General features: G+C 63.9%; 97 protein-coding genes and 1 pseudogene (1 of these 98 running past the window's edge). 40 read left to right on the plus strand and 58 right to left on the minus strand.

The annotated features are described in order from the left end of the window. From ASE85_RS19625 to ASE85_RS19650, 6 genes are all read right to left on the minus strand, one after another. Positions 1-2255: glycoside hydrolase family 31 protein (locus tag ASE85_RS19625; protein WP_056692717.1), on the minus strand; the 2255-nt coding region annotated here is incomplete at its 3' end. 19 nt (positions 2256-2274) lie between these two features. Next, positions 2275-3900, minus strand: coding sequence for an alpha-L-fucosidase (locus tag ASE85_RS19630; protein WP_056692720.1), 1626 nt, complete (start codon positions 3898-3900; stop codon positions 2275-2277). Continuing rightward, entirely contained in the window at positions 3897-4697 is an 801-nt protein-coding gene (locus ASE85_RS19635; protein WP_156358431.1) for a GDSL-type esterase/lipase family protein, read from the minus strand. Before ASE85_RS19635 ends, ASE85_RS19630 begins: the two co-directional genes overlap by 4 nt. Before the next feature lie 14 nt (positions 4698-4711). Further along, the gene (locus ASE85_RS19640) at positions 4712-5500 is read right to left on the minus strand and encodes a GDSL-type esterase/lipase family protein (RefSeq protein ID WP_056692724.1); all 789 of its coding nucleotides are present in this window, start codon (positions 5498-5500) and stop codon (positions 4712-4714) included. Beyond that, the gene (locus tag ASE85_RS19645) at positions 5497-6465 is read right to left on the minus strand and encodes an alpha/beta hydrolase (protein ID WP_056692728.1); all 969 of its coding nucleotides are present in this window, start codon (positions 6463-6465) and stop codon (positions 5497-5499) included. The genes ASE85_RS19640 and ASE85_RS19645 overlap by 4 nt, the downstream gene beginning before the upstream one ends. After that, positions 6462-7262, minus strand: coding sequence for an IclR family transcriptional regulator (locus ASE85_RS19650; RefSeq protein ID WP_056692731.1), 801 nt, complete (start codon positions 7260-7262; stop codon positions 6462-6464). Before ASE85_RS19650 ends, ASE85_RS19645 begins: the two co-directional genes overlap by 4 nt. Before the next feature lie 249 nt (positions 7263-7511). On the opposite strand from ASE85_RS19650, the gene ASE85_RS19655 reads away from it, so the two are divergent. From ASE85_RS19655 to ASE85_RS19690, 8 genes and pseudogenes are all read left to right on the plus strand, one after another. Continuing rightward, positions 7512-10208 carry a TonB-dependent receptor gene (locus ASE85_RS19655; protein WP_056692735.1) on the plus strand — a complete coding sequence of 899 codons (2697 nt, stop codon included), beginning with the start codon at positions 7512-7514 and terminating at the stop codon, positions 10206-10208. 94 nt (positions 10209-10302) lie between these two features. After that, the gene (gene fucP / locus ASE85_RS19660) at positions 10303-11541 is read left to right on the plus strand and encodes an L-fucose:H+ symporter permease (RefSeq protein WP_082462935.1); all 1239 of its coding nucleotides are present in this window, start codon (positions 10303-10305) and stop codon (positions 11539-11541) included. Beyond that, positions 11538-12806, plus strand: coding sequence for an aldo/keto reductase (locus tag ASE85_RS19665; RefSeq protein ID WP_162237488.1), 1269 nt, complete (start codon positions 11538-11540; stop codon positions 12804-12806). Before fucP ends, ASE85_RS19665 begins: the two co-directional genes overlap by 4 nt. Then, a complete protein-coding gene (locus tag ASE85_RS19670; protein ID WP_056692738.1) occupies positions 12803-14005 on the plus strand; it encodes a UxaA family hydrolase in 1203 nt (400 codons plus the stop codon). The genes ASE85_RS19665 and ASE85_RS19670 overlap by 4 nt, the downstream gene beginning before the upstream one ends. Next, positions 14002-14733, plus strand: coding sequence for an SDR family oxidoreductase (locus ASE85_RS19675; protein WP_056692741.1), 732 nt, complete (start codon positions 14002-14004; stop codon positions 14731-14733). The genes ASE85_RS19670 and ASE85_RS19675 overlap by 4 nt, the downstream gene beginning before the upstream one ends. Beyond that, complete coding sequence (locus tag ASE85_RS19680) at positions 14733-15077, plus strand: L-rhamnose mutarotase (protein WP_056692745.1); 345 nt, start codon at positions 14733-14735, stop codon at positions 15075-15077. Before ASE85_RS19675 ends, ASE85_RS19680 begins: the two co-directional genes overlap by 1 nt. 11 nt (positions 15078-15088) lie before the next feature. Then, positions 15089-16445 (plus strand): annotated as a pseudogene (locus ASE85_RS19685) (DUF5597 domain-containing protein); the annotation flags it as partial. A 20-nt stretch (positions 16446-16465) separates the two neighbouring features. Continuing rightward, positions 16466-16879: a DUF5597 domain-containing protein gene (locus ASE85_RS19690; protein WP_235523631.1), complete on the plus strand. Its 414-nt coding sequence runs from the start codon at positions 16466-16468 to the stop codon at positions 16877-16879. Here the strand turns inward: ASE85_RS19690 and ASE85_RS19695 are convergent. Further along, positions 16851-17900 carry a LacI family DNA-binding transcriptional regulator gene (locus ASE85_RS19695; RefSeq protein WP_056692751.1) on the minus strand — a complete coding sequence of 350 codons (1050 nt, stop codon included), beginning with the start codon at positions 17898-17900 and terminating at the stop codon, positions 16851-16853. The genes ASE85_RS19690 and ASE85_RS19695 overlap by 29 nt on opposite strands. 62 nt (positions 17901-17962) lie before the next feature. After that, positions 17963-19414 carry a glucuronate isomerase gene (gene uxaC / locus ASE85_RS19700; RefSeq protein WP_056693129.1) on the minus strand — a complete coding sequence of 484 codons (1452 nt, stop codon included), beginning with the start codon at positions 19412-19414 and terminating at the stop codon, positions 17963-17965. Positions 19415-19464: 50 nt separating this feature from the next. On the opposite strand from uxaC, the gene ASE85_RS19705 reads away from it, so the two are divergent. Further along, on the plus strand, positions 19465-20991 hold the full coding sequence (locus ASE85_RS19705; RefSeq protein WP_156358432.1) for a UxaA family hydrolase: 1527 nt from the start codon (positions 19465-19467) through the stop codon (positions 20989-20991). A 17-nt stretch (positions 20992-21008) separates the two neighbouring features. Continuing rightward, complete coding sequence (locus tag ASE85_RS19710; RefSeq protein ID WP_056692754.1) at positions 21009-22484, plus strand: mannitol dehydrogenase family protein; 1476 nt, start codon at positions 21009-21011, stop codon at positions 22482-22484. Between the two features lie 4 nt (positions 22485-22488). Here the strand turns inward: ASE85_RS19710 and ASE85_RS19715 are convergent, their stop codons facing one another. Continuing rightward, positions 22489-23187 (minus strand): pirin family protein, encoded by a 699-nt coding sequence (locus tag ASE85_RS19715; protein ID WP_056692756.1) that lies wholly within the window; start codon positions 23185-23187, stop codon positions 22489-22491. A 126-nt stretch (positions 23188-23313) separates the two neighbouring features. Here ASE85_RS19715 and ASE85_RS19720 point away from each other — a divergent pair, with 126 nt between their 5' ends. Continuing rightward, the gene (locus ASE85_RS19720; protein ID WP_056692759.1) at positions 23314-24243 is read left to right on the plus strand and encodes a LysR family transcriptional regulator; all 930 of its coding nucleotides are present in this window, start codon (positions 23314-23316) and stop codon (positions 24241-24243) included. Positions 24244-24275: 32 nt separating this feature from the next. On the opposite strand, the gene ASE85_RS19725 is transcribed toward ASE85_RS19720, so the two are convergent. The 3 genes from ASE85_RS19725 to ASE85_RS19735 form a co-directional block, all read right to left on the minus strand. Further along, positions 24276-25115: an alpha/beta fold hydrolase gene (locus ASE85_RS19725; protein WP_056692761.1), complete on the minus strand. Its 840-nt coding sequence runs from the start codon at positions 25113-25115 to the stop codon at positions 24276-24278. 164 nt (positions 25116-25279) lie between these two features. Then, a complete protein-coding gene (gene katG, locus ASE85_RS19730; RefSeq protein ID WP_056692764.1) occupies positions 25280-27484 on the minus strand; it encodes a catalase/peroxidase HPI in 2205 nt (734 codons plus the stop codon). A gap of 225 nt (positions 27485-27709) precedes the next feature. After that, positions 27710-28357, minus strand: a complete 648-nt coding sequence (locus tag ASE85_RS19735) for a TetR/AcrR family transcriptional regulator (RefSeq protein WP_235523626.1) — start codon at positions 28355-28357, stop codon at positions 27710-27712. 86 nt (positions 28358-28443) lie between these two features. Here ASE85_RS19735 and ASE85_RS19740 point away from each other — a divergent pair, with 86 nt between their 5' ends. The 3 genes from ASE85_RS19740 to ASE85_RS19750 are packed head-to-tail and all read left to right on the plus strand — an operon-like array spanning position 28444 to position 31554. Next, positions 28444-29568, plus strand: a complete 1125-nt coding sequence (locus tag ASE85_RS19740; RefSeq protein ID WP_056692772.1) for an acyl-CoA dehydrogenase family protein — start codon at positions 28444-28446, stop codon at positions 29566-29568. 24 nt (positions 29569-29592) lie between these two features. Continuing rightward, entirely contained in the window at positions 29593-30777 is a 1185-nt protein-coding gene (locus tag ASE85_RS19745; protein WP_056692774.1) for an acetyl-CoA C-acyltransferase, read from the plus strand. Positions 30778-30792: 15 nt separating this feature from the next. Then, a complete protein-coding gene (locus tag ASE85_RS19750) occupies positions 30793-31554 on the plus strand; it encodes an SDR family NAD(P)-dependent oxidoreductase (protein WP_056692778.1) in 762 nt (253 codons plus the stop codon). Between the two features lie 126 nt (positions 31555-31680). Here ASE85_RS19750 and ASE85_RS19755 read toward each other — a convergent pair whose 3' ends face one another. The 3 genes from ASE85_RS19755 to ASE85_RS19765 form a co-directional block, all read right to left on the minus strand. Next, positions 31681-33288, minus strand: coding sequence for an alpha-glucosidase family protein (locus tag ASE85_RS19755; RefSeq protein WP_056692782.1), 1608 nt, complete (start codon positions 33286-33288; stop codon positions 31681-31683). A 16-nt stretch (positions 33289-33304) separates the two neighbouring features. Continuing rightward, positions 33305-35134, minus strand: a complete 1830-nt coding sequence (locus ASE85_RS19760) for an alpha-amylase family glycosyl hydrolase (protein ID WP_156358433.1) — start codon at positions 35132-35134, stop codon at positions 33305-33307. A 68-nt stretch (positions 35135-35202) separates the two neighbouring features. Then, positions 35203-37854 (minus strand): TonB-dependent receptor, encoded by a 2652-nt coding sequence (locus ASE85_RS19765; RefSeq protein ID WP_443018555.1) that lies wholly within the window; start codon positions 37852-37854, stop codon positions 35203-35205. 337 nt (positions 37855-38191) lie between these two features. Here ASE85_RS19765 and ASE85_RS19770 point away from each other — a divergent pair, with 337 nt between their 5' ends. Then, the gene (locus tag ASE85_RS19770) at positions 38192-39226 is read left to right on the plus strand and encodes a LacI family DNA-binding transcriptional regulator (RefSeq protein ID WP_056692789.1); all 1035 of its coding nucleotides are present in this window, start codon (positions 38192-38194) and stop codon (positions 39224-39226) included. 57 nt (positions 39227-39283) lie between these two features. After that, entirely contained in the window at positions 39284-40438 is a 1155-nt protein-coding gene (locus ASE85_RS19775; RefSeq protein ID WP_056692792.1) for a winged helix-turn-helix domain-containing protein, read from the plus strand. An 89-nt stretch (positions 40439-40527) separates the two neighbouring features. Here ASE85_RS19775 and ASE85_RS19780 read toward each other — a convergent pair whose 3' ends face one another. Further along, complete coding sequence (locus ASE85_RS19780) at positions 40528-41613, minus strand: helix-turn-helix transcriptional regulator (protein WP_056693139.1); 1086 nt, start codon at positions 41611-41613, stop codon at positions 40528-40530. Positions 41614-41699: 86 nt separating this feature from the next. Between ASE85_RS19780 and cysD the strand changes: the two genes are divergently transcribed. The 3 genes from cysD to ASE85_RS19795 all read left to right on the plus strand — a co-directional run bounded on the left by cysD (position 41700) and on the right by ASE85_RS19795 (position 45410). Then, positions 41700-42611 carry a sulfate adenylyltransferase subunit CysD gene (gene cysD, locus ASE85_RS19785; protein ID WP_056693140.1) on the plus strand — a complete coding sequence of 304 codons (912 nt, stop codon included), beginning with the start codon at positions 41700-41702 and terminating at the stop codon, positions 42609-42611. Between the two features lie 106 nt (positions 42612-42717). Further along, complete coding sequence (gene cysN / locus ASE85_RS19790) at positions 42718-44631, plus strand: sulfate adenylyltransferase subunit CysN (RefSeq protein ID WP_056692794.1); 1914 nt, start codon at positions 42718-42720, stop codon at positions 44629-44631. Next, positions 44628-45410 (plus strand): 3'(2'),5'-bisphosphate nucleotidase CysQ, encoded by a 783-nt coding sequence (locus ASE85_RS19795; RefSeq protein ID WP_056692797.1) that lies wholly within the window; start codon positions 44628-44630, stop codon positions 45408-45410. The genes cysN and ASE85_RS19795 overlap by 4 nt, the downstream gene beginning before the upstream one ends. A gap of 3 nt (positions 45411-45413) precedes the next feature. Here the strand turns inward: ASE85_RS19795 and ASE85_RS19800 are convergent, their stop codons facing one another. The 3 genes from ASE85_RS19800 to ASE85_RS19810 are packed head-to-tail and all read right to left on the minus strand — an operon-like array spanning position 45414 to position 48317. Then, positions 45414-46319 (minus strand): HpcH/HpaI aldolase/citrate lyase family protein, encoded by a 906-nt coding sequence (locus ASE85_RS19800; protein WP_056692800.1) that lies wholly within the window; start codon positions 46317-46319, stop codon positions 45414-45416. Next, positions 46316-46783 (minus strand): MaoC family dehydratase, encoded by a 468-nt coding sequence (locus ASE85_RS19805; RefSeq protein ID WP_056692805.1) that lies wholly within the window; start codon positions 46781-46783, stop codon positions 46316-46318. The genes ASE85_RS19800 and ASE85_RS19805 overlap by 4 nt, the downstream gene beginning before the upstream one ends. Before the next feature lies 1 nt (position 46784). Next, a complete protein-coding gene (locus ASE85_RS19810; protein WP_056692808.1) occupies positions 46785-48317 on the minus strand; it encodes an AMP-binding protein in 1533 nt (510 codons plus the stop codon). Between the two features lie 85 nt (positions 48318-48402). Here ASE85_RS19810 and ASE85_RS19815 point away from each other — a divergent pair, with 85 nt between their 5' ends. Continuing rightward, positions 48403-48714, plus strand: a complete 312-nt coding sequence (locus ASE85_RS19815) for a non-heme iron oxygenase ferredoxin subunit (protein ID WP_082462936.1) — start codon at positions 48403-48405, stop codon at positions 48712-48714. 42 nt (positions 48715-48756) lie between these two features. On the opposite strand, the gene ASE85_RS19820 is transcribed toward ASE85_RS19815, so the two are convergent. Genes ASE85_RS19820 through ASE85_RS19840 form a run of 5 tightly spaced genes read right to left on the minus strand, consistent with a single transcriptional unit; the run spans position 48757 to position 53454 of the window. After that, complete coding sequence (locus tag ASE85_RS19820; protein WP_056692813.1) at positions 48757-49539, minus strand: enoyl-CoA hydratase/isomerase family protein; 783 nt, start codon at positions 49537-49539, stop codon at positions 48757-48759. Then, positions 49536-50771, minus strand: a complete 1236-nt coding sequence (locus tag ASE85_RS19825) for a phosphotransferase family protein (RefSeq protein ID WP_056692816.1) — start codon at positions 50769-50771, stop codon at positions 49536-49538. Before ASE85_RS19825 ends, ASE85_RS19820 begins: the two co-directional genes overlap by 4 nt. Next, positions 50768-51241 (minus strand): hypothetical protein, encoded by a 474-nt coding sequence (locus ASE85_RS19830; RefSeq protein ID WP_056692817.1) that lies wholly within the window; start codon positions 51239-51241, stop codon positions 50768-50770. Before ASE85_RS19830 ends, ASE85_RS19825 begins: the two co-directional genes overlap by 4 nt. A gap of 16 nt (positions 51242-51257) precedes the next feature. After that, entirely contained in the window at positions 51258-52310 is a 1053-nt protein-coding gene (locus ASE85_RS19835) for a phosphotransferase family protein (protein ID WP_056692821.1), read from the minus strand. A gap of 10 nt (positions 52311-52320) precedes the next feature. After that, positions 52321-53454, minus strand: coding sequence for a hypothetical protein (locus ASE85_RS19840; protein WP_056692823.1), 1134 nt, complete (start codon positions 53452-53454; stop codon positions 52321-52323). A 171-nt stretch (positions 53455-53625) separates the two neighbouring features. On the opposite strand from ASE85_RS19840, the gene ASE85_RS19845 reads away from it, so the two are divergent. Further along, positions 53626-54105 carry a MarR family winged helix-turn-helix transcriptional regulator gene (locus tag ASE85_RS19845; RefSeq protein WP_056692825.1) on the plus strand — a complete coding sequence of 160 codons (480 nt, stop codon included), beginning with the start codon at positions 53626-53628 and terminating at the stop codon, positions 54103-54105. Positions 54106-54289: 184 nt separating this feature from the next. Continuing rightward, entirely contained in the window at positions 54290-54823 is a 534-nt protein-coding gene (locus ASE85_RS19850) for a MarR family winged helix-turn-helix transcriptional regulator (protein ID WP_082462938.1), read from the plus strand. Between the two features lie 192 nt (positions 54824-55015). Here the strand turns inward: ASE85_RS19850 and ASE85_RS19855 are convergent, their stop codons facing one another. Next, positions 55016-56167 (minus strand): acyl-CoA dehydrogenase family protein, encoded by a 1152-nt coding sequence (locus ASE85_RS19855; protein ID WP_056692828.1) that lies wholly within the window; start codon positions 56165-56167, stop codon positions 55016-55018. Between the two features lie 89 nt (positions 56168-56256). On the opposite strand from ASE85_RS19855, the gene ASE85_RS19860 reads away from it, so the two are divergent. Further along, a complete protein-coding gene (locus tag ASE85_RS19860) occupies positions 56257-57054 on the plus strand; it encodes an enoyl-CoA hydratase/isomerase family protein (protein ID WP_056692830.1) in 798 nt (265 codons plus the stop codon). A gap of 7 nt (positions 57055-57061) precedes the next feature. Here ASE85_RS19860 and ASE85_RS19865 read toward each other — a convergent pair whose 3' ends face one another. The 3 genes from ASE85_RS19865 to ASE85_RS19875 are packed head-to-tail and all read right to left on the minus strand — an operon-like array spanning position 57062 to position 61692. Then, positions 57062-58303 (minus strand): cytochrome P450, encoded by a 1242-nt coding sequence (locus ASE85_RS19865; RefSeq protein ID WP_056692833.1) that lies wholly within the window; start codon positions 58301-58303, stop codon positions 57062-57064. 37 nt (positions 58304-58340) lie between these two features. Continuing rightward, a complete protein-coding gene (locus ASE85_RS19870; protein WP_162237489.1) occupies positions 58341-60497 on the minus strand; it encodes a CaiB/BaiF CoA-transferase family protein in 2157 nt (718 codons plus the stop codon). 16 nt (positions 60498-60513) lie between these two features. Next, a complete protein-coding gene (locus ASE85_RS19875; RefSeq protein WP_056692839.1) occupies positions 60514-61692 on the minus strand; it encodes an acyl-CoA dehydrogenase family protein in 1179 nt (392 codons plus the stop codon). Positions 61693-61845: 153 nt separating this feature from the next. On the opposite strand from ASE85_RS19875, the gene ASE85_RS19880 reads away from it, so the two are divergent. Genes ASE85_RS19880 through ASE85_RS19890 form a run of 3 tightly spaced genes read left to right on the plus strand, consistent with a single transcriptional unit; the run spans position 61846 to position 64680 of the window. After that, positions 61846-63060 carry an acyl-CoA dehydrogenase family protein gene (locus ASE85_RS19880; RefSeq protein ID WP_056692842.1) on the plus strand — a complete coding sequence of 405 codons (1215 nt, stop codon included), beginning with the start codon at positions 61846-61848 and terminating at the stop codon, positions 63058-63060. Positions 63061-63092: 32 nt separating this feature from the next. Continuing rightward, complete coding sequence (locus tag ASE85_RS19885; RefSeq protein ID WP_056692845.1) at positions 63093-63530, plus strand: Zn-ribbon domain-containing OB-fold protein; 438 nt, start codon at positions 63093-63095, stop codon at positions 63528-63530. A gap of 13 nt (positions 63531-63543) precedes the next feature. Continuing rightward, positions 63544-64680, plus strand: coding sequence for a thiolase family protein (locus ASE85_RS19890; RefSeq protein ID WP_056692848.1), 1137 nt, complete (start codon positions 63544-63546; stop codon positions 64678-64680). A 146-nt stretch (positions 64681-64826) separates the two neighbouring features. On the opposite strand, the gene ASE85_RS19895 is transcribed toward ASE85_RS19890, so the two are convergent. The 10 genes from ASE85_RS19895 to ASE85_RS19940 form a co-directional block, all read right to left on the minus strand. Continuing rightward, positions 64827-65594: an enoyl-CoA hydratase-related protein gene (locus tag ASE85_RS19895; protein WP_156358435.1), complete on the minus strand. Its 768-nt coding sequence runs from the start codon at positions 65592-65594 to the stop codon at positions 64827-64829. Positions 65595-65667: 73 nt separating this feature from the next. Beyond that, positions 65668-66510, minus strand: coding sequence for an SDR family NAD(P)-dependent oxidoreductase (locus ASE85_RS19900; protein ID WP_056692853.1), 843 nt, complete (start codon positions 66508-66510; stop codon positions 65668-65670). A gap of 183 nt (positions 66511-66693) precedes the next feature. Further along, complete coding sequence (locus ASE85_RS19905; RefSeq protein ID WP_056692857.1) at positions 66694-70179, minus strand: indolepyruvate ferredoxin oxidoreductase family protein; 3486 nt, start codon at positions 70177-70179, stop codon at positions 66694-66696. Next, positions 70176-71171, minus strand: coding sequence for an amidohydrolase family protein (locus ASE85_RS19910; RefSeq protein WP_056692860.1), 996 nt, complete (start codon positions 71169-71171; stop codon positions 70176-70178). Before ASE85_RS19910 ends, ASE85_RS19905 begins: the two co-directional genes overlap by 4 nt. Before the next feature lie 5 nt (positions 71172-71176). Beyond that, on the minus strand, positions 71177-71965 hold the full coding sequence (locus ASE85_RS19915; RefSeq protein WP_056692863.1) for an SDR family NAD(P)-dependent oxidoreductase: 789 nt from the start codon (positions 71963-71965) through the stop codon (positions 71177-71179). 2 nt (positions 71966-71967) lie between these two features. Further along, on the minus strand, positions 71968-72879 hold the full coding sequence (locus ASE85_RS19920) for a VOC family protein (RefSeq protein ID WP_056692864.1): 912 nt from the start codon (positions 72877-72879) through the stop codon (positions 71968-71970). A 17-nt stretch (positions 72880-72896) separates the two neighbouring features. Beyond that, positions 72897-73385 (minus strand): aromatic-ring-hydroxylating dioxygenase subunit beta, encoded by a 489-nt coding sequence (locus ASE85_RS19925; RefSeq protein WP_056692867.1) that lies wholly within the window; start codon positions 73383-73385, stop codon positions 72897-72899. 33 nt (positions 73386-73418) lie between these two features. Then, positions 73419-74750: an aromatic ring-hydroxylating oxygenase subunit alpha gene (locus ASE85_RS19930; protein ID WP_056692869.1), complete on the minus strand. Its 1332-nt coding sequence runs from the start codon at positions 74748-74750 to the stop codon at positions 73419-73421. Between the two features lie 95 nt (positions 74751-74845). Next, entirely contained in the window at positions 74846-75766 is a 921-nt protein-coding gene (locus ASE85_RS19935) for an NADP-dependent oxidoreductase (protein WP_056692871.1), read from the minus strand. A 14-nt stretch (positions 75767-75780) separates the two neighbouring features. Then, on the minus strand, positions 75781-76683 hold the full coding sequence (locus ASE85_RS19940) for an SDR family oxidoreductase (protein ID WP_056692874.1): 903 nt from the start codon (positions 76681-76683) through the stop codon (positions 75781-75783). A gap of 147 nt (positions 76684-76830) precedes the next feature. Between ASE85_RS19940 and ASE85_RS19945 the strand changes: the two genes are divergently transcribed. The 5 genes from ASE85_RS19945 to ASE85_RS19965 are packed head-to-tail and all read left to right on the plus strand — an operon-like array spanning position 76831 to position 82536. Continuing rightward, positions 76831-78072 carry a hypothetical protein gene (locus ASE85_RS19945; protein WP_056692877.1) on the plus strand — a complete coding sequence of 414 codons (1242 nt, stop codon included), beginning with the start codon at positions 76831-76833 and terminating at the stop codon, positions 78070-78072. Positions 78073-78103: 31 nt separating this feature from the next. After that, positions 78104-79252, plus strand: a complete 1149-nt coding sequence (locus ASE85_RS19950) for an acyl-CoA dehydrogenase family protein (RefSeq protein ID WP_235523627.1) — start codon at positions 78104-78106, stop codon at positions 79250-79252. A 13-nt stretch (positions 79253-79265) separates the two neighbouring features. After that, a complete protein-coding gene (locus ASE85_RS19955) occupies positions 79266-80432 on the plus strand; it encodes an acyl-CoA dehydrogenase family protein (protein ID WP_056692882.1) in 1167 nt (388 codons plus the stop codon). An 11-nt stretch (positions 80433-80443) separates the two neighbouring features. Continuing rightward, positions 80444-81298, plus strand: a complete 855-nt coding sequence (locus ASE85_RS19960; protein ID WP_056692885.1) for a MaoC/PaaZ C-terminal domain-containing protein — start codon at positions 80444-80446, stop codon at positions 81296-81298. Then, a complete protein-coding gene (locus ASE85_RS19965; protein WP_056692889.1) occupies positions 81298-82536 on the plus strand; it encodes a spinster family MFS transporter in 1239 nt (412 codons plus the stop codon). The genes ASE85_RS19960 and ASE85_RS19965 overlap by 1 nt, the downstream gene beginning before the upstream one ends. A gap of 4 nt (positions 82537-82540) precedes the next feature. Here ASE85_RS19965 and ASE85_RS19970 read toward each other — a convergent pair whose 3' ends face one another. Then, a complete protein-coding gene (locus ASE85_RS19970; RefSeq protein WP_056692892.1) occupies positions 82541-83164 on the minus strand; it encodes a glutathione S-transferase family protein in 624 nt (207 codons plus the stop codon). 81 nt (positions 83165-83245) lie between these two features. Between ASE85_RS19970 and ASE85_RS19975 the strand changes: the two genes are divergently transcribed. The 3 genes from ASE85_RS19975 to ASE85_RS19985 are packed head-to-tail and all read left to right on the plus strand — an operon-like array spanning position 83246 to position 85430. Further along, positions 83246-84397 carry an acyl-CoA dehydrogenase family protein gene (locus ASE85_RS19975; RefSeq protein ID WP_056692896.1) on the plus strand — a complete coding sequence of 384 codons (1152 nt, stop codon included), beginning with the start codon at positions 83246-83248 and terminating at the stop codon, positions 84395-84397. Then, positions 84397-84762 carry an EthD domain-containing protein gene (locus tag ASE85_RS19980; protein WP_056692899.1) on the plus strand — a complete coding sequence of 122 codons (366 nt, stop codon included), beginning with the start codon at positions 84397-84399 and terminating at the stop codon, positions 84760-84762. The genes ASE85_RS19975 and ASE85_RS19980 overlap by 1 nt, the downstream gene beginning before the upstream one ends. Next, complete coding sequence (locus ASE85_RS19985) at positions 84759-85430, plus strand: nitroreductase (RefSeq protein WP_056692901.1); 672 nt, start codon at positions 84759-84761, stop codon at positions 85428-85430. Before ASE85_RS19980 ends, ASE85_RS19985 begins: the two co-directional genes overlap by 4 nt. Positions 85431-85480: 50 nt before the next feature. Here the strand turns inward: ASE85_RS19985 and ASE85_RS22700 are convergent, their stop codons facing one another. The 3 genes from ASE85_RS22700 to ASE85_RS20000 all read right to left on the minus strand — a co-directional run bounded on the left by ASE85_RS22700 (position 85481) and on the right by ASE85_RS20000 (position 87111). Beyond that, positions 85481-85930, minus strand: a complete 450-nt coding sequence (locus ASE85_RS22700; protein WP_327196636.1) for a TonB-dependent receptor plug domain-containing protein — start codon at positions 85928-85930, stop codon at positions 85481-85483. After that, positions 85906-86130, minus strand: a complete 225-nt coding sequence (locus tag ASE85_RS24115) for a hypothetical protein (protein WP_056692907.1) — start codon at positions 86128-86130, stop codon at positions 85906-85908. Before ASE85_RS24115 ends, ASE85_RS22700 begins: the two co-directional genes overlap by 25 nt. Positions 86131-86256: 126 nt before the next feature. Continuing rightward, positions 86257-87111 carry an alpha/beta fold hydrolase gene (locus ASE85_RS20000; protein WP_056693142.1) on the minus strand — a complete coding sequence of 285 codons (855 nt, stop codon included), beginning with the start codon at positions 87109-87111 and terminating at the stop codon, positions 86257-86259. A 159-nt stretch (positions 87112-87270) separates the two neighbouring features. On the opposite strand from ASE85_RS20000, the gene ASE85_RS20005 reads away from it, so the two are divergent. After that, the gene (locus ASE85_RS20005; protein ID WP_056693145.1) at positions 87271-88923 is read left to right on the plus strand and encodes a M28 family metallopeptidase; all 1653 of its coding nucleotides are present in this window, start codon (positions 87271-87273) and stop codon (positions 88921-88923) included. A 252-nt stretch (positions 88924-89175) separates the two neighbouring features. On the opposite strand, the gene ASE85_RS20010 is transcribed toward ASE85_RS20005, so the two are convergent. The 5 genes from ASE85_RS20010 to ASE85_RS20030 form a co-directional block, all read right to left on the minus strand. Then, positions 89176-91284 carry a TonB-dependent receptor gene (locus ASE85_RS20010; protein ID WP_235523633.1) on the minus strand — a complete coding sequence of 703 codons (2109 nt, stop codon included), beginning with the start codon at positions 91282-91284 and terminating at the stop codon, positions 89176-89178. A 144-nt stretch (positions 91285-91428) separates the two neighbouring features. Next, entirely contained in the window at positions 91429-92580 is a 1152-nt protein-coding gene (locus ASE85_RS20015; protein WP_056692913.1) for a hybrid sensor histidine kinase/response regulator, read from the minus strand. After that, on the minus strand, positions 92577-93152 hold the full coding sequence (locus tag ASE85_RS20020) for a chemotaxis protein CheB (protein WP_056692915.1): 576 nt from the start codon (positions 93150-93152) through the stop codon (positions 92577-92579). Before ASE85_RS20020 ends, ASE85_RS20015 begins: the two co-directional genes overlap by 4 nt. Then, positions 93149-94003, minus strand: a complete 855-nt coding sequence (locus tag ASE85_RS20025) for a CheR family methyltransferase (RefSeq protein ID WP_056692917.1) — start codon at positions 94001-94003, stop codon at positions 93149-93151. Before ASE85_RS20025 ends, ASE85_RS20020 begins: the two co-directional genes overlap by 4 nt. After that, positions 93988-97431, minus strand: coding sequence for a response regulator (locus ASE85_RS20030; protein ID WP_082462945.1), 3444 nt, complete (start codon positions 97429-97431; stop codon positions 93988-93990). The genes ASE85_RS20025 and ASE85_RS20030 overlap by 16 nt, the downstream gene beginning before the upstream one ends. A 308-nt stretch (positions 97432-97739) precedes the next feature. Here ASE85_RS20030 and ASE85_RS23235 point away from each other — a divergent pair, with 308 nt between their 5' ends. Next, a complete protein-coding gene (locus ASE85_RS23235) occupies positions 97740-97910 on the plus strand; it encodes a hypothetical protein (protein ID WP_156358438.1) in 171 nt (56 codons plus the stop codon). Here the strand turns inward: ASE85_RS23235 and maiA are convergent. From maiA to ASE85_RS20060, 6 genes are all read right to left on the minus strand, one after another. Continuing rightward, on the minus strand, positions 97907-98560 hold the full coding sequence (gene maiA / locus ASE85_RS20035) for a maleylacetoacetate isomerase (protein ID WP_056692920.1): 654 nt from the start codon (positions 98558-98560) through the stop codon (positions 97907-97909). The genes ASE85_RS23235 and maiA overlap by 4 nt on opposite strands. Positions 98561-98602: 42 nt before the next feature. Further along, positions 98603-99721, minus strand: coding sequence for a CaiB/BaiF CoA transferase family protein (locus tag ASE85_RS20040; RefSeq protein ID WP_056692923.1), 1119 nt, complete (start codon positions 99719-99721; stop codon positions 98603-98605). A gap of 33 nt (positions 99722-99754) precedes the next feature. Then, the gene (locus ASE85_RS20045; protein ID WP_056692926.1) at positions 99755-100681 is read right to left on the minus strand and encodes a 3-keto-5-aminohexanoate cleavage protein; all 927 of its coding nucleotides are present in this window, start codon (positions 100679-100681) and stop codon (positions 99755-99757) included. 87 nt (positions 100682-100768) lie between these two features. Further along, positions 100769-101995: an NAD(P)/FAD-dependent oxidoreductase gene (locus tag ASE85_RS20050; protein ID WP_056692928.1), complete on the minus strand. Its 1227-nt coding sequence runs from the start codon at positions 101993-101995 to the stop codon at positions 100769-100771. Positions 101996-102017: 22 nt separating this feature from the next. Beyond that, entirely contained in the window at positions 102018-103421 is a 1404-nt protein-coding gene (locus ASE85_RS20055; RefSeq protein WP_156358445.1) for an aldehyde dehydrogenase family protein, read from the minus strand. Positions 103422-103435: 14 nt separating this feature from the next. Beyond that, positions 103436-105706: a TonB-dependent receptor gene (locus tag ASE85_RS20060; RefSeq protein ID WP_056692934.1), complete on the minus strand. Its 2271-nt coding sequence runs from the start codon at positions 105704-105706 to the stop codon at positions 103436-103438. Positions 105707-105913: 207 nt separating this feature from the next. On the opposite strand from ASE85_RS20060, the gene ASE85_RS20065 reads away from it, so the two are divergent. Beyond that, positions 105914-106615 carry a cysteine hydrolase family protein gene (locus ASE85_RS20065; RefSeq protein ID WP_056692936.1) on the plus strand — a complete coding sequence of 234 codons (702 nt, stop codon included), beginning with the start codon at positions 105914-105916 and terminating at the stop codon, positions 106613-106615. After that, on the plus strand, positions 106612-107712 hold the full coding sequence (locus tag ASE85_RS20070) for an NAD(P)-dependent alcohol dehydrogenase (RefSeq protein ID WP_056692939.1): 1101 nt from the start codon (positions 106612-106614) through the stop codon (positions 107710-107712). Before ASE85_RS20065 ends, ASE85_RS20070 begins: the two co-directional genes overlap by 4 nt. Before the next feature lie 11 nt (positions 107713-107723). Here the strand turns inward: ASE85_RS20070 and ASE85_RS20075 are convergent, their stop codons facing one another. The 4 genes from ASE85_RS20075 to ASE85_RS23240 form a co-directional block, all read right to left on the minus strand. Beyond that, positions 107724-108809 (minus strand): NADH:flavin oxidoreductase, encoded by a 1086-nt coding sequence (locus ASE85_RS20075; protein WP_056692942.1) that lies wholly within the window; start codon positions 108807-108809, stop codon positions 107724-107726. 76 nt (positions 108810-108885) lie between these two features. Beyond that, positions 108886-109665 (minus strand): enoyl-CoA hydratase-related protein, encoded by a 780-nt coding sequence (locus ASE85_RS20080; protein ID WP_056692945.1) that lies wholly within the window; start codon positions 109663-109665, stop codon positions 108886-108888. A gap of 53 nt (positions 109666-109718) precedes the next feature. Beyond that, on the minus strand, positions 109719-112043 hold the full coding sequence (locus ASE85_RS20085; protein ID WP_162237490.1) for a TonB-dependent receptor: 2325 nt from the start codon (positions 112041-112043) through the stop codon (positions 109719-109721). A gap of 118 nt (positions 112044-112161) precedes the next feature. Continuing rightward, positions 112162-112380, minus strand: a complete 219-nt coding sequence (locus tag ASE85_RS23240) for a hypothetical protein (protein ID WP_156358439.1) — start codon at positions 112378-112380, stop codon at positions 112162-112164. On the opposite strand from ASE85_RS23240, the gene ASE85_RS20090 reads away from it, so the two are divergent. Together ASE85_RS20090 and ASE85_RS20095 are read left to right on the plus strand one after the other, a co-directional pair. After that, the gene (locus tag ASE85_RS20090; protein WP_056692952.1) at positions 112379-113437 is read left to right on the plus strand and encodes an aldo/keto reductase; all 1059 of its coding nucleotides are present in this window, start codon (positions 112379-112381) and stop codon (positions 113435-113437) included. The genes ASE85_RS23240 and ASE85_RS20090 overlap by 2 nt on opposite strands. 3 nt (positions 113438-113440) lie before the next feature. Next, complete coding sequence (locus ASE85_RS20095; protein ID WP_056692954.1) at positions 113441-114703, plus strand: MFS transporter; 1263 nt, start codon at positions 113441-113443, stop codon at positions 114701-114703. Here the strand turns inward: ASE85_RS20095 and ASE85_RS20100 are convergent. Beyond that, positions 114690-115343: the 3' portion of an enoyl-CoA hydratase/isomerase family protein gene (locus ASE85_RS20100; protein WP_056692956.1), read on the minus strand. Its footprint extends 117 nt past the window's final position; 654 of the gene's 771 nt are visible here — the last part of the coding sequence; the start codon falls outside the window, past its right edge; its stop codon occupies positions 114690-114692. The genes ASE85_RS20095 and ASE85_RS20100 overlap by 14 nt on opposite strands.

Below are 115343 nucleotides of genomic sequence, written 5' to 3' on the forward strand. Positions count from 1 at the left end.
GCGTCGGCGCCGGGATAGACGCGGATGCTCTCCAGCGCCTGTTTCTCGGCGGTGCTCTTCACCTGCACCCCCATCGGCACGATCGACCCGGCCTTCACGAACAGCGGCATGCGGTTGATCGGGGCGTCGACCACGATCGTCTGGCCGCCCTCATATTTCTGGTTGGTCCAGTAATCATACCAGGCGGTGCCGGCGGGCAGATAGACCGGGCGCTTCGTCTGGCCCTGCTGCGTCACCGGGGCGACCAGGAAAGCGGGACCGAACATATATTGGTCGCCGATGTCGGACACTTTGGGATCGTTCGGAAAGTCCATGAACAGCGCGCGCATGAACGGTGCGCCGGTGTCATARGTGTGCCGTCCCARCGCATAGATATAGGGCATCAGCGTGTAGCGCAGGCGCAGCCAGTCGGCCAGGATCGGCTCGGCCGCCTTGCCATAGTCCCACAGCGAGGCGGCGGGCCGCTGGCCATGGATGCGCAGCGTCGGGGTGAAGACGCTGTACTGGAACCAGCGCACGAACAGTTCGGGATAGTCGGGATAGTCCGCCCCCATCGCCGTAGCCCCCGCCGGATCGACCAGGATCGGGTTTTCCGCCTTCGGCCCCTTGGGCCATTGCCAGCCACCGATGTCGCTGCCCCAATAGGCCAGGCCCGACGCGGTGAAGTTGAGGCCGGTCGGGATTTGCCGCTCCAGCGCCTCCCAGGTCGACTTGATGTCCGACGACCAGAACAGCCCGCCATTGCGCTGCGCGCCGAGATAAGCGGCGCGCGCCAGGATCATGTTGCGGAAACCGGGGCGRTCGCGTTCCGACCCTTCGGCCACGCCGGTCGTATGCACCAGCGGGAACAGGTTGTGATAGCGGTCGCCCGACCCCTTGGCATAGAAATAGCCATCCGGCACCAGATCCGGCTCGGTCTCGTCCAGCCAGAACCAGTCGAAGCCCTGAGACGCGATATTGTCGCGAATCTTGCCCCAGAACCATTCGCGGGCTTGCGGATTGGTGCTGTCGATCAGCGCCCCCGCGCGATCGGAGCGCGATGGCAGGCCGTCGACCGGATTGCCGTCCTTGTCCTTGAGGAACCAGCCCTTGGTCGCGAGCATGTCGAAATAGCGCGATTCCCGCTCGAACCGCGGCCACACGCTGATGATCGACCGCATGCCCATCGCCTTGAGCCTGTCGTTCATCCCCTTGGGATCGGGGAAATAGCTGCGGTCGATGTCCAACTGCCCCATGCGGGTCCAGTAGAACCAGTCCAGCACCATCACGTCGAGCGGCAGATTRCGCTGGCGATAGCCATTGGCGATGTCGAGCAGTTCCTGCTGGCTCTCGTAGCGCGCCTTGCTCTGAATGAGGCCGAAACCGGCCTTGGGCGGCAGCGGCGTTTCGCCGGTCAGCTTSGCATAGCCGGCATAGAGTTCGTCCGTGGTCTTGCCGGTGATGACGAAGAAGGAGACGCGCTCGCCGACCATGCTCTGCCAGTGCGTGCTGCTGTGCAGGCCGGGCTGGATCAGCGTACGGGCCGGATTGTCCCAGACGATGCCATAGCCCTTGTTCGTGACCATGAAGGGGACGCAGACCGTCTCGCCGGCCGGCGCATCATAGCTGTGCGAACAGTCGATCTGCTTGCCGCGCAGATCCATATGGCCTTCCTGGTTCTGGCCCAGACCATAATAATGTTCGTCCGCCGGGGATTCGAAGCTGGCGCCGACCTTGAAGGTCTGTTCGCCATTGACCGTCACCGGCGCCATTTCCCAGCCGGTCATCTTCGTCAGCACGGTGCCGGACGCATCCTTGACCGACAGGCTGACCGGCGGCAGCGACGGCGCGAAATAACGCTGCATCTGCGTCGGCGCACCGGGCCACGGCTTGGCGTCGATGGTCAGGGTGAGGGCGGAGGAGGAAAAGACGTCGCCGCCAGCGTCGCTGCTATGGGTCCAACCGGTCGCATCCGCCTTCGCATTGGGCCCTTCACCCGGCGCCGCCGACGCCAGCACCGGATCAAGCGCGATCGTCACCCGCACGATGTTCGCCGCATAAGGCTCCACCGCCACACGGCTCCCATGACGATCCAGCAACGCCATCGGTTCCGCAAATGCGGGGGCGGCGATCGTCACCCGCACGATGTTCGCCGCATAAGGCTCCACCGCCACACGGCTCCCATGACGATCCAGCAACGCCATCGGTTCCGCAAATGCGGGGGCGGTGAGACAGGACGCGCCCAGCGCGATCCATTTGAAGCTTTTCGCGATCATTCCTGAAGTTCCCTATATTTCAAACGAGGCCGCGACCGTCGATGCGGACGGCCGGAACGAAATTACCGCCGCGCGGCATGTCGATATGGAGGCCTGCGCCATCCTGACGGAAAGCGATCGGGCCGCCGCCGAGCAGCGTCACCCGTTCGATTGTGCCGCCGACGTGGCCGCGCGCCAGTGAGCGGATAGTCGTAGGTCCGGCCGCCCGACCCAGGAACAGCGCGTAGAGCGCGCCCTTGTTGGTGGTGAAGCGGATATCCTGTGCGGTGAAGGGCTTGGCTTTTTCCTCATTCTGCATGCCTGCGATGAGTTGCGTCGGTCCTTCGCCATAGGTGCGCCAGGGGCGCGATCCGAAGATCGCCTCGCCGCCATGGGTCATCCATGCCGTCATGCCGTCCAGCACCTTCTCCGTTTCGCTGTCGATCGACCCGTCGCCCGGCTGCGGGATGGAGAGCATCAGGTTGCCGTTCTTCGACACGACATCGGCCAGCCGCTGGATGACCTCCTCGGCGCTCTTGTAGCTTTTGTCGTGCAGCCGCGCTGCATTGTAGAACCAGTCGCCGATGCAGGTGTCGGTCTGCCAAGGCTCGTCCCACAGATGGTCGGTGAAGCCGCGCTCCACATCAGCCACCATGCCGAACCGGGCATAGGGCTTGAGCTGCTTGCCGGTCAGCACCACGTCGATCTTGCCGTGCCATTCGATCGAGCGGTTATAATAGTCTGCCGCCGCTTCCAGCCCTACGGGACCGAACGGTAGTTCATGATCGTCCATATAGACCATGTCGGGCTTGTACTTTGCGACCAGATCGGTCTGGCGCAGCAGCCAGCGGGTGACATAGGCCGGGTCGTCCTTCGGCCCGGTCTCGATCCACTGGCCGTTATTCGCGTCGTGCCACTTGTCCATCACCTCGATCGTGTCGATGCCGTCGGGCAGCACCGCATGGCCGCCGGTATAAAGCTCCTGCGGGTCCAGGCCCTCCCACCATTGCCCCTTGCCGTCGTCCTTGCGCAGGCGAAACGCATCATAACGCTCGCCCTTCTTCGCGCCGACAGGGTCGTAGCCATAGGCGGGCTGATACCAGTGCCAGGCATGGGCGGCATGATTGGAGACGCCGAACTTCATGCCTGCCTTGCGCGCGGCCTGTTCCCAGATGCCGACAATGTCCTTCTTCGGCCCGACGCGCAGGCTGTTCCAGGCATGATAGCGGCTGTCGTAGCAATCCAGATTGTCGTGATGGCAGGCCAGCGCCATGAAATATTTGGCCCCCGCCTTCTGGTAGCGGGCCATCAGCGCATCCGGCTCCCACTTGTCGGCGGTCCAGAGATTCTGGATGTCCTTCATCCCCGCGACCGACGGATGGCCGTAGGTCTTGAGGTGATGCTCGTACATCGGGTGGCCCTGCATATACATGAAGCGGCCATACCAGTCGCCCTGCGCCGGGACCGATTGCGGCCCCCAATGCGACCACATGCCGAGCTTCGCATCGCGGAACCAGTCGGGGTAGCGGTAATTGCCAACCAGCGAGGGCCAGTTTGCCTGTACCGGTCCGCGCATCGTGCCCATGGGGCTGGCGGCGCGCGCCGCGCGGGCCAGGCCGAGCGCGGCGGTGCCGGCGAGGAAGGAGCGGCGTCCCAGCATCGTCATTGGATTTCCCTCAGTGCCTTGTCGATGGCCTGCCGCGCCAGCGGGCGCATGATCGCATAGCCTTCCTTCGTCGGGTGGACGCCGTCGGTGGACAGGCCCGGCTTCATCGCCCCATCGGGCTGCGCCATCGCGCTATGATAATCGACATAGGTGAAGCCACGGCTGCGGGCATAATCGGCCAGCCACTTGTTGATCGCCGTAATCTGCGGCGCGGGCTTCATCGCCGGACTCCAGGGGAAGGCGCCGGCAGGCGGGACTGAGGCGATGACCACCTTGATCCCATGCGCATCGGCCAGTTCGGCCATGGTCTGGATATGGCCCAGCACCGTTTCCATCGTCGCCGCGCCGGTATTGCCGGCGATGTCGTTGGTCATCGCCATGATGTGCACGACCTGAGGCTTCAGCGCGATCACGTCATTGCGGAAGCGGACCAGCATCTGCGCCGTGGTCTGGCCGCTGATGCCCCGGTCCACCAGCCCGTCGATGAACATGTCCGGATCGAGGTTGATCCAGTTGTCGGTGATGGAATCGCCCATGAAGACGGCGCGGACCGTCTTGCCCTCCAGCGCCTTGTTGTCGGCGGCGTAGCGGCACAATTGTCCGAAATCGCGGGTCAGCATGTGGAGGTTCCACATCTTCCATTCCGTTTCGTTGGCCGGCTTGGGATGCTCCGGGCAGGGATCGGCGACGATGCCGACCGGATCGTCGGCATGGGGGTCGCCCGGCACCTTGGTTTCGGCATGAGCGGCACCGGCGATAGCCAGCGCACACAGGGCAGCCGTCAGGCGAAACATCATCCTTCTCCCTTGCTTCATTTCTGTCTTAGCACCTGCTCGATCGCCTGCTCCGCGATCGGCGCCATCACCGCATAGCCATCGGCCAGCGGGTGCACGCCGTCGCGCGTATAGGCGGCGGCCATCAGCCCGTTATGGTCGATCAGCGCGGCATGATAGTCGGCAAAGCCATAGCCCCGTTCCGCACAGAAGGTGCGCAGCCATTGGTTGAGCGCTACCAGTAGGACGGGCTTGCGCTCCTTCACGACATCTTTCGCCGCCTCGGTATAATCGTTCACCGGCAGGATCGCACCGAACACGACCTTGATATGATGCGCGTCCGCCATATCCGCCATGGACTCCCAATTGGCCTCGATCTGCTCGGGCGTTTCCTGTTGCAGGAAACCCTGCACATCGTTGACGCCGGCCAGGATCACGACGGCGCTGGGCTTTAGCGCGATCACATCCTGATGGAAACGCAGCAGCATCTGCGCCGTCACCTGACTGCCGATGCCGCGATTGACATAGGGCTTGGCCGGAAAGCTGGCGGCGAGGTTCCAGCGGTCGGTGATGGAATCGCCCAGAAACACCACGCGCTGCTCGCCGGGCTTTGGCGCAGGCAGGGCAGCGTTGGCGGGCGCGTAGAGATAGCGCTCGCCGAAATCCTGCATCAGGCTGGGCACCAGCTTCGCGCGGAACGGGCCAAGCCATGGTCCCCAATCCTTTTCCGCCACGATGCGCCGCGCTGGCGAACTTTGATAATCGCCGGTCGCGGCCAGCGCGTTGCCGGCGCCGAGCGCCAGCATCAGGGCGATCATGCGCTTCATGCAGGGATCAACCGGTGTTTCGCGGCAAAGGTCGCGAACAGATCGGGCCAGGCGGATGCCTGCATCGTGCGCGGCAGGCGTGTCCCAAAGCCATGGCCGCCATCCTCGAAGATATGGAGTGCGACCGGGCGTTTTGCCGCTTCCATCGCCTGGAACAGGGCGATGCTGTTGGCGGGCGGCACCAGCCCGTCGTCGGTCGCGTGGACGAGGAACAGGGGAGGCGTCCGGGCATCGACGCGCAACTCGACCGAGCGCTGGCGCCGCAGCGCCGCATTGGCGCCTTCGCCCAGCAGATTGTCGCGCGATCCGCCATGGGTGAACGGCGCGTCAAGGCTCACGACGGGATAAAGCAGCGCAGCAAGGTCCGGGCGGGCGGACTCCCGATCGGCGGCATCGACGGGATCGTAGACCTGCTCGCCATGCCGGGTCGCCAGCGATCCCGCCAGATGCCCGCCAGCCGAGAAGCCGAGCACGCCGATCCGGTCCTTTGCGACAGCGAGTTGGACAGCTTTTTCGCGGATCACACGCATGGCGCGCTGGGCATCCTGCAACGGCACATCCTCGCGCCGTGCCCAGCCTTCGCCCGGCAAACGGTAGAGCAGGATGAAGGCGGTGATGCCACGCGCGTTCAGCCAGTCCGCCTGGCTGGTGCCTTCATTGTCGTAGGACAGGAAGCCATAGCCGCCGCCCGGCACCACCAGCATGGCCGCGCCATTGGGGCGGGCGGGGCGACGCACCACCAGCACCGGCCGGTCTATCCCCGTCACGAAGCGATCCGGCTTGCCGCCCGGTTTCGCCTGATCCTCGACCCTGCGGACGATCCGCGCTCCGGTGCCGCCGGGCGGCGTACCGGGCCACAGGTCGATGATTTCGTCGCTGGCCGTGACCTGCGCACCAGCAAGGCCGGGCATGGCCGCCAGCCCGGCGGCGGCCATCAATGCGGTGCGACGATCGAAACCACTCATTGTTCATCCTCCATGTCGCGCGGGGGCAGGGTCATGATCGGCGATGGCATGATCGGTGAAAGGGCATCGCCGATCGCGGCAGCGGCATTCCGCACCATCTGGGTGCAGGCCTGCGTCGTCGCCCGGTTGGCGGCGCCATCGACGAACGGCATGGTCAGCGCAGCGCGCGCGATGCCGCCGACCAATATGGGCGCGGACAGGTCGGTGATGCCGGTCAGCATCGGACTGGGGGCGAAGGCGCCCCCGTCCGCGACGGTCGTGTCCAGCCACTCGGTCAGTTCTGCCTGGTCCAGCGTGTCGCCGGTGGCGCGGATATCGTCCAGCATCGCCGCCCGCGCGTCTGGCGACTGGAAGGCGAGGAGGATGCGCCCGGAATTGGAACGATGCAGCGGCCGGCGATAGCCCACGCGCACGGCAAAGCCGGACAGGCCGGGTGCCTCGATCGCGATGATGACCACCATTTCCGCGCCGGACGCGACGGCAAGATGACAGCTCTGCCCCGCACGGCGCGCCAGATCCTGCATCACCGGCAGGGCGGTGGAGGCCAGGTCGCGGATCGGCGGCTGGCTCATCCCCAGCGCAAAGAGCCGGTTGGTCAGCCGATAGCCTTCTTCGGCGCGGGCGATATAGCCATGCTCTTCCAGCACTTGCAGCATGCGGAAGATTTCACTGACCGAACGGCCAAGCGCGCTCGATATGTCGGACATGATCAGCGGATGACTGGCGCGGGCAAGAAGTTCCAATATTTCCAGACCTTTGGTCAGGGCCGGTGCCTGATAGCGTGCTTTGCCAGTCATCAGTTTCCCCCCTTTTTTATCGATGCTCCCATGTGGAGGAGTATCCCTTGCCGGTCGATGCCTCTTAAAGAAAATCCACATATGAAATCAATTTTTATATTTCATAATCAGAAATGTGGGAGTAGTGGAGGCTCGTCTTGGTACCGCTCCCAATGGCGGATCGGTACATGAATAAGGAAATATTCCGGCCGTTTGCCGCCGCGAATCACATCAGCGCTCCGGACAGGAGCCAGGGAGAGGAAGGGTTTCATGACCAGGATGATTCACATGCCGCGTCGCGCCGCGTTGATGGCCGGTATTTCGATCGCCAGCATTGCGCTGAGCGCCGCCGCCCATGCGCAGGATGCTGCCGCGCCTCAGGCCGCCGCCTCTGATGAAGGCGACATCGTCGTCACCGGCGTCCGCGCCAGCCTGTCGAGCGCGCAGGCGATCAAGCGCAACAGCGACGTCATCGTCGATTCGATCGTCGCCGAAGATATCGGCAAGCTGCCCGACCGCAACGTGGCCGAGGCGCTGCAACGCATCACCGGTATCCAGATCCAGCGCCAATATGGCGAAGGCAGCTCGGTCGCGATCCGCGGCCTGACGCAGGTCCGCACCGAACTCAACGGCCGCGACATCTTCACCGCTTCAGGCGCAAACCAGCTCAATCTGGAGGATATTCCGTCCGAGTTGCTCGCGGGCATCGACGTCTACAAAAATCCCTCGGCCGACCTGATCGAGGATCAACTATCGGGTACGATCAATTTCCGCACCCGCAAGCCGTTCGACTTTGACGGACTGAAGGTCGCCGCTACCGCCACCCAGAGCTATTTCGACCTGACCGACAAGTTCAGGCCGTCGGCCTCGCTGATGGTCAGCGATCGCTGGGACACCGGCATCGGCGAAATCGGTATCCTCGCCAGCGTGTCTTTCCAGAAGACCGCTTTCCGTCAGGACACGATCTCGACCGAGCCATTCTACACGCTTGATCCGAGCAATGCGACCGACGCCGCAGTGCTGGCGACGCTCGGCCGCACTGGCCAGGTCACGACTCTGCCGCACGGCACCGGCATTGGCGAAGTCTATGGTGATCGCCGCCGTCTGGGCACCGACATCGCCCTTCAGTGGCGCCCCAGCGACACCTTGGAGCTGACCGCCGAAGTCTTCCGTTCGGACTATAAGTTCCGGTACGACGATTACAGCTTCTTCGCCTACAGTTCTGGCAGCGCGATCATTCCGCAGCCCGGCGCGGCCTTCACCTATGCCGACAATGGCGATTTCCAGAGCGGCACTTTCATCAACGTGCCGGTCGGTAACAATACCAGCGCCCAGACCCGTCATTCGACCACGACGGACTATTCACTGAACCTGAAATGGAAGCCGACGAGCAACCTGACGGTCACTGCCGATGGTCAATATGTCGATGCGAAGACCAGGAATCTGCGCTCGATCTTCGGCCTCAATGGCGTGGCCGACACGCTGTATCAGGATATTTCGGGATCGGTTCCGGTCGTGAATATCGGTTCGGCGACTGGCCTTGCCAACCCGGCGACCTACACCAGCGCCTTCTATCTCGATAATCTCAACGAATCGAAGGCGTCGGACAAGACCGCGCGGCTCGACGCCGAATATCGCTTCGACGCCGGCATCCTGTCGTCGATCAAGGCGGGCATCCGCTACGCGGATCGCAAGAACCGCACGATCGACACCGGCTATCGCTACACCGGCCTGTCGGGCATCCCCAGCGAACTGGAAACCGTCGACCTGGGCGACTTCTTCCGTGGCGATGCGGACCTGTTCGGCAACATCATCGCGTTCAACCGCGGTATCATCCGCAACTATCAGCAGACGCTCGATACGCTGGGCATCGCCAACGCGCCGGCCTACACCCAGAGCGGCACGAACGAGCAGCGGCAGAAGACCTTCACCGGCTATGCCACCGCCTTCTTCAAGGCCGATCCGGTCGACGGCAATATCGGCGTCCGCGTGATCCGCACCAATCTCGACGTGTCGGGCTTTTATCAGCAGACCTCGATCGTGCTGGACGCAAACGGCAATGAAGTCAGCGGCCCGACCGTGTTCAATCCGATCGCGACTTCGCAGGATTATACCTCGGTCCTGCCCAGCCTGAACCTGCGCGTTCATCTGACCGACACTCTGCAAATGCGTTTTGCGGCCGCGAAGAATATCTCGCGTCCGTCCTTCACGCAGTTGAACCCCAGCCTGACCATCAGCGAACCGGGCGCCGCGCAGCAGGATCAGATCCACACGACCAGCGGCGGCAACCCCTATCTCAAGCCGATGAAGTCGGACAATCTGGATGCCACGCTGGAATGGTATTTCTCGCGGACCGGTTCGCTGACCGCAGCGGCCTTCTACAAGAATATCAAGAACTACATCCAGACGGCCGTGTCCTATCGCGACGTGACCTTCGACAATGGCAACAGCTATGAATATGAGGTGACGTCCTACAATAATGTCGCCAAGGGCAAGGTGAAGGGCTTCGAACTGGCCTATCAGCAGTTCTTCGACTTCCTCCCCGGCCCGCTCAGCGGCCTCGGCATGCAGGCGAATTTCACCTATGTGGACTCGCAGGCGCCATCGCCGGCGACATCCGGCCCGGTCACCAATGTTCCGCTCGAACTGCTGTCGAAATATAATTACAATATCGTCGGCATTTACGAGAAGGGCGACCTGTCGGCGCGCGTCGCCTATAACTGGCGCAGCAAATATGTCGTGACCACGGCTGGCAACGGCACTGGCAGCCTGCCAGTGTTCAACAAACCCTTCGGTCAGCTCGATGCGTCGATTAGCTATAATGTGACGCCGCAATTCGCACTGGCGCTGGACGGCACCAACCTGACCAACACGCGCCGGGCGACCTATTTCGGCATCGACAGCCGCCCTCGCGACGCGGTGGTCAATGATCGCCGCATCAACCTGACGGCCCGCATCACCTATTGATCCGGCGTCCGGGCGTTTCTAGCGTCCCCCCCTGGCAGGCCGGACCCCGGCAAAGGGCTGGCCTGCCATTTCGGGCAAGAGAGAGGATGGTCTGATGCACAGTCAGGGTAGCGGCATCAAGGGAGAAGGCCCGGAACGCAGCAGCCGGACGGCGATGGTCCTGACTACCGGTCTCTTCTTCCTGTGGGGTGTGGCGAACAATCTCAACGATGTGCTGATCGCCCATTTCCGACATGTCTTTTCGCTGTCCGATTTCCAGTCCGGGCTGGTTCAGTCGGCTTTCTATCTCGGCTATTTCTGCTTCGCCATTCCGGCTGCGCTGGCTGCGGAGCGGCTGGGCTACAAGGCGACGGTCATCATGGGCCTGCTGCTGTTCGGCGGTGGCGCGCTGCTGTTCCTGCCGGCCTCGGCGCAACTGAGCTATGGTTTTTTCCTCTTCGCCCTGTTCGTGATCGCCAGCGGCCTCGCCTTCCTCGAAACCGCCGCCAATCCGATGGTGGCGTCGATGGGACCGGCGGATGGCTCGGCGCAGCGGCTCAATCTGGCGCAGGCGTTCAATCCGCTGGGTTCGATCACCGGCGTGGCGCTGGGCGCGACATTGATCCTGTCCGATGCGGCCGCTGAGGGGGCGGCCGGGGCTGCGGCGGTACGGCTGCCCTATCTGGTCATCGCGCTGGTCGTGCTGGGCTGGGCAGCGATATTGGCCTTCACCCGCTTTCCCCGCGCCGCGACGCAGGCGGAAGGGGCGCGGGCCCCGGTCTTCGCCGGCTATGGCGCCCTGCTGCGGCGGCCGCGCTATCTGGCGGGCGTGGGCGCGCAATTTTTCTATGTCGGCGCGCAGGTCGGCATATGGAGCTATCTGATCCGCTATGCGGAAAGCGTCGTGCCGGGCATCGGCGCGCAGAAGGCGGCCTGGCTGCTGACCCTGTCGCTCGTGCTGTTCATGCTCGGTCGCTTCGCCGGCACCGCCTTGCTCGCCCGGTTTGACGGGGCGCGGCTGATGGCCCTGTTCGCCGGGATCAACATCGCGCTGTCCTTATTGGCGATCGGTGGCGGCATGATGGGCCTTGTCGCACTGGTCGCGACCAGCTTCTTCATGTCGATCATGTATCCGACCATCTTCGTCCTATCGCTGCGCGACCTTGGCCCGCTCACCAAGGCGGGGGCGTCGATGATCGTCATGGCCATCATCGGTGGCGCGATCCTGACGATGGCGATGGGCCTGCTGTCCGATCTGGCCGGCACGATCCGCGCGGCGATGCTGGTGCCCGCGCTCTGCTTTGGGGTCGTCGCTCTCTTCGCCCGCGCGGCGCAACGAACAGGGGCAGCATGACCGTCACCTTCCCGACCCTGGGCATGGGCACCGCGCCCATCGGCAATCTCTATCGCGCGGTGGAGGAAAGCGAGGCGCAGGCGACGCTGGCAGCGGCCTGGGATGCCGGCATCCGCTATTATGATACCGCCCCCCATTATGGCTTTGGCCTGGCTGAACGGCGGCTGGGCGCGATGCTGGCGGCGCGCGATGGGGCAAGCGAGGCGATCGTATCGACCAAGGTCGGGCGGTTGCTGGTGCCCACTGACGCGCGCGGGGAGCGGCATGGTTTCGTGGACGCCGATCCGTTCGAGCCGCTGTTCGACTATGGCCATGACGCCATCCTGCGATCGTTCGAGGGTAGCCGCGCGCGGCTGGGACGTGAGCGGATCGACCTGTTGCTGGCGCATGATATCGGCCGGGCGACCCATGGCGAGGATCATGACCGGCATCTGCGGGCCTTTCTGGACGGCGGCTATCGGGCGATGCGCGACCTGCGCGATGCGGGCGCGATCGGTGCAATCGGCATCGGCGTCAATGAAGTCGCGATCTGCGACGAACTGCTCGACCATGTCGACCTGGACATGATCCTGCTCGCGGGGCGCCATACATTGCTGGACCGCAGCGCGGAGCGGTTGCTGGCGCGCTGCGCGGAACGGGGCGTGCTGGTGATCGTCGGCGGCCCCTATAATAGCGGCATATTGGCCCGCGATCTCGAAGGCGCCCTGCATTTCGATTATGCCGCGCCGAGCGCGGAGATGATGAGCAAGGCACGGCGCCTGTTCCACGCCTGCAACCCATATGATGTCCCGCTGCCCGCTGCCGCCCTGCAATTTCCGCTCCGCCATCCGGCGGTCGTCAGCGTCATCCCCGGTCTGGTCGGTGCCGATCAGGTGGCGGACACGATGGCGCGCCTCGCTGTCGCGCTGCCCGATGCGCTCTGGCCCGCGCTTGACGCTGCCTTGAAGGAGAATGCGATGCTTCAGGATGATGCGCGGCTGATCCTGCTGCATCCGGACGACAATGTGATGATCTGCGTCCGCCCGATCGAGGCTGGCGACATATTGCCGGCCTCTGGCGGCACGATTCCGGCGCGTGAAGGCATCGCCATAGGCCATAAGGTCGCGCGGGTCGGGCTGCATGCCGGGGACAAGGTGATCAAATATGGCGCACCGATCGGGTCGATGACGGCCGACGTGGCGACCGGCGACTGGGTCCATATGCACAATATGAAGAGCGACTATATCAGCAGCCATACCCGCACCGCGCTGGAGCCGGGGGCATGATCCGCGCCTGGCAGAGGCAGGATGGGCGCAAGGGCATCCGCAACGTCATCGCAGTCGCCTATCTTGTCGAATGTGCGCATCATGTCGCGCGGCGGATCGTGGACAAGGCCGACGATCCCGACGTCCAGTTGATCGGCTTTCCCGGCTGTTACCCCAATGCCTATGCCGCCAAGGTGATGGAGGCGATCGCCACCCATCCCAATGTCGGTGGCCTCGTCATCGTGTCGCTGGGGTGCGAGAGCTTCAACCGTGAACGATTGCTGGCGGTGGCGCAGGAGAGCGGGCGGCCGGCGGAACTGCTCGTTATTCAGGAAACGGGCGGCACGGCGGCGACGATCGCGGCGGGGCTGGAGGCGGTGGGGCGGGTGCGCGCCGCCATCGCCGATGTGCCGCGCGTCGCCATGGGGGTCGAGGAACTGGTCGTCGGCACCATCTGCGGCGGGTCGGACGGGACCAGCGGCATCACCGCCAATCCGGCGGTCGGCCGCGCCTTCGACCGGCTGGTGGCCGACGGGGCGGCCTGCATCTTCGAGGAGACGGGCGAACTGGTTGGCTGCGAGACGATCATGGCGACACGCGCCCGCACGCCCGAACTGGCGGTCGCGATCGAGCGATGCGTGCAGAAGGCGGAACGCTATTACACCATCATGGGCTTTGGCAGCTTCGCGCCGGGCAATGCGGAAGGCGGCCTGACGACGCAGGAGGAAAAGTCGATGGGGGCCTACTCCAAGTCCGGCTCCTCCACCATCGACGGCATATTGAAGCCGGGCGACCTGCCGCCGACGGGAGGCCTCTATCTGCTTGATGTGGTGCCCGATGGCGAGCCGCGTTTCGGCTTTCCCAACATCTCCGACAATGCCGAGATCGTCGAACTGATCGCCTGTGGCGCGCATCTGACGCTGTTCACCACCGGGCGCGGATCGGTGGTGGGGTCGGCCATTTCGCCGGTCATCAAGATTTGCGCCAACCCCGACACGGGCCGCCGCCTGGCCGCCGACATGGACGTCAATGCCGGCCGCATCCTGGAAGGCGAAGCCACGCTGGAGCAGGTCGGTACGGAAATATATGACAAGGTGCTGGCCGTCGCGGCGGGGACACGCAGCATCTCTGAATCCCTTGGCCATCAGGAGTTTATTTTGACCTACAAGGCTTTCGATCCCATCGGTCCAGACTGTCTGCCCACGAAAGCCCGCGCATGAGCGGGCGGCTTGAGGGCAAGGTCGCGCTCATTACGGCGGCGGCGCGCGGCATCGGCCGGGCCACGGCGCGGCGTTTCGTGGCTGAGGGCGCACGCGTGATCGCGACCGACCGGGATGTCGACGCGCTCGAAGGGCTTGAGGGATGCGACCTGCGCGCGCTCGACGCGACCGACGGCGCGGCGGTGCGGGCGCTGGCGGGGGAGGTCGGCCCGATCGACATCCTCGCCAATATCGCGGGCGTGGTCCATGCCGGCAACATATTGGAATGTCCGCAGGAAGATTGGGACTTCGCCCTCTCGCTCAACATGACCGCGATGTATCACACGATCCGCGCCTTCCTGCCCGCCATGGTGGAGAAGGGCGCGGGGGCGATCGTCAACATGTCCTCCATCGCCAGTTCGGTGAAAGGCATCCCCAATCGCTTCGCCTATGGCGCGAGCAAGGCGGGCGTCATCGGCCTGACCAAGGCGGTGGCCGCCGATTTCGTGGGGCAGGGGGTGCGTTGCAACTGCATCTGCCCCGGCACGATCGACACGCCCTCGCTGCAACAGCGGCTGCACGATACCGGCGATTATGAGGCCGCGCAGGCCGCCTTCGTCGCGCGCCAGCCGATGGGGCGGCTCGGCCGGGCGGAGGAGATTGCGAACCTCGTCCTCTATCTCGCCAGCGACGAAGCCGCCTTCACCACCGGCGCGGTGCATGTGATCGACGGCGGCTGGGTCAATTGATGCGGCAGATATTGCTGATCGACCTTGCCGACGAGGCGGATGCGATCGCCCGATATGAGGCATGGCATGCTTCCGGTGCGCTGCCCCCGGCGATCGGCGCCAGCATCCGCGCCGCCGACATCAGCGCGATGGAGATATATCGCAGCGGCAACCGCCTCGTCATGCTGATGGAAACCGGCCCCGGTTTCGATCCGGCGGCCAAGGCGGCAGCCGACGCGGCCGATCCGGTGGTGCAGGCATGGGAAACGCAGATGGACGCAGTCCAGCGCCCGCTGCCCTGGGCCGCGTCGGACGCCAAATGGACGCCGGCAACGCGCATCTTCTCCCTCGACGAACAGCCCTGAAAGGCCCCTTCATGATCCTTCCCCGGCTYCTTCTCGCCGCCACTCTTTTGCCTGCCACGCCTGCTTTGGCGCAGGGCGACACGCCGCATATCGAGACGCGCAACGGCAAACATGCGCTGATCGTGGATGGCGCGCCGTTCCTGATGCTGGGCGGTCAGGTCAACAACAGCAGCAACTATGCCGCCCCGCTGGCGAAGGTCTGGCCGGTGCTGGACCGGATCGGCGCGAACACGGTCGAAGCGCCGATCGCCTGGGAGCAACTGGAGCCGAAGGAGGGGCAGTTCGATTACAGCTTCGTCCAGACCCTGCTCGATGAGGCGCGCCGGCATGACAAGCGCATCGTCCTGCTGTGGTTCGGCGCGTGGAAGAATACCGGCCTTGCCTACACGCCCGACTGGGTGAAGCTCGACAATCGCCGTTTCCCGCGCATGAAGACGAAGGACGGCAAGGATCATGGCGTCCTGTCCCCCCATGGCGCCGCGCGCCGCTGACCAAAATGCTGAAGAAGCCGGCTGGCAACTGGGCCAGCGTCTTCGGCGATCAGGCCGACCGYGCGTTCAACACATGGCACACCGCGCGCTATATCGAGGCACTGGCCAGGGCCGGCAAGGCGATCAAGCCGCTGCCCATGTATGTGAACGCCTCGCTCGGCGACCCCTTCGCCAAGCCCGACCCGATGGCGCTGTCGAGCGGCGGGCCGCAGGGCGACGTGATCGACATATGGAAGGCGGCGGCGCCCTCGCTCGATCTTGCCGCGCCCGACATCTACGATCGCGCGAGCCGCAACGTCTTCAAACATCTCGATCTCTATACCCGGCCGGACAATGCGCTGATGGTGCCGGAAATCGGCAATGCCGCTGAATATGCGCGCTATTTCTGGGCGGCGCTGGGGCGCGGCGCAATCGGTTTCGCGCCGTTCGGCATGGATGCCACCGGCTATTATAATTATCCGCTGGGCGCCAAAGGTTTCGACGACACGCTACTGGATGCCTTCGCCGCCAAATATCGGGTGGTGGCATCGGCCCCCTGGGCGAAGATCGCCTTCGACCATCCGGTCTGGGGCACGGCGAAGCCCGATGACGGCACACCCGTCAGCACGACGATGGGCGACTGGACGATCACCGCCAGCTTTGGCCAATGGCAGTTCGGCCAGCGCGCATGGTTCCCCAAGGCGGATCTGCCCGCCTGGGCGACCGAGCCGACCGGCGGCATGGTTGTCGCGCAGCTATCGGCCAATGCGTTTCTCTTCACCGGCGACCATGTCCGAGTTTCCTTCGATGCGAAGGACGGCAGCGCGCCCGGCGGCATGATCGTCAGGGTCGAGGAAGGCCATTTCGACAAGGGCGCATGGGTCATGGACCGCATCTGNATCGGCCCCCTGGGCGAAGATCGCCTTCGACCATCCGGTCTGGGGCACGGCGAAGCCCGATGACGGCACACCCGTCAGCACGACGATGGGCGACTGGACCATCACCGCCAGCTTTGGCCAATGGCAGTTCGGCCAGCGCGCATGGTTCCCCAAGGCGGATCTGCCCGCCTGGGCGACCGAGCCGACCGGCGGCATGGTTGTCGCGCAGCTATCGGCCAATGCGTTTCTCTTCACCGGCGACCATGTCCGGGTTTCCTTCGATGCGAAGGACGGCAGCGCGCCCGGCGGCATGATCGTCAGGGTCGAGGAAGGCCATTTCGACAAGGGCGCATGGGTCATGGACCGCATCTGGAATGGCGACCAGACCGATTATGGCCTGAACCTGATCGACCAGCCGGTCTGGATCAAGGTGACGATGGGGCGATATAAATAGGGGGCGCTGCGCTGGACTCCGCCAGAATCAGCGAGAGGGCAGGGCTGTCCGTATCGAACAACGCCTGCCCCTCGATCAGGTCGATCAACTGGCGGGTCGCCATTTCCGCCATGTCTCCGAACGGGCGGGCGACGGTGGTGAGCGAGGGGGTCAACATGTCCGCCACGATGCTGCCGTCGAAACCGACCACGGACAGGGCGGCGGGGACGGGTACGCCCCGTTCCGCCGCGACCTTGAGTATGCCGGCGGCCATGATGTCGTTGGCGGCGAAAATCGCGGTCGGCGCGGGCGATGCGGCCAACACCTTGCGGGCGGCGGCGATCCCGGCGGCCAGACTGTAATCGCCCTCCACCTCCGCCACCGGTGCCAACCCGGCATCGGCGAGCGCCTCGACAAAGCCGGCCCGGCGCTCGATCGCCGATATCATGTCCTGCGGACCGGTAATCATGGCGATCCGGCGATGGCCCAGCTCCAGCAGATGGCGCGCGACATCGCCCGCCGCCTGACGCTCCCGCGACAGCAGCACCGCGCCGTAGCCCCGGATCGGCACGGCGGAGATCGCCACCGCCGGCACATGATCGGCCTGTAGCGCCGCGGGCAGGCCGGCCATGTCCGACACCGGTGGCATCACCACCAGCCCATCCACGCGCGACCGCCGGGCAAAGTCCAGCACATCGGCCGCCGCCGCCGGATCGCCGACCGGCACGCTGTGGCAGATCACTTCATAGCCGCGCCGGGTCGCTTCCCGGCCCACGCCGCGCTGCACGCTGTCCAGCACCAGCGCGTTGCGATCATTATGCACCATGCCGATCAGCAGCGACTGCCCCTTGGCCATGGCGCGGGCGCGCAGGCTGGGACGGAAGTTGAGCGCGTCGATCGCGCTCTGGATGCGCGCGCGCGTGTCGTCATTCACCCTGGGCGAATGGTTGAGCACGCGCGACACGGTGCGGATCGATACGCCCGCCAGCGCGGCGACGTCGATGATGGTCGGTTCGCCGGGGCTGGAGTCTCTGGGGGGCATGGCGGCTTTCGCTGATGGGTCGGACGCCCGCTTCTCTATGCGAGCGCGGGCGTCCTGACAAATCAGGCGGCGCTGGCCAGCGGCCGGGCGGGCGCTTCGGGCAGGCGATAGGCCTTGCGTACCAGATTATAGGTCAAATCCTGCGCCAGTTCCTGCGCCTCCCAATCGCGCAGCCGCCCTTCCGCCACCAGACGTGCGAGGAAGGCGCAATCCACGCGCCGGGCGACGTCATGGCGAGCCGGGATCGACAGGAAGGCGCGGGTATCGTCATTGAACCCGACCGTATTGTAGAAGCCCGCCGTTTCCGTCGTCATCTCGCGGAAGCGCATCATGCCTTCCGGGCTGTCGTGGAACCACCAGGCCGGCCCCAGCTTCAGGCAGGGATAATGGCCAGCGAGCGGCGCCAGTTCGCGGGCGTAGGTACTTTCGTCCAGCGTGAAGAGGATGATCGACAGGTCCGCCTCATTACCGAACGCATCGAGCAGCGGCTTCAGGCCGCCGACATAATCGGTGCGGCCGGGGATGTCGGCGCCCTTGTCGCGACCATAATGCTGATGCAGCCAGCTATTATGGTTGCGGCATGCGCCGGGATGGATCTGCATCACCAGCCCGTCCTCCAGACTGAGCCGCGCCATTTCGGTCAACATCTGGGCGCGGAACAGTTCGGCGTCGGCCGCCGTCCACTCCGTACCGATGATGCGGTCGAACAGCGCTGCGGCGTCGGCAGGGGAAAGGTTCGCCGTGCGCGCGCTCTGATGGCCATGGTCGGTGGAGGTCGCCCCCATGGCGATAAAATCCTGCCGCCGCTTCGCATGGGCGCGCAGATAGCCACGCCATGTCATCACATCCTCGCCGGTCAGATCGGCAAAGGCGGCCATGCTGGCGTGGAAATCCTCATGCTCCGGGTCCACCACCGCATCGGGGCGGTAGGCGGTGACGACCTGTCCGGTCCAGCCCGACTTGCGGATTGCGTCATGATGGTCCAGCCGTTCATGCGCGCCTTCTGTCGTGGCGATCAGTTCGATGTTGAACCGGTCGAACAATGCGCGCGGGCGGAAGGCCGGGGTGGCGAGCAACTCGCCGATACGGTCGAAATAATGGTCGGCCGTGTCGGCGGTCAGCGCCTCGTCAAAGCCGAATACGTCGGCAAAGACATGGTCCAGCCACATCCGGGAAGGCGTGCCGCGAAACAGATGCTGGTTGCTGGCGAAGATGCGCCAGGCCGCGCGCGGATCGGCATCGCCTGGCACGCCATGAGCGGGAACGCCCAGAGCCTCCAGCTTCACGCCCTGGCTGTAGAGCATGCGGTAGAGATAATGATCCGGCGCCAGCAGCAGCGCGGTCGCATTGTCCCAGGCATCGTTGGTCGCGAACCAGGCAGGGTCGGTATGACCATGCGGGCTGACGATCGGCAGGTGCGCGACGCCCTCATACAGCGCGCGGGCAATGGCACGGGTGCCGGGATCGGCCGGGAACAGACGATTGGGGTCGAGCGTCAGCGGGGTCACGATCATCATCTCCTTTGGACTTGTGCCAGCGTTGGCACAAATGCTATCACAGTGCAATGGAGACGATAGCCGAACCCCTAGACCAGCTTGTCCAGACCCTGCCGGATGCCGTGCAGATTGCACCGTCCGACGATGTCGGGGTGGCTTTGCGCGCGCTGGATGCGGGCGAAACCATCCATGTCGCGGGAAAGGCGGTCATGCTTGCCGAAGCGATCGGGCGGGGTCACAAATTTGCGCTGCACGCGATGGCGGCCGGCGATCCGGTGCGCCGCTATGGCTGGCCGATCGGCAGCGCGACTCAGGCGATCGCGCCGGGCGCGCATGTTCACAGCCACAATATCCACACCAATTTGAAGGCGGAGGAGCCGTACAGCTTCGCGCCATCGCGGTCTGAGCCGGCTGCCGCCGCCGACACGCGCTGGCAGTTTCAGGGCTATCGCCGCGCCGATGGCAGTGTCGGCACCCGCAATGAAATCTGGGTGATCCCGACGGTCGGCTGCGTCGCGCGCACGGCAGAACGAATCGCGAAACAGGCGGCGGATCGCCATGCCGGACGGGTCGACGCCGTGCTGGCTTTCCCCCATCCGCTAGGCTGTTCGCAACTGGGCGACGATCTGGACGGGACCGCACGGGTGCTGGCGGCGCTGGCGGGCAATCCCAATGCCGGCGGCGTGCTGATCATCGGCCTTGGCTGCGAGGAAAATCAGCTATCCAAATTGCTGGAACGCATCCCGCCGGAGCGGCGCGACCGCATCCGCAGCGTCGGCGCGCAAATCAGCGCCGATGAATATGAGGACGCGGAAAATGCGATCGATGACCTGGTCGCCATCGCGGCACAGGACAAGCGCGAACCCGTAGGCATAGGGATGTTACGGCTTGGCCTCAAATGCGGCGGCTCAGACGGTTTGAGCGGTATCACCGCCAACCCCTTGATCGGACGTGCCGCCGATGTCGTCACGCAAGCGGGCGGGCAGGCGATCCTGACCGAAATACCGGAAATTTTCGGCGCGGAAAGGCTATTGATGCAGCGCGCAGCGGACGAGCCGGTGTTCGATGCGCTGGTCGCATTGGTCAACCGCTTCAAACGCTATTTCATCGACCATGGCGAACCGATTTCGGAAAATCCCAGCCCCGGCAATGTCGCGGGCGGCATCACCACACTGGAGGAAAAGTCGCTCGGTGCGGTGCAGAAGGGCGGCCATGCCACAGTCACCGATGTGCTGGCCTATGGCGAAACGCTGCGCCGTCCGGGCCTGACCCTGCTGGAGGCGCCGGGCAATGACGCGGTGTCGACCACCGCGCTGGCGGCGGCAGGCGCCACGATGACGCTTTTTTCCACCGGGCGGGGCACACCGCTTGGCAGCCCGATCCCGACGCTGAAACTGGCCACCAACCATGATCTGGCCCGGCGCAAGCCCGTCTGGATCGATTTCGACGCGGCACAGGTGCTCGATGACGGCCTCGACATCGCCACCGACGCGCTGATGGCTCGCATCTGCGCCATCGCATCGGGCGAACCGGCCCGCAACGAAGTCAATGGCGAACGCGACATCGCCATCTGGAAACGTGGCGTAACCCTCTGACCCTTCAGGAATTGTCCATGATGCGCCTATCGTCCGCCACGCTGGCTGCGCTGCCTGCCACCATCGCCCGACCCGCCTATGACCGTCGCCAGGTGAAGCCCGGCGTCGTCCATCTGGGCATCGGCGCCTTCCACCGCGCGCATCAGGCGGTGATGTTCGACGATATGCTGGCGTCGGGCGACCTGCGCTGGGGCATCCGGGCCGTGTCCTTGCGCTCGCCCGGTGTGCGCGACCAGATGATGCCGCAGGACGGCCTCTATCATATCCTGGTGCGCGATGGCGCCGATGTCGCCATTCGGACGATCGGCGCAGTGCTCGATGTGACGGTCGCGCCGGAAGACCCGGCGGGCGTGGTGGAAATGCTGGCCAGCCCCGACACCCATATCGTGACGCTGACCGTGACGGAGAAAGGCTATAAGCTCGATCCCGCCAGCGGTGCGCTGCGCACGGATGATCCGCAACTGGCCGCCGACATCGCCAGCCTGGACGCACCGGTGACGGCGCCTGGCTTCCTGGTCGCCGCCTTGGCAAAGCGCCGCGCGCGCGGCCTGCCGCCCTTCACCGCCATTTCGTGCGACAATCTGCCGCGCAACGGGCAAAGGTTGCGTGGCGCCGTGATCGCGCTGGCACAGCATCATGATCCGGCGCTGGCGGACTGGATAGCGCAGGAAGGCGCTTTTCCAGAAACCATGGTCGACCGCATCGTGCCAGCCACCACGGCGGATGATATCGCCATTTTCGCCCGCGACCATGGCCTGACCGACGAGGCGCTGGTGAAGACCGAACCCTTCACCCAATGGGTGATCGAAGATCGCTTCTGCGGCCCGCGCCCCGATTTCGGCCCCGGCGTCCAGTTCACCGCCGCCGTCGCGCCATGGGAGGAGGCGAAGCTGCGCCTGCTCAACGGCGCGCACAGCGCCATCGCCTATCTGGGCGGGCTGGCGGGCATCGACCATGTCCATGAAGTGCTGGAACACACCCCGATGCGCGCCTTTGTCGAGCGGCTATGGGATGAGGCGGCAACGACGCTGTCGCCGCCGGCCGAACTGGATGTCGCCGCCTATCGCCGTCAATTGATGGCGCGGTTCGACAATGGCGCGCTGATGCACCGCACCCATCAGATCGCTATGGACGGGTCGCAGAAACTGCCGCAGCGTCTGCTGGCGACGATCGCGGATCGACGCAGGATGGGGCAGGATGCAGAGGCGCTGACATTGGGCGTAGCGGCCTGGCTGCGCTGGCAGGCGGGGGTGAACGATCAGGGCGCGGCCCATATCGTGGATGATCCGCTGGCCGACCGGATTGCCGCCTTGCTGAAAGATCAGCCCGATGCCGCCGGTCGCGTGCAGGCAATCCTGGCCTATGACGCGATCGTGCCCGCCGCGTTGCGCGACGATGCCGCCTTCGCCGAACAACTGACCGTCCATCTGGCCAGCCTTGAAGAAAAGGGCGCCATGGCCACTATCGCAGCCATGGCGCCCATACCGGCCTGATCGTTCAGGCGGCGTCGACCAGCACGATCTCGCTATCCTCGATCGCGGTCACGCGGATGACCTCGACATCGCTGATCGCTACGCCGTCGCGGGCATTGGCCCGCACGTCGTCGATCTGGATCGCGCCGGTGGCGGGAACCAGATAGGCTTTGCGATCGGCACCGATCGGATAGTCGGCGCTTTCCCCGGCCTTCAACGTCGCGGCCACAATCCGTGCATCGGTGCGGATGGTCAGCGCGTCATTGTCATTCTCATACCCCGACGCCAGCGTCACGAAATGCCCCGACCGTTCGCCCTTGGGGAAGGGGCGGGCGCCCCAGCTTGGGGCTTCACCCTGACGGGTCGGGATGATCCAGATCTGGAAGATCTTCGTCGTCACATCCTCGCGATTATATTCCGAATGACGCACGCCGGTGCCTGCGCTCATCACCTGCACGTCTCCGGCCTCGGTCCGGCCCTTGTTGCCCAGGCTGTCCTCATGAGTGATCGCGCCTTCGCGGACATAGGTGATGATTTCCATGTCGCGATGCGGATGCGGCGGAAAGCCGGTGTGCGGCGCGATCGTATCGTCATTCCAGACGCGCAGATTGCCCCAGTGCATGCGGGCGGGGTCATGATAGCCGGCGAAGGAAAAATGATGCTTGGCGTCGAGCCAGCCATGATTGTCACCGCCAAGGCTGTCGAAGGGGCGCAGTTCGATCATCGTCTTATCTCCTGATCGGGCGGAGGTCGCCGGGGTGGCGTCGCCCTGTTGAAGACGGCTTTACCGCTTGCCTTCTTTCCTGTTCAGATGGATAAAACCGATCCTTATGTTCGAGGAAATGGAATAGTGAATAATCCCGGCACACCGACCTTCGACCAGTTGCGCATCTTCCTGGCGATCGTGGATACGGGCAGCTTCGCCGCCGCCGGGCGCAGGCTCAACCGCGCCGTGTCGGTGATCAGCTATGGCATATCCAATCTGGAGGCGCAGCTCGGCCTGTCCCTCTTCGACCGGGAAGGGACGCGCAAGCCCGTGCTGACCGTCGCCGGTCGCGCCCTGCTGGCGGAGGCGCGCAGCATTTCCCATGGCCTGGACGGGTTACGCGCGAAGGTGAAGGGGCTGCTCGACGGGCTGGAGGCGGAGGTCGATCTGGCGGTCGACGTCATGTTGCCGGCCGATCGGCTGGGAAAGGTGCTACGCGCCTTTTCGCAGGCTTTCCCGACCGTGCAATTGCGCCTCCATGCCGAAGCGCTGGGCGCGATCACCGCGATGGTGCTGGATCGGGCGGCGGTGATCGGTATTTCCGGGCCGCTGTCCGCCGGCGTCGAAGGGATCGAAAGCATGGCCGCCGGGCTGGTGCCGATGGTGCCGGTCGCCGCGCCTGACCATCCGCTGGGCCGCATGGATGCGATCGCGCCGGGGGCGGGGCGCAACTATACGCAACTGGTGCTGACCGACCGGTCGCGCTTCACCGAAGGGCAGGATTATTCGGTGAGCAGCCCCAAGACATGGCGCCTCGCCGATCTGGGCGCGAAACATGCGTTGCTGCGCGAAGGCATCGGCTGGGGCAATATGCCGCTGCCGATGATCGAGGGGGATCTGGTCGCGGGCACGCTGGTACGGCTGGTCATGCCCGACCATCATGGCGGCACCTATCGCTTTTCCGGCATCTGGCGCCGCGATACGCCGCCCGGACCAGCCGCGAGTTGGCTGCTCGACCAGTTTGTCGGTCTGGGCCGGGACGATGTGGAGCCGGACGGCATGAGCGACGTCTGATCCGTCACCCTGCCGTCCGGCCAGGTTTATTTTCAGCCCTGGATGAAGGCCAGGATATCGGCATTCAGCACTTCGGCATTCACCGTCAGCATACCGTGCGGATAGCCTTCATAGATTTTCAGCGTGGCATCGGGCAGCAATTCCGCCTGCAACACACCGGCATTTTTGTATGGCACGACCTGATCGTCATCGCCATGCAGCACCAGGGTCGGCACCGTGATCGCCTTCAGATCGTCGGTCTGGTCGGTTTCCGAGAAAGCCTTGATCCCTTCATAATGGGCCAGCGCGCTGCCGTTCAGGCCCTGCCGCACCCAATTGTCGATCACGGCAGGCTTTACGTCGGCGCCATCGCGGTTGAAGCCGTAAAAGGGACCGCTGGCGACATCGCGGAAGAACTGGGCGCGATTGGCGGCGAGGCCGGCGCGCAGCCCGTCAAACATATCCATCGGCAGGCCGCCCGGATAGCGGTCGGTCTTCAGCATGATCGGCGGCACCGCGCTCACCAGCACAGCCTTGGCGACGCGGCCCTGCGGCAGGCCATGGCGGGCGACATAGGCGGCCACTTCGCCGCCACCGGTCGAATGGCCGATATGGATGGCGTTCTTGAGGTCCAGATGCTCGGCGACCGCAGCGGCGTCGGCAGCATAATGGGCCATGTCATGGCCGAAATCGACCTGCGCCGAACGGCCATGGCCGCGCCGGTCATGGGCGATGACGCGATAGCCCTTCGACAGGAAGAACAGCATCTGCGCATCCCAGTCGTCCGACGACAGCGGCCAGCCATGGTGGAACATGATCGGCTGGGCATCCTTGCTGCCCCAATCCTTGTAGAAGATGTCGACGCCGTCGGTGGTGGTGATGAACTGGCTCATGGGAAGGCTCCTCGCTGGGTATCGGCCGGATCGTCCGGGCTGAAACAAGGTCTAGTCCAGTTTTTTCATTCAGCGCATAGACATAAAATGCGCCCATTCGTTCGATATTATAGAAAAGCGGGCGGCGATCGGGCCGATCGCCGCCCGCTTTTCAACTTGTTATCCTACGCCTTCAGATCATAGCGGTCAGCATCCATCACCTTGGTCCAGGCGGCTACGAAGTCGCGGACGAACTTCCCGCCCGCATCCGACGAGGCATAGACTTCCGACAAGGCACGCAGTTGCGAATTGGAGCCGAAGGCGAGGTCCGTGCGGGTCGCCGTCCACCGCTCTTCATTGCTGGCCCGGTCAGTGCCGACGAACGTTTCATCGCTCTTGTCATCCACCTGCTTCCAGGCGGTGTTCATGTCGAGCAGGTTGACGAAAAAGTCGTTGGTCAATTGCCCGACACGATCCGTGAAGACGCCGTGCGGCGATCCGCCATGATTGGCGCCCAGCACACGCAAGCCCCCGACCAGCACCGTCATTTCCGGCGCGGACAGGCCCAGCAACTGCGCCCGGTCGACCAGCAATTCCTCGGTCGGCACATTGTAGCGCGTCTGGAGATAGTTGCGGAAGCCGTCCGCCTTCGGCTCCAGCACCGCAAAGCCCTCCACATCGGTCTGGTCCTGCGACGCATCGGTGCGGCCCGGCGTGAAGGGGACGGTCACGTCATGGCCCGCCGCCTTCGCCGCCTGCTCGATGCCGACATTGCCGCCCAGCACGATCAGGTCGGCAACCGATGCGCCGCTGTCGCTTGCAATCCCCTCATAGACGGCCAGAACCCGAGCCAGTTCGGCCGGCTCGTTGACGTCCCAGTCCTTCTGCGGGGCCAGGCGCAGACGACCGCCATTCGCGCCGCCGCGATGGTCCGACCCACGATAGGTGACGGCAGAGGCCCAGGCGGTCCTGACCAGATCGGCGACCGACAGGCCCGACCCGGCAATCTTCTGCTTGAGCGCGGCGATGTCCGCCTCGCCCAACGTCGGCCCGGTCGGCGCAGGGATTGGGTCCTGCCAGATCAGGTCTTCGGCGGGGACTTCGGGGCCGAGATAGCGCACCTTCGGCCCCATGTCGCGATGGCACAGCTTGAACCAGGCGCGGGCGAAGGCATCGGCGAAATAGGCTGGATCAGCCCGGAACTTCTCCATTACCGCGCGATAGGCCGGGTCCACCTTCATCGCCATGTCGGCGGTGGTCATCATCGTCGGCACCTTGACGCTGCCGTCATGCGCCTTGGGCGCCAGCGTCTCTTGTGGATTGCCGACCGGTTGCCATTGCTTGGCGCCTGCCGGGCTGCGGACCAGCTCATATTCATGGTCCAGCAGCATGTCGAAATAGCTCATGTCCCAGTTGATCGGCGTCGGCGTCCAGGCGCCCTCGATCCCGCTGGTGATGGTGTGATCGCCCATGCCGCTTTCATGGCCGCTCTGCCAGCCCAGCCCCTGCTGCGCGATATCCGCGCCTTCGGGTTCCGAACCCACCAGCGACGCATCGCCCGCACCATGCGCCTTGCCGAACGTATGGCCGCCGGCCGTCAGCGCTGCCGTCTCCTCGTCGTTCATGCCCATGCGCGCAAAGGTTTCGCGAATGTCGCGGCCCGACTGGAGCGCGTCGGGATTGCCGCCTGGCCCTTCGGGATTGACATAGATCAGGCCCATCTGGATCGCGGCCAGCGGGCTTTCCAGCGCCATGTCCTTGTCCGGCTGGATACGGGTTTCATTGGCCTCGTCACCGACCCAATTTTCTTCCGTGCCCCAGTAGATGTCCTTCTCTGGCTCGAACACGTCCGCACGCCCGCCGCCGAAGCCGAAGACCGGCCCGCCCATCGATTCGATCGCGACATTGCCGGCCAGGATCATCAGGTCGGCCCAGCTCAGCTTCTGGCCATATTTCTGCTTGATCGGCCACAGCAGCCGGCGCGCCTTGTCCAGATTGCCATTGTCCGGCCAGCTATTGAGCGGGGCGAAGCGCTGCGATCCGGACGAAGCGCCGCCGCGCCCGTCTCCGGTACGATAGGTGCCCGCGCTATGCCAGGCCATGCGGATGAAGAAGGGGCCATAATGGCCATAGTCCGCCGGCCACCAGGGCTGGCTGTCGGTCATCAGTGCGGTCAGATCGGCCTTCAGCGCGTCATAGTCGATCGACTGGAACGCCGCAGCATAATCGAAATCCTTCTCCAGCGGATTGCCCGACAGGCCGTTCTGCTGGAGGATGTCCAGCGAGAGCTGATTGGGCCACCAGTCGCGATTGGTTCGCCCCAGCAGCGTGCGCCGCGCGGCCGGGTCCTTCATCGGACAGCCCAGCGGGTCAGAGGTCTTGGCATCCATGATTATTCTCCTGTCATTTCCCTGCGGCATATTTGTAGAAGCGCGCACCGCCCGATCCAAACCGGGAATCTTGCTCTGTCTGATCGATAATATCGGTCGAAGGCACGGCGATGACCGCCATCGTCCATCACCGCACAGACGGGCATGGCGAAGCATGCTCCGACATCATGCGGCTTTCAATGCAGAAAGGGCAAAGACGTCGTGGCTGCGAAAGGAATGTCTGCGTCAGTCGCGCGGCGTCAGACCGCCCAAGGCGATATCGACCAGCTTCTCGGCCACCTCCTGCGGACGCAATGGCCCGGCCGGATCGTGCCAGCGCGCCGGCCAGTTGAGCGCCCCCGCCAGCGCGAAGGAGGCGAATCGCACGTCCACCGGTGCGATCGACCCGTCGGCGATTCCCTCTGCGATCATGGCCCGCACCGCCGCGTCGATCTCCCGCTTGCGCGCACGAAAGCGGGTGGCGCTGTCCATCGACAGCACTTCCTCATTGGTGCGGATCACGCAGCGGCCGAAATCGTCCATATTGATGCAGGCATAGCGCAGCAGGAAGGCGCGCAGCCGGTCATGGCCGCTGCCCGGCGCACCGGCTGCCGCTTCCGCCGCTTCGCGCAGCATGGACAGGCCGCGATTGACGCATTCGACCAGCACCTGCTCCTTGTTGCCCAGATAATGGTAGATGGTCGGCTTGCTGATGCCCAGGCTCGCGGCGACATCGTCCAGCGAGGCGGCATGATAGCCGCGCGCATTGAACATGCGCACCGCCGCCAGCAGCACGGCCTCCCGCTTTTCCGCCCGATCCTGCTCCCGCTCAGCCTTGCTGCGAAAGGGCGAGGTGGGCGCGGGGGCGGGCGTGATGGCGACGGACTTGGACAATGGGCGCTCCTTGGACCTGCCGGGCATTGACAAGAAACGCCGGAACAATCAATATACTCGCAAGTATAGAAAATACGAGTGAGTATATGCTGACGGACATTCAGGCTGCCATCCGCGACACGGTGCGTGATTTCGCGCAGGACACCATCCGCCCGCACAGCGCCCGTTTCGAATCGGAAGGTGGCTATCCGCCTGCCTTGTTCGAGGACATGGCCGGCCTTGGCCTGTGGGGCATGACCGCCCCCGAAGCCTTTGGCGGGGCGGAGGCCGATGCCGTTTCTTACGCTCTGGCGCTGATGGAGATCGCGGCGGCGGACGGCGCGCTCTCCACCATCGTCTCGATCCAGAACAGCATCCTCGTCTCCGGCCTGCTCAAGGATGGCAGCGACGAGCAAAAGGCCCGCTTCCTGCCCGACCTGATCGGCGGGCGGACCATAGGCGCCTTCGCCCTGACCGAAGCCGACGCCGGCTCCGATGCCTCGGCCGTGCGTACGCGCGCGGTCAAGGTGGATGGCGGCTGGCGCATCACCGGCGCAAAGCAGTTCATCACGTCGGGCAAGATTGCCGGGCTGGTGATGATCATCGCGCTTACCGACCCGGAGGCGGGCAAGAAAGGCCTGTCCGCCTTCATCGTGCCCACCGACCGGCCCGGCTATGGCGTGGACAAGGTCGAGCACAAGATGGGGCAGGGCGCGTCCGACACCTGCGCGCTGCGTTTCGACGACATGTTCGTGGAGGATGACCTGCTGATCGGGCAGCCGGGGCAGGGCTATCGCATTGCACTCGCCAACCTCGAAACCGGCCGCATCGGCATCGCCGCGCAGTGCGTCGGCATGGCGCAGGCCGCGCTGGAGATTGCCATCGCCTATGCCAAGGATCGCAAAAGTTTCGGCAAGGCGATCATCGACCATCAGGCGGTGGGCTTCCGCCTCGCCGACCTCGCCACCCGTCTGGAGGCGGCACGGCAACTCGTCCTGCATGCCGCACGGACCAAGGATGCGGGCCTGCCCTGCCTGTCCGAAGCCTCGATGGCGAAGCTGTTCGCGTCCGAAGCGGCCGAGGCGATCGTGTCCGGCGCGATGCAGACGCTGGGCGGCTATGGCTATCTGGAGGAATATGGCGTGGCCAAAATCTATCGCGACGTGCGCGTCTGCCAGATTTACGAAGGCACGTCTGACATTCAGCGCATGGTGATCGCGCGCAGCCTTTAACGTCGCTATTTCAGGAGAGAGATTATGCAGGACGATCCGGTCGTCATCGCCAGCTATGCCCGCACGCCGATGGGCGGGTTCCAGGGCATATTTTCGCCGCTCAAGGCCACCGAGTTGGGCGCCGCCGCCGTCAAGGCCGCCGTCGAGCGTGCGGGCGTGGCGAGCGACGCCATCGACCGCATCTATATGGGCTGCGTCCTGCCGGCCGGTCTGGGGCAGGCGCCCGCGCGACAGGCGGCTCTGGGCGCCGGCCTTGGCCTCAATACCGAAGCCACCACCGTCAACAAGATGTGCGGGTCCGGCATGCAGGCCGCGATCATGGCGCATGAAGCGCTGTCGTCCGGCGCGGCCGACATCGTGATTGCCGGCGGCATGGAAAGCATGACCAACGCGCCCTATGCCCTGCCCAAGCATCGCAGTGGCGCGCGCATCGGCCATGACCGCATCATCGACACGATGATGATGGACGGGCTGGAGGACGCCTATGAACCCGGCAAGGCGATGGGCGTCTTCGCCGAGGAAGCGGTGCGCGACTATCAGTTCACGCGCGAGGATCAGGACGCTTATGCGATCCGATCGCTCGAACGCGCCAATGCTGCGATCGGCAGCGGCGCCTTCGCCCGCGAAATCACGCCGGTCACGGTGAAGGGCCGGGGCGGCGATATGATCGTCGATACCGACGAACAGCCGGGCAAGGCCAGGCCCGACAAGATTCCCGTGCTCAAACCCGCCTTCGTCAAGGACGGCACCATCACCGCCGCCAATGCCTCCTCCATTTCGGATGGTGCGGCGGCTCTGGTCATGACCCGTGCCAGCGTGGCGGCGAAGCTGGGCCTCAAGACCGTGGCGAAGGTCGTCGCGACCGCCGGCCATGCGCATGAGCCGTCCAAATTCACCACCGCGCCCGTCCCCGCCATGCGCAAGGTGCTGGACAAGGCCGGCTGGTCGGTCGCCGACGTCGACCTGTTCGAAGTCAACGAAGCCTTTGCCGTGGTCGCCATGATCGCCGCCAAGGAACTGGGCATCCCGGACGACCGGATCAACGTCAATGGCGGCGCGACCGCGCTCGGTCATCCGATCGGCGCGTCGGGCGCGCGCATCCTGGCGACGCTGATCGCCGCGCTGGAGACGCGCGGCCTGAAGCGCGGGGTGGCGAGCCTGTGCATCGGCGGCGGCGAAGCCACCGCCATGGCCGTCGAACTGATCTGAACGGAGAGGAATGAAATGGACATCAACGGCGTAGCGGCGATCGTCACCGGCGGCGCATCCGGCCTGGGCAAGGCGACCGCCACGATGCTGGCGCAGCAAGGGGCGAAGGTCGCGATCTTCGACCTGAATGAGGAGGCTGGACAGGCGACGGCGCAGGCGCTGGGTGGTGTCTATGTCGCTGTCAACGTTGCCGACGACGCCAGCGTCGCGGCAGGGCTGGACGCGGCGGAAGCAGCGCATGGCGTCGCCCGCATCCTCGTCAACTGCGCGGGCATCGCCCCGGCGGTAAAGACCGTGGGCAAGGAAAATGCGCCGCACCCGCTCGACACCTTCGCCAGGACGGTGACGGTCAACCTGATCGGCAGCTTCAACGTCATTGCCAAATTCTCCGCCCGGCTCGCGGCGGCGGACGAGGTGGATGGCGAACGCGGCGTGATCGTCAACACCGCCTCGGTCGCGGCCTATGACGGGCAGATCGGCCAGGCCGCCTACAGCGCATCCAAGGGCGGCGTCGTCGGCATGACCCTGCCGATCGCCCGTGACCTTGCCCAGCACAAGATCCGCGTGATGACCATCGCGCCGGGCATCTTCCTGACGCCGATGCTGGAGGCATTTCCACAGAATGTGCAGGACGCCCTTGGCGCGCAGGTGCCGCATCCCAGTCGTCTGGGCAAGCCCGCCGAATATGCGCAACTGGTGGAAAGCATCGTGCGTAATCCGATGCTGAACGGCGACGTCATCCGATTGGATGGCGCGATCCGCATGGCGCCGCGCTAAACGAAAAAGCCCCCGGACCGGTGTGCAGCCCGGTCCGGGAGCGGGGGAGACCGGCCTCAAAGACCGGATTGGAAAGGCCCTTGCCCTCCGTACGCGCCGCGCGGACGGAGGGCATTTTCTGTTGTCCTATTCCTCGATCACCAGCGCGCCGAAGGGCGGCAGCGTGCCCGGCGTAGCGCCATTGATGGCGGCGAGCAGCGTGTTGGTCGGCGCGATCTCCGTGGGCCATGCGGCCGGTTCACCCGACAGGTTGAACAGGCAGAGCAGCGACTGGCCATCGGCTTGTCGGCGGAAGAGCAGGCGCTGGTCGTCCGCGACCAGTATCTCCAGACTGCCATGGCGCAGCGCCGGGTTCCCCTTGCGCAGGGCCAGCATGGCGCGCGTGTGGTTGAGCAGGGACGCCGCGTCGGCTTCCTGCGCGTCGACGGCGCGGGCGAGATTGTCGTCACCCACCGGCAGCCACGGTTCTGCGGCGCTAAAGCCCGCCTGCGCCGCGCTCGCCGCCCAGGGCAGCGGCGTGCGCGCGCCGTCGCGTGACAGGGTCAGCGGCCAGTTGGCGATGGCTTCGGGGTCTTGCAGACGCTCGAAAGGGATATCGACCTGGGTGACGCCCAGTTCTTCGCCCTGATAAAGAATGGCGTTGCCGCGCAGCGCCACCAGCAATATCGCCTTCAGCCGGCCGAAGGCGGGGCGATCGTCGGGCGCGCACCAGCGCGACACCGCGCGCGGGGCGTCATGATTCTCGAACGCCCAGCTTGGCCAGCCAAGGCCCGGTTCGTCCGGCCAGCGCGCGACCGTTTCGGCGACCAGCGCCGGCGTCAGCTTGTCGGCATAGAGGAAGTTGAAGCCATAGGCGCTGTTGAGGTGGCTTTCGCCCGCCGTATAGGCCTTCATCTCCGTTTCGGAGAGGTCGCCGCCGACTTCGGCCACGGTGAAGATCGCACCATATTCGTCGCATAATGTGCGGATGCGTTTGATGAAGTCGACCACGCCGGGGTGGGACTGGCTATATTGTTTGATCTGATAATCGAAGGAGCGGGTGCGCGGCTTGCCGGTGTCTGGCGCGGGCGGATTGTCGCGCAGCAGCGGGTCGTGCATCGAATGGTTGAGCGCGTCGAGGCGGAAGCCGTCGACGCCGCGATCCAGCCAGAAGCGCATGGCCCCCAGCAGCGCATCCTGCACCGCCGGGTTATGCACGTTAAGCTGGGGCTGGCTGCTCAGAAACTGGTGCATATAATATTGGCGGCGGCGTCCGTCCCATGTCCAGGCCGGCCCGCCGAAGACCGACTGCCAGTTGTTGGGCGGGGTGCCATCCGCCTTCGGATCGGCCCAGACGAACCAGTCGGCCTTGTCGCCGGTCCGGCTGGCGCGGCTTTGCCTGAACCAGTCGTGCAGGTCGGAGCTATGGGCGTAAACCTGATCGATCGTGACCTTGAGGCCAAGATCATGGGCGCGGGCGACCAATGCGTCGAAATCGCCGAGCGTGCCGAAGATCGGATCCACATCGCAATAATCGGCAATATCATAGCCGAAATCCCGCATCGGGGAGGTGAAGAAGGGCGAAATCCAGATCGCGTCCGCGCCGAGCCGGGCGATATGCTCCAGCCGCTGGGTGATGCCGTTCAGGTCGCCGATGCCGTCGCCATTGCTGTCCTGAAAGCTGCGCGGATAGATTTGGTAGATCACCGCCCCCTTCCACCAGGGTTGATCGGTCGATGTCGTCGCAAGCGTCATGAAGGCGTTTCCGTTTTCAGGGTTTGGCGGCGCATATGGCATAGCCGAAGGCGGGGAGGGAGAGGGCAAGGCTGCCCGGCGCTTGCTGGGCAGTCGGGCAGGCGCCGGCCAGCGACGTAAAGCCGCCGCTCGCCGGATCGACCGCGATATGGCCCGACAGCGGCGCGGCCGATGTGTTGAACGCGACCAGCACTTCGCGGCGGGTATCGGGGTCGATGCGCGATACGGCGAACAGGCCGGGCTTGTCGGAACCGACGCGCAATAAGGTCGCGCCGCGCGACAAGGCCGGCGTATCGCGGCGGACCTTCGCCAGAGCCGCGATCGCACGGTAGAGTGGATGGTCAGGGTTGAAACTGTCGGTCGCGGTGGTCGCGCTCGTTCCGACCAATCGATCCGCATTATATTCGGCCACCCTTGACGCGAACATGTCCTGCCGCGCCTGCTGGTCGTTGCCGATGCCGGCAAATCCCTGCTCGTCGCCATAATAGAGCGTCGGCACGCCGCGCAGCGTCAGCAGCATCGCATGGCCCAATATCGCGCGCGCCAGTTCCTCTTGGGCGTTCATGCCGGGCTGCGCTTGACGCAGGAAGAAGGCAAATCGACCTGCATCATGATTGCCAAGGAAGGTCGGCAGTTGCAGCGCCGCCGCCTTGCCGCCTTCATACAGCGCGTCGTCATCGCCCAGGCGCGCGAGCATCTCGGTATCGCTCTTGCCGCTGGCCGCATCGACGGCGGCGCGCATGAAGGCGAAGTCCAGCACGGCGGGGAAGCCGGCGTTGCGCGTCCAGCTTGCCAGCAACGCCGGGTCATAGGCGTCGGTGGCGACTTCGCCGAAGATATGGAAATGGGGGATGCCCTTCGCCGCTGCATGGGCGCGGATCGCGGGGATGAAGGCGCGCCAGAACGCCGCATCCACGTGCTTGGCGGTGTCGATGCGATACCCATCGATGCCGAACCGGTCGATCCAGCCCTTATAGATGGCGATGAAGCCGGCCACGACGCGCGGGTCCTCGGTGGCGATGTCGTCAAGGCCGACGAAATCGCCATATTGCGCACTTTCGCCCTTCCAGTCGGTGTCGCCGCGATTGTGATAGTAGATGGAATCATTGAGCCACGCAGGGACTTTGACCGCCTTCTCGCCCTTGGGCACGACCGGCGTATAGGCGAAGGACGGGTCGGTCAGCCTGGCCCAGTTGGCGGTGCTGTCGTCGCGGTCGCCGGCGAAGCCTCGATTGATCGGCTGGCCCGCCGCGCCCCCCCGGCGTGACCAGGGATAGTCGGCCGTGCTGCGATAGGGCGCCGCACTGGTGGGGCTTTCCCGATACTGGATCACATCGGCCGTATGGTTGGCGATGATGTCCATATAGACTTTCATGCCACGCTTATGCGCCGCATCGACCAGCGCCTTGAAGTCGGCATCCGTGCCGAAATGCGGATCGACGGTGGTGAAGTCCGTCACCCAATAACCGTGATAGCCCGCGCTTTCCTGCCCCTTGGCGCCCTGCACCGGCTTGTTCTTGAACACCGGGGCCAGCCAGATCGCGGTCGCGCCCAGCCCCTGGATATAGTCCAGCTTCGCGGTCAGCCCTTTCAGGTCGCCGCCATGATAGAAAGCGCGGGAGGTCGGGTCGTATCCGGTCTGAAGCGGGCCGCCCTTCAGGCCGCCACGGTCATTCTTCGGATCACCATTGGCGAATCGGTCCGGCAGTACGAAATAGACGATCTCCTGCTCCGGGCCACGGGCGCGCAAATCGGACAGCGTATCCGCCTGCGCACCAGTCGCACCGATCAGGGCCGCAGCCATCCCGGCGGCCGTCACGAGGAAAGTCGTGGCCGTTCGTCCCATGAGGGGCATCCCTATAATATGAACCTGTGAAGGCCCGGCGACGCATGGCCGCCGGGCCACTCTACACATCAGAAGCGGTAGTTGAAGCCCGCCATGAAGCGGCGGCCATAGCTTTGATAGTTGCGGATCTGGATCGACGCGCCGGTGTCCACCGACACGAACGGTTCGTCGGTCAGATTCTGGCCCTGCACGAAGATCGCCAGCCCTTCCAGCGCGCTGCCCTTCTGGAAATCATAGCCGACCTGGGCATCGACGATGGTTTCCGCCAGCGCCCGGCGCAATTCCCGCTCGCCGCCGAAGCCCACGAACTGCCCGACGAAGGCGGACCGGTAACGGGCCGAAGCGCGGGCGTTGAAGCCCCATTTCTCGAAGAAGAGCGTGCCGTTGGCGACCCAGCGCGAATAGTCGGGGAGGTCTTCGGACGCCGCGCCCACGCCCGGCTTGATGCTGGTCTTGGTATAGCCCACGCCGCCGGTCAGGCCAAAACCGTCCAGTGCAGGAGTGATGATGTCGAACGGCACCGTGCCGGCAACCTCAAAGCCGTATAGCTTGCCGCCCTTGCCGTTGACCGGACGGGTCAGCGTGCCATCGGGATCGGTGACGCCCGGCGGCAGCACGACCGGCAAGCCGCTATAATCGAACGCGGCCGTTTCCCGATAGACATAGCTTTCCAGCTTCTTGGCGAAGAGTTGGAGGCTCACATAGCCCTTGGTCCCGAAATATTTCTCGAAATTGAGGTCCGCCGCCCAGGCGCGATAGGGGCGCAGGGTGGGGTTGCCGCCGGTGCCGGTGATGACGCCGCTGGCGGTATTATAGCCATAGTCCAGGCTGACCTTCATATCCTCGAACCGGGGCCGCTGGATTTCGCGGGCGGCGGCCAGACGGACGATGAAGTCGCTGGGGAAGCGCAGCGACAGGTTCATGCTTGGCAGCACATCCCAATACGTGTCGCCCCGCGTCGTCGGCACCAGAGAAGCCGCCGCCAGATTGACGAAGCCGCGCGACTTCTGTTCGGTATTCTGCGCCAGCACGCCGAAATTGCCGCTCAGCTCGGCGGACCCGACATCGGATTTGATGTTGGCCATCAGATAGGCCGACATCACCCGCTCGGTCACCGAATAGGCCTTGGCCGGCACATCCTTGCTGGGGTTCAGCGTCTTGATGTAGACCCCGTCGCTCAGCAGCTTGAACGGATCATAGGACAGGATCGGACCGACGCCGATGAAGCTGAGGTCCGTCGCGGCCAGACGATATTGTTCCGGCAGCACCAGCGACGTAGCGCCGTTCGCCAGGTTCAGCACATATTCTTCCGGCGTCTTCGCCTTGGTGCGATCGACATAGCCCAGGCCCGCGGTGATCTTCGACAGGAAGCTGCCCTCGATCTCCTTGCCGAATTCGACCTGATAGCTTTTGATCTCATCGTCGATGATGCGGTTGTTATAATAGCCTTCCTGGTGGCCGAGCGGCGCGCCGCCGCCCCAGCCGAGCGGATCGGTCAGCACCATCAGATTGGGATCGCCATAGTCCAGTTGGTGACTGGTGAAATGCGTGCCCTTGCCGTCGCTGACGAAATCCAGCGTATCGGTCGCGCCATTGCCGGGGCCGTAGTCGGTGCCGGCGTTGGATTCGAGCGACAACTCGTTGCGGTCGGTGCGCGAATAGCCGAAGTCGAAGCTGGCCGACCAGCCATCGTCGCCGCTATATTTGGCGTTGAAGCCGCCGGAGAAGATCTTCGACTTGCGTTCATAGCCATGGTTGTTGACCACCGCCTCGACGCCCGTGAACGTGCCCTTGTTGATGAAGTCGCCATCGGTGCCGATGCTGGCGGGCACCAATGTCGCGCCGCTCCAGTAGAGCGGGAATTCGACGCCGCGCTTGATCTGCTTTTCCTTGAAGTCGCCATAGAAGCCGTCGAAGGTCAGCAGCAGCGTGTCGGTCGCCTGTACCTGCACTGCGCCCTGGATGCCCAGACGCTTCAACTGGGTGGACACGCCGAACGGCTTGATGCCGCCGATCACCTTGTCGCCATCCGGACCGTCGGCATAGCCCCAGGCCTCGAACTCTTTCGACTGATAGGGTTCGTCATTATAGGCGGCGGACAGCGACACGCCGATCCGGTCGCCGGCAAACTGGCCGACATAGGTGCCGGTCAGGCGATAGCCCTTGTCCTTGCTGTCGGCATTCACTTTGCCCAGGTCGGTATAGACGCCGCGCGCGCCGACCGAAAACAATTCCTTGCCATAGTCGAGCGGGCGGATGGTGCGGATATCGACGGTGCCGGCCAGACCCTGGTTGATAAGGTTGGCCTGTGGCGATTTGAACACATCGACGCGGCTGACGACTTCGGACGGATATTGATCGAACTCGACATTGCGCTGTTCGCCGGTCGATGTCTGCGGCCGGCCGTTGAGCGTGGTCGAGGAGAGGTCCGCGCTCGCGCCGCGGATCGCGATCGAATTGGCGCGGCCGAACAGGCGCTGGGAGGTCAGGCCGGGCAGGCGGGCGATGGATTCGCCGATCGACGCATCGGGCAGCTTGCCGATATCCTCGGCCGACACCGATTCCACGATCTGCGCGGCATTCTTCTTCACATTGACGGCGCTTTGCAGCGCGGCGCGGAAGCCGGTGACGATGATCGTGTCGCTGCCGCCGTCCTGCGGGGCGGCGTCGGCTTGCGGGGCGTCCTGCGCGAATGCGGGGCTGGCCGTGGCCGCAGCCATGATGGCCAGAAGCGAAGCGCCCAGCAAATGGACGCGGTTATGATGTTGAGCCACTTTATCCTCTCCCCCAAAGACACCGGACAGACCCTGTTCGCCGGTGCTGGAAACCCTCGCCGCCGGCATGGCTTTACAGTGCCATGTCCCTGCGGGTTCGTCCTGCATAGGCCGCGTTCGATCCACCCCGCCAGCAGGCATACGTATGCGCATATTATGCGATGCCATGGGCTGTGACCGGATTGTCACGCTGGCCCTTGTCGCAAAGCCCGCAATTGCCTTGTTTTCATGGGCCATCTACCATGGCTGTGGCGCATCGGTCCTTCGCGCCGGGAGAGGGAAGATGGGGCGTCCGCCCGGCAACAAGCCGACCAGCTTCGACATCGCCTATCTGGCCGGCGTCTCGCAGCCCACGGTCAGCCGCGCGCTGCGTGGATCGCGATCGGTCAGCCGCGCCACGCGCGAGCGGATCGAGGCGATCGCCCGCGACCTCAATTATTCGGTCGACAAGAACGCCTCCTCGCTCCGGTCGCAGCGGTCCAACACCATCGCCTTGCTGTTCTTCGAAGACCCGACCCCGGACGAATCGAACATCAACCCCTTCTTCCTCGCCATGCTGGGAGCGATCACCCGCCAATGCGGCGCACGCGGGCTGGATTTGCTCATTTCCTTTCAGAAGATGGAGGATGACTGGCATGTCCGCTATCAGGACAGCCATCGTGCCGACGGACTCATCCTGCTCGGCTATGGCGACTACACGCTCTACCAGCGGCGGCTTACAGAACTGGTCGGCGCCGGCACATATTTCGTGCGCTGGGGGTCGGTGGGCGCGGACACGATCGGTCCGACGGTGGGGTCGGACAATGTCGGGGCGGGCCGACTGGCGGGCGATCATCTGCTGGACCTGGGCCGCCGCCGCATCGCTTTTCTGGGTCAGGCCGACGAACATTATCCCGAATTTGCCGATCGCTATGCCGGCCTGTGCGATGCGATGGCGGCGCAGGGTATAGCGCCAGACCCGGCGTTGCAGGTCGATGCGCTGACGGCGGAGGATGCCGGCCATGCCGCCACCATGACGCTGATCGGGCGGGGCGTGCCGTTCGACGCGATCTTTGCCGCCAGCGACCTGATCGCCATCGGGGCGATGCGCGCGCTGGCGGAGGCGGGCCTCACCGTGCCGGGCGATGTCGCCATCGTCGGCTTCGACGACATCCCCGCTGCCAGTCTGACCACGCCGCCGCTGACCACCATCATGCAGGACATGAAGGGGGCAGGGCAATTGCTGGTCGACACGCTGGTCGCACAGGTGGAGGATCAGCCGTTGCCGCCCGGCACATTGCCGGCGCGGCTGGTGGTTCGGCGCAGCACAAGCGGCTGATCCCGGCCACGGATCGGGTCCATTCCCATGACGCGCCGTCTGGCGTAGCTATCGCGCATGACCCTCAGCCTCTCCATCGCCGACGCGCGCCGGATCGCGCTCGCTGCCCAGGGGTTCGGCCGCCCGCGTCCGGCGACCCCGACCAGGCTGCATCTGCGCAAGGTCACCGAACGGCTCGGCCTGCATCAGATCGACAGCGTCAACATCCTCGCCCGCGCCCATTATATGCCGGCCTTTTCGCGGCTGGGCGGCTATGATCGCGACTGGCTCGACAGCGCCGCCTGGGGCCGTCCGCGCGACCGGCGCCTGTTCGAATATTGGGCGCATGAAGCCTCGCTGCTCCCGCTCGATCTGCATCCGCTGCTGCGCTGGCGCATGGACCGCGCCGACCGGGGGGAGGCCGGGTGGAAGGGGCTACGGGTCTTTGCGGGCGAGCGTCGGGCGGATGCCATGGCTCTGCTCGACCGCATCCGCGCCGAAGGGCCGCTCGCCGCCGCCGATTTCGACGGGGGCCGCAGCCGCAGCGGCTGGTGGGAGTGGGGGGCTGCCAAGCAGATGCTGGAATGGCTGTTCTGGGCCGGCCATGTCACCACGGCGACGCGGCGCGGTGGCTTTGAACGGCTCTACGACCTGCCTGAACGAGTTCTTCCCGCTGCCATTCTGGCGCAACCGACGCCATCGCCACATGATGCCCGGACAGCGCTGGTCGAGCGGTCGGCCAGGGCCTTGGGGATTGCGACGGCCACCGAACTGCGCGACTATTTCCGGCTGCAACCGGACGATGCGCGTGCCGCCATCGACACATTGCAGGAGCAGGCCGTCCTGATCCCCGCCCGGATCGAGGGGCAGGCCCAGGCCGCCTATCTGCACCGCGACGCCGCCACGCCCCGGCGCGTTCATGCGCAAGCGCTGCTGTCGCCGTTCGACCCGCTGATCTGGGAACGATCGCGCACGCTGCGGCTGTTCGATTTCCATTACCGCATCGGCATCTATACGCCGGCCGACCGGCGCACCCATGGCTATTACGACCTGCCGTTCCTGCTCGGCGACCGCATCGTCGCGCGGGCCGATCTCAAGGCGGATCGCAAGGCCGGACGTCTGCTGGTGCAATCCCGCCATCTGGAACCCGGCGCACCGCCCGAGACGCAAGACGCACTGGACAGGGAATTGCATCGTCTGTCCGAATGGCTGGGTCTGATCTGCCCGACCTAAAAGTTCGATAATAAGGATTATGTTAAACAACCACCCTCATCACGGCAACCGCAAACACCTGTCCAACTCGCTGTCGCAATCGCCTCCGCTCAGGCGATCGCCAGCACGCTGCTCAGGATGATCCGCACCAGTTCTGCCTGACCCCGCGCGCCCATCTTCGCATAGATTTTCTTGGAATAGTTGCGCGCCGTCTCGACCGTCAGCTTCAGGTTGGCGGCGGCCTCGGCGATCGGGATGCCCTGTGCGATCTCCCAGGCCAGCCGCGCCTCACTCGGCAGCAGGCCGAACAGTTCGACCAGTTGTTCGCACCGATCCGCCTGCGACGATCGGTCGCCGCTCAGATAGACGATCGCCACCGGCGCATTGCCCGCCGCAACCGATCCGCCCCGGAACGGCGCGACCAGCATGTCCATGCGTGGGTCGCGGCTGAGGTTGATCGCATGCGGTCGCGCATCGGCATCCTGCGCGAACCTTTTGATCAGCACCGTCAGTTCCCGGTCCAGTTCCGGCAACGCCGGTGTCAGCCGGTCATAGCGTCCGCGCCGCAACAGGCCGTTGCGCTGGAACAGTTGGTCGACATGTGTCGTCATGTCGAGGATGCGGCATTGCGCGTCCAGCGTCAGCCAGCCGAAATTCAGCCGGCCAAAGGCTTCCGACGCCAGGCTCGACCGCAGCCTTTCCCGTTCCAGCGCCACGAAGCAGCGCATCGCGATCCGCAGATGCGGCGCCAGCGTCGTCAGCAGCGACGCGACCGAGGATGACAAGGACTTGCCCCCACAACAGAGCCATGCGTTGACGCCACTCGCTTCCATGACCCGGACGGCCCGCAAATCTTCTATGCCCACAGGTAGAAGTTCTTCGTCGCGCCAAGCCCGAAGTGCACTGTCGTCCGTTCCGATTAACTCGCCCAGGGCATAGACCCGCCCCTCCCGCATGAGCCGCTGCGGCACATATTCGCCTGTTGCGTGCCGGGCAAAAATCTTCTCTAGATTCAACGACTTTCCTAGGCCGACATGCAGTTCAACCAAGGCGCTCTCATGGGGTGGATGGAAGATCAGGCTGGCATAAGAAACCTGTAGCCTGCCCCGCAGCCGTTCCAGAAAATCATGCCAGAGGGGTTGCTGGAACAGGCCGTCATGCAGGCTGGCCAGCAGGCCGGAATCGTCCAATCGCATGGACAGCAGCCTATAGCCTCCCATATGGGAGGTCCAATGATTGTTGCCCGGTGGCAATAGGGCACGCAAGAAGATTGCGAGGAATGATGGTGGACGCAAAGACCCTGACTCATTTGGAGCGGCTGGAAGCCGAAAGCATCCACATCCTGCGGGAAGTGGTGGCCGAGGCCGAAAAGCCGGTCATGCTCTATTCGGTGGGCAAGGACAGCGCCGTGATGCTGCATCTGGCGCGCAAGGCCTTCTATCCCTCGCCCCCGCCCTTCCCGCTGCTGCATGTCGACACGACCTGGAAGTTCCAGGAAATGTACAAGCTGCGCGACCGGATGGCGCGGGAAAGCGGCATGGAATTGCTGGTCTACCAGAATCCCGAAGCGGCCGAGCGCGGCATCAATCCGTTCGACCACGGCCCTCTCCACACCGACATGTGGAAGACCGAAGGGTTGAAGCAGGCGCTCAACCTCCACGGCTTCGACGCGGCCTTCGGCGGCGCGCGCCGCGACGAGGAAAAGAGCCGGGCGAAGGAGCGCATCTTCTCCTTCCGCACCGCGTCGCATGGCTGGGATCCCAAGAACCAGCGACCCGAATTGTGGAATCTCTATAACGCCCGGAAGAACAAGGGCGAAAGCATCCGCGTCTTCCCGATCAGCAACTGGACCGAGCTGGATATCTGGCAATATATCCATCTGAACGATGTGCCGATCGTGCCGCTCTATTTCGCGGACGAACGCCCGACCGTGGAGCGCGACGGCATGCTGCTGATGGTCGATGACGATCGCTTCCCGCTGCAACCGGGCGAAGAGCCGGTGATGCGTTCGATTCGCTTCCGCACCTTGGGCTGCTATCCGCTGACCGGCGCGGTCGAAAGCACCGCCAGGACGCTGCCGGACGTGATCCAGGAAACGCTGCTGACCACCACGTCCGAGCGTCAGGGCCGCGCCATCGACAAGGATGCAGGCGGCGCCGGCATGGAGAAGAAAAAGCAGGAAGGCTATTTCTGACCAAAGGCCGTCATCCCGGCAAAGGCTGGGATTTCAGGCCTCCGGACGGAACCTTCGCTCAAGATCAACGCGATCCCGGCCTTCGCTGGGATGACGGGATGAACATATGACCGACCCCATCTACAAGACCGACGCCCTCATCGCGCAGGATATCGACCAGTATCTCAAGGTGCATGAGCATAAGACGATGCTGCGTTTCATCACCTGCGGATCGGTGGATGACGGCAAGTCTACGCTGATCGGTCGCCTGCTTTACGACAGCAAGATGATCTTCGAAGATCAACTGGCCGCGCTGGAGGCCGACAGCAAGAAGGTCGGGACGCAGGGGCAGGAGATCGACTTCGCACTGCTGGTCGACGGTCTCGCCGCCGAGCGTGAACAGGGCATCACCATCGACGTCGCCTATCGCTTCTTCGCTACGGAGAAGCGCAAGTTCATCGTCGCCGACACGCCCGGCCACGAACAATATACCCGTAACATGGTGACCGGCGCGTCGACCGCGGACCTGGCCGTCATTCTGATCGACGCGCGCAAGGGTATTCTCACCCAGACCCGTCGCCACTCCTATCTCACCCACCTGATCGGCATCCGCAACATCGTGCTGGCGGTGAACAAGATGGATCTGGTCGGTTATGATCAGGCCGTGTTCGACAAGATCGTCGCCGACTATGCCGCATTTGCCCGATCAATCGGCATCACGGCGTTCACCCCGATGCCGATCTCCGGCTTCAAGGGCGACAATATCACCGGCCCCAGCGCCAACACGCCCTGGTACAAGGGGCCTGCGCTGATCGAGCATCTCGAAACGGTCGAGGTCAACAGCGCGGCCGACGCGGACAAGCCGTTCCGCATGGCCGTGCAGTGGGTCAATCGCCCCAATCTGGATTTCCGCGGCTTTTCCGGCCAGATCGCGACCGGATCGGTCAAGCCGGGCGACGCTATCCGCGTCCTGCCTTCGGGCAAGACCAGCACGATCACCCGCATCGTAACGCTCAATGGCGACCTGGACGAAGCCGTCGCCGGCCAGTCGGTCACGCTCTGCTTCGCCGATGAGGTCGACTGCTCGCGCGGGGATGTGATCGCGGCGTCGGACAATCCGCCCCAGGCCGCCGACCAGTTCGAGGCGACGATCGTGTGGATGGCAGACGAGGAAATGCTGCCGGGTCGCTCCTACTGGCTCAAGATCGGCACCCAGATGGTGACGGCGACGATCCAGCAGCCCAAATATCAGGTCAACGTCAACGATGCCGGAGGTTCGGGTTCGCATCTGGCGGCCAAGACGCTGGAACTCAATGCCATCGGCGTCGCCAATCTGTCGACCGACAAGCAGATCGTGTTCGAGCCCTATGCGACCAATCGCACGCTGGGCGGCTTCATCCTGATCGACAAGCTGACCAATGCGACGGTGGCGGCGGGGATGCTGCATTTCAGCCTGCGTCGCGCGCAGAATGTCCATTGGCAGGCGACCGACATCAGCCGCGATTTCCATGCCGGCCTGAAGAACCAGAAGCCGGCCGTGCTGTGGTTCACAGGCCTGTCGGGTGCCGGCAAGTCGACCATCGCCAATCTGGTGGAAAAGAAGCTGGCGCGCATGAACCGCCATACCTTCCTGCTGGATGGCGACAATGTCCGCCATGGCCTGAACAAGGATCTGGGATTTACCGACGCCGACCGGGTGGAAAATATCCGCCGGGTGGGCGAAGTGGCGAAGCTGATGACCGATGCGGGCCTGATCGTCATCACCGCCTTCATCTCCCCCTTCCGCGCCGAACGCGACATGGTGCGACAGATGATGCAGCCGGGCGAGTTCATCGAGGTGCATATCGACACCACGCTGGCCGATGCAGAAGCGCGCGACGTCAAGGGCCTCTACAAGAAGGCGCGGTCGGGCCAGCTCAAGAACTTCACCGGCATCGACAGCCCCTATGAAGCGCCGGAAGACCCCGAAATCCGCGTCGACACGGCGGTCATGACGGCGGAGCAAGCCGCCGATGCGATCATCGCTCGGCTGATCCCATGAGCGATGCACCGTCTGAAAGGGCTGTAGCCGACGCCACGCTGGCCGCCCACCTGGCGCAGATAGCGGGACGCCTGCTGCTCGACGTCCGCGCCTCCGCCCTGTTCAGCCCCAGGGCGCTGGGCAAGGCGGGCGACCAGACCGCCAACCAGTTCCTCTGCCACGCCCTGCGCGAACAGCGGCCCGACGACGGCCTGTTGTCGGAGGAAGAAAAGGACAATGCGGAGCGGCTGGGCAAAAGCCGCGTATGGATCGTCGACCCGGTGGACGGCACGCGCGAATATGGTGAGGAACGGACCGACTGGGCCGTGCATGTCGGCCTTGCCATCGACGGCATCCCCAGCATCGGCGCGGTCGCGTTGCCGGGCCTGGATGGCGGCGTCGTGCTGCGCACCGATCAGGTCCGCACCGTCCCGCCCGCGCCGGAAAAGCTGCGCATGGTCGTCAGCCGCACCCGCCCCGCCGCCGAGGCCCTGGCTGTTGCGCAGGCGATCGACGCGGAACTGGTGCCGATGGGGTCCGCCGGCGCAAAAGCGATGGCGATCATCCTGGGGCAGGCCGACATCTACCTGCATAGCGGTGGCCAATATGAATGGGACAGCATGGCCCCGGTTGCGGTCGCCCGCGCCCATGGCCTGCATTGTTCGCGCATCGACGGATCGCCGCTGGTCTATAATCAGGCGGATGTGTATCTGCCCGACCTGCTGATCTGTCGCCGCGAACATGCCGACGACGTGCTGCGGCAGGTTGCCCGCTTCAGGCAGGACAGCGCCAGCGCGTGACGATCAGGCGCGCGCCCTGAACGCCGCCGCCTGCGCCAACACCCGCTGCGCCTGTTTCTGGTGCGGGATGTCGATCATCTTGCCATCCAGCCCGACTGTACCAGCGCCGGGGCTGGCCGCGAAGGCGTCGATCACCCGGCGGGCATGGGCGACTTCATCGGCTGACGGCATGAAGCTGTCGTTGATCCCGGCCACCTGCGCCGGGTGGATGGCGATGCGGCCGGTAAAGCCTTCCGCCCGCGCCGCTCGGCAGGCTGCGCGCAACCCGTCCTCGTCCCGAAAATCGACGTACAGCGTATCGATCGCCTGCACGCCCGACGCATGCGCCGCGAGCAGGCAAAGCGAGCGCGCCATCTGATAGGTGAAGGCCCAGTGCCCGCTGGTATCGACATTGGTGCTGGCGCCCAACGCAGCCGACAGATCCTCCGCCCCCCATGTCAGACCCGCCAGCCGCTCCAGCCCGGCGCTGGCGAACTGGCCCAGCGTGAAGGGCGCGATCGCGGTTTCGGTGGCGACGGGCAGGATCTTCACCGATCCCCGTTCGATCCCATGCGCCGCCTCCAGCGCGTCGAGATAGTGGGACAGGCGCCGCACATCGTCCGGGTCATTGGTCTTGGGTTGCATGATGCCGTCCGGCGCGCCGGGCATGATCGCGGCCAGATCATCGAGCGTCAGCCCGGAGTCGAACGGATTGACCCGCACCCAATATTGCGCCTTGCGCCGGCCCCGCGGCGTCGTACGCAGAAAATCCGGGATCAGGCGACGGGCGAGCGGCTTGTTGTCCGGGCTGACCGCATCCTCCAGATCGAGGATGACGGCATCGGCGCCGCAGTCGGCGACCTTTGCCATCTTCTTCTCGCTGTCCCCCGGAATGAACAACCAGGACCGCAGCGGCAGGGCGTCGCTCATGCCGCTGGCCTCCGCCCCGGATTACGCCGTTGCAGGCCCGACCGCTTGCACGAAGCCACAAGGTCGCCATGCTGGTTGAACGCCTGATGCAGGAAGGTGACGATGCCCGCTTCGGGCCGCGACCGGGAATCGCGCAGGTTGATCACTTCGCTCACGACATGGACGGTGTCGCCATGAAAAAGCGGCTTGGGAAAACGCACCTCGTCCCAGCCCAGATTGGCGACGGCCGTGCCCAGCGTCGTATCACCCACCGAAATGCCGACCATCAGGCCCAGGGTGAAAGCCGAATTGACGATACGGGCGCCAAATTCGGTGCCCTTCATATATTCCTCGTCCAGATGCAGCAGCGCAGGATTATGCGTCATCGCGGTGAAGAGGACATTGTCCGTTTCCGTCACCGTGCGGCGGATCGGATGTTCGAACCGCTGCCCTATCGTCAATTCGTCGAACCAGACGCCTGCCATATCATGCTCCTGTCTTGCGATGGCGCGCCAGCCATTCGTCCTTGAGATGGCGCGCATAGATTTTTCCGGTGTCGTGGCGCGGCAACTGGGCACGAAACTCCCAACTGCGCGGGCATTTGATCGTCGCGAGGGCGGCGCGGCACCAGCCTGACAATTCGGTCGCCAGCGCATCCGCATCAGTCGCAGGGTCAAGCGGCTGGACCACCGCATGCAGCACCTCGCCCATATCCTCGTCCGGCACAGCGAATACACTCGCGTCCGCCACCGCCGGGTGAGAGATCAGGCGGTTCTCCGCCTCCTGCGGGAAGATGTTGACCCCGCCCGATATCGCCATGTTGCTGCGCCGGTCGGTAAGGTAAAGATAGCCCTCCGCATCGACATAGCCGATGTCGCCCAACGTGCTGCGCCCACTGGCGTCATGGGCCTCCGCAGTCCGGTCCGGGTCTTGATGATAAGCAAAGCCGGGGCCGCCCGAAAACCAGACCGTACCGACCTGTCCGGTGGGTACCTCAAAGCCTTCATCATCAAGGATGTGGATCGCACCCAGAAAGGACCGGCCCACCGATCCGGGATGGGCCAGCCAGTCGGCCGATCCGATCATGGTCAGCCCATTGCCCTCCGTCCCGCCATAGCTTTCCTCCAGGATCGGACCGAACCAGTCGATCGCCGCACGCTTGACGTCGGGTGCGATCGGCGCGGCGCCATGGACGATGGTGCGGACGGAGGAGAGATCATAACCCGCCTTCACCTCCGCCGGCAGTTTCAGCAATCGGACCAGCATGGTCGGCACCCAATGGGCATGCGTCACGCGATACTGGTCGACCAGTAGCAGCGCGCCTTCCGCCTCGAACGCCTCCATCACGATCAGCGTTGCGCCGATCTGCTGCATCGCCATGGCAAAGCGCATCGGCCCGCTATGATAGAGCGGACAGGGCATCAGATAGACCATATCATCGCCCCAACCATAGCGATCGGCATAGATGCCGAACATCTTCGAGGGGCCATCTATGCCATCGTCGGGCAGATGCTGCTTGATCCCCTTGGGCCGGCCGGTCGATCCGGAACTGTATAGCATGTCCGATCCCCGGCTTTCGTCAGGGATCGGCGTAGCGGGAAAACGCGCCGCATAGCTGCCATCGCTTACGTCGATGAAGCAGAGGTCGGGCAAGCGGACTTTCAACTCATCGACCAACCCGGCCTGTTTTGTTGTATGGAAGACCAGCCGTGCGCCGCAATCCGCGATGATGAAGGCGATTTCATCCACATGAAAGCGCCAGCTGATCGCGGTATAATAAAGGCCTGCATTATGGCCCGCCCAGACCAGCTCGTGAAAGACCGGGACATTTTCCACCAGCAGCGCGAAATGATCGCCGCGCCGGAGTCCTCTTGCCCGCAGCAGATGCGCGCAGCGATTGGCGCGCGCATCCAGCTCGCCATAGGACAACGTCATCCCCAGCGACGGATAGACGACCGCTGGTCGATCGGGGTCGGCTTTCGCCCATCGGCGCGGATGCTGAATCAGAACGTTCTCCATTGCATTAGCCTTGCACTATCCTGGCCGCGTGCATATAGTTCGCTAGCACATAATGTGGAATGGTGAATTTGGAGAGGCGTTGCAAATGACTTTGGTGAAGGCCTGCACGATGTCCGATCTGGAAGATGGGGAAATCTTCAAGGCGGAACTGGCCGATCATGCCCCGCTCGCCCTCTACATGATCGGGGACGAGATTTTTGCCACCGCCGACATTTGCACCCATGGCGAAGCCAGCCTGTCGGAGGACGGCTATATCGAGGATGGCAAGGTCATCTGTTCCTGGCATGATGGCGCTTTCGATATCCGCACGGGTGAGCCATGCCGCTTACCCTGCATGGACCCGCTCCAGACCTTCCCGATCAGGATAGAGGGGGACGCGGTCTTCGTGGAGATATGAGGCAGGGCGCCATTCCCGGACCGGCGGGGATGACGGTCCTGCTCAGCGCTGCCTTTCCATGAAGGCGGTGACGCGCTCGGCATAGTCGGGGTGGGCCACCACAGCGCCGATGTCGATCGTCTCCTGCGCCAGATGATCGACCACGGAAATGCGGTGGGCGATGTTCATTGCCCGCTTGGTGCGCCCCAGAGCCTCCTGCGGCAGCTTGGCGATCCGGGCGAGCAACTCTTCGGTTCTACTGTCCAACTCGCTGTCTCCTACCACCCAGTTGACCAGACCGAACGCGCGCGCTTCCTCCGGCCCGAAAATATCCCCCAGATAGGCGATCTGCTTTGCCCGCTTCGGTCCGATATTGCGGACGAGATTGTAGCTGAGCGCGGAATCGGGGATCACGCCGACCCTTATCTGCGCCGCCAGGAAACGGCTCTTGTCGGACGCGATGGCAAGGTCAGCGGCCGCCACCATGGCCAGGCCCCCGCCCGCCGCCATGCCCCGGATGCGCACCACCACCGGTTGCGGAATACGCTCGATCATCGCGAAAAGCTGGTTGCCCTTGTCGCCGCTGGTCATCCAGTGGTTGGCGCGCTCCAGGTCGGTCATGCCCAATGTGGAGGAAAATTCCTTCACATCGCCGCCCGCACAGAAATTGTCGCCCGCCCCGGTGATCAGGACGACGCGGACGTCGCGGTTGCACTCGATGGCGCGCAGATGATCGCCCAGCGTCTCCCACATGCCGTTCTTCATCGCGTTCATCGCATGCGGACGGTTGATCGTCGCGCGGGCGATGGGACCGCCGATGACGAAGCTCAGTTCGGAATCGCTCATGCAGGCATCTCCATATTCGAGATCATGGGGGCGAGGTCGTTGGCCAGGTCGCGCAACTGTTTGGGGAAAGTATTGCAACCGATGGTGGCGATGCGCAGGTCGCGATCGACGCCGCTGTCATAGCTGTGCCGTGCAAAGCCGGTCAGTACCGACAGCAGCAACGTGCGCCATACGGTGAAGAAGGCCATGCGGGCGTCGCTGACCGCTGGACCGCCCGCTGCATGATAGGCGGCCATGAACTCTGCCCATGGCATCACGCGGGAAACGAGGAAGCGGCAATAGGCCAGATCCTCGGCCGGGTCGCCTGCATGGGTGAATTCCCAGTCGAGCAGACCCGTCAGCCGATCCCCCAGCCCCAAGCTATTGTGCAGCCCTGCGTCGCCATGGACCAGTCGCCGTTCATTGCCGATATGCGGCAATTGGTCGTGCAGCCAGGCAAAGGCCGCGTCGATCAGCGGCACTGGCGCCATGCCCTTGCGATAGCGCACCTCATAGCTTTCGATATGCGCCCGGACCGGATGGTCAGCACGGCCATAAAGCAGGCTGTCCGCCAGTCCCAGATCGTCGACGTCATATTGGTGCAGCTTCGCTAGCTCCGCCGCGAAATCACGGCAGAAGGCCGGTGTCGCGTCGGTCGAGAAAAGCGTGCCCATGGATGTCCCGGCAAGCCGCTCGAAGACGATGAACCGTCCGCCGATCGCCTGTGGCGACTCTTCCAGCCAGAGCGGTTCGGGAACGCGCAGGCCCTTGCCATGCACTGCCCGGATGACCGGAAACTCGTCCGCGACGGATGTTCCGGTGACGGCAGCGGTAAAATCGCGGCGGACGACCAGTTGCCGCCCGTCCGCGCTATCCAGCAGGATGGTGCCCTTCGACCGCCCACCAGGAACGGTAGTGACCTTGGCGATGGCGATCGACGCATCCTTGTCGGCGAACCAGCCGGTGAAGATATCGGCAGGGATTTCCAGTTCCGCGCCCGATCCGGCAGGCGCGGCAGGCGCCGCGAGAATGGCGGCGATCCTGTCCTCATGCGCGCTGCGCCATGCCGCCTCGGCAGCGACGCCCGGTGGCGGGCCAGCCGGTTCCTCCGCCTCCACTGCCAGACGCGCGAGCATCATTTCGATGAGGTCACAGCGCAGGCGCTCATTGCCCTGCGGCAATTGCGGCTTCAGGTCGGCGCGCACGGCAGCGAGGATGCTGCGCAGTTTCTCTCCCAGCAGCGGATCATTCATACCGGCCGCCCCACATAGGTCGGGAAGAAGAAGCCGCTTTCCCGATCGGCATGTTTGAGCAGCCAGGCGCGCAGGTCGGCATGGACGGCATCGGCCACCGCTTCCCCCTTGCGCGCGTGGCAGGCATGCAGCAGCGCATCGACCGCCTCGCGGCCCTTGTGATTGAGCGCCTGCAACGCATCGACGCGGGCATAGCCGTCGATCAAGTCCGGCGCCTCCGCGAGGAAGGTGGCAAGGGCCGGATCGTCATGCGACAGCCTATCGCGAGCGGCCGTCAGAAGGACGACCAGCTCGCGGCTATCTTCATGGAGCATCGCGCCTTCGACCGGCACCCGCGCCTGAAGATGGTTCAGGATCACCTCGACGCTGCGCAACGCGCTTTGCGCCCACTGATCGTCGATCTTCGGTGCGACATGCTCCTGTAGCGCGAGTTGAACGGCGGCGAGCATTTGCTGGCTTGTCGGCATCATGGCGTCCGCACTCCCTTCAATTGGCTGCATTTTCGGGGCGGTAGGGGCTCTTGCGCCATTCCGCGACGATATGGGCGGCTTCGTCGATCGGCTTGCCGATCATCATGGCCAGCAATTGCTCGAACAGCTTGACCCGCCCGAAGCCCAGATTAAGCCGGGGCACGCGCGGATTTTCTCCGGACAGGAAGGGGCGCAGGCCGTTGTTGAGCGTCGGCACCGCCTTCCACACTTCCCAGACGCGATAGAAATCGAGGCTGGACCGGTCGATCGCGAAGCCCGCGACATCCTCATAATGGCGCAGCGTCACATCCGCGTCGCCCAACGTCAGCATGCCCTGCGACAAGGCCCAGTCCTGCGCCGGGTCGCCGGCAAAGGCCAGTTCCCAGTCGGACAGAGCGACGATCCTGTCGTCCTTCCATATCTCCTCGCCCATGCCGTTATTGCCCTTGCACAGCGAAATGCGCGGGGCAGTGGTCGGCAGATGCTCCTTTAGCCAATAGGCGGCCTCGGTCACGAGCGGGAAGGGATCGGTGCGGACGTCGCGGAAGATGGTCTGCCAACGATTGAAGTCGAACAGGGCGCAGTCGGCGGCGGATGCGGGCATGTCGACAAATGCGGTAAAACCGGTCGCTTCCAGATCCAGCGCGTGTAACGTCGCCAGCTTCTCGGCATGGTCGAGAGCGACCCGCTGGCGGCGGGCGGCGGCTTGCGCTCCTTCGTCGTACAGGCCGGGCAGGTCATTGCTGCCGTCCACCATCCGGCGGACCATGACCGGGCGTCCTTCAGTCAATGCCGGTGCCGGGTCGAACCAGAGTGGCTCGGCCACCGGTACGGCGGTCGGATAGAGGCCTTTGATGATGCGATATTCATAGTCGAGCGGCACCGGACAGATCGGCCCGCCCAACGCATCGGTGCGAAAGACATAGCTGCCTTCGCTCCCGCCTTCATCGGTCCAGACGAGAAACGTTTCACGACTGATGCCGGGGAAGGTGCGCTTGAAGCGGGTGACGCGAACATCGCCGCCCATATGCGCGGCGAAATAGTCGGACAGGGATTGCTGGTCGATCATATCATCTCCCTCAAAGGCCGAAACGCGGCTGGGGGCCGATGACGAACATCGGAATATAGGCGCTGCCGGATTCGCCATTGATGCTACAGGTGGTGAGTTGTTCACGATGCTTGGGCGTGGCCCGGCTGCCGTCGGGCAGGATCACGACTTCAGGATCGCTGATCTCATAGCTGTCGATCTCGAACAGGAGGTCGCGCGAACGCCAGACGCCCTGCCCTTCCCCGTCGGTAAAACCGCCATCGAAGCCGCCGCCGCGATAGACCCATGGGCGCCCGACCGATTGCGCCTCGATCGGGATATGCCGGCCATCCGCCAGTGTAAGGTCGAGTGCCATCCGATCGAACACGCGGGTGCCGGGCTTGAACGATACGTCGTGCGCGATGCCGATGACCTCGATCGGATCGCCCTCCCCTTCGCGCACCTCGCCTTCGGTGTAGAGGCGCTTGCCCTCGCCATCCTCGATCAGTTGCACCGCGCCGCCGAACCGGCCCGCGCGAAAGCCTGCATGAACCAGGAACAATCCCTTGCCGCCCGTTCGGGACGCCGAAGCAACGCCACCCGCGCTGGGCGTGCCGGTCATCGGCTCGAACCCGCCAACGCCCGGCCGCACGCCCCAGCTATGGTCGCGCCATCCGAACCAGTCGTTCGCCTCGATCCGCTCGCCCTCCACCATCACATGGCCGCTGATCCGGCCCAACTGGTTGTACCGCAGATAATCGGTGTGCAGTCGCCCATCGCCGCGCGATACATGGGGATGTTCCAATCGCGGCGGCAGCATCGCATCGAACTGCATGTCGAGCGAAATGGGATAGTCGCCCGCTTCCAGCGTGTAGCGCAGCGCCTTGAATGCCTCGATCACAGACAGGGACAATGGCCCGATGCGTGCGTCGCTATCGGGCATCGGACGCAACTGACGGGTCAGGCGCACATTATACTGGCGCTGCGACCGATGCTGCACCATGGCAAAGCCCTCGATCACATTCATATTCTTGAAGACGGTGATGCCGGCGAGAAAGGCGACCTCGCCATCGGCGCGGAATCCACCCATCAACTGACGGTCATAGAAACGATGATCGGTAGAATGGACGTGATCGAAGGTCAGCGGCGCCTGATGGTGCAGCGTCTCGTCCAGCGAAGTCAGCACATCTCTCTCCCTTGTTATGGGACGAGGCATATGGCGGACGCGGAGCGAGGTCAATAGAAGTTCGCATACATACCATCCGCATGTGTATATATCGCATCCGCTCAATTGCCTTGACAGGAGCGGCAGCAAATATCATGCCTGAAACGCTATATATTTCGGACCTTTGACATCATGGACTATTCTGAGACACCGGTCGCCAACCAGTTCCGCCTGGGTTTCCTGATCCATGACGTGTCGCGCCTGCGTCGCACCGTAATCGACAAGGCGTTGAAACCACTGGGTATTACCCGATCCCAATGGTGGGTGCTCAGCAATCTGGCGCGCAACAGCAGCCATGAAATGGTGCAGACCGAACTGGCCAATGTGCTGGACATCGGCAAGGTCGCTCTGGGCGGATTGCTCGATAGGCTGGAGGCATCGGGCTATATCGAGCGCAAGGCCGATCCGGGCGACCGCCGCGCCAAGCGCGTGGTCATGACCCGCAAGGGTGAAGAGATTCTGGAGCAGATGCAGGAGCAGGGCGCCGATCTCAACCGTGAGACGCTGCGCGACATTACCGAGGCAGAGGTGCGCCTGGCCGAGGATATCATGCATCGCATGAAGAAGCGCCTGATCGAGATGGACGCCGATCTGCGCAAGAATAGCGGCTGAACGCCGCCGCATTTCCAGTATTTCAAGATCAAGATCGTGCATTAGCATCGCTCTGGATGCGTGCGCAGCAATTATTACATATCTATAAATTTAGCTTGCGTATTATTCGGAAGCGGATGTATCAGTCACGATAACGCAATGAAGCCGCCCCTGCCCATCGCGGGCGGCGGCAGGAACGATATCCATGGATGATGTGCCCAACGCCCCCGATGCCAATCGTTATCGCCTCGGCTTTCTGGTGCATGATGTATCCCGCCTGCGTCGGACCTTGGTCGACAAGGTTATGAAACCGCTGGGCATTACCCGATCCCAATGGTGGGTGCTGACCAATTTGTCGCGCAACAGTCGCCATGAAATGATGCAGACCGAACTGGCCAATGTTCTCGACATCGGGAAGGTGGCGCTGGGCGGACTGCTGGATCGTCTGGAGGCGATCGGCTATGTCGAGCGCAAGGCCGATCCGGTGGATCGTCGGGCCAAGCGGATCGTCATGACCGCACAGGGCGAACATGCGCTGGAGGGTATTCAGGCAAGAGCCACGGCGCTCAATCGCGAAATGCTGGATTGCGTGACGGTGGAGGAAATCCTGTTCGCCGAAGCGGTGCTGCATCGCATGAAGCGTAACCTGATCGAAATGGACGGCCATGGCCGCCGGCGTGTGACGCACGCGGATGGCCATGGCGCCGACTCCATGGGTACGTCCCACTCGCCTGTCTAACGGCTGGAGGCCGCAGACAAACGCTCGGCCAAATCGCTGCCCGGCAAAGGCCGTGCGATAAGGTAATGGCCTGTCCCACAGGGTCGATCTCCACCAGCTGCGATCGGCCCTTTCAATTACCGACAGAAGGCGAGAATTTCACACGCATTTGCGGTGCTTCTTCCGCATTCGCTCGGATTTTGTCTACGTCTTCTATAGCGCCCTGCCGATCTGGAGTCGCATGATCTCTGCGGTTCCAGCAAAGATGCGGTGCAGGCGCCCGGCGGTAAAAAGGCGGGACACCGGGTATTCGTGCATATATCCTGCGCCGCCGTGCAACTGCACGCACTGGTCCAGCACCCGCCCCTCCATTTCCGGCAGCCATAGTTTCGCGACGGTCGCCTCGCCCATGTCGACCTCTCCCTTGCGCAGATAGGTGCGCAGGCAATGGTCGATATAGGCCTGCCCGACGTCGAGATCGGCCTTCATGTCCGCCAGCTTGAACTGGCTATTCTGGAAGTCGAAGATGGTCTGGCCAAAGGCCCGGCGATTTTTGACGAACTCCACCGTCAGGTCGAACGCACGGGTCGCGGCGGCATGCGCGATGATGCTCCACATCAACCGGTCGCGGTTCAGGCTCTTCACCAGAACCTTGAACCCACCGTTCAGCGGCCCGAACAAATTGGTCGCGGGTACACGAAGATTGTCGAATACCAGTTCGCCATTGTTGGACGCATGGCAACCCATCTTCTTGAGGATGCGACCGATGCCCAGGCCCGGCCGATCACGCTCCACCAGGAAGATGGAAATGCCACGCGATCCGGCAGCCGGATCGGTCTTACACGCCACCATGAACAGGTCGGCGTCGGCGATGCCGGAAATGTATGTCTTGGCGCCATTGATGACATAGTCGTCGCCGTTCCGCACAGCCGTCGTGCGGATGGACGCCAGGTCGCTGCCCGAATCCGGCTCGGTCACAGTGAAGGCAAGCAAACATTCGCCCTTCACCATTTTCGGCAGCCATTGACGCTTTTGTTCCTCCGTGCCGAAGTCCATCAGTTGTTCGCACATCTGGTCGCGCTGGAAGGCAGGACCGATGCTGGCACCCGATATGGAGTAGCCCATTTCCTGCGTCATCACGACGCGGTCGAGGAAATCGCCGCCGGGGCCGCCAAATTCCTCCGATACGCCGATGCCCAATATGCCTGCCTCGCCAGCTTTCAGCCAGAAGCTACGCGGCATGGCATGATCTTCGTCCCATTGCTCGACAAAGGGGTCGGCCTGCGTTTCGAAGAAATGGCGTACCGTACGGCGAAACTGCTCATGTCCGTGGGTGAAAATGTCGGGATCGATATTCAGCGGCATAGCCTCTCCGATCTTGTTCGCATTATGATAATATGCCTGATAACTACATAGCCTGACCAAGAGCCACAAGCGAAAACGGAGAGAAAGATATGGACCGCATCCGCATCGAGCGCGCAGAGGGCATCTGCACCATCAGCTTCAATCGACCCGACCGGATGAACGCGATCGACGACGCCATGACGCGGACGTTGATCGCGACGTTCGAGGCGCTGGCGACTGACCCGGACACGCGCGTCGTGGTGATCGGCGGTACAGGCAAGCATTTCTCGGTCGGCGGCGACATCGGCAATATCGCCGACTGGCTCTCGCCCGATCCGCAGGCGCGCCATGATCGTTTTACCGAAGCGGTGAGCACCCTTTCCAAGCCGCTGGTCTTGGCGATGCAGCGTGTGCCTCAACCGATCATCGCCTCGGTCCGGGGCCATGCCATCGGTGTCGCGTTACAGATCGCGATTCTGGCCGACTTGGTGGTCGCGTCCGAAACCGCGCGATTCAGCCTGCCCCAACTCGATCTGGCGCATACGCCAGACCATGGTGAAAGCTGGAGCCTGCCCCGCAAGATCGGGCTGTCCCGCGCGCTGCAAATGTCTCTGATGGCAGAGCAGATCGATGCCGCAACGGCGGAACGCTATCATCTGGTAAACTGGATTGTGGCTGACGAGGAGTTGGAAGCCCGCACCCAAACCCTGGCGCAGCGTATCGCCGCCAGCCCGACGGCGGCAGCCCATGGCGCCAAGGCTTTGTTCTGGGGCGCACAACGTCAAACTCTGGTCGAGGCGATGGACAGCGAGATTGCCATGTTGGGTAAGGTCGCGATGCAGGAAGATTTCGTCGAAGCAATCACAGCCTTCACCCAGAAACGCCCCCCCGTGTTCAGGGGGCGCTGAGCCGGCGTCAGAGGGGCGTCACCCTCACCTGCATCTGGTAAACACCGCGAAAGACCCAAACTGGCAGAAAATCGAGCGTATCGTCCAGCACCTCGATCCGCTTCACCTTGCGCAACAGAGCGCCCAGAAACTCGCTGAGTTGCATCTTGGCGAGATGATGGCCGAGGCAGAAATGCACTCCCGGTGCAAAGACCATGGATCCGCGATTGTCTCGCGTAAAGTCGATCCGGTCGGCATGTTCAAACACGGCCGGATCGCGATTGGCGGTGGAGATGAGCACCGCGACCACGTCCCCCTTGCAGATATTGTGCCCGTGCAGTTCGAAATCCTCGTAGACGAGGCGCGGCTGGCCGCCGACCATGGCGATGTGCCGCTGCAATTCGGTCACCACATCCACGATCCGGTCCGGATTGGCCTGCGCCCAGGCCCAGGCTTCGGGATCGCGGGCCAGCGCCTCCACTGACAGGGTGATAGTGTTCATCGTCGTGTCGTGACCAGCCACGATAGCGACGTGCATCTGCGCCAATATCTCTTCATAGGACAGGCGATCCTCTCCCTCTGACGCCGTAAGCAGGCCGGTCAGGAAATCTTCCTTTGGATCGGTGCGCCGCTTTTCCAGTTCGACCGCCACCGCCTCGTTCATCTTCTCCAACGCGAAGCTGGCCTTTTCCAGCCGTTCGGCGGTCGGCACGGTCGCCCCCACCCCCTCCATCAGCCAGGTCGCCCAGTTCCGCAGTTCGGGCGTCAATTCGGGCGGCATGCCCAAAATCTGGAACAGCACATCGCCGGTCATCGCGCGCGATATGCCTTCGTTGAATTCCAGTTCGCCTTCAGCGATCATCTTGTCGACCAGCGCTTCGGCACGCGCTTTTGCATAGGGGCGGAATCCCTCCACCACCTTGCGATTGAGGGCCTTCATCAGCAGCGAGCGCAGGCGAGCATGCCGCTCACCTTCGGTGCTGGTGATCCAGAGGTCGGAATATTTGACCAGCGTTGGGATGCGGGCATCCCATTGGTCCGGCGGGATCAGGTGGAAGACGGGAAACATGCGGCCGTCATTGGTGACCGGGATGCGGCGCTGAAAAGCGTCCACGACATCCGAATGGCGGGTGATGAACCAGCATCGCGACCGTTCGCTCCAAAATACCGGAGTCCGATCGCGAATATGGTCAAGATCCTCGATCATGGCCTTGCCACGATCCCGCGGGGCGTTGGTCAGGTCGACATCCACAATGTCCTGTACGCTCATGCTCCATCCCTTCCCTTATGATTGTTTATCGTTGTCGTCAGGCCACCGCCTGCGTTGCATAGAGTGTCTCTATCGCTGTCTCATCATAGCCGAGCGACGCCAGCGTCTCGCGCGTGTGGGCGCCCGGCATCGGGGCGGGCAGGTCATTGCCCAGCGCCGAGCGGGACAGGGAAAAAGCCGTGCCGATCTCGTTGATCCGACCGAAGGCGGCATGCTGCGTGGCGCGCACCGTGCCGCGCGCGATCAGATCCGGATCGGTCAATATCTGCTGTTCCTTGCCGTCGCGGCATGGCTCGACCCATATGCCGTGCGGCTCCAGCACAGCCTTGAGCTGTGCCAGGTCGAGCTTGGCAACCTGCTGGGCAATCAGAGCCTCGTCAATCTCTGGCAGGTCTAGCGCGCCCTGAAGCCCTACCACCGCACGCGCGCCGCGTGCCACGATAGCCACCCAACCATCCGCCGCCTGATACAGGCTTTCAAGCGGGGTATAGCCGCCGAGGCTCGCACTGAGCGATGCCATGCCGGCAAAGCTGCCATCAGGTCGCTGGATCAGTTCTGACAGCGTGTAGATGCCGGCGTTGCAGAGCGGCGATTCCAGCGCGACGCTATCGCCGGTCCGCTCACGATGGAGCAACGCCGCCAGCAATGCCACCGAACCGATCATGCCGCCGGCAATATCGACCAGATTGGTTCGATTCCAGCGCGGCGCGTTGCCGGCCCCAGCGGCCTTCACCTCGTGCCCGGTCCAGGCCTGCATCACCATATCAAAGCCAGCCTTGGCGGCCGCAGGTCCGTCATTGCCGAAGGCCGGTGCTTCCAGCGCGATCAAGGACGGATTAACGTGCGACAGGCTTTGCGGATCGACACCCAGTCGGGCAGCCACGCCGGGGCGGAAATTGTTCATCACCACATCGGCATCGGCGCAAAGCTGGTGCACCACCTTCAATCCGTCGGCATGCTTCATGTCGATGCCGATCACCCGCTTGGCATGATTGGCGAGGGTGAAGGATTTGAAGATCGACCGGTTGGGATCGCCCTGCTTCGCCTCGACCTTGATCACGTCGGCACCGAGATCCGCCAGCGCCACGCCAGCCAGCGGCCCCGCAACGAAGGCCCCGCAATCGACTATGCGCAAGCCTTCCAGAGGCTTGCGCCCTTTGCGCGCGCGCTTGGCGGCGCCACTACCCAGAGGAGCCGTCGCGAAGGGCAGGCCGACATGGCGCGTGCCATCTGCATCCCGGACGATGATGTCATTATGCACGACTTGCTGGTCCGACCAGCAGGTGCCGGGATGCTGCACTTCCTCGGCCGGCAAGCCGCGTTCCCAGATGCGCGCCAGCAGGTCGTCACAATCCTTCTTCGCCACATGGGCGGCGAGCAGGTCATAATCGCCAAAAAAATCCTTTCGGCTGCCACCGGGCTTTGGCATGCCGCTGTCGCCCGGCAGGATGGTGGGATCATCAATCTCCAGCGCCTGATAGAAGCCATATTTCGACCCTGCGCCACCGATCGCCATATGGATGAACCGATCGTCGCGTGTACGGAAAATGAGCGGCGCCACACCACGCGGGATCACGAAATCCGCCGTGGGTGTCGGCTTTTCCAGCTTCGCCCAATAGGTGCCGATCCATGGCAACGCCCCTTCGAACAGGGAGGTGGTGACGACCTGCCCCTGTCCCGATGCCTCCCGCTCGAACAGGGCGCCAAGCAGACCGATCAGACCCTGCAAGGCCGCACCATAGCTGCCCGGCTCGAAAGCATTGACGATCGGCCGGTCGGGTTCCTGCTCCCACACCAGTCCACTGCGTACCTGGGCCAGCAATTCGGTCGACGGGCCGACATAGCGCGTGTCCGCCGGGCCGTCGCTGATATCCAGGATCACGAGACGCGGATGATCGTCGGCCATACTGGCTGCATCACGGCGCGGGGGCAGATCGGGATGATCTTCCCCGCCCATGATGCAGACGTCCGCTTCAGCCAGCAATGTGGGCAGGGCATCTGCCGATGCCCGCCTGGCCGCACCATGCCATATGGCATAGGCGGGATAGATATCGGCAAAGGGATCGCCCCCGTCCGGTTCGATCCGGTGGACCTCCGCCCCCAGTTCCGCCAGCATCTTCGCAGCCAGGGCCGGAGCCATGCCTACCCCCAGATCGACGATTTTCAGCCCTTCCAGCAAGCCAGTTGTTCGCATCAGACGTCTCCTTCGGTCAGCGCGTGTAGCGGCGAGCCAGCACATCCTTCATCAGTTCGGTCGCGCCGGCGAAGATGCGCTGGACGCGCGCGGCGGTGAACATGCGGCTGATGGGATGATCGTCCATCCACGCCTGCCCGCCCCAGAGTTGGACGCAATTGTCGAGCGTGCGGAACTCCAGTTCGGTCAGCCAGATCTTGGCCATGGAGCTTTCGGCGTCTGTGATGGTGTTGGTCGCCACCTTGCGCAGCAGCGAATTGTAGAAGGCGCGCCCGACCCGAATTTCCGTTTCCATCTGGGCAAGGACGAACTGTGTGTTCTGGAAATCGATCAATCGCTGGCCGAACAGCTTGCGCGTCTGGCAATGGTCGAGCGTCATTTCGAAGGCGCGCTGGGCCGCGCCAATCGAGCGGGCGACGATCTGAAGCCGGTCGAGCGCCATGTTCGGCACGAACATCGCCGCCGCGCCATTTTCCGGGCCGACCAGATTAGTGACCGGTACACGCACATCGTCGAAGAAAAGCTCACCCGTGTCGCCGCCCTTGTAACCCTGCGTGATCATCCGTTGCTGGGTGAAGCCGCGCGTGCCCTTCTCCACGATGATCATGCTCATCCCCTTCGCCTTCAACTCCGGGGCCGTCTTGCACAGCACATAGGTGACATCGGCCTTGGCGCCGTTGGAGATATAGATTTTGCTGCCGTTGATGACCCATTCGTCGCCATCGCGGACCGCCGTGGTGCGCGCGGCGAAGGCGTCGGAACCCGATTCCGCTTCCGTCATGCCCATCGCCTGAACGCAATCGCCGGTCAGGATGCGCGGGAAATATGCCTGCTTCTGCTCCTCCGATCCATAGTCGACCAGGAAGTTGGTGCAAATGTCGGTGCCGATGAAGGAGCCCGCCGTCGCGCCGGCGGGCGAGTAGCCCAGTTCCTCTGCAGCCACCATGATGGAGAAGCGATTCGCGCCGGGACCGCCATAGGCTTCCGGGATGGTGGCGCCCAGAATTCCATATTCGCCGGCCTTGTTCCAGATCGCCCGATCAGTGCCATGCGCTTCGAACTCGCGATAGCGCGGTTCCACTTCCCGTTCGAAATAGGCGCGCACGGTCATGCGAAACATCTCCATTTCGTCGCCATAGGGGCTTTCCTCGGTATCGAAATTCCGGGGGTCCAGCTTCAGGAAAACGCCGCTCATCCTCATCCTCCGTAATAGCCGGCCTGATCGACCGGCCTGATCCGTCGATGGGCGCGCGACTTGCTGTCGCTGAGTCCCTCGACGCTGTTTCTCTATTGTGATGTAGCAGATGATACGCTAGCGCAATATGAAAATCACATGGGAGAGTCCGCAATGGCGAATGAGGATCTGGTCCGGCAGGTAGAAGCGTTCATGCTGGAGCGGGTGATCCCCACCGAGCAGGCGCATCACCACCAGTTGCAGGCGGCGGAGAACCGCTGGACCTATACGCCGGTCATGCGGGAATTGCGGGCAGAGGCCAAGGCGAAGGGGCTGTGGCTCTTCCCCCTGCCGGTCGAACTTGGCGGGCGTGGCCTGTCGCTGATGGACTATGCCCCGATCTGCGAGATCATGAACTGGTGCAACCACGGGCCTGAAATCTTCAATTGCTATACCGGCACCATTTCCAACAGCACGGCGATGAACAATCACGCTTCGGAGGCGCTGAAAGAGCGTTACATGAAACCGCTGATGGCCGGCGACATCCGGTCCTGCATCTCCATTACCGAGCGTAATGTTCCCTCCTCCGATCCCACCGATCTGAAATTCGATATCCGGCGCGAAGGCGACGATTATGTGCTGAACGGGGTCAAGAGTTGGGCAACCGGTGGGGCGATGGACGAATGTCGCTTCTTCCTGGTGCTGGGCGCGACGGATGTAAGTGCGCCGCGCCATGCGCGACATACCATGGTGCTGGTGCCGCGCGAGGCGGCGGGGCTGAGCCTTGGCCGGATCGAGACGGTGATGGGCTATGATGATGCCCCATTCGGCCATTGCGACCTGATCTTCGACAATGTGCGCATTCCCGCCAGCAACCTGATCGGCAAGGAAGGCGAAGGCTTCCTGATGATGCAGTCGACTCTGGGGGTGGGGCGTATCCAGTTGGGCATGGGCGCGATCGGCGCGGCCGAGCGCGCGATGATGGAAATGTGTAGCTGGGTCGAAAAGCGCATCATCGGCGGCAAGCCGCTGGTCGAGCGGCAGGTCGTGACCGACGCCATCGCCCGCAGCCGGATAGAGATCGACGCCTGCCGCGCCTTCATCGTGCAGACCGCGCGGCGGATGCAGGAGGAAGGGATGAAGGCCGTGCGCGGTGACATCGCGCAGCTCAAGGTCATGGCCCCCGACGTCGCGCTGAAGGTGCTGGACCGGGCGATGCAGTTCCATGGCGGGGCGGGCCTCAGCTACGATACGCCGTTGCCTGAAATGTGGTCGCATATGCGCACGGTGCGGATCGGCGAGGGCGCCGACGAAGTGCATCGCGAGACGATCGCCAAGCTGGAATTGCGCCGACAGGCCGAGTGGCGCGCCGCGCACGGCCGCGACTGACCCGAAATCATCTTTCCCATGGAGAGCCTATCATGAATGTTGTGACGCAAGCGCCGAAGCCGGCCTTTCCCTTCATCCTCCTCGACGCGAGCGGCCAGCCCAGCCTGATCGCCCAGAAATGCACCGCCTGCGGGGCCACCTATGCCGATAGCGAGCGGGTGGCGTGCGGGCGTTGCGGTGGGCGGGCCGATGTGCTGGAAACCTTTCTGCCGGCAACCGAGGGGACGCTACATTCGGCGGTGATCGTGCGGCGCGGTTTTCCCGGTGTCGATGTGCCGTTCATTTCAGCGGTCGTCGATCTGGACGGCGGACCGACGATCAAGGGGACGTTGCGCAATACCGCCGGGTTCGAGCCGGACCATGCCGCGCCCGGCCAGCGGGTGCGGGTGCGGTTCGATGACGCGCTGGGCCGCAAGGACAAGGCGGGCGGCAGCTATATCGCCCATTATTTCGAACCGATCCCGGCCTGAAGGAGCGCCCAGCATGAGTGACATCTATATCGTTGGCATCCATATGATCGACTTTGGCCGCCATCCCAACCGGACGCCGGGCCAGCTTGGCGCGCAGGCGGCGCTGGAGGCGCTGGATGAGGCCGACATCACGATCAAGGATGTGCAGGCCGTCTTTTCCGGCAGCAATTACACCACGATGATCGGGCAGAAGATACTGCAACAGATCGGCCAGACCGGGGTGCAGATCATCAACCTGGTCAATGCCTGTTCGACCGGAGCATCGGCGGTGCGCATGGCCTATACGGCGATCAGGGCGGGCGAGTTCGACACGGTGTTGTGTGTCGGGGTGGAGCAGATGACCGGCCTAGGCATGCTGGGCGGCGCGGTGCCGGGGTCGATCCCGACCGAGGGCATATTGGGATCGGCGACGATGCCGGCGGTTTTTGGGGAATCGGGCGTCGAATATGCCGCACGGACCGGCGCGACCCAGGCCGATTTTGCGCAGGTGGCGGTCAAGAACCACTATAATGCAACGATGAACCCCAAGGCGTTCCTGCGCAAGGAGACGCCGCTGGACATGGTGCTGGAGGCCGAGACGATCGCCTGGCCGCTGACCAAGCTGATGTGTTCGGTCAATGTCGATGGCGCGGCGGCGGCGGTCGTCATGTCGGAGGAGCAGGTGAAACGGCGCGGGCTGATGGACCGGGCGATCCGCATTCGCGGGTCGGCGATGGCGTCGGCGCCCTGGCAGGAGCGCGATCCGATCATGCACGACGTCAACGGTCCGACCCGGCTGGCGGCGCAGAAGGCCTATGCCATGGCTGGCGTCGATCCCAGGGATATCGACCTGGTCGAACTGCATGACTGTTTCGCTTCCGTCGAGCTGCAACATTATGAGAATCTGAGCCTGTGTGGCGAGGGCGAGGGGGTGAAGCTGATCCGCGACGGGTCGACCGAACTGACCGGGTCGATCCCGGTCAATGCGTCGGGCGGGCTGCTGTCCAAGGGGCATCCGATCGCCGCGACCGGCATCGCCAACATGTATGAGATCGCGCTGCACCTGCGCGGTCAGGCAGGGGAGCGGCAGATCAGGGGCGCGAAGATCGGCATGACCCATGTGGTCGGGCTGGGCACCAGCGCGGCGGTGCATATCCTCGAAAAGGCATGACGCATGGAAAGGGCCGGTTTGCCAACAGGCCGGCCCTTAACTTCCCATATTTCCCGCAGATTTCGACATTTAATTGCGCCGGGCTGATCCTATTGGAAAGCGGTGATGCCTTTATAGCATGAAGTGCCCAAATAGGACAGGAAGGGTCAGTGGCCGGTCCATGCGGGCGGTCGCTTCGCCATGAAGGCGGCCATGCCCTCTGCGAAATCGGCGCTGGCCATCACGCGCTGGCGCAGCGTGGCCTCTTCCTGATCGAGCGTGTCGCGGGAGGCACCATCAAGAGTGCATCGAACGATATGTCGCGAGGCCGCGACGGCCAGCGGGGCGCCCTCCAATATCTGCCCGGCCATGGCCTTGGCGATCACCAGTGCTTGCCCCGCCGCTGCCAGTGCGGAGACGAGGCCCAGCGCATAAGCGCGGGTGGCGTCGATGCGGCTGCCGGTCAGGGCCAGTTGCATGGCGACAGACCCCGGTAACTTGCGCGCCAACTGGACAAGGCCACCGCCCATGGCGGCTGCACCGACCTTGGGTTCAGGCAGCGCGAATGTGGCACGCTCGTCGGCGACGATAATGTCGCAGGCCAGCGCGATTTCGAACCCGCCACCCATGGCGAGGCCGTTGACGGCAGCGATCACGGGCTTGGTACGGCTATGATAATGGGTGAGGCCCCCGCCCCCTTCCGGCGGTAGCGGGCGATTGGTGCCCGCTACATAGGCCGATATGTCGGAGCCGGCACAGAAGGCGCGGCCGGCACCGGTCAGGATGGCGACACGCACGGTCGAGTCGGCCTCGAAATCGCGGAAAATGGCGGCCATCTGCGCGTGTGAGTCCGGGATCAGGGCGTTCAGCTTGTCCGGATTGTTCATGGTGACGGTCAGGATCTGGCCATCCTGTTCGGTCAGGCAGAAGTCCACGGCGCTGATCCTCAAATAGATAACAGGACTTCGACAGGCTCAGCCCGAACGGTGTTTGAGGCACGGGTGGGCATCAATACTGCCCTGGCGTGCTCAGCTTCGTGGCGGCGGGCTGGACGCCCTGTATGCCGCAGCCGGTCCAGGCGATGACATCGCCGGCCTGATCCATCGCGTCGAGCGGCGGCAGGCTGGCGTCCCACAGGCGGGCCTGGATGCGGCGGCCGTTGACATGATCCGAAGCGTCGGAAGCGAGGAAGGCCATCGGCGGTCCCATGATTTCAGGCGGCAGCACCGCGTCGCGCGGCAGGCCCATCTCGTCGGTCATGCGCGATCCGCAGCCGCCACCGGGGACCAGCACATTGGCGGTCACGCCGCTGCCGGCCAGATCATTGGCCATGATCGCGGTTTCCGCCTCCAGCCCCGATTTGGACGCGCCATAGAGCGAACTGCGCAGCATCGTGTCGAGGCTGGTGGTGTTGGCGACGATCCGGCCCCAGCCGCGCTGCTTCATCTGGTCCACCAGCCGGATGGCAAGGATCATCGGCGCGACCGTGTTGATCGCCAGATAGCGTTCGATGATCGCGCGATCCGATTGCCAGAAGCGATAGGGGTTGGTCAGATAATCCTTCGACACTTCGTTGATGGCGATGCCGGCATTGTTTACGAGAATGTCGATCGTGCCCAACCGGTCGAGCGCGACGTCCGCGAGGCGCTCAGCCTCCCCCGCCATGGCAAGGTCGGCGAGGACATAGGCGACCTTCGCCGCGCCCAGCGCGCGACATTCGGCGGCGGTTTCGATCAGCGTATCCTCGCTGCGGGAAGACAGGAGCAGGCTGTGGCCGTCCCTTGCCAGGGCATGCGCCATGACACGGCCAAGGCCCCGGCCAGCGCCGGTCAGCAAGATGGTGCGGCTCATGCTTCCTTTCTCCCTTGTTTTTTACTGATATGCGTAACCTAATCCCGTTCTTGCTGCGTAGGGCCTCAGCGAAACCGAAGACCCGTATCGAAGCATCACGCCCTGATCGCCTTCGATACGCCATTTCGGCTTCGCTCAATGGCTACTCAGGAAAAACGGATGTCTTTCATCTGATGCGCATCCTCACGCCGCCTGTGCCACCGGGGCGTCCAGCGCGGCGACCAGCTTGCCGATTTCCGCTTCATAGAGCGCCACATTGCCATCCTTCACCGGGCCATAGCCCTTCACCATTTCCGGCAGTTCGGCGATGGCGGCGATCCGGGTCTGGGTGCCGGGCGACAGGCGCGGCAGCAGGCTTTCGATCAGCGCCCGATAATCGACTATCAGGCGGCGCTCCATCCGGCGTTCGGCGGTCTTGCCGAACATGTCGAACAGACTGCCGCGCAGGCCCTTCATCTTCGCCAGAAGCTTGAAGCCGGTGAAGATCCAGGGGCCGAACTCGATCTTCTTTGGCTCGCCACCGGGCTTGGCAGGACGAGAGAGCAGCGGCGGTGCAAGCTGGACCTTCAGCTTGTAGTCGCCCTCGAAACTCTGCTCCAGCCGCTCGCGAAATTCGGGCGCGCTGTAGAGACGGGCGACCTCATATTCATCCTTGTAGGCCATGAGTTTGGAGAGGTAGCGCGCCACCGCCGTCGTGACTTTCAGGTCGCCGCCAAGGCCCGCCGCCGTCTCCGCCGCGCGCACGCGGGCGACGAAGTCGGCATAGGTTTCCGCATAGGCGGCGTTCTGATAGTCGGTCAGGTGTCTGATCCGGCGAGCGAGCAGGCTGTCGATATCCTGCGACAGCGGTTCCTGCGTCGAATGGATGCCGGTGCGGGCGATATAATCCTGCAACAGCGCCGGGTCATGGGCGGCGAGGCGCCCCCAGTTGAACACCTGAAGCGTGGATTTCACCTGCGATCCGTTCAGCTTGATCGCTTCCTCTATCGCCGCGATGCCGAGCGGCACGAAGCCCTTCTGCACCGCATAGCCCAGCATGAACATGTTGGTGGTGATGCTGTCGCCCATCAGCTTGGTCGCGATCTGGGTGGCGTCGATCCCTTCGACATGATCGCCGACCACGGTGCGCAGGACTTCCAGTTGCTTTTCCGGGCCGAAATTGATCGCATTGTTCGACTGGAACTGCGCGGTGGGGACGACTTCGGTATTGACGATGATCTGCGTGTCGGGGGCGACCATGTCCAGCGTGGCGGGGCTGGTGGTGACGACCATGTCGCAACCGATGACGAGATCGGCCGACTGGTTCCACAGGCGCGGGGCATGGAGTTGCTCCGGCGAAGGCGCGATGCGGATGTGACTGAGGACGCCGCCGCCCTTTTGCGCCATGCCGGTCATGTCCATGACAGACGCGCCCTTGTTATCCAGATGCGCAGCCATGCCGGCGATCGCCGCGACGGTCAGGACGCCGGTACCGCCGATGCCGGTCAGCAGGATATTATAGACATCGTCGTGACGGGCCGGCGACGGCGTCGGGATCGCGCCGAAGACGCTCACCAGTTCCTCATCGCGGAAGGCCGCGCCGAACTTGCGCGGTTCGCCGCCCAGCACGCTGACGAAGGAGGGGCAGAAGCCGTCCTGGCAGGAAAAATCCTTGTTGCATTGCGACTGGTCGATCTTGCGCTTGCGGCCAAACTCGGTGTCGACTGGCTGGACCGAGACGCAGTTGGACTTCTTGCTGCAATCGCCGCAGCCTTCGCACACCTCCTGATTGATGAAGACGCGCTTGGGCGGGTTGGGGAATTTGCCGCGCTTGCGACGACGGCGCTTTTCCGCCGCGCAGGTCTGGTCGTAGATGATCGCCGAGACGCCGGGCAGCTTCTGCATTTCGCGCTGCACCTCCTCCAACTCGCGGCGGTGGCGGATCGTGGTGCCTTCGGGCCAGCGGATGTCGGATGGATATTTGTCCGGTTCATCGGTGACGATGACGACAGGCTGCACCCCCTCCCAATAGACCTGATTGGCCATGGATTCGACCGTCAGCGTGCCATCGACCGGCTGGCCGCCGGTCATGGCGACCGCGTCGTTATAAAGCAGCTTGTAGGTCATGGTCGCGCCACTGGCGACGGCGGCGCGGATGGCGAGCAGGCCGGAATGGAAATAGGTGCCGTCGCCGATATTCTGGAAGGCGTGGGGTACGTCGATGAACGGGTGGAGGCCCGCCCAGAGCATCCCCTCCCCGCCCATCTGTGCGGACCATTCGGTCGGCCGGTCGGGCATGAACATGGCGGACAGGCCGTGGCATCCGACGCCGGCGAAGGTCAGGCTGCCGTCCACGGTCCGGGTCGATGTGTTGTGCGGGCAGCCGGAGCAGAAGAAGGCGGTGCGCATCAGGCCGGTGGGCTTTATGGCGTGGACCTTCGACCTGGCTTCGCGGATGCGGGCGATGCGGTCCTTGAGCGCTTCGTCTGCGATGCCCAGCGCCTCGATCCGGGCGATCAGCACGTCGATCGCCAGGTGGACGGTGGTTTCGCCGAAATCGGGGACCAGGCGCGCGCCGCTGGTGTCGGTCTTGCCGGTGATATCGGGCCGTTCGTCCGCGCGCATGGTGTAGAGGAGGGAGACGAGCTGTTCCTCGATGAAGGCGCTCTTTTCCTCGACCACCAGTAGTTCGCGATGGCGGCGGGCGAAGGCGGTGGCGCCCTCCGGCTCGATCGGGAAGGTCATGCCCAGCTTGTAGAGGCGGATGCCGAGCGCGCGGGCACGATTTTCGTCTATGCCCAGTTCGTTCAGGGCTTCGCGCACGTCGAGATAGGGCTTGCCGGCGGTGACGATGCCGAGTTCGCGGCGATCGCTGTCGAAGATGATCTTGTCGAAGCCATTGGCGCGGGCAAATGCCTGGGCAGCGGGCAGCTTATATTCCACCAGGCGCCGCTCGATCGGCAGCGGCATGATGTCGCCCTTGGTCTTGTTGAGGCCACCGGGCGGCATGTCGAAATCGGGCAGGACCGGGAGGGAGCGGCCGGGATCGACATCGACGGTGGAGGTGCGCTCGATCGTATCGGTCACGACCTTGAAGGCGGTATAGACGCCGGCAAAGCGCGACAGGCTCCAGCCGAGCAGGCCATAATCCAGATATTCCTGCGTATTGGATGGGTAGAGGATCGGCATCAGCGCCGCCTTCCACACCGGGTCGGATGAGGTGGCGGTGACGGTGGACTTGCCGCCCGTATCATCGCCGCCGATCACCAGCACGCCGCCATGCTTGGCGCTGCCCTCCAGATTGGCCTGGCGCATCACCTCGAATCCGCGATCGACGCCCAGATTCTTGGCGTACCAGATTGCGAAGATGCCCTGATATTTCGCCTGTTGGTAATAATGCAGCCATTGGGTGCCACGGATCGACGTCAGCGCCAGTTCCTCGTTCACGCCGGACTGGAAGCGGATATGGTTTTCCTTGAGCAGCGCGGAGGCCGACCAGAGATTGCTGTCGTAGATGCCGAGCGGCGATCCGCGATAACCGGTGATATAGCCGGCGGTGTTGAGGCCGGCGGCCAGATCGCGCTGGCGCTGCATCATCGGCAGGCGGACGAGCGCCTGGTTGGAGGAGATGTAGATCCTCCCTTCATCCTGCGTATATTTGTCGTCGATCTTAACGGCGGTCTTGGTCATGGCATGATGTCCAGCAAGCGGGCGGCATTGCCGCCGAGAATGGCCTTGCGATCGGCTTGGGATAGTCCGGTGGCCGCAAGAAAGCCGGGAAGGTCGGTCTGGCCGATCTCGGTCGGGCCATCGCTGCCCGCGATGATCCGGTCCGCTCCGAAGCGGGCGGCGAGATAGGCCAGGTTTTCGGGGGAGAAGACGACGCTATCGTACCAGAAGCGGCGGGCGTAGGCGGTCGGCGCCTCCCGCAGCGCGCCTTGCATGGCGGCGGGGAATTTGGACCAGACCAGTTCCATCCGGTCGATGACGGAACCGATCATGCCGCCGCCATGGGCGAAGACGATCTGGAGATCGGGGAAGCGGGCGAAGATGTCGGTCGCCATGAAGCCTGCCAGCGCCATCGTGCCTTCATAGGGGATGCCGACCACCGCCCCCATCAGCGCCGGCCCCTCGATCCGGTCCAGCCCGCCCGGTTTGATTCCGTGGATGAAGAGGGGGAGGTTGTGGCGCTCGGCTTGCTCCAGCACGGGATGGAAGCGATCGGACGCGATGGACTGGCCGTTCACATGGCTGCCCAGGAACAGGCCGGACAGGCCGAGCGACGCCGCCTCCGCCACCTGGCTTGCGGCATGGGCGGGGTCTTGCAGCGCAAGGATGCCCAGCCCCTTGAGCCTGCCCCCCGACCGGGCCACCATGTCGGAGCCGGCCCGGTTGATCGCGTCGGTCAGGATCGCACCCGCTGCCGGATCGAGCCAGTAGGAGAGGAGTTCGGGCAGCGGCGAGATGACCTGTATATCGACACCCGCCGCATCCATGGCGGCGATGCGCAGATCGACATCCCAATAGAGCGGATCGAAATCGCGGAACTTCGTGTCGCCGGTGAACATCGTCGCGCCGCCGCTCGCCGCCGGGCGCAGGGATGGCCATGCGGGTTCGGCGATCCCGGCCGGCTTTTGCGGAAAAGCCGGGGGGATGAAATGGGTATGGAAGTCGATCAGCATCGCTTTCACATCATCCACTGCGCGCCGTTGATCGAATGGACCTGGCCATTGACCGCGCCGGCATCGTCGCTCGCCAGAAAGGCGACATAGGCGGCGACCTCCCACATTTCGGTAAAGCGCTGCGCGGGGATTTCCCGCTTCGCGACGTCGCGCGGATGGACGCTCATCTTATATTTGGCGAGCGTGGCCGGATCATCCGACATCATCGCCTGCAAATCCTCCGTCAGCACGCCGCCGGGCGACACGACGTTGAAGGTCACGCCTTCCTTCGCAAATTCGAAGGCGAGGCCGGTGACCAGCGCATGCACCCCGCCCTTGGCCGCATTATAGCCGGCATGGCTGTAGGTGCCGGTATGGACGGAATCCGCGCCGATATTGATGACCCGGCCATGATGCCGGTCGATCATGCCGGGCAGGAAGGCGCGGGTGCACCAGATGGTCGTCCAGAGATTGCGGTCGATCGTCTGGCGCAGCGTTTCGGGCGTATGTTCCAGAAATGGCCGGATGACCCCACCGCCGGCATTATTGACCAATATGTCGACGCGGGCATGCGCCGCCAGCGCCGCGGCGAACAGCGCCTGAGCGCCCTCCTCCACGCTCAGGTCGGCGGCGTGGCCGATGGCCTTTGGCGATCCCGCCGCTTCCAGTTCGGCGCAGAGCACGTCCAGTCCATCGCCATGGATGTCCGACACGGCAAGGGCTGCGCCCTCCTGCGCCAGACGCATGGCGATCGCCTTGCCGATCCCCCGTGCCGCCCCGGTAACGACGGCGATTTTCCCCGATAGTCCCGCCATCTTCAGCCCGTCACCAGACCGGGGAATTTGCCGGCATGGATGGTTTCGGGCACCGCATCCCACAGGTCGAGATTGGCCGGATCGGCCGACATGCGCCGTGGTTCACGCGCGCCATCCTCCGGGAACTGTTCCATGCCCAGCGTATATTCCCAGACGAAATAGTCGGGATCATAGATGTAGAGGTGAATACTGCCGGAGGTCGGATGACGACCGATACCGAACTGAATCTGCACGTCGAACCGCTTGATCCGGTTGAACAGCTTGCCGATGTCGTCAATCTCGTTGACCATGAAGGCCAGGTGATGGAAGGTCGGCCTGGGCGCAGGGAATTGCAGTGGCGCAAAGCTGTGATGGTTGGGATTGGGCCAGGCCCGCAGCAGCGAGGCCTTCCACCCTTCCAGATAATCCGAGACGAGGAAGCCCATATTCTCGACCATATAGTCGGTCACGGCCTTGCAGTCGGGAATGACGAGGCCGTAATGCTTGCCGCCCTGGAAGTTGGTGAGCGTGTTGGTGCGCGGCACCGTCGTATAGTTCATCCGCGCATAATATTCCCACACCGTATTCAGCTTCGGCTCGACAATGCGGAAGGCGCGTTCGAGGCCGAGCATATGGGCCTCTTCCTGCGGGATGCGCTGCGGCGACAGGCCGATGCGCTGATAATGGGCCAGCGCCTTGTCCAGATCCTCCTCGCTTTCCAGTTCCCAGCCTGATCGGACGAAGCCGGGTTCTTCGGCGGGAATGAGCATGATGTCGTGATGCGACGGACCGATGCGGAAGAAGCGCGCGCCATTGTCGCCCTCCCCCGACTGGTCCATGCCGAAGACATCAGTTGCAAAGGCGGTGGATCTTTCAATGTCGGTGACATTGAGTGCGAGATAGCCAAGTCGGCGGTAACGAAAGTCGACACCCATTTTACTGTTCCTATCCGTCACAGGATGATGGTGAGCCGCCCCTGATTATAGAGGCTGTTGAGATCGAGCGTGCAGCGCTTGTGGCGGATGCGCACGCCGTTGGCCGTTTCGACCAGCGTGAACAAGGCCTCACCCATATAGATGGTGCTGGTATCCTCCTTCGTGCGGAACACCGCGAAGTTGGCGCGCGCCTTCGTCTCGTCGCCCTCCCCGCCCGTCACGCGGACATTGGTGATCATGTGCCGCGTCTTGGACCGGGGATATTCGGCATGCGCCGTCTTCTTGGTAAGGCGCGTGGCGCGGCCGCGTATACGGTCGATCCGGTCGGAAATGAGGAACAAGGTGTTGCGCGCATCTGCCCCGGCCGGGTCTTCGCAGGCCGGTGAAGTCACTTCATACAGCGCATCTTCGGTATATAGGGTTGCCCATTGCTCGGTTTCCCAGGCGTCGAGCAACTCCGCCTCGTAAAACAGAAAATCCTCTACCCCGGCGCGATTCATTGTCATTTTTCTCTGCCCGTCCTGATTGTTCGGTCTGGCTTATCGGGTTTCCAGCGTGTCGATGCCGCGCATCACCCGGTCCCACATGGTCCAATAGGCCTGCATCTGGATCTCATCGTCCGGCGCACCTTCGGCGTAGAGCGGATCTTCCGCCTTGCCGAAGCCCTTGGAGATTTCGCTCCATTCGATCGGCGTATGGTCCGCCGCGTCCTGGCAGATTTCCAGCATCTCGATATCGTCGGGGGAGCCGAAGCCGGCCGGGCCTAGGAAGGAGACGAAATTGTCGAGCCGCAGCGCGCGCAACTGCTCGCTTTCGTCGTCCGGTCCCATCGCCCAGGCGGTGACGCGGATCTTGTTTTCCGATTCCGGTTCGATGATGCGGACCGTGACGGACAGGATGTCATTGATGACGAGGTTGGGGAAGATCACCAGATTCTTCTGGCATTCGGCGATATATTTCGCCCGCTCCTCCCCCATGCGGCTGACCAGATTGGCGTAGCGCGCCTCGATCTCGTCCTTCGTGTCCGCACCCATGGACGGCAGCCATTGCGCCACCGGCCGGCCGGTCGGCACGAAGCTGTCCAGCACCGCATGGCCATTGCCCAGCGAACGGGCGCAACCGGCGCTATTGTAGGTCGCCAGCGTCTTGTCGATCAGCCCTTCGCCCGGCGTACCGACCATCTGGTCTCGCAGATAATCGAAATAGGAAGCGTGGACCGGGAAGAGATGATAGCCGTCATAGCTATTCTCGCACAGCAGCTTGTAATTGGCACGGATCGAATAGGTATGTTCGCCCGACAGGATGATCTGCTGCCCTTCGGTCTGGTCCATCAGCGCGTCGATCTGGTCGCGGGCGCCATCCAGATAGTCGTAGAGGCTGATCGCCTTCGGATTGTAGTTCACGAACCAGAAGCCGCGATATTGCTCCAGCCGGTCGACCGAGCGCAGGTCGAGATGCTTGTCCGCGTTGATCCCTTCGGCATAGCCGGTCTGGGCGTTCTGCGAGACGAGATTGCCTTCGGAACTGAAGACCCAGCCATGATAGGGGCAGGTGAAGTTGCGGGCATTGCCGGTGCGTTCGCGGCAGACCTTCGCGGCGCGGTGGGTGCATGTGTTGTAATGCGCCCGCACCTCCCCCTTCTTGTCGCGGATGAAGATGAGGTCGCGACCGCCGACCCGGCGTGCGTGGAAGTCGCCCTTCTTCTTCAGTTCCGTATCATGGCCGATATAGAGCCAGCATTTGGCGAAAATCTGCTGCTTTTCCTGCTCGAAAACCTCCGCGCTGCGATAGGCGTTGCGGTGGACGCGAAAACTACCCTTTTCAGGATCTGCCTTCACCAATTCCTCGCGGACTGGATCATACAGGGCCATGTCTCTCTCCTTATGTGGTCGAATCCGACCAATTCGCCCACGCATGATACGCATGCGAACCTTTTCCGCAACAGCTTTCGGGCGGGCTTGCCGATTTAATCGACCGCCAGCACGATCTTGCCACGGACATGGCCATCCATGCTGGCGCGCAGGGCGTCGGCGGCCTGGGTGAAGGGGAAGGTCCGGGCGATTTCCACTTTTAGGACGCCGCGATCGGCCAGCGTTGCGATCTCCCGCAATTGCGCGCCATTGGGACGGACGCGCACCTTGTAGGCGCGCACATCGTCCACTTCCTCGACATCGGGCGCTTTGGGGCCGCCGGCGATGCGGATGACCGATCCGCCGGGCCTGACGAGCGACCAGAGGCCGCTTTCCTGCGAATTGCCGACCAGATCGAGCAGTATGTCGACATCCTGCGCCCGTCCGTCGGGGGGATCGGTGCGGAAATCGACCACGGCGTCTGCGCCGAGCACGCGGACATAATCGCCATTGGCGGCCGAGGCCGTGCCGGTGACGCGGCCGCCGCGCGCCTTGACGATCTGCACCGCCGCCATGCCGACGCCGCCGGCCGCATTATGGACCAGCACATGCAGGCCATCAAGGTCGCGCCCGTCCGCCGCCAGCCCCTGCCAGGCGGTGAGCGCCACCAGCGGCAGGCCCGCCGCCTGCGGAGCGCTCAATCCTTTGGGGCTGACGGCGCAGGCCGCCGCATCGACCAGGATCGATTCGGCATAACCACCCGTCAGCCCCGGATGGGCGAAGACCGGATCACCCACGGTCCAGCCTTCGACCCCATCCCCCACCGCGTCCACGATCCCCGCCACGTCCCCCCCTGGAACAAGCGGCAGCGGCGGCAGCACCGGGGCCTTGCCGCTCAATAGTTTCCAGTCGACCGGGTTCACGCCGACGCCTTGCACACGCAGGCGCAATTGACCCTGCCCCGGAACCGGCATATCGATTTCATCAATCACCAGCCGGTCTGGCCCGCCGAAATCATGGGCGCGGATAATCTTCATGATATGCCTCCCGATCAGGGATTGACGAAGGTGTCGCGCTCGATCCCGGCATTATAGCCGGCAGCGGCGAGCGCGTGGCGCAGTGGCCCTTCCACCTCCTTCGCATCGCGCGAGGCAGCGGCGCGGGGACCATGCTTCCAGCCGTCGCCGACGGTATAGCCAAAGCCCCAGGCTTCGGCGAAGATGCGGCCTGTAATGTCGGACGCCGCCGGGCTGGCGAGGAAGGCGACCAGTGCGGCGATCCATTCAGGGTCGCGCCGCTCCAGCATTTCGCCGGATACTTCGCGCAGTCCTTCGGTCATGCGGGTCTGGGCACGGGGGGCGAGCGCGTTCACGGTGACGCCGATACGCGACAATTCGCGCGCGGTGATGAGCGTGAAGGAGGCGATGCCGGCCTTGGCCGCGCCATAATTGGCCTGGCCGATATTGCCGAACAGGCCGGAGCCGGAACTGGTGTTGATGATCCGCGCGTCGCGCTGGCGGCCGGCCTTGCTTTCCAGACGCCAGTAGTTGGCGGCGTGGTGGCAGGGGGCGAAAGTGCCCTTCAGATGCACCCTGATGACCAGATCCCAGTCGTCTTCCGACATGTTGACCATCATGCGATCACGCAGGATGCCGGCATTGTTGACCAAAATGTCGAGCCCGCCGAAGGTGTCGATCGCCTGTTGCACCATCGCCTGCGCCTGCGCCCAGTCGGAAATGTCGGCGCCGTTCACGATCGCCTCGCCGCCGGCCTTGCGGATTTCCTCCACCACCTGTTGCGCGGGCGAGAGGTCCGCGCCGTCACCCGCCGCGCTACTGCCCAGATCGTTGACGACGACCTTCGCGCCTTCCTGCGCCAGCTTGAGCGCATAGGCACGCCCCACGCCGCGCCCCGCGCCCGTCACGATTGCGACCCGTCCTTCACAGATGCCCATCGGCCCCTCCTTCTTTCTTCCTAAATTAGGACGCATCCTAATTGTGATGTTGCAAACTATATGCTTCATCGCTTATTTGAGCGCAAGGGGACTGTCAACGGGCAGCACCCCGATCAGCCGACACGGGCTGTCAGGAAAGGGAGCAGGATGGCCGAGGAACTGTTCGAGAAGATGGCGCTGACGCCGGGGGACGAATATCCGTTCCACGCGACGCCCTATCCCATGTCCTATGTGCCCAACAGCGATCCGGCCTGGGACGATGGCTATTATTTCCTGGCCTATGATGTGGAGAGCGGTGCATCGGTGTGGACCGGCATGCGGGTCGCGGCCAACAGCAATATCATCGGCGGCTATGTGAACAGCAACCTGCGCGGGGTGCAGCGGGCGCTGCGCCTCAGCCGGGTATGGCGCGACGATTTTTCGGTGATGATCGGGCCGCTGCGCTACGAATTTGTCGAGCCGCTGAAGGCCATTCGCCTGATCTGCGAACCGAACGAGTCGGAGATCGCGTTCGACATCATGTGGCAGGGCCTGTCGCCCTGTCACCTCGCCATGCACCACCGCGCGGTGAAGGCCGGGCGATTCACCACCGACCAGAGCCGCTATCATCAGGTCGGGCGCTGTACCGGCTGGATGGAAGTGGCGGGCCAGCGGTTCGACATGCCGCAAGAGGCGCCATGGGGCGGATCGCGCGACCGGTCCTGGGGCATTTATGAAAGCCGCCCGCCGCTGGGCGCCGCGCCGCAATGGCTGCCGCCCGCCGAGCCGGTGGCGGTGCCGCGCGCGCTGCGCTTTTCGGCTTTCATCGAGGCAGAGGATATCTCCGCCTATTTCCATTTCCACGAAGGGCCGGACGGGCAGCGGCAGGTGCTGAACGATGCCTTCGGCGTCCCGTTCGAAGGGTCGATCGACTATGGCTGGGACGGCGGCAAGCTGGGGCTGGTCGATTATGACCATCAACTCAACTGGCGGCCCGGCACACGGTCTGTGACCGACGGCGTGGTGACGCTGACCGATGCAATGGGCGAGCGCTGGACGGTCGCGTTCGATTGTCCGCATCCGCCCCATGTGCTGGGGCAGATCGGCTATCATGTCGGTGCCTGGCATGATGGCGGCACGATCCACACCTGGCATGGCCGCAGTCCCGCGATGGAATGGGACGAATATGATTTCTCGCACCAACCCTGCGACCACCGCTTCCCCGGCAATGGCGAGACGAAGACCGTCTATGGCGTCGAACATTATGCGCGCGTCACGCTGACCGCGCCGGATGGCCGGGTGCGCCATGGCCGATCGCAGTTCGAGGTGTTCCTGAACGGCCGATACGCCCCCTACGGTTTCGAAGCGCAGGGCAATCATGGCGGCCTGACCGGGCGCGGCATCGCCTGACATTCCCAATTCCGACACGGAGAGACGCAACGTGAAGACCCTACCCCGCCCCATCTATGGCGAAGAGCATGAAATGTACCGCGACGCGGTACGCCGCTTCATCGAGAACGAAATCACCCCCTATCACCGCCAGTGGGAAGAAGATGGCGTGGTGTCGCGCGAGGTCTGGCGCAAGGCGGGCGCCGCCGGCTTCCTCTGTTCCAACGCGCCGGAAGAATTTGGCGGGGCGGGTGCGGACTATAAATACAACGCCGTCTTCACCGAGGAACTGGGCTATGCCGGGGCGACCGGGCCGGGCTTTGCCGTGCATAGCGACATGGCGGCCAACTATATCCTGAATTTCGCGAGCGATGAGCAGAAGGCGCGCTGGATTCCCGGCATGGCGTCGGGCGAGACGATCGCGGCGCTGGGCCTGAGCGAACCGGGGGCTGGCAGCGACCTGAAAGCGATCAAGACCAGCGCGGTGCGCGATGGCGACGATTATGTCATCAACGGCCAAAAGACCTATATTTCCAATGGCCAACTGGCCAGCATCGTGATCCTTGCCTGCAAGACCGATCCGGCCGCCGGCGCGCGGGGCATGAGCTTCATCGTCGTGGAGACGGACCGGCCGGGCTTTTCACGCGGGCGCAATCTGGAGAAATTCGGGCTTCTGGCGCAGGATACGTCCGAACTTTTTTTCTCCGACGTGCGCGTGCCGGTGACCAACCGTATCGGCGCGGAGGGTCAGGGCATGGGCATCGCCGTGCATAATCTGGCCGAGGAACGGCTGTCGATCGCGGTCCACGCGATCGGCATGTGCAAGGGGATGCTGGACACGACCATCGCCTATACCAAGGATCGGATGATCTTCGGCAAGCCGGTGTCGGATTTCCAGAATACCCGCTTCAAGATTGCGGAAATGGTGGCGCAGACGCAGGCGATGCAAGTGTTCGTCGATCGCTGCGTCGAACTGGCGGTGGATAGGGCGCTCGATAATGAGACGGCGGCCATGGCCAAGATGCTGGCGGGCGAACTGCAATGGCGGATCGCCGACGAATGCCTGCAATTCTACGGCGGCGCCGGCTACATGCTGGAATATCCCATCGCCCATGCCTTCATCGACAGTCGTATCCGCAAGATTGCAGGCGGATCGTCCGAAGTGATGCGCGAAATCATCAGCCGCAAGATCTTCGCCTGAAAGGGGACCAGTCATGGAAATCGAACTGAATGAAACCCAGCACTCGGTCCGCGAGGGCGTGGGCCGTATCGTCGACCAGTTTGGCGACGAATATTGGTCGAAACTCGACCAGAGCGGCGATTTTCCGCATGAGTTCCATGCCGCACTGGCCAAGGGTGGCTATCTGGGCATCACCATGCCGGAGGAACTGGGCGGATCGGGCCTGGGCGTCACCGAAGCGGCGATCATGATGAACCGCATCTGCCAGGGATCAGGCGGCTATTCGGCGGCGTCGACAATCCACCTCAACCTGTTCGGGCCGCATGCCGTGGTCGTGTTCGGCACGGCCGAGCAGAAGGAGCGGATGCTCAAACCCCTGATCGCAGGCACGGACAAGGCCTGTTTCGGCGTGACCGAACCGGACGCGGGGCTGGATACGACCAGCATCAAGACCTTCGCGACCAAGGTGCCCGGCGGATACCGGATTACGGGCCGCAAGATCTGGACGTCATCGGGGCAGGTTGCCAACAAGATCGTGATTCTGGCGCGTACGACGCCCAAGGATCAGTGCAAACGCCCGACCGACGGCATGAGCTTCTTTTACACCGACCTAGACCACAGCAAGATCGAAGTGCGGCGTATACCGAAAATGGGTCGCAACGCCGTCGATTCCAACACGACCTTCATCGACGATTATTTCGTACCGGACGAGGATCTGATCGGCGAGGAGGGCAAGGGCTTCCATTATATCCTGCATTCGCTCAACCCCGAACGGATATTGGTCGCGGCCGAAGCGATCGGCAATGGTCAGGGTGCGCTCAAGCGGATCGCGCAATATGCGCAGGATCGCCATGTGTTCGGCCGGCCGATCGGCATGAATCAGGGTATCCAGCATCCGCTGGCCGAAAGCTGGATGGCGCTGGAATCCGCCTTCTGGATGGTGATGCGGGCGGCTTGGCTCTATGATGCGGGCAAAAGTTGCGGCGCGGAGGCGAACAGCGCCAAGTTCCTGGCCGCGCGCGCCGGTTTCGACGCCTGCACGCGCGCTGTGATGTTCCACGGCGGCATGGGCTATTCCAGGGAATATCAGGTCGAACGCCTGTTCCGCGAAAGCATATTGCTGCGCATCGCGCCCGTGACGGAACAGATGATCATGAGCTTCATCGGCGAGAAGATTCTTGGCCTGCCGAAAAGCTATTGAAGGAATAGTCCATGAACCTCGATACAGTCGTCAATCGTCACTTTCCCGATACCGAACAAAGCTACACCAGTCGGGATACGATCCTCTATGCGCTAGGCGTCGGTTTCGGATCGGAGCCACTGGACGCCGGCCATATCGACTATCTGTTCGAGGAGCGGCTGAAGGCATCGCCCACTTATGCCAATGTTCTGGGTCATCCGGGCATGTGGGCGCGCGACCCCGAATATGGCATCGACTGGAAAAAGCTGCTCCACGCCGAACAGCGACTGGAGATGCACGCGCCGCTGCCGCCGGAAGGCCGGATCAGGGCCAGCCATCATATCATGGGCGTCCGCGACATGGGTGATCGCGGGGCGATGCTGCACCAACGCAAGCAGGTGACGGATGCGCAGAGCGGACAGGCGATCGCGACCGTCACCAATACGCTGATGCTGCGGGGCGATGGCGGTTGCGGCGACTGGGGCGAGGTGCCCGCCGACCTCGCGAAATTGCCGGACAGTGCGCCGGACAACACGGTGGAGGTACAGGCGACCGAAATCCAGCCGCTCATCTATCGCCTGTCGGGCGATCTCAACCCGCTGCATATCGACCCGGACGTGGCGAAGATCGCAGGCTTCCCCCGGCCGATCCTGCATGGCCTGTCGACCAAGGGCATGGCCGGCTATGCGCTGCTCAGGCAATTTTGCGACATGGACCCGGCGCGGCTGGGGGCGATGGCGGTGCGGTTCAGCCGGCCGGTGCTGCCGGGCGACCGCATCCGCTTCGAATTTTGGGGCAGCGGGCCGGGCACGGTGCATTTCCGCGCAGTCGTGCCCGATCGCGACGATCTCATGGTATTGGATCGCTGCACGGCGGAGATCAAGTGATGCGTCGCGGCGGCGCCTGGGTGGCGCTGGCGCTGCTCGCGGCGATGAACCTGATGAACTATTATGACCGGCTGCTGGTGGTCGTCCTGTCCCAGCCGTTGCGGCTGGAATTTGCGCTGAGCGATACGCAATATGCGCTGCTGACCGGGCCGGCCTTCATACTGGTCTATGCCGTCGCCAGCCTTGTCTTCGGGCGGCTGGCGGACAGTCGCGGGCGGCGCGGGCTGATCGCCTTCGTCATCGCCCTGTGGAGCGTGATGACGGCGCTGTGCGGTTTTGCCAAGAGTTTCACGCTGCTCGCGATCGCGCGGGCGGGCGTGGGCATTGGCGAAGGGGGTGCCAATCCGGCGGGCATGTCTTTGCTGAGCGATCATTTTCCACCACAGCGCCGGGCGCTGGCGCTCGCTCTGTTTCAGGTGGGCGGCAATATCGGCATGCTGGCGAGCTTCGTCACGGCGAGCTGGATCGCCACCCATCATGGCTGGCGCGCCGCCTTCTGGGTGGCGTCGGTGCCCGGCATGATCCTGGCCGCGTTGATTTTCTTTTGCATGCCGGACGCGCCGCGTGGGCAATATGATGGCGATGGGGAAGAACCCGCCCCGCTTGGCCAGACGCTGTGGCAATTATGGAGCAACCGGGCCTATGTCTGGCTGTGCGCCGCGGCCAGTTTCGGCGTATTCAGCAGCCTGGGCATGCTGATCTGGCTGCCGCAATATTTCATCCGCCTGCATGGCATGGCGCAGCAGCAGGTCGGTTTCCTGTTCGGGCCGGCGGCAAGTTTCGGCCTGATTGCGGGCATGCTGGCCGGCGGCTGGCTGGGCAACCGGTTGGCCGCGCGCCATCTGGCGGCGCCGGTTTGGATCTGCATCGTCGCCAATATGGCTCTGGTGCCGGTGTTGCTGACCATGTTGTGGAGCGGATCGACCGGGGTGGCGCTGGGCGCCTGCTTTCTCGCCATGGGACTGGCGGTGATCTATGCCCCGGCCTTTCAGGCGACGATGCAAAGCGTCTGTTCCGCCCGCCAGCGCGGCATGGCCGGGGCCTGTTCCAATGTCCTGAACGCGCTGATCGGCCAGGGTCTGATCCCGCTGTTCGTCGGCATGCTGAGCGATCGGCTCATGCCCGCCTATGGTGCGGAAAGCCTGCGCTGGGCGCTGACCGTGGCGACCGGCTTCACCCTGTTGTCGGGCCTGCTGTTCATGGTCGCCGCACGCCATGTGCGGCGACGCTGCGGCTGAGGCTTCAGGCGGTCAGCAGGGCGCTCTCGTCGATCGCCTGCACCCGCTGCCAGGCCGGCCGCGCCGTGCAGCGCGCCAGCCAGTCGGCAATGGCGGGGAAGCGCCCCATGTCGATGCGCGGTGCGATGCCAGCGATCGGGAAGGCGGTGTTGATGTCGCCCAGGGTGAAGGCATCGCCCGCGACATAGGCATGGCCTGCCGCCAGATGCTGCTCCAATGCGCCCAGCGTGTCGGTCACGCCTGCCAGACAAGCGCCGACGACCGCGCCGTCGGGCGCCTCCCCCGCTTGGGCCGCGCGGCGGATTTCCCGGACCATGATGCCGAAGTGAAACTCGACCTCCGTGATCGCCCAACTGGTCCATTGGTCCATCCGCGCGCGTTTGCGGGCATGGGTCGGCACCAGTGCGTTGGGCGTCAGCGTCGCGAGATAGGCGGTGATCGCCACCGATTCCGTCAGGATGAAATCGCCATCGACCAGCACCGGCACTTTGCCCATCGGGTTGAGCGTAAGGAAATGCGCAGCCTTGCTGTCAGGCACCGGCAATTGGCGATAGGGCAGGCCCAGTTCCTCCAGCGCCCAGAGGCACCGCGCGACGCGGCTAGGCTTGGTTCCATATATTGTCAGCATTTCTCTCTCCCGACTTGACCGCAATTTAACATGCTGGTGTAATATATGCTAGCGAATAACATGGAATCATCGGGAGGATATATGGCCTATCAGTCAACGGAGTCGCTCTGGACGCCCGAACATCAGATTTTCCGGGAAACGGTGCGTCATTTCATCGCGACGGAAATCGAGCCGCATGTCGACCAGTGGGTCGAGGATCATGCGATCCCGCGCAGCTTCTGGACCAAGGCAGCCGAGGCGGGCCTGCTGGGCGTGGATGTTCCCGAAGCCTATGGCGGGCCGGGCGGCGATTTCCTGCATCGGCTCGTGATCGCGGAGGAGATCGGTTATAGCGTGGCCGGCGCGGCGATGGCGCCGTCGCTGATCGCCGATGGTACCTGCGAAATCCTCTACCGCTCCGCCAATGAAGAGCAGCGGCAAAAATATCTGCCGGCCATGGTGCGCGGCGAAATGCTGTTCGGCCTGGCCATCACGGAGCCGGACAGCGGCAGCGACGTATCCTCGATCCGCACCACCACGCGGCGCGAGGGGGATGAATATGTCATCACCGGCGCCAAGACCTATATCTCGCAGGCGTCGATCGCCGATGCCTTCATGGTGGTCGCCCGGACCAGCGACACGCCTGGGTCCAAGGGCCTGTCGATGATCATCGTCGAGGCCGATCGCCCCGGCTTCAAGCGCGGCCATGCACTCAAGAAGATGGGCGTCAATGCCTCCAACACCGGCGAGATCAGCTTTGACGAAGTGCGCGTGCCGGTGAGCAATTTGCTGGGCGAGGAAGGGCGCGGCATGGCGCTGTGCCTGGGCGGCGTGAACATGGACCGGATCACCTGGCCGTTGATCGCCCATGCCGCGTCGCAGCGGGCACTGGAGGAGACGATCGACTTCGTGAAGAACCGCAAGGCGTTCGGCCAGACCATCTTCGATTTCCAGAATACGCAGTTCAAGCTGGCGGAAATGAAGACGGAACTGGCGGTCGGCCGCGCCTTCCTGGACGATGTCATCCGCGACTATCGGGCGCAGGGCCGGCTTGATACGCTGAAATGCGCGATGGCGAAGATGTGGCTGCCCGAAATGGAAGGGCGGATCATGGACACATGCGTCCAGTTGCACGGCGGCGCGGGATATATGGACGAATATCCGGTGTCGCGCCTGTTCACCGCCGCGCGCCTGCATCGCATCTTTGCCGGCACGGCGGAGATCATGCGCGTGATCGTCGCCCGGTCGCTCTGATGTTCAAGGTGATCCTGCTGGCGAAAAAGCGCCCGGACATCAGTTTTGCGGCGTTTCGCGATTATTATTCCAACCATCATGTGCATCTGATGAACCGTCTGCTGGCCCATGGCGCGGCGATCCACCGGCGCAATTTCGTCATCCATCCCGACCCGGACAATCCCGGCGCATATGACGTGATTTCCGAGGTCTTCTATGAGGACAAAGCCACGGCGGAGGCGACGATGCGGGAAATGGCGGACCCGGACGTGCATCGACAGCGGATCGCCGATGAGACAGAATTTCTGCTGCCGGACTCGGTGCGCGTCTTCATGGTCGAGGCGGACATGACGATATTCCGGCCGATGGAGGGGATGAAGCCGTGAATGTGACAGAGGCCGTGACTACGCGGCGGTCGATCCGCCAGTTCCTGCCCGATCCGGTCGATCGGGCGGTGCTGGAACGGGTGCTGGACAAGGCGCAGCGGTCGCCATCGGGCGGGAACCTGCAACCCTGGAACGTGCATGTCGTGGGCGGCGATACGCTGGCCCGGCTGTGCGACGATCTGGCCACTATGCTGCCGCAGGGACGCGCCGCGCATAATGGCGATTATATCATCTACCCCGAAGCGCTGGCGGGCCGCTATGTCGCCAGCCGGCATGAGGTGGGCGAGAGCATGTATGCGGCGCTGAAGGTCGCGCGAGAGGACAAGGCCGGGCGGCTGGCCCAGTTCGGGCGCAATTATCGTGCATTCGGCGCGCCGTTACTGATGCTGGTGCATATGCCGCGCTATATGGGGCTGCCGCAATGGGCCGATGTCGGCATGTGGCTGCAAAGCCTGATGTTGTTGCTGCGCGAGGAAGGGCTGGACAGTTGCGCGCAGGAGGCATGGGCCGTCTATCAGCAGCAGATCCGCGCCCATGTCGCCATACCGGACGATCATATCCTCTTCTGTGGCCTGTCCGTGGGCTATCGCGACCCGGATGCGCCGGTGAACAGCTTTCCGGTGTCGCGCGTGCCGCTGGAGCAGGTGGTCACCTTCATCGACACATGAAGGTCACTAAAGACGCAAGCCCTACCGTTCGCCCAGTCTGAAGCCCAGCGTCACGGCATAGGTGCAGGGCGGCGCATGGAACGCATTATCGCCTCATCATGGATGGCGCCGTTGAGCGCGGCGGTGGTGCTGCGCACGGCCAGCGGTTCGAACGCGGCCTTGGAAAGGAAATAGAAGAGGCCCGTCGTGCCATAGGCCTTGGCGGAATAGGCATCGTAATTGGCATAGCCGACCTCGCCATCGACGATGGTGATATGGGACGGCTTCCTGGTGATGATCTGGATCAGGCCACCCGTGGCGTTGCGGCCGAACAATGTGCCCTGCGGTCCCTTCAGCACCTCGATACGCTCGATATCGTTGAAGATCAGATTCATGCCGGAGAGCGTCGCGATATAGACGCCATCAACATAGGTGGCGACACCGGTTTCATCGCCGGGCGCCGAGTTCTTGGACCCTACGCCGCGCAGATAGGGGGCTATGGTGCTGCGTTCGCCACCCAGCGACCGGCCGGGGTGACATCGGCAAGCTGCGTCGTTCCCTCGAACCCCGCCTTCACCAACCCGTCGCCAGTGATCGCCGCCACCGCGATCGGCATTTTCTGGAGAGATTCCGACCGACGTTGTGCGGTGACGACGATGTCGCCGATGCTGCCTTCCTGCGCCACATCGCCGGTGCCCGTCTGGGCAAGGGCGGGCGCCATTGCCAACATCATAGAACCACCGGCAAGGTCGCCACCAGGCCTGTCTTCACCGCCATCCCATTATCCCATATCGCTATTCTATTATGCTGGTATATTATATGTGCGTTATCAATGCTGTTCGGGTTTTTATGCCTGCCCGAAACGGATGCGATGCAGGAAGTCGAGCACGCCGTCATTGAAGGCATCGTTGCGGTCGCCTGCGACCATATGGCCAGCTTCGGGCACGCAATGGACTTCTGTCTGCGGGACCAGCCGGACCAGTTCCGCAACCCCTTCATCATCCACGATATCGCTCTTGCCACCGCGCACCAGCAATGTGGGAATATGGATATGGCTGCTGGCGGCCAGCAGATCCTCCGTCCAGGCAGGCGGTTCGGCGCTGGGGCGGGCCGCCATCATGCGCGGGTCCCAATGCCAGTAGAGCCGGCCATCGGCACGCAGGCGCAGATTTTTCATCAGACCGGACGGATCACGCCGCCCCTTGCGCTCCGGATTATAGCCGACCACGGCGGCCAGTGCTTCCTCGATATCGGCGAAGCCGCGATCATGGGCCATCATGAAGGCCTGGATTTTCTGAACACCCGCCGCCGCCGGGCGCAGGACGATGTCCACCAATATCAGTGCGGTCGCCTGTGGCGCCTGCCCCATGCCGGCCGCATAGAAGCTGGTCATGCCGCCCATCGATGCGCCCACCAGCGCGACCGGCCGGCGATCGCCGATGACCGTCTGCAAATCCGCCCCGCGAGCCTTGAGCGAATAGTCGCCGCTGTCCGCCCAATCGCTGTCGCCATGACCGCGCGCATCGAAATTGATGACATGATAGCCCTCTCCCATCATGCGACGCATCGCCCCCGACCAACTGTGGCGCGTCTGCCCGCCGCCATGCAGCAGCATGATCGTGGCGGCATCCACCGGACCGCCGACATCGGCCACCAGCGTCAGGCCATCGCGCGTATGATATTCGCGCCGGGTCATATCCATCGCTTCAACCTCTCCTGCCATCGCCATGCACTACAGGCTTTCCATAAGATGTGCTAGCGTACTTTGTTTCGTTGCATATCGGTAGAAACCATGTCGACATCCGCCGTCCGATCGGCATGATTCCGACTCACCGCGCAGCCCTGCGCCAAGGAGTTGAATATGTTACCCTCTTTATCGTTCGTTCGCCCGCTGATGCTGGCCGGTTTGCTGTCGACATCGGCCATCGCACTGGCGGCGCCACCCAGCTTCGACGTCACCCGTGTCAGCACAGACATCAAGACGCTGGCGAGCGACGCATTTGAGGGCCGCGGCCCGGCGACCCGCGCCGAGGTGAAGACGATCGACTATATTGCCGCGCAGATGGAGGCGGCGGGGCTGAAGCCGGCCGGCCCCAAGGGTAGCTGGTTCCAGGACGTGCCGCTGCGGATGTCGAACATCACCGGCACGCCGACCCTGTCGATGGCGATCGGCGGCAGCGCCCAACCGCTGACGCAAGGCGGCGAGATCGCGGTGCGCGCGGCGGAAACCGGCCAGTCTTCGGTCAAGTTCACCGACTTGCCTCTCGTCTTCGTCGGCTATGGCGTGAAGGCGCCGGAACGCGGCTGGGACGATTTCAAGGGCGTGGACCTGAAGGGCAAGATCATGGTCGTGCTGGTCAACGACCCCGATTTCGAGGGCGGCGAAGGCGATTTCGGCGGCAAACTGATGACCTATTATGGCCGTTGGACCTACAAATATGAGGAAGCGGCGCGACAGGGCGCGGCCGGCGTGCTGGTGGTGCATGAAAGCGAGCCGGCCTCCTATGGCTGGGCCACGGTCAAGAACAGCAATACCAACACCATGTTCGACATCGTCCGCGCCGATCCCAAGGCCGCCCATAGCCAGATGGAAGGATGGGTGCAGAAGGATCTGGCGGCGAAGCTGCTGGCCGCGTCCGGCGTCGATTTCGAGGCGGCGAAGGCAGCGGCGCGCAAGAAGGATTTCAAGCCCATCCCGCTCAAAGCCACGATGAGCGCCGACTATGCGGTGAAGTCGGAGATCATCACATCGCACAATGTCGCGGGGCTGGTGCAGGGCAGCACATATCCCGACGAGACGGTGATCTATTCGGCGCATTGGGACCATCTTGGCATCGGCGCACCCGATGCGAAGGGCGACACCATCTATAACGGCGCAAAGGACAATGCGTCGGGCACGGCCGCGCTGCTGGAACTGGCGCGCGCCTATGCCAAGGGGCCGAAGCCCGAGCGGACCGTGCTGTTCCTGGCGGTGACGGCCGAGGAGAAGGGCTTGCTGGGGTCTGAATATTATGCCGACAATCCGCTGCGGCCGCTGGCGACCACGGCCGGTGTCGTCAATATGGACGGGCCGTTCGGCATGGAAAAGACGAGCAATTTCAGCATTTCGGGCGCGGCGAAGCTGGACCTGCTGACCATGCTGACGCAGGAAGGCGAGAAACTGGGCCGCCATTACACGCCGGATGCGCGACCGGAAGCGGGCAGCTTCTACCGCTCCGACCATTTCCCGATGGCCAAGCGCGGCGTGCCGGCCATTTCCTTCAATCCGGGGCGTGAACTGGTCAATGGCGGGGCCGAACGGGGCAAGGCGTTGCAGGACGCCTATACCAAGGATCGCTATCACCAGCCGGCGGATGAATATGACGCCAACTGGGATACGAGCAGTTGGGTCGGCGACCTGACCCTGCTCTATAATGTGGGACGGCGCGTGGCGGACAGCCATGACTGGCCCAACTGGTCGACGGACAGCGAATTCCGCGCGACCCGCGACACCACGGCGGCGCAGCGGAAGTAAGAGCGCGCGATAATATAGCCCCGGTCAGTTCGGCCCGATTGCCGATACTGACCGGGAAGGATTATGGCGGGACGCCAGAGCATCGTGCGGAAAAGTGGGAACCGGTTTTCGCTTAAAACGGTGCGAAAACAAAAAACTGGAGCGCGCGACCTGCATCGGATTTAACGCAGCGCGCTCTAGAGGATGGGCTGAAGACCCTCGCCCGCTGTCGGCCCCGCCTTCAGCCCCGGCAGCTTATTGTCTTCGCTAAGGCTAGAAACGATAGTCCCAGGACAAGGTAAAGTTGCGACCGCGCCCGGCGAAATAATGGGCGTTGTCGTTCGGGCGGACGGTCTGGCTGTAATAGTCGATATAGAAGGTATCGAAGATATTCTGCGCCGCCAGCGTCAGCGCGCCGAAACCGGTCTGGTAGCGCAGCGACAGGTCGGTCACGTCATAGCCGTCGAACCGATAGAGCGGATTGTAATTGCCCGGCGCGCGCTCGAACTGGCGGGCGAGGAAGAATTGAGTCTGGATGCGCGCGGACAGCGGGCCGTTCACATAGCTGGCCGCGACGTTCAGGCGATCAGGCGAAATGTTCGCGCCATCAAGGTCGCGATCCACCTTGTCCATGCCGTCCGTCGCATTGCCGTCGGTGCGACCGATCAGATGGGCATAGCCGGTCGACAGGGTTAGGCCCGGCAGCGGCGTCTTGACGCTCAGGTTGAGTTCGAGGCCCTGGATTTCCACGCGCTGGCGCTGGATTTCGAACGGCGCGCCGATCGCAGTCTGGACCAGTAGCGATCCATTCTTGCTGGTCGACCAGAAATAGGCGGCGCTGGCGTCGAGTGGTCCGCGCTTCACTTCCACGCCGATTTCGCGGTTGTTGGATACAATCGGTTCGATGTCCACATAATCGTCGATGTCGACATTGGGTTGCCCCACCGCGCGGGCGATGCGGCCGACGTCCGGCACGGTATACCCTTCGGCGTAGCTGGCATAGGCGCGGATGCCGGCCCATGGCTCCAGGATCACGCCGCCGTTGATCAGCGTGTCACTGAACCGCGGGGTGCCGCCGGACACCGTAAAGCCGCCATAGCTGGCCAGCGTGGCGTAATCGTCGATACTGATTTTCACATCTTCATGCCGCACACCGGCGGCGATGCGCAGCTTCTTGTCGAACAAGGCGAGGTTGGCCTGCGCGAAGGGCGCGATGCTGCGATAGTCGGTCGGCGGCACCCAGCTCCGTGCCGTAGCGATCAGCCGCTGTTCGGTGAGGTCGTAAAGCGCATCGACGCCAACGATCGCGGTCAGCGCCTCGAAACCGGGGATGGTGCGTTCATAGCTGAGCTTGCCACCATATTTGCGGCTGCGGTTCTGCGACTGGTCGAACAGGCTGCCGATCGGCGCGAGCGCGATATCCTGGAAGGTCGCGATCGGCGCGATTTCACCGCCATAGGTGTCGCGCGACCGGTTGAAGAAGATTTGCGCGATCAAATTGCCGCCGGCCAGATCGGTATCGGTCAAGGTGAGCGCCACGCTTTCGGTGCGGCTGGTGGCGGGTACGCCGGGCGGGGTGCCGCGCACCGATGTCGTCGGCCGGTCGATCAGATAATTGCCGTTGGAGGCGATATAGTCGCCCTCCCCCTTCAACTGGAAGCGGCTCATGGTGAGGTCGAGGCGGGCGGTGTCGCTGAGCGCATAGCCGAAGCGGCCGAACAGCGACCAGCTAAGGCTGTCCTGCGTTTCACCCTGGGTCAGGTCCGTGCCGACGCGATTCCCATGGCCGTCGTAGAAGGTGCCGCGCTTCTCATAGGCCGCGCCCACCATCGCGTCCCAGCGGCCGCCGCGCCAGGCGAGCAGGCCCGCAACCTTGCCGCCGATGCCGTCGCCATGGAAGCCGGTGTCGGCATTGCCCTGCACCAGCATGCGGCCAGACAGGCCATCGCTCTTCGCCGGTGCGGCCGTCACCTGATTGACGATGCCGCCAGTGCCGCCGATTCCCTGCAAGGCGTTGGAGCCATAGATCAGTTCGACCCGATCCACGAAGAAGGGGTCGATGGTGAAGCCGTCGCGGGCGCCATCACGCAATGGCGCGGTCTGCGGGATGCCGTTGATGGCATAGAGCGGCGATCGGCCGCGCAGGGTTTCGCCAGCGCCGGACAATTTCTGGCGCGTGGGCGAGAAGGAAGGGGTCAGCGTCGACACCGCGTCCACGATCGAGCCGCCGATCGCGACCTGCTGGTTCAGCGTTTCCTGGTCGATCACGTCGATCGTCAGCGGTAGCGCATTGGCCGGCAGCACCGACCGGGCGGCGGTCACGACGATGTCGTCCGCTTCGGCGGCATGCACCGACGGCGCAATGGCAGCGACGGAGAGCATCGTCGTGCTGAACAGGTTGGCGACGCGATTCTTCATTATTTTCCCCCTTGCGGATGCGCCGGTCCGCTAAAGGAGTCATCAGGCTGTTGCAAGTCATTAGCATCGCATTGGATGCGGGAAGCAGCAGACTGTGGCCAAAAGGGATCAGGCTACCAGCGCCTCCACCGTGGGAAGTCGGACCTGGAAGACGCTGCCTTCGCCGGGCACGCTCTGCTTGAGCGAAAGGCCGCCGCCGTGCAACGCGACCAGTTGCCGCACCAGCGCGAGGCCGATACCCAGCCCGTCCTGCGGGTCGCCATTGGGCTTCTTGACCTGTGCGAACAGGTCGAAGATGCGCGCCTGCATGTCGGCCGGGATACCGATGCCGGTGTCGGCCACCTCTATTTCCGCCCAGCCATCGACCACCCGCGCGGTCAGGCGGACCTCACCTCCGGCGGGCGTATATTTGGCCGCGTTATTGAGCAGGTTGGCAACGATCTGGACGATGCGGGCATAGTCGGCGTCGAGCCAGACCGGCTCGTCGGTGATGTCGAGCACCAGCCGGTGCTGCGCCGCCTCGATCGCAGGCTGGCACGTCTCCACCGCGAAGCCGAGCGTGTCCTGAAGCGAAATACGCTGCGTCTTGAGCGAAATCTTGCCCTGGTCGATGCGGGCAATGTCCAGAATATCCTCGATCAGGCGGGAGAGATGCTGGACATGGCGGTCCATGCGGCCCCGTATTTCGCGCACGGCGTCGGTGCCTTCGCGCCGTTCCAGCAGATGCAGGCCGGCAGCCAGCGCGGCGATCGGATTGCGCAATTCATGACCGAGAATCGCAAGAAATTCATTCTTGCGCCGGTCGGCCGACTGCAAAGCGGCGGCCAGTTTCGCCATTTCGTCGCGCTGCGCCACGATCTGCCGCCGCTGCTCATGCAGGTCGAAGAAGACGGCGGCCTTGGACCGCAATATGTCGGCCTCGATCGGCTTCTGGATGAAGTCCACCGCGCCGGCCTCGTAGCCGCGAAAACGGCGTTGCAGGTCGGTGGTGCCGGCGGTTACGAAGATGATCGGGACATGGCGGGCGCGTTCGTTGCCGCGCATATATTCGGCCAGTTCGAAACCGTCCATGCCGGGCATCTGCACATCCAGCAGGGCCAGCGCGACGTCATGGACCAGCAGCAGTTCCAGCGCTTCTTCGCCCGATCGGGCCTTTAGACAGACGAGGCCGTCGCGCCGGAGCAATGCTTCCAGCGCGAGCAGATTTTCCGCCAGGTCGTCGACCAGCAGGCAGTAGATGGGGTCCGTCTCGCTCGTCATGTCGTCGCCAGTGTCAGAAGATAGGGAATAAGATCGTCCAGGGTCATCACGCGCGCGGAGGGACAGGCCGCGAGCGCCGCTTGCGGCATGGTGGGCACCTGTGCGTCGGCCGGATGCTGCACGATGGCGATGCCGCCGGCATCGGCCACGGCCTTCAGGCCTGCCGCACCGTCATGATTGGCGCCGGTCAGGACGATGCCCGCCAGCGCCGGACCATAGGCATCGGCCGCGCTTTCCAGCAGCACGTCGATGGCCGGGCGGCTGTGATTGACCGGCTCGTCCATCGACAGCGACAGCGACCGGTCCGCCTCCACCAGCAGATGATAATCGGACGGCGCAAAATAGACGGTGCCGGACTGGATCGGCTCCTTGTCGTCCGCCTCCCGCACCGCGATCGGGCATTTCGTCGCAAACAAAGCCACCAGCGCATTGCTGCGGTCGGGGGGCACATGGACGACGATCAGCAGCGGGATCGGAAAGTCGGCCGGCAGCGCGGGCAGGATGCGGAGCAACGCCTGCACTGCGCCCGCCGATGCGCCGATCGCGATGGCTTCGATGGGCGGCCTGCTCATGCGTCCTGCCTCTGGTAGATTTTTTCCTCGCGCACGAAATCGGCGAAGGCGGTCGCATGGGCGGAAAAGCGCAGGCTTTCCTTGGAGCCGAGGCCAAGAAAGCCCTTGCGCGCGAGGGAATCGCGGAACAGGCCGAGCGCCCGGTCCTGCAACGCCCGGTCGAAATAGATCAGCACGTTGCGGCAGGAAATCAGGTGCATTTCGGCAAAGACCGCGTCCGTCACCAGACTATGGTCGGAAAACACCACCCGCGATCGCAGGCTCTTGTCGAAGACGGCGCGGCCGTAATCGGCGGTATAATAGTCGGATAGCGACGATCGGGCGCCGGACTTCTGGTGGTTTTCGGTGAATTTGCGGATCTGATCGAGCGGGTAGACCCCGGCCTCCGCCGCCCGCAGCGCATCGGGATTGATATCCGTCGCATAGAAAAGCGTGCGCTGGTCCAGCCCCTCCTCACGAAACAGGATGGAAAGGGAATAAAGTTCCTCGCCATGGCTGCACCCTGCGACCCAGACCTTGAGCGAGGGATAGGTGCGCAGATGCGGGATCACCTTTTCCCGCAGCGCACGGAAATAGCTTGGGTCGCGAAACATCTCGCTGACCTGCACGGTCAGATAGTTGAGCAGGCGCGGCAGCGTGGCGGGATCATGCAGCAGATGATCCTGCATCACCGAAAAGCTGGCAAAGCCCATCTGGCTGCGCGCCTGGAGCAGGCGGCGCTTGATCGAGGCACGCGAATAATGACGGAAATCATAATGATAGCGCTGATACAGCGCCTCCAGCAGCAGCTGGATCTCGATATCCTCGACCCCGTTCTGAATCACACCGTCGGACACTAGCGCGGCATCCATACCCGGACCAGCGACAGCAATTTGTCGACGTCGATCGGCTTTGCCATATAATCGTTTGCCCCCGCCTCCAGACAGCGTTGCTGGTCGTCGGGCATAGCCTTGGCCGTCAGCATAAGGATCGGTAACGCAGACCAGCGCGTGTCGTTCCGGATCGCGCGCGTAGCGGTCAGCCCGTCCATCACCGGCATCATCACGTCCATCAGCACCAGGTCGATCGCCTTGGCCGGATCATCCGACGCGGCGGCGAGCGCATCCAGCGCCTCCTGCCCGTTGCGGGCGATCTGCACCGCCGCGCCGCGCGGTTCCAGCACGCTGGTCAGCGAATAGACGTTGCGCACGTCATCCTCCACGATGAGGATGCGGCGGCCCTCCAGTGCGGCATCGCGGTTGCGCGCCTTCTGGATCATCTTGCGCTGTTCGGGCGGCAGTTCGGACACGACCTGATGCAGGAACAGGGACACCTCATCCAGCAGGCGCTCGGGCGACTTGGCCCCCTTTATGATGATCGAGCTGGAATAGCGGCGCAGGCGCTGCTCATCGTCGGGCGACAGGTCGTGGCCGGTATAGACGATCACCGGCGGGAAGCCATGATCGCCCTCTTCGCTCAGCGTTTCCAGCAGCTTGAAGCCGGAGGTGTCGGGCAGCGTCAGGTCCAGCACCATGCAGTCGAACGTCTGCTGGCGCAGTTGCTCCAGACATTCCGCCGCACTGCCGACGCCGACCGTCTCGACATCGTCGGTCAACAGCAGCTTGCCGACCGCGTCGCGCTGGACCGGATCGTCCTCCACGATCAGGACGCGGCGCACACGGGTCGCCAGCTTTGCCTGCAAGCCCTGTAGCACCTCGGCCAGTTGCGCGCGCTTCACCGGCTTCACCAGATAGCCGACCGCGCCTAGCGAGAGCGCCGCCTGGCTATGGTCGGAGGCGGACACGACATGGATCGGGATATGGCGGGTCGCATCGTCATGCTTGAGCCGGTCGAGCACGGTCAGCCCCGACTGGTCGGGCAGGCCAAGGTCGAGCACGACGGCGCTGGGCATATAGTCGCGGGCGAGGCGCACGGCTTCCTCGGCGGTGCCGGCGATGATGCACTGGAACCCCATGTCGCGTGACAGGTCGCGCACGATGGAGGCGAACACCTCGTCATCCTCGATCACCAGCAGCAGGCGACGCCCTTCGGCGATGGAGGCGCGGTCATCCTCCAGCGTCCAGTCGGAAGCTGGCGTGCTACGGGCGGCGGACGGGGCGGCGGAGGGAACAACCGGCGCGGCATCGATACGCGCGAGCGCCGTGGTTTCGTGCGGCGCATCCTTGGCGGGGGCGAGCGCCAACGGCACGGTCAGGGTGAAGAGGCTGCCCTTGCCCTGTTCGCTTTCCAGCGTGATGCCACCACCCAGCAGGCGGGCGAGCTGGCGCGAGATGGACAGGCCAAGGCCGGTGCCGCCATAGCGCCGGCTGATCGTGCTGTCGGCCTGATGGAAAGCCTCGAAAATATGGCCCTGCTGTTCGGGCGACATGCCGATGCCGGTGTCGCGCACGGCGAGCGACAGCCCGCCACCCTGCGCCGGAGACAGGGTCAGGCTGACCTTGCCCTGCTCGGTGAATTTGAAGGCGTTGGACAGCAGGTTCTTGAGGATCTGTTCGATCCGCATCCGATCCGTCTGGATCGCGCGGGGGCAATCGGGCGCCATCTCGATCTCGAACGCCAGTTCGCGGCTTTCGGCGATCGGCTGGAACATCTGGCGCAGGTCGCTGGCCAGCCGTTGCAGCGGCATGGTTTCGGACTGGACCTGAATATGGCCAGCCTCGATCTTCGACAGGTCGAGAATGTCGTTGATGAGCGTGAGCAGGTCATTGCCGGAGGATTCAATGGTCCGCGCGAACTTGACCTGATCGGCGGACATATTGCCGTCCGGATTGTCACCCAGCAGCTTGGACAGGATCAGCAGCGAATTGAGCGGCGTGCGCAATTCATGCGACATATTGGCCAGGAAGTCGGACTTATACTGGCTGGCCTGTTCCAGTTCGCGCGCCTTGATATTGAGGGTGCCGGCGGTACGCTCCAATTCGTCGCGCTGATTTTCCAGCGTCTGGGCCTGTTCCTCAAGCTGGCTGTTGGTCTGTTCCAGTTCGACCTGCTGCTGTTCGAGGCGGACCTGGGATTCCTTGAGCGCGCGGCCCTGCTCCTCCAGTTCCTCGTTGGAAACGCGCAATTCCTCGCTTTGCGCCTGCAATTCGCCCGACTGGCGCTGGGTTTCCTCCAGCGCGTCCTGCAAGCGCGCACGGAAGCGGGCGGATCGCAGCGCGATGCCGATCGCCGGCGCCGCCTGTTCCAGCAATTGCATCGTGGTCGCGTCGACCGGCTGGAAAAAGCCCAGTTCCATGACGGCATTGACCACCTCGTCCGCCTTGGCCGGTACGATCACCAGATGGCGGGGCCTGTCGCGGCCCAGCGCGGAGCCGATGGTCAGATAGCCATCGGGAATATCCTGAATGACGAGCGGCTGACCATCCGCCGCGACCTGCCCCAGCAAGCCTTCCTTGACCAGGAAGCCGTCGGGCAGTTGCGCATCGGACGGGATGCCCAGCGTGGCGGCCCGCTGGAAGCGGCCGCCTTCGCCCTTGAACAAGGCACCGCCCTGAAAGCCCAGATAGCGGGCGAAGAAGGTCAGGATCGCCTCCCCCAGTTCCTCGATCGACTTTTCACCGCGCATCGCGGCGGAAAGGCCCAACTGCCCGGCCTGTAACCATTGCTGGCGGATGCGGGCACGGTTGGCGATGCGCATCAGGATGAAGATGGCAAGGGCCAGGCCCATGCCGATCAGGCTGGTGACGATGCCGCTGGTGATCGCCGTCTGCGACGCGACCGCCATGTCCTCCAGCCGGATGGCGCGCAGGCGCAATTCTTCCTGCGCCATATTGTTGAGTTGCGCCCGGATGGCGTCCATCTCGATCTTGCCGCGATCGGTGGTCACCACCGCCAGCGCGGCGGCGATGCCCCTGCTTCGACGCAGATCGACGGTTTCGCGCAGTTCGGCCAGCTTGGCATCGACATGGCGTTTGAGCACGGTGACATTGGCCTGTTGCGCCGGATTGTCCCGCGTCAGCGTGGCGACCGCCTCCATCCGTGCCGTCAGCGCTGCGACCGCACTGTTATAGGGTTCCAGATAGGCCTGGGCGCCGGTCAACAGATAGCCGCGCTGCCCCGTTTCCGCATCCTGCGCGGTCGAAAGCAGTTCGTCGAGCGCGATCAGGACGGCATGGGTATGGCGGACCGCCACGTCGCTGTCGCGCAGGGTCTGGATATTGCGATAGGCGATCGTGCCGCTCACCGCGAAAAAGCCAAGGCCGATCAGCAGCCCCAGCGTCGACCAGATGGATGCGCGCGTCAGCGAAAGCGAGCCGAAAGCGGTTTTAATCGTTGCCATGGCCCATCGCCTATACAGGTGTCCCGGCCCCGACTAGCGATTGTTTCGCCGTCAGCGCAAGCCTTGTCCCCGCCGATCGTCATGAACCTGATCTGCATCAATGAACTTTCCCTCTTGCCTGCGGAAACGGCCGGGCGTCTAAGCTCCGTAATCGTCATGGCGTTAAATCTGTTCGTCGATCGCCTGTGACGGCCCACCCGGCGAATGGCGATCGTGTGGGAGCGAAAGGCTGGCCGCCGCCCGGTCCATGGCGGAAGTGGTGAAGGTACTGCGCCAGACCGCCCGGTCCGCGATCGGAGCGGAGGGCGATGATGGCGCCCATCGGTCGCCCGGCTCCGGTCGCCGCCCTGGACGCTTATTGGTCGCATAGCGGCGGCCATGACCAGGCGACGATCGACCGGCTGGAGGGGCTGGCCAGCCTGCGCACCACTCCGCTGTTCGCGCCGATCAGCATCGCAGCGGCACCGCGCATGGATTAACCCGCGTCGGCCTGCCTGTCGGGATGGGCGGCGGCAACGGCTGGTTCCGCGCGGACGCGCTCGACGGCTTCGACCAGCCGGGGAAAGGCGCTGACGTCCACGCCGAAGCGCTCGGCCGAATAGAGCTGCGGCACGATATGGCAATCGGCCAGCGTCAGACGATCACCGAAGCAGAAGCGGCCGCCATGGCGCGCCACCAGCGTTTCGAGGGCGCCGAAACCCTGGCTGATCCAATGGGCGATCCAGTCCTTCACCGCATCCGGCGAAGCGCTGAGATCGTCGCGCAGGCGGTCGAGGACGCGGACATTGTTGAGGGGATGGATGTCGCAGGCGACCAGCATCGCCATGGCGCGCACCACCGCCCGGTCGATCGCGCTGCCGGGCAACAGCGGCGGATCGGGATAGCGCTCCTCCAGCCATTCGATGATCGCGCCGGACTGGGTGAGGACATGGCCCTCCACCTCCAGCGCAGGGACCAGCCCCTGCGGGTTGAGCGCCAGATAATCGGGCGACCGCTGTTCACCGGTCCGCAGGTCATGGCTTACCTGATGGTAGCGCACCCCCTTTATGTTGAGGGCGATGCGGGTGCGATAGCTGGTGCCCGAACGCCAATAGCCGTGCAGGATCAGGGCGGGGTCATGCGTGTCCATGGCCGCAGGATAGCCGCCGCCGCCGTCCGCGCCAAGCGTGGATCAGCCGCCGGCAGGCACGCGCCAGACCGGGTCGATCGCGTCCAGCGCCAGTTCGCTGGCCGGCGGCGGGCTGGCGATCGCACCGGGGGTACGGCTGAAGCGGGGCGCGGGCATGGGCTGCGCCACGCCGCCCGGATCGCCGAACATGCTTCGCGCCTGCGCATGGGGATGGACCGCCGCCTCGTCGGGCGAAAGGACCGGCGTGACGCAGGCATCGCGATCGGAGAAGACCGCTTCCCAATGGGCGCGGCTCTGGCTGGCGAAAATGGTAGCGAAGCGCGCCTTCATGTCCGGCCAGGCGGCGCGGTCATGCTGACGCGGCAGGTCGGCGGGATCAAGGCCAAGGCCGGCGAGCAGATCGGCATAGAATTTGGGTTCGATCGACCCCACCGCCATATATCCCCCACCCGCCGTCCGGTAGACGTCATAGAAGGGCGCGCCGCCATCCAGCAGATTGTCGCCGCGCTTGTCGCTCCAGCGGTTCATCGACCGATAGCCGTGGATCATGGTCGCCAACAGCGCGGTGCCCTCGGTCATGGCGGCGTCCACCACCTGCCCCTGACCGCTCGCCCGCGCTTCCAGCAGGGCGCAGGTGATGCCGAACGCCATCAGCATGCCGCCGCCGCCCATGTCGGCGACCATGTTGAGGTTGGGCAGCGGAATCTCATCCTCCCGTCCGCACAGCATCAGACTGCCCGACATGGCGAAATAATTGATGTCATGCCCGGCCAGATGCGCCATCGGCCCATCCTGCCCCCAGCCGGTCATCCGCGCATAGACCAGCGCCGGATTGCGGGTAAGGCAGATGTCCGGGCCAAGGCCGAGCCGCTCCATCACGCCGGGGCGATAGCCCTCCAGCAGCACATCGGCGGCATCGACCAGCGACAGGAGTTGCGCCACGCCCTCGGCGCTCTTGAGGTCGAGGCTGACGATTTCCCGCCCGCGATGGAGCAGATTCTTCTCCGGGTCGATCGGCGGGACCATCGGCGGCGCACCGGCCCGTTCGACCCGCAGCACCGTCGCGCCCATGTCCGCCAGCATCATCGCGCAGAAAGGACCGGGGCCGACCCCCGCCACTTCCAATATCTTCACCCCGACCAGCGGCCCGCGTCTGTCCATGCTCACCCCATTCCCCTATCATGCCATGCCGCGTCAGATGGCAGTGCGGTCCCCACCCTTCAGATGCAGGATCGCACGCGCTTCGTCCGGGGTGGCGACCGAAAGGCCCATGCCCTCGATGATCGCGCGGGCGCTCGCCACCTGTTCCGCATTGCTTTGCGCCAGTCGCCCCGGCCCGCCCCACAGCGAATCCTCCAGCCCGACGCGGACATTGCCGCCCATCGACGCCGCCATGGCGACGATGCCCATCTGCCGCGCCCCCGCGCCCAGCACCGACCATATATACTGATCGCCGAATAACCGGTCGGCGGTGCGCTTCATGTGCATCACATCGTCGGGATGGCTGCCGATGCCACCCAATATGCCGAAGCAGGTCTGGACGAACAAAGGCGCCTTCACGAGGCCCCGATCGAGGAAATGGGCCAGATTGTAGAGATGGCTGGTGTCATAGCATTCAAATTCGAACCGGGTGCCGAGCGGGCTGAGCAATGCCAGCAGCCCTTCGATATCCTTGTACGTATTCTTGAACACCAGGTCGCGCGATGCCTCCAGCAACTGCGGTTCCCAGTCATGCTGCCAGTCCTTGTAGCGATCGAGCATGGGGAACAGGCCAAAGCCCATGCTGCCCATGTTGAGCGAGACGAGCTCCGGCTGGAACCGTGTCGCCGGGCGCAACCTTTCCTCCAGCGTCATCGACGGATGGCCGCCGGTGGTGAGGTTGATGACCGCGTCGCTGCGCTGCCTGATGACCTGAAGGAAGGGCTCGAACAGGTCGGGATTCTGGTCCGGGCGGCCATCGACAGGGTTGCGCGCATGAAGGTGGATGATCGCCGCGCCGGCCTCCGCCGCGCCGATCGCCGCCTGCGCGATCTCCTCCGCCGTCACCGGCAAATGCGGCGACATGCTGGGCGTATGGATCGCGCCCGTTACCGCGCAACTGATGATGACCTTCTTCGCCAACGCCCTCTCCTTGCGACTCTTTATGCTGGCCGACTGCCATGCTGCAATTCTTACCATAATGACAATTATGATATGCATGCAAACTATTTATGCCGCAGGTATCAGATCCTTGAGCGGACGGCTGGCATCCGCGATCAACTCAGCGGCCACAGTCGCGCGGGCCTCCACCAGTTTGCGGCCCTGCACATAATCCTTCGTCTGGTTGACGCAGTCGATCGCGATCAGCCGCCCGGCCTTGAGATAGGCGACCGAGAAGCTGCGCGTGGCCGGATCGCCGCGCAGCACCGTCTGGTCATGGGTGGCGGACAGGCCCGCCGTCTGCAAGCGCAGGTCATATTGGTTCGACCAGAACCACGGCGTCGCGGCGTAGGGATGCGGATCGCCCAGGATCGCCTTTACCGCGCAACCGGCCTGATCATTGGCATTCTGCACCGATTCCACCCGAAGCACCGTGCCGTCGGCAAAGACATTGGCATGGGCGGCACAATCGCCGATCGCATAGATATGGGGCAGGCTGGTGCGGCAATGATCGTCCACCTCCACGCCGTTGCCGCCCTTCGCGCCCGCCGCCAGCAAGGGCGCGACCGCCGGCACGATACCGATGCCGACGATCGCCAGTTGTGCAGGCAGGAACGTCTCGTCGGTCAGGCGCAGCCCTTCCAGCCGGCCATGCCCTTCGAAGGCGGCAACGCCCATGCCGGTGCGCAGGTCGACGCCATGGGCGCGATGTTCCTGCTCGAAAAAGGCGGACAGTTGCGGCCCGGCGACCCGCGCCAGCACGCGCGGCAGCATTTCGAGCAGGGTGACAGCCTTGCCCATCCTGCGCAACGCCGCCGCCGCCTCCAGCCCGATATAGCCGCCGCCCACGATCGCGACCCGCTCCACCGCGGGCAGTTCACCCAGGATCTCGTCGATATGCGCCCGGTCGCGCACCGCATGGATGCCGGGCAGGTCGCTGCCGGGGCAGTTCATCGGGCGCGGATCGCCGCCCGCCGCCCAGATCAGGTCGCCATAACCGATCGCCCGCCCGTCGCGCAGCATCACCGATTGCGCCGCCGGATCGACCGCCACCGCCTCGCAGCCCAACAGCAGGTCGATGCCATTGTCCGCCCAATAGGCGGCCGGGCGGATCAGCAGCCGCTCGAACGGCTTTTCGCCCAGCATATAGTCCTTCGACAAAGGCGGCCGTTCGTAGGGCGCTTCGGCCTCGCGCCCGACGATCACGATCGTTCCGCTGAAACCAGACTGGCGCAGCAGCACCGCCGCGCTCGCCCCGCCCTGACCGCCACCGACGATCACTATATCATATTGCATCACAGTCTCCGGCTGGGGGGCGTCAGGCGGGCACGAAGACCAGCCGGCGCTGGGTAAATTCCTCCAGCCCGCTTTGTCCCAGTTCCTGCCCCATGCCCGATTGCTTGGCCCCGCCCATGGGGATGAAGGGATTGATGTTCATATGGCTATTGATCCATACCATCCCGGTTTGAAGCCGTCCGGCGACGGCCAGCGCGCGCGCCTTGTCATTGCCCCAGACGGTGCCGCCCAGCCCCTGATCGATGTCATTGGCGCGGGCGATGGCATCGTCCAGATCGCTGTAGCGCAGCACCGGCAGGACCGGGCCGAACTGTTCCTCGCGTACGATGCTGGCATCATCGTCAATGTCGCGCACGATAGCGGGGCGGATGAAATAGCCCGGCCGGTCCAGCGTCTCGCCGCCGATCACCGTGCCGCGCTGCGCCGCCTCGTCGATCATCTGGCGCACCTTGTCATATTGCGCCTTGTTTTGCAGCGGGCCATATTGCGCGCCCTGCTGCGTCCCTTCGTCGACCACGGCGATCCGCGCCAGTTCCGCCAGTTCGTCGCAAATGGCGTCATATTGCGAATCATGCACATAGGCGCGCTTGATCGCCAGGCAGACCTGCCCGCTATTGACCATCGCGCCTTCGAACAGGCTCTTCGCCGTCGCCTTGGGATCGACATCGTCCAGCACGATCGCCGCATCATTGCCGCCCAGTTCCAGCGTGATCCGCTTCAGCAGGGTGGACACGCTGGCCATCACCTTGCGCCCGGTTGCGGTCGATCCGGTGAAGGACACTTTGGCGACATCGGGATGGGCGGTCAGCACGCCGCCCAGATCATTGCCGTCGACAATCATGTTGAACACGCCGGCCGGCAGATGGCGGTTGAAGATTTCCGCGATCCGCAGCGAAGTGAGCGGCGTGGTCGGCGCAGGCTTGGCCACCAGCGTATTGCCGGCGAGCAGCGCGGGCGGCGCCTTCACCATCAGCAGCGAGATGGGGAAGTTCCACGGCGTGATCGCCGCAACGACACCCAGCGGATAGCGCTGCTCCACGAAGCGGCCGCCCTCATCCTCCTGCACCACCTTTTCCGGCAGGTCGAGGCTGGCGAGCGCGCGCAGGATGAAGGCGGAGCCGCCGATCTCCTCCATCGCCTTGGGCAACGGCTTGCCCTGTTCCGCCGTCAACAGGCGCGCCAGTTCCTCCAGCCGTGCCTCCATTTCATCCGCTACCTTGTTAAGGGCCGCGCGGCGTTCATCCATGGGCGACGCCGCCCAGCCGGGGAAAGCCGCCTTGGCCGCCGCGACTGCCGCCTGCAACTGCGCTTCGTCCGCGCGCGGGCAATCGGCAATCGACACCTCCGTCGCCGGATTGATGACCGGCATCACCTGCGCGCCGGCCACCAGCTTTCCGTCAATCACCAGATGGAATGACTCCATGATCCTGCCGTCCTTTTTCAGAAGTGAAAGCCGAGCGAGACGCCATAGGTCCGCGCCGGTGCAGGCGTGGCGATGTCGCCGCTGCCATTCTCGTTCAACGTCAGGAGATATTTCCTGTCGGTCAGGTTGCGCACCCAGCCCCGGATGTTCCAGCGCTCTTCCGGTGCGGTCCACGTCATCTGGGCATTGAAGATGTTGAACTCGGATTGCTTCTGACGATTGTCCACCGCCCAATAGAAGCCGCTATTATAGGACCAGTTGATATTGCTGTTCAGCTTGCCGCCGGCCAGTTCCAGCTCATGATTGAGCATCAGGTTGAAGGTGAAGTCCGGCGTGTTGACCAGCTTGTTGCCGCTCGCCGAGCAATAGAATTGCCCGCTATGTTCGGCCGCGCTGCAATTGGGGAAGACATAATTGCCCAAGCCCGGCGTGTAGCCTGCATAATCCGGCGCCCCGTCCGGCTGTTGCAGGAAGGAAATGGTCGCCACCGGAAAGCTGCCATAGCGGTGATGAAGGTAGGCGCCGCTGCCGCTCAGCGAGAAGCCCGCGCCAATCTCCGCCTGGAAATCGAAATCGAAGCCGTAAATCTTGGCCGACGCGGCATTGGTCAGCGTGGTGTTCGCGCCGTTGACCTGGAACGCCTGAATATTCTTATATTTGTAATAGAAGGCTGCGGCATTGAAGCGGATGCGGTTCATGATGGTCGATTTGAAGCCCAGTTCGCCGGCATCCAGCGTTTCGGGTTGCGCCGGCGCGTCGCCCGGCGAGGTCAGGTTGTAGACGCCGCTCTTGAAGCCGCGGCTGTAGCTGCCATAGACCATCAGGTCGCCGCCGAACTGGTGATCCAGCGCGATGCGCCAGGTAGGCTTCTTGAAAGTCTTGCCCTGATTGACGCTGCCGATCGGCACCAACAAACCGTCCGGCCGGCAATAGGATGAACAATAAGCGTCGGGCAGCGGCATGCCGATCGCCAGATTCTGGTCCGCATCCAGTTGCCTTTTATCGACCGTGTAGCGCGCGCCGAGCGTCAGATTGGTATCGGTCGCAAATTCCCATGTGACCTGCCCGAAACCGGCATAGCTTTGCGTCTTCTGGGTGGAGTAGATGACGATCCGGTTGGACAGGCCTCCCGTCGAGCCCATGATCGCCAGCCCGGCAATCTGGAACGGGTCATATTGGCTCTTGGCATCCATGTAGAAGAAGCCGGCCATCGCCTTGACCGAGTCGCTGTCATAGGCGAGCTGGATTTCCTCGGTCCATTGCTTCTCACGATTGAACAGCGGCGCGTCGATGATCTTGAGCGGCGTTGCGTCGACTTCGACGCGCTGAAAACCCTTGGCGCCACGATAGGCCAGAATATTGGTCAGGCTGAATGCGCCGAAACTATGCTCCAACTTGGCCGATCCACCGAACATGCGGGTATCGACAACCGGTTCGAACTCGCTCTGCGAATCGTAATAGCCGTTTCCATTGGCCAGATATTGGGCATAGCCGGTGCCATCGACCAGTTGCGATGTCGGCACCGGACGATAGGATATGGCGAGCGATCCCTTGGTACGGCCATAGTCGCCGGCCAGCGTCAGGTCGGTATCGGGACCGAGTTCCCACAGCAGCTTGCTGCGGACGATGAAATCCCGCGAACGGTTGACGTCGCGATTGATGATCCGGTTATAGCCGAATCCCTTGTCCTGATTGCGATAATAGACCGCGACGTCGGCACTGATCCCCTGCGCCAACCCCCCGGTGGCGTAGAAATTACCCTCCATCGTCTCCATATTGCCATAGCCGAGCGAGGCATCCATCGAGAATGTCTGCTGCGGCGTGCGGGTGATGACATTGACCGCGCCGCCGGTCGCGTTGCGACCGTAGAGCGTGCCCTGCGGCCCCTTCAGCACCTCGATCCGTTCGATATTATTGAGCGCGAAGGTCGCGCCGGCCATGGACGGCATGTAGACGCCGTCGATGAAGGTCGCGACCGCGCCGTCCTGCCCGGTGGAGCCGCCCTGCGTGCCGATGCCGCGCAGGGTGAAGACGGTCGCCTCGGTCGTGCGGGTGACGTTCAGGCCGGCGACCGACTGGGCCAAATCCTGCGTGGAGCGGATACCCGCTTCGGCCAGCGCGCTGGCCGGTACGGCGGAAATGGCGATGGGGACGTCCTGAAGATTTTCCGCCCGCTTCTGCGCGGTGACGATGATATCCGCCAATCCGCCGCTTTCCTGCGCACTGGCAGATGGGGAAACCAGAAATGCGCCGATCGACGCCGACGTCCAAAGCATATGACGCAGCATGAACACCCTCCCTTTTTCGTCTTCGTTTATTTCCGATAGCAATCGCCTTTACCCCAGCATATTGTCAACTGAATAATAATATGCTGCATTACGGTATTGAGCCATCAGCAAAATGGATCGTCAGGAGAGCAGGATGCGCGACTATCCGGTCAGTCCCATACAGCCCGATCATGCACGACACAGGCTTGAAATGGTCGGGATGCGGGCATGACGCACCCCCTCCATATACCGGACTGGGCGGTTGCGCGCAGCGCGTTGATGAACCGATTTCCGCCGCTGATCCCGGCCAGAGCCGCGATCATCGTGGTCGATATGCAGGCAGCGTTCGTCGACGAACAGGCTGTCTTTCCCAATCCGCACGCTCTGGCCATCGTCCCCCGGATCAACGCCCTGGTCGACGCCGCGCGCAAGGCCGGCGCCGCGATCCTCTGGTCGCGCCACAGGGTCGTGGAGGACGGACCGGGGCAACAGCCGGCATGGCAGCGTTTCGCGGGCAGCCTGTCCCTGCTCAGCACCCCGCATCTGCACGCCGGCGCACCGGGTCAGGCACTCCATGACGGCCTGCACGTCGCGGAGCGCGACCTGATCTTCGACAAATATCGCTTCAGCTGCTTCGTCAACGCCGCGATCGACCTGGACGGATGGCTGCGCGCGCGCGGCATCGAGGATGTCTTCATCTGTGGCACGATCAGCAATTGCTGCTGCGAAAGTACCGCGCGTGACGCGGCGATGCGCGACTATCGCGTCCGTTTCCTGTCGGACGCGACCGCCGCCCTGACCGACGAGGAACATGCCGCCGCCCTGCTGAATGCCAGCGCCATCGTCGGGCAGGTCGTCACTACGCAGCAGGCGATCGATCAATTTGCCGGGCGATCAGGCCCGGCGCAAACGGGAGAGGAAACAGCATGAAGATACAGGCAGCGGTGGCGCGTCAGCCCCATGGCGCATTCACGGTGGAGACGGTCGATCTGGTCGAACCCAATGCGGACGAACTGCGCGTCCGGCTGGTCGCGACGGGCATCTGCCACACCGACCTCGCCATCATCGAACAGATCATGCCGCTGCCCCTGCCGCAGATATTGGGGCATGAGGGCGCGGGTATCGTGGAGGCGGTGGGCGCGAATGTCAGTGGCTTTGCACCTGGCGATCCGGTCGTGCTGACCTTCAACACCTGCGGCACCTGCGCGCCCTGTTCCGATCGACACCCCGCCTATTGCCAGCATTATCCGCTGCTCAACTTCTACGGCAGCCGTCCGGACGGATCGGCCACGCTGACGGACGACAAGGGCGAACGGCTGGGCGGCGCCTTCTTCGGGCAAAGCTCGTTCGCGACCCATGCGATCACCAGCCCGCGCAACACGATCAAGGTGCGCAAGGATGCGCCGCTGGAACTGCTGGGGCCGCTCGGCTGCGGCCTGTCCACCGGCGCGGGTACGATCATCAATGTGCTGAAACCCGGCCCGGATACGGTGCTGGGAGTGTTCGGCACGGGCGCGGTCGGCATGGCGGCGCTGATGGCGGCCAAGGCGCTGGGCGCCGGGCGCATCATCGCGGTCGACCGGGTCGCGTCGCGACTCGCGCTGGCACAGGAACTGGGGGCGACCGATATCATCGACACCTCGATCCAAGATCTGGGCGAGGCGCTGGCGGCGCTGGGCGGCGTCGATCAGGCGATCGACACATCGGGCGTCCCTGCCCTGATCGCGGCGGCGGTGGGCGCGCTCAAGGAGCGAGGCACCTGCGTCCTGCTTGGCGCGTCGAGCCAGTCGGAGGTGACGCTCAACATCCTGCCGCTGATCAGCGGGCGAATGATCCGGGGCGTGGTGAATGGCGATTGCGATCCGGCGATCCTGATCCCGCAACTGGTCGACTGGTATCTGGAGGGACGCTTCCCGATCGACCGGCTGTCCGCTTTCTACCCGCTGGACCGCATCAACGAAGCGGTGGCCGATTCTCATAGCGGCAAGACGATCAAGCCGATCCTGACCTTCGGCACCGCATCATGAGTGCGGGCCCCTCAATCCGCGACGTAATTTTTCCAGCCCGTCGCGAGATAGGTCTGGAATGCCGGCCCCACCGCCTGCTCCGCCAGATAGGCGCGCGTCACCGGGAAGCTGCGCGACACGAAGGCCGGCTCCTCGATCGCGCGGCGCGCCATGTCATGATGCAATATCGCGCCACGTCCGAAGAAGATGAAGTCGGCGCCGCTGTCCAGGCAATCCTGCGCGTCCTGCGCCGAAAAGATATGGCCGGCTACCCCCAACCGCGTGCCATTGCCGCGATCGAGCCGCCCGAACAGGTCCACCAGCCGTGCGGGATGATAGGCGTCGTCATCGGGCAGCTTGAAACTGTCCCACAACGACATGTCGAGATAGTCGATCTGCCCGCCGCCCAGCAATTCCTCGGCAAAGGCGAGCGCCTCCCCCGTGCCATAGGCGTATTTTTCCGGCGACAGGCGCACGCCTAGCTGGAAATCGGGGCCGGTCGCGGCGCGGATGCCGCTGATGATATCGCGATAGATGCGCGTCCGGTTCCGATAGGAACCGCCAAAGCCGTCATCCCGCTGATTTTCGTCCGCGTTCAGGAACTGGCAGAGCATATAGCCATGCGCGCCATGCAGTTCGATGCCGTCGATCCCTGCTTTCTCGCAGCGGACGGCGGCGGTCACGAAATCCTCGATCAGCTGCTCGACCTCCGCCGTGGTCAGCGCGCGGACGTTCCGCTTGGCATAGGGGAAAGGCGACACGGCCTGCTCGCCGCTGATCTGCGGATTGCTGCGCGACCCGGCATGTTGCAACTGCACCGCCGACACCGCGCCCCGCGCCCTTATCCCGTCCGCCAGCCGCGCCAGCCCGTCGACATGATCGTCGGCATAGACGGCCAGTTGCCCCGGAAAGGAAATGCCATTTTTCTGCACCGCCGCCGCGCAGGTCATCACCAGGCCAAAACCGCCATCGGCCCGGCGGGTCAGGAACTGATATTCGTCTTCGCCCAGCGTCCCGTCCTCATGGCTCTGCCAGTTGGTGAGCGGAGCAAGGGCGATGCGGTTCCGCCAGGCCGGTCCACGCGGGAACGAGATGGAATCGGCAAGCTGGGCGGTCACGGCATGTTTCTCCTGCGGGTATGGACTATTGGTAATCTAGCGAACCAGTTTGATGCAAGCCTTTTCGTGGCCCAGTTCAGTGTCCGGTCCAGACCGGCTTGCGCTTCTCGGCAAAGGCGCGCGGGCCTTCCTTGATGTCCTCGCTGGCACGCCAGGCGATGAATTCGGGATAGTGTTTCTGCTGCTGCATGGCGGTGGCAAGGCTGTCCTCGGCCAGGCCGCGTTGCACCACCGTCTTGGACGTGCGCACCGATACGGGAGAGGCGCGGATGATGTCGTCCACCCAGCGCCGCGTCGCCGCCTGCAACGCGCCCGCCGGCACCACTTCATTGACGAAGCCCATGCGCAGCCCGTCGGCAGCGGAGAGGCGCCGCGACGCGAGGATGACGCCCATCGCCTGCTTGAGCGGGATCTGTCGCGCCAGCCGGTGCAGGCCACCGCCCAGCGCCACCGCACCGACCAGTGGTTCGGGCAGGCCGAAACTGGCATTGTCCGCCGCGATGACGATGTCGCAGGCCAGCGCCACTTCGAAGCCCCCGCCCAGCGCGATGCCGTTCACCGCCGCGATGAACGGCTTGGGGCAATCGAACCGTTCGATCAGCCCGGCATAGCCGCAGCGAGGATAGAGGGGGGGCAGGCCGCTCTGCGCCGCTGCCTTCAGGTCCGACCCGGCGCAAAAGGCGCGGTCGCCCGCCCCGGTGACGACACACAGATGCTGGTCGGGGTCGGCGGCGAAGGCGTCGAACGCCGCCTGCAACTCCTCGTGCATCCCGACATTGATGGCGTTCATCACGTCCGGGCGATTGAGCGTGACGGTCGTGACCAGTCCGTCACGGCTGACGTCGATAAACTGCATCCTTTTTCCCTTGAAATGGCAGGGAGCGGGTCCGCCGCCCCTGCCCTTTTCGGTCAGAAACGACCCGTCAGCGTCACGCCATAGGTGCGCGGCGCGGCGGGCGATCCCTTGATGCCCGACGACCCGCTATTGGCGATATAGCTGTAATATTTCTTGTCGGTCAGATTGTTGACCCACAGCCGCACGCCCACGCCGCTGCCGCTGTTCCATGTCGCGGCGGCATTGACCAGATCGACCGCCCGCTGCCGGACAAAGGGATTATTGTCGGGTTCGAAATAAAAGGGTTCGGTGTGCAGCCAGTTGCTCGACAGGTCGATCGATCCCGACGCCAGCGGGATCGAATAGACGATGCTGAGGCTGCTGGAGAAGGGAATGGTCTGCAACGTCTTGTTGCCGCTGAGGTCGCAACCGCCCGGCACCGGCAGCAAGGGCGTTCCGGCGCCGGTCGGATAGACAGGGCCGCCGCCGCCCGCCGGGAAGATCAGCGGATTGCTGGCACACCCCTGCGGAATCGGAATCTGGTCGTTGGGCGCCTGCGGGAAATAGGTCGGGCCGCCGGGGAAGGACGTATATTTGCCGTTCACAACCGACACGCTGCCCATGATGGTCAGTGCCTGCGTCGGCTGGATCGTCAGTTCCGCATCGAACCCGTAGAGGCGCGACTTGCCGGCATTGCGGATTTCGGTGCCGGCCTGGTTGGTCAGGTTGTTCTGCAACTGGGCATTGGCGATCTTGTAGTAGAACGCTTCCGCATTGAAGCGGACCATGCGGTCGAACCATTCGCTCTTGAAGCCGCCGCTATAGGCGTCGAGCGTTTCGGGCAGCACCGCTGCGACGACCGCCTTGGTCGCGCTGTTGTAGCTGGAGGTCGAATAGACGCCGCTCTTGAAGCCGCGATTGAAGGCGGCATAGACCATCAGGTCGTCATTGACCTTATAGTCGAGCGAGAAACGTCCGGTCACCTTGTTGAAGCGGCGGCTGTCGGGGAATGGCCCGGCGGTCGCCAGCACAGGCCCGCCGATAATGCCGAAATCGCCGCCATTATAGCCGACGGAGCGCTTGTCGGACGTGTATCGCAGACCAACCGTAGCCGTCAGCGCATCGACAATCTCCATGCTCGCCTGACCGAAGGCGGAGAGGGACTCCGTCTTCTGGCGCGCGTGCGAACTTGAGTAGCGACCAACCGGAATCGCCGGCCCCAGATTGCGGCCGCCCGGCCCCGTGCCCGCCGCCGGGCCGGTGCCGGTGAATACGCCGTCGAACAGCGCCGCATCCTTGAGGTAGAAACCGCCGACGATCCATTGCAGCTTGGCATCGTCCGCCGACATCAACTGCAATTCCTGGGTGAAGGCCCATTCTTCCTGCCGGTAATCGGCGGTCAGATTGCCGCGATGCGCGGAAATATCATAATGATTGGGGTTTTTCGTGTCGGTATAGGCGGTGATGCTGACGAAGCGGATGCCGCCGAAATCATGGGTCAGCTTGGCCGATCCCATGGCGAACTTCGCCTTGTACCAGTCGCCGATGCCAGTCATTCCGTCATAGAATCCGGCGCCGGCTTCCTCCGGCGTCATGCCCGCGCGGCCGGCAAAGCCCTCCACCGTGCGGAAGGACATGCCCGCCGTACCCTTCTGGTAATTATAGCCGCCCGACAGCAGCAATTCGGTATCCTCGCCCAGCTTGAAGAGGATCTTGCCGCGCAGGCCCCAGGCGCGTCGGGTAAAAAGATCGTTGCCGGTATAGATGTCATGGCCCCAGCCCTCGCCCTGATCGACGCGATAGGCGGCCAGATTGACGGCGATATTCTCGGAAACCGGCAAATTGACATAGGCCTTGGCCGTCACCGTCTCATAATTGCCATAGCCGATCTCGAAATCGGCTGACGATTTGGTGGTGGACGGGTCGCGCGTATGCACATGCACGACGCCGCCGGTCGCGTTGCGGCCGAACAGCGTGCCCTGCGGTCCTTTGAGCACTTCGACGGAATCGATATTGTTGAATTCGAAGATCGCGGCGTTGCTGGTCGGAATATAGACGTCGTCCACGAACATCGCGACCGACGGTTCGTTGCCGATCGTCGCCGACTGGTTGCCGATACCGCGGATGAAGGGCTGCGCACCGGAGCTTTGCCGGTTGAAGGTGAAGCCCGGCACCACATTGGTCAGCGTGGCAATGTCGGTCACGCCCAGCTTCTCGGCCATTTCGCTGGTCACGGCGCTAACCGCGATCGGCACATCCTGCTGATTTTGCGCACGACGGTTGGCCGTCACGATGATGTCGGCCACGCCGACATTCGCCTGGCTTTGGGCCTGTTCCGGGGCCTGGGGCGCCTGATCCTGCGCGAAGGCCGGGGTCACGCCCGCCAGGCAACTTGTCATGGCTAGCGCATGCAGGGTTCCGAACCGCTTCATCACATCCTCCCTCAATGTCGTAATCTATATTGATTATGCTCGTCAGTTCTATACGCTTGCTGACTATATATATAATTACGGTTTTTCACGGCCATTGCAATTGCAAAGGTGAAAAGCGCGAGAGGATGCAAAAATGCAAGGAAATCCGGGCGCGACGGGAGGATGCGATAACGCGGAACACATGTCCAACTCGCTGTCGCACGACCTGCCTGATGGTCGCCACGCCGGCCATCCAGTCGTTCGCGACAGCCTTAAAAGCTGATTCGCCATCCTTCAGATCATCGCAAGCAAGGAGAAGCGCCATGTCGCTTGACCATTATGTGACGCTTGGCCGGTCGGGCCTGAAAGTCAGCCGTTTCTGCCTGGGCGCCATGACATTCGGCACCGAATGGGGCTTTGGCAGCGAGGCGGACGAGGCGACCCGCATCCTCGACGCCTATGCCGATCGCGGCGGCAATTTCATCGACACCGCCAATATCTATACCGGTGGCAGCAGCGAGCGGATCATCGGCGACTGGATTGCCGCCGATCCCGCCCGGCGCGACCGCATGGTGATCGCGACCAAGTTCAGCGGCAACATGCAGCCGGGCAACGTCAATGGCGGCGGCGCCAGCCGCAAGGCGATCATGGCGTCCTGCGACGCATCGCTGCAACGGCTGCGCACCGACCATATCGACCTATACTGGCAGCATTGGGCCGATCCCTTCACCCCGGTGGAGGAGACGATGGCCGCCCTCGACGATCTCGTCCGCATGGGAAAGGTCCGCTATATCGGCTTTTCCGACACGCCCGCCTGGCAGGTGGCGCAGGCGCAGACCATCGCCCGTTTCCGGGGCTGGGCGCCGCTGATCGCCTTGCAGGTCGAATATTCCCTGCTGGAACGGACGGTGGAGGGCGAACTGGTGCCGATGGCGCAGGCGATGGGGCTGGGCATCACCCCCTGGTCGCCGCTGCGGTCGGGACTGCTCAGCGGCAAATATGATCGCGACCATCGGCAGGCGGCATCGCCGGGCCGGGCCAACAGCCTGGAACGCCATGTCAGCGAACATGCGTTCGAGGTGATCGACCTGCTGAAGGGCATCGCCGCCGCCCATGGCGCGACCCCGGCCAGCGTGGCGCTGGCCTGGCTGCTGGCGAGGCCGGGCGTCGCTGCCCCGATCATGGGCGCGCGCACCATGGCCCAGTTCGAGACGAACCTTGGCGCGCTCGACCTGATGCTCGATTCCGCCGCCGTCGCGCAACTGGATGCCGCGTCGCAGCCAAGCCTGAACTTCCCTGCTGAGTTCCTGCCGATGGCGGTCGCCAACAGCTATTCGGGCCTGACCGTCAATGGCCAGTCCTTCCTCCGGTCGGCGCGTTGACCCATGAAGAGCGATGTCACCCCCAAGACGACCGGCGCGCCCATGATGCTGGCCCTGCTGTCCGCCGCCTATTGCCTCGCCTATGTCGACCGGCTGATGATCGCGGTGGTCGCCGAGCCGATCAAGATCGAGTTCGGCCTGTCCGATACCCAGCTTTTCCTCCTGACCGGCGCGGCTTTCGTCCTCGTCTACGGCATATTGGGCATGGTGACGGGCTGGCTGCTCGATCGCTGGAGCCGGTCGCGGCTGGTCGCCGGATCGCTTGGCCTGTGGAGCCTGTTCACCATGGGATGCGGTCTTGCGTCCAGCTTCCCGCAACTGGCGCTGGCCCGCGCCGCCGTGGGTGCGGGCGAATCCGCCATCGTGCCCGCCGCCATGTCGCTCATCAGCGACAGCTACCCACCCGCACGCCGTCCGCTCGCCATGGGGACTTTCTATGCCGGGGGGATGGCGGGCATATTGATCGCCTGGACGGTCGGTGGCTGGATCGCGTCCGAATATGGCTGGCGGCCGGCCTTTCTGGTTGCGGGTCCGCCCGGCCTGCTCCTGGCGTTGCTGGTGCTGTGGAAAGGCCGCGAACCCAAGCGGGTGCCGGTGCAGCGATTGGGCGACATGCACGGATCGACCTTTGGTGACGTCTGGCGCAACCGGCCGCTGGTCTGGCTGATCGCGGCGGGATCGGTCGTCACTTTCGTCAATGTCGGGCTGGTCAACCAGTTGGGCAGTTTCTTCATCCGCAGCCATGGCATGAGTATACGCGAGGTCGGCCTGATCTTCGGTCCGTTGATGGCAGGCGGCATGGCGCTGGGCCTGATCGGCGGCGGGTGGATCGGCAACTGGCTGGCGGCCAGGGGGACCGACGCGCTGATCCGCTTTTCGATCTGGAACGTCTTTGCCCTCTTCCCGCTCTACATGCTGATCTTCCTCGCGCCGTCGAAAATATGGGCGCTGGCCGCCACTTTCCTCGGCACCTGCGTCAGCGTGCTCTATTCCCCCTGCTTCTCCGCCGCCTATCAGGCGGTCAGCGCGCCGCATACGCGGGGCACGGCGGCGGGCATATCCAACTGCGCCAATGCGGTGATCGGCGGCGCGCTCACCACCTTTCTGGTCGGCGCGCTCAGCGATTACTGGCGGCCGGTCTTCGCGGCGGATAGCCTGCGCTATGCGATGATGGCGGGCATGGGCACCTGCATCCTGTCAGGCATCATGTTCATCCATGCCCGGCGGCTGGTCGCGCGGGAACGGCCCGACCTCATGCACACTTGAAGACGGGCTTGCGCTTCTCGCGGAAGGCGGCCACGCCTTCCGCATGATCCTCCGATCGGCTGGCGACCGGCTGCATCATATGTTCGGCCGACAGGAACTGGTCGAAATCCATGGTCGCAGCCAGATCGACCTGCCGCTTGGCAAGGCCGATGGAAATGCCCGGCCCGGCCGCCAGTTCCTGCGCAAAGGCCATGGCGCGGGGCAGCAGGTCGTCTGGCGGCAGGATTTCCAGCACCAGCCCCAGCCGCAGCGCCTCTTCGGCGCGCACCACCCGGCCGCTATAGCACAGCTCCTTCGTCCGCATCGGGCCGATGAGCCGATTGAGCAGCCAGACCGATCCGCCATCGGGCGCCAGGCCGACATTGCGGAATATCTGCACGAATTTCACGCTCTCAGCCGCCAGCACGAAATCGCAGCACAGCGCGAAACCCCACGCCATGCCGGCGCATATGCCCGGTACGGCGGCGATCGTCGGCTTGTTCAGATGATAGATGCCGCGGTTGATCCGCCCCAGTTCGTGCATCCGCCCCAGCGATCCGGCCATGCCGCCGCCGCCAAACGTACCGACATCGGCGCCGGAACAGAAATCGCCACCTTCGCCGGTCAACACCACGGCGCGAACATCCCGGTCCAGCGCGAT

Source organism: Sphingobium sp. Leaf26, from assembly GCF_001421665.1.
In the GTDB taxonomy this organism is placed as follows: Bacteria; Pseudomonadota; Alphaproteobacteria; order Sphingomonadales; family Sphingomonadaceae; genus Sphingobium.

Excerpts from the sequence above, each read along its gene's own strand:
- ASE85_RS19715 (WP_056692756.1), bottom strand. The coding sequence starts at position 23,187 with ATGATCGAACTGCGCCCCTTCGACAGCCTTGGCGGTGACAATCATGGC.
- ASE85_RS23235 (WP_156358438.1), top strand. The coding sequence starts at position 97,740 with ATGATGGCGCCCATCGGTCGCCCGGCTCCGGTCGCCGCCCTGGACGCT.
- ASE85_RS19925 (WP_056692867.1), bottom strand. The coding sequence starts at position 73,385 with ATGACAATGAATCGCGCCGGGGTAGAGGATTTTCTGTTTTACGAGGCG.
- ASE85_RS19710 (WP_056692754.1), top strand. The coding sequence starts at position 21,009 with ATGATGCGCCTATCGTCCGCCACGCTGGCTGCGCTGCCTGCCACCATC.
- ASE85_RS19875 (WP_056692839.1), bottom strand. The coding sequence starts at position 61,692 with ATGAGCGGCGTTTTCCTGAAGCTGGACCCCCGGAATTTCGATACCGAG.
- ASE85_RS19960 (WP_056692885.1), top strand. The coding sequence starts at position 80,444 with ATGAACCTCGATACAGTCGTCAATCGTCACTTTCCCGATACCGAACAA.
- ASE85_RS19670 (WP_056692738.1), top strand. The coding sequence starts at position 12,803 with ATGATCCGCGCCTGGCAGAGGCAGGATGGGCGCAAGGGCATCCGCAAC.
- uxaC (WP_056693129.1), bottom strand. The coding sequence starts at position 19,414 with ATGATCGTGACCCCGCTGACGCTCGACCCCAATCGTCTGTTCCCGGCC.
- ASE85_RS20060 (WP_056692934.1), bottom strand. The coding sequence starts at position 105,706 with ATGCTGCGTCATATGCTTTGGACGTCGGCGTCGATCGGCGCATTTCTG.
- ASE85_RS19850 (WP_082462938.1), top strand. The coding sequence starts at position 54,290 with ATGGATGATGTGCCCAACGCCCCCGATGCCAATCGTTATCGCCTCGGC.
- ASE85_RS19775 (WP_056692792.1), top strand. The coding sequence starts at position 39,284 with ATGACCCTCAGCCTCTCCATCGCCGACGCGCGCCGGATCGCGCTCGCT.
- ASE85_RS19845 (WP_056692825.1), top strand. The coding sequence starts at position 53,626 with ATGGACTATTCTGAGACACCGGTCGCCAACCAGTTCCGCCTGGGTTTC.
- ASE85_RS20050 (WP_056692928.1), bottom strand. The coding sequence starts at position 101,995 with ATGCAATATGATATAGTGATCGTCGGTGGCGGTCAGGGCGGGGCGAGC.
- ASE85_RS19810 (WP_056692808.1), bottom strand. The coding sequence starts at position 48,317 with ATGGAGAACGTTCTGATTCAGCATCCGCGCCGATGGGCGAAAGCCGAC.
- ASE85_RS20020 (WP_056692915.1), bottom strand. The coding sequence starts at position 93,152 with ATGAGCAGGCCGCCCATCGAAGCCATCGCGATCGGCGCATCGGCGGGC.
- ASE85_RS19855 (WP_056692828.1), bottom strand. The coding sequence starts at position 56,167 with ATGCCGCTGAATATCGATCCCGACATTTTCACCCACGGACATGAGCAG.
- maiA (WP_056692920.1), bottom strand. The coding sequence starts at position 98,560 with ATGGACACGCATGACCCCGCCCTGATCCTGCACGGCTATTGGCGTTCG.
- ASE85_RS19680 (WP_056692745.1), top strand. The coding sequence starts at position 14,733 with ATGCGGCAGATATTGCTGATCGACCTTGCCGACGAGGCGGATGCGATC.
- ASE85_RS20065 (WP_056692936.1), top strand. The coding sequence starts at position 105,914 with ATGACGCACCCCCTCCATATACCGGACTGGGCGGTTGCGCGCAGCGCG.
- ASE85_RS19745 (WP_056692774.1), top strand. The coding sequence starts at position 29,593 with ATGCAGGACGATCCGGTCGTCATCGCCAGCTATGCCCGCACGCCGATG.
- ASE85_RS20090 (WP_056692952.1), top strand. The coding sequence starts at position 112,379 with ATGTCGCTTGACCATTATGTGACGCTTGGCCGGTCGGGCCTGAAAGTC.
- ASE85_RS19645 (WP_056692728.1), bottom strand. The coding sequence starts at position 6,465 with ATGAGTGGTTTCGATCGTCGCACCGCATTGATGGCCGCCGCCGGGCTG.
- ASE85_RS19805 (WP_056692805.1), bottom strand. The coding sequence starts at position 46,783 with ATGGCAGGCGTCTGGTTCGACGAATTGACGATAGGGCAGCGGTTCGAA.
- fucP (WP_082462935.1), top strand. The coding sequence starts at position 10,303 with ATGCACAGTCAGGGTAGCGGCATCAAGGGAGAAGGCCCGGAACGCAGC.
- ASE85_RS20095 (WP_056692954.1), top strand. The coding sequence starts at position 113,441 with ATGAAGAGCGATGTCACCCCCAAGACGACCGGCGCGCCCATGATGCTG.
- ASE85_RS19825 (WP_056692816.1), bottom strand. The coding sequence starts at position 50,771 with ATGAATGATCCGCTGCTGGGAGAGAAACTGCGCAGCATCCTCGCTGCC.
- ASE85_RS19885 (WP_056692845.1), top strand. The coding sequence starts at position 63,093 with ATGAATGTTGTGACGCAAGCGCCGAAGCCGGCCTTTCCCTTCATCCTC.
- ASE85_RS19705 (WP_156358432.1), top strand. The coding sequence starts at position 19,465 with ATGGAGACGATAGCCGAACCCCTAGACCAGCTTGTCCAGACCCTGCCG.
- ASE85_RS24115 (WP_056692907.1), bottom strand. The coding sequence starts at position 86,130 with ATGGCGCCCGCCCTTGCCCAGACGGGCACCGGCGATGTGGCGCAGGAA.
- ASE85_RS20010 (WP_235523633.1), bottom strand. The coding sequence starts at position 91,284 with ATGCTCTCCGTCGCTGCCATTGCGCCGTCGGTGCATGCCGCCGAAGCG.
- ASE85_RS20000 (WP_056693142.1), bottom strand. The coding sequence starts at position 87,111 with ATGGATATGACCCGGCGCGAATATCATACGCGCGATGGCCTGACGCTG.
- ASE85_RS20025 (WP_056692917.1), bottom strand. The coding sequence starts at position 94,003 with ATGGATGCCGCGCTAGTGTCCGACGGTGTGATTCAGAACGGGGTCGAG.
- ASE85_RS19970 (WP_056692892.1), bottom strand. The coding sequence starts at position 83,164 with ATGCTGACAATATATGGAACCAAGCCTAGCCGCGTCGCGCGGTGCCTC.
- ASE85_RS19760 (WP_156358433.1), bottom strand. The coding sequence starts at position 35,134 with ATGGGACGAACGGCCACGACTTTCCTCGTGACGGCCGCCGGGATGGCT.
- ASE85_RS19965 (WP_056692889.1), top strand. The coding sequence starts at position 81,298 with ATGCGTCGCGGCGGCGCCTGGGTGGCGCTGGCGCTGCTCGCGGCGATG.
- ASE85_RS19820 (WP_056692813.1), bottom strand. The coding sequence starts at position 49,539 with ATGAGCGATTCCGAACTGAGCTTCGTCATCGGCGGTCCCATCGCCCGC.
- ASE85_RS19980 (WP_056692899.1), top strand. The coding sequence starts at position 84,397 with ATGTTCAAGGTGATCCTGCTGGCGAAAAAGCGCCCGGACATCAGTTTT.
- ASE85_RS19665 (WP_162237488.1), top strand. The coding sequence starts at position 11,538 with ATGACCGTCACCTTCCCGACCCTGGGCATGGGCACCGCGCCCATCGGC.
- ASE85_RS19865 (WP_056692833.1), bottom strand. The coding sequence starts at position 58,303 with ATGAGCGTACAGGACATTGTGGATGTCGACCTGACCAACGCCCCGCGG.
- ASE85_RS19630 (WP_056692720.1), bottom strand. The coding sequence starts at position 3,900 with ATGACGATGCTGGGACGCCGCTCCTTCCTCGCCGGCACCGCCGCGCTC.
- ASE85_RS19655 (WP_056692735.1), top strand. The coding sequence starts at position 7,512 with ATGACCAGGATGATTCACATGCCGCGTCGCGCCGCGTTGATGGCCGGT.
- ASE85_RS20005 (WP_056693145.1), top strand. The coding sequence starts at position 87,271 with ATGTTACCCTCTTTATCGTTCGTTCGCCCGCTGATGCTGGCCGGTTTG.
- ASE85_RS19815 (WP_082462936.1), top strand. The coding sequence starts at position 48,403 with ATGACTTTGGTGAAGGCCTGCACGATGTCCGATCTGGAAGATGGGGAA.
- ASE85_RS19915 (WP_056692863.1), bottom strand. The coding sequence starts at position 71,965 with ATGGCGGGACTATCGGGGAAAATCGCCGTCGTTACCGGGGCGGCACGG.
- ASE85_RS19640 (WP_056692724.1), bottom strand. The coding sequence starts at position 5,500 with ATGAAGCGCATGATCGCCCTGATGCTGGCGCTCGGCGCCGGCAACGCG.
- ASE85_RS19635 (WP_156358431.1), bottom strand. The coding sequence starts at position 4,697 with ATGATGTTTCGCCTGACGGCTGCCCTGTGTGCGCTGGCTATCGCCGGT.
- ASE85_RS19910 (WP_056692860.1), bottom strand. The coding sequence starts at position 71,171 with ATGCTGATCGACTTCCATACCCATTTCATCCCCCCGGCTTTTCCGCAA.
- ASE85_RS19940 (WP_056692874.1), bottom strand. The coding sequence starts at position 76,683 with ATGGGCATCTGTGAAGGACGGGTCGCAATCGTGACGGGCGCGGGGCGC.
- ASE85_RS19890 (WP_056692848.1), top strand. The coding sequence starts at position 63,544 with ATGAGTGACATCTATATCGTTGGCATCCATATGATCGACTTTGGCCGC.
- ASE85_RS20085 (WP_162237490.1), bottom strand. The coding sequence starts at position 112,043 with ATGACAAGTTGCCTGGCGGGCGTGACCCCGGCCTTCGCGCAGGATCAG.
- ASE85_RS20040 (WP_056692923.1), bottom strand. The coding sequence starts at position 99,721 with ATGGACAGACGCGGGCCGCTGGTCGGGGTGAAGATATTGGAAGTGGCG.
- ASE85_RS19835 (WP_056692821.1), bottom strand. The coding sequence starts at position 52,310 with ATGATCGACCAGCAATCCCTGTCCGACTATTTCGCCGCGCATATGGGC.
- ASE85_RS19900 (WP_056692853.1), bottom strand. The coding sequence starts at position 66,510 with ATGAGCCGCACCATCTTGCTGACCGGCGCTGGCCGGGGCCTTGGCCGT.
- ASE85_RS19830 (WP_056692817.1), bottom strand. The coding sequence starts at position 51,241 with ATGATGCCGACAAGCCAGCAAATGCTCGCCGCCGTTCAACTCGCGCTA.
- ASE85_RS19780 (WP_056693139.1), bottom strand. The coding sequence starts at position 41,613 with ATGCGATTGGACGATTCCGGCCTGCTGGCCAGCCTGCATGACGGCCTG.
- ASE85_RS20030 (WP_082462945.1), bottom strand. The coding sequence starts at position 97,431 with ATGGCAACGATTAAAACCGCTTTCGGCTCGCTTTCGCTGACGCGCGCA.
- ASE85_RS19795 (WP_056692797.1), top strand. The coding sequence starts at position 44,628 with ATGAGCGATGCACCGTCTGAAAGGGCTGTAGCCGACGCCACGCTGGCC.
- ASE85_RS19920 (WP_056692864.1), bottom strand. The coding sequence starts at position 72,879 with ATGGGTGTCGACTTTCGTTACCGCCGACTTGGCTATCTCGCACTCAAT.
- ASE85_RS20080 (WP_056692945.1), bottom strand. The coding sequence starts at position 109,665 with ATGCAGTTTATCGACGTCAGCCGTGACGGACTGGTCACGACCGTCACG.
- ASE85_RS20070 (WP_056692939.1), top strand. The coding sequence starts at position 106,612 with ATGAAGATACAGGCAGCGGTGGCGCGTCAGCCCCATGGCGCATTCACG.
- ASE85_RS19675 (WP_056692741.1), top strand. The coding sequence starts at position 14,002 with ATGAGCGGGCGGCTTGAGGGCAAGGTCGCGCTCATTACGGCGGCGGCG.
- ASE85_RS19725 (WP_056692761.1), bottom strand. The coding sequence starts at position 25,115 with ATGAGCCAGTTCATCACCACCACCGACGGCGTCGACATCTTCTACAAG.
- ASE85_RS19935 (WP_056692871.1), bottom strand. The coding sequence starts at position 75,766 with ATGAAGATTATCCGCGCCCATGATTTCGGCGGGCCAGACCGGCTGGTG.
- ASE85_RS19975 (WP_056692896.1), top strand. The coding sequence starts at position 83,246 with ATGGCCTATCAGTCAACGGAGTCGCTCTGGACGCCCGAACATCAGATT.
- ASE85_RS19740 (WP_056692772.1), top strand. The coding sequence starts at position 28,444 with ATGCTGACGGACATTCAGGCTGCCATCCGCGACACGGTGCGTGATTTC.
- ASE85_RS19905 (WP_056692857.1), bottom strand. The coding sequence starts at position 70,179 with ATGACCAAGACCGCCGTTAAGATCGACGACAAATATACGCAGGATGAA.
- ASE85_RS19765 (WP_443018555.1), bottom strand. The coding sequence starts at position 37,854 with ATGGCTGCGGCCACGGCCAGCCCCGCATTCGCGCAGGACGCCCCGCAA.
- ASE85_RS19930 (WP_056692869.1), bottom strand. The coding sequence starts at position 74,750 with ATGGCCCTGTATGATCCAGTCCGCGAGGAATTGGTGAAGGCAGATCCT.
- cysN (WP_056692794.1), top strand. The coding sequence starts at position 42,718 with ATGACCGACCCCATCTACAAGACCGACGCCCTCATCGCGCAGGATATC.
- ASE85_RS19650 (WP_056692731.1), bottom strand. The coding sequence starts at position 7,262 with ATGACTGGCAAAGCACGCTATCAGGCACCGGCCCTGACCAAAGGTCTG.
- ASE85_RS19945 (WP_056692877.1), top strand. The coding sequence starts at position 76,831 with ATGGCCGAGGAACTGTTCGAGAAGATGGCGCTGACGCCGGGGGACGAA.
- cysD (WP_056693140.1), top strand. The coding sequence starts at position 41,700 with ATGGTGGACGCAAAGACCCTGACTCATTTGGAGCGGCTGGAAGCCGAA.
- ASE85_RS19800 (WP_056692800.1), bottom strand. The coding sequence starts at position 46,319 with ATGAGCGACGCCCTGCCGCTGCGGTCCTGGTTGTTCATTCCGGGGGAC.
- katG (WP_056692764.1), bottom strand. The coding sequence starts at position 27,484 with ATGGATGCCAAGACCTCTGACCCGCTGGGCTGTCCGATGAAGGACCCG.
- ASE85_RS23240 (WP_156358439.1), bottom strand. The coding sequence starts at position 112,380 with ATGGCGCTTCTCCTTGCTTGCGATGATCTGAAGGATGGCGAATCAGCT.
- ASE85_RS19770 (WP_056692789.1), top strand. The coding sequence starts at position 38,192 with ATGGGGCGTCCGCCCGGCAACAAGCCGACCAGCTTCGACATCGCCTAT.
- ASE85_RS19955 (WP_056692882.1), top strand. The coding sequence starts at position 79,266 with ATGGAAATCGAACTGAATGAAACCCAGCACTCGGTCCGCGAGGGCGTG.
- ASE85_RS20015 (WP_056692913.1), bottom strand. The coding sequence starts at position 92,580 with ATGACGAGCGAGACGGACCCCATCTACTGCCTGCTGGTCGACGACCTG.
- ASE85_RS19860 (WP_056692830.1), top strand. The coding sequence starts at position 56,257 with ATGGACCGCATCCGCATCGAGCGCGCAGAGGGCATCTGCACCATCAGC.
- ASE85_RS19870 (WP_162237489.1), bottom strand. The coding sequence starts at position 60,497 with ATGCGAACAACTGGCTTGCTGGAAGGGCTGAAAATCGTCGATCTGGGG.
- ASE85_RS19695 (WP_056692751.1), bottom strand. The coding sequence starts at position 17,900 with ATGCCCCCCAGAGACTCCAGCCCCGGCGAACCGACCATCATCGACGTC.
- ASE85_RS19880 (WP_056692842.1), top strand. The coding sequence starts at position 61,846 with ATGGCGAATGAGGATCTGGTCCGGCAGGTAGAAGCGTTCATGCTGGAG.
- ASE85_RS19755 (WP_056692782.1), bottom strand. The coding sequence starts at position 33,288 with ATGACGCTTGCGACGACATCGACCGATCAACCCTGGTGGAAGGGGGCG.
- ASE85_RS19750 (WP_056692778.1), top strand. The coding sequence starts at position 30,793 with ATGGACATCAACGGCGTAGCGGCGATCGTCACCGGCGGCGCATCCGGC.